This is a genomic window from Rothia mucilaginosa (assembly GCF_964210535.1).
GTDB lineage: Bacteria > Actinomycetota > Actinomycetes > Actinomycetales > Micrococcaceae > Rothia > Rothia mucilaginosa_F.
This window is the reverse complement of the sequence record NZ_CAXOMR010000008.1, coordinates 1-90,414: the sequence shown is the minus strand read 5'-3', so window position 1 is coordinate 90,414 and position 90,414 is coordinate 1. Positions and strand designations below refer to the sequence as shown.

At 57.6% G+C, this 90,414-nt stretch carries 63 protein-coding genes, 1 tRNA gene and 1 riboswitch; of the genes, 18 read left to right on the top strand and 46 right to left on the bottom strand.

All coding sequences use genetic code 11. The features are described 5' to 3' along the window. The first annotated feature begins 185 nt into the window (after window positions 1–185). Window positions 186–731, top strand: coding sequence for a GTPase (locus AB8C10_RS04385; RefSeq protein WP_368866967.1), 546 nt, complete (start codon window positions 186–188; stop codon window positions 729–731). Window positions 732–778: 47 nt separating this feature from the next. Then, the gene (locus tag AB8C10_RS04380) at window positions 779–2,212 is read left to right on the top strand and encodes a D-mannonate dehydratase (protein WP_368866966.1); all 1,434 of its coding nucleotides are present in this window, start codon (window positions 779–781) and stop codon (window positions 2,210–2,212) included. 25 nt (window positions 2,213–2,237) lie between these two features. On the opposite strand, the gene AB8C10_RS04375 is transcribed toward AB8C10_RS04380, so the two are convergent. Next, window positions 2,238–2,870, bottom strand: coding sequence for a LysE/ArgO family amino acid transporter (locus tag AB8C10_RS04375; protein ID WP_368866965.1), 633 nt, complete (start codon window positions 2,868–2,870; stop codon window positions 2,238–2,240). A gap of 205 nt (window positions 2,871–3,075) precedes the next feature. Between AB8C10_RS04375 and AB8C10_RS04370 the strand changes: the two genes are divergently transcribed. Then, window positions 3,076–3,993, top strand: coding sequence for a LysR family transcriptional regulator ArgP (locus tag AB8C10_RS04370; protein ID WP_368866964.1), 918 nt, complete (start codon window positions 3,076–3,078; stop codon window positions 3,991–3,993). Between the two features lie 651 nt (window positions 3,994–4,644). After that, window positions 4,645–5,019 carry a hypothetical protein gene (locus tag AB8C10_RS04365; RefSeq protein ID WP_368866963.1) on the top strand — a complete coding sequence of 125 codons (375 nt, stop codon included), beginning with the start codon at window positions 4,645–4,647 and terminating at the stop codon, window positions 5,017–5,019. Window positions 5,020–5,122: 103 nt separating this feature from the next. On the opposite strand, the gene AB8C10_RS04360 is transcribed toward AB8C10_RS04365, so the two are convergent. Then, a complete protein-coding gene (locus AB8C10_RS04360) occupies window positions 5,123–5,437 on the bottom strand; it encodes a cell division protein CrgA (protein ID WP_070684535.1) in 315 nt (104 codons plus the stop codon). A gap of 159 nt (window positions 5,438–5,596) precedes the next feature. On the opposite strand from AB8C10_RS04360, the gene AB8C10_RS04355 reads away from it, so the two are divergent. Genes AB8C10_RS04355 through AB8C10_RS04345 form a run of 3 tightly spaced genes read left to right on the top strand, consistent with a single transcriptional unit; the run spans window position 5,597 to window position 7,174 of the window. After that, window positions 5,597–6,346, top strand: coding sequence for a class E sortase (locus tag AB8C10_RS04355; RefSeq protein ID WP_294644383.1), 750 nt, complete (start codon window positions 5,597–5,599; stop codon window positions 6,344–6,346). Between the two features lie 18 nt (window positions 6,347–6,364). Continuing rightward, the gene (locus AB8C10_RS04350; protein WP_005507386.1) at window positions 6,365–6,526 is read left to right on the top strand and encodes a hypothetical protein; all 162 of its coding nucleotides are present in this window, start codon (window positions 6,365–6,367) and stop codon (window positions 6,524–6,526) included. Window positions 6,527–6,541: 15 nt separating this feature from the next. After that, the gene (locus AB8C10_RS04345) at window positions 6,542–7,174 is read left to right on the top strand and encodes an aminodeoxychorismate/anthranilate synthase component II (protein WP_368866962.1); all 633 of its coding nucleotides are present in this window, start codon (window positions 6,542–6,544) and stop codon (window positions 7,172–7,174) included. 249 nt (window positions 7,175–7,423) lie between these two features. On the opposite strand, the gene pknB is transcribed toward AB8C10_RS04345, so the two are convergent. The 14 genes from pknB to AB8C10_RS04275 form a co-directional block, all read right to left on the bottom strand. Continuing rightward, window positions 7,424–9,607: a Stk1 family PASTA domain-containing Ser/Thr kinase gene (gene pknB / locus AB8C10_RS04340; RefSeq protein ID WP_368866961.1), complete on the bottom strand. Its 2,184-nt coding sequence runs from the start codon at window positions 9,605–9,607 to the stop codon at window positions 7,424–7,426. A gap of 47 nt (window positions 9,608–9,654) precedes the next feature. After that, complete coding sequence (locus AB8C10_RS04335) at window positions 9,655–11,412, bottom strand: protein kinase domain-containing protein (protein WP_368866960.1); 1,758 nt, start codon at window positions 11,410–11,412, stop codon at window positions 9,655–9,657. After that, the gene (locus AB8C10_RS04330) at window positions 11,409–12,848 is read right to left on the bottom strand and encodes a peptidoglycan D,D-transpeptidase FtsI family protein (protein WP_368866959.1); all 1,440 of its coding nucleotides are present in this window, start codon (window positions 12,846–12,848) and stop codon (window positions 11,409–11,411) included. The genes AB8C10_RS04335 and AB8C10_RS04330 overlap by 4 nt, the downstream gene beginning before the upstream one ends. Continuing rightward, on the bottom strand, window positions 12,841–14,301 hold the full coding sequence (locus AB8C10_RS04325; RefSeq protein WP_005507381.1) for an FtsW/RodA/SpoVE family cell cycle protein: 1,461 nt from the start codon (window positions 14,299–14,301) through the stop codon (window positions 12,841–12,843). Before AB8C10_RS04325 ends, AB8C10_RS04330 begins: the two co-directional genes overlap by 8 nt. Beyond that, complete coding sequence (locus AB8C10_RS04320; RefSeq protein WP_368866958.1) at window positions 14,294–16,081, bottom strand: PP2C family serine/threonine-protein phosphatase; 1,788 nt, start codon at window positions 16,079–16,081, stop codon at window positions 14,294–14,296. Before AB8C10_RS04320 ends, AB8C10_RS04325 begins: the two co-directional genes overlap by 8 nt. A gap of 3 nt (window positions 16,082–16,084) precedes the next feature. Continuing rightward, window positions 16,085–16,549: an FHA domain-containing protein FhaB/FipA gene (locus AB8C10_RS04315; RefSeq protein WP_049357192.1), complete on the bottom strand. Its 465-nt coding sequence runs from the start codon at window positions 16,547–16,549 to the stop codon at window positions 16,085–16,087. Then, entirely contained in the window at window positions 16,549–17,415 is an 867-nt protein-coding gene (locus AB8C10_RS04310) for an FhaA domain-containing protein (protein WP_368866957.1), read from the bottom strand. Before AB8C10_RS04310 ends, AB8C10_RS04315 begins: the two co-directional genes overlap by 1 nt. Window positions 17,416–17,643: 228 nt before the next feature. Next, window positions 17,644–17,730 (bottom strand) — tRNA-Leu (locus tag AB8C10_RS04305). Between the two features lie 127 nt (window positions 17,731–17,857). Continuing rightward, window positions 17,858–18,160 (bottom strand): PLDc N-terminal domain-containing protein, encoded by a 303-nt coding sequence (locus AB8C10_RS04300; protein ID WP_368866956.1) that lies wholly within the window; start codon window positions 18,158–18,160, stop codon window positions 17,858–17,860. A 200-nt stretch (window positions 18,161–18,360) separates the two neighbouring features. Then, the gene (locus AB8C10_RS04295) at window positions 18,361–19,914 is read right to left on the bottom strand and encodes an alanine/glycine:cation symporter family protein (protein ID WP_368866955.1); all 1,554 of its coding nucleotides are present in this window, start codon (window positions 19,912–19,914) and stop codon (window positions 18,361–18,363) included. 348 nt (window positions 19,915–20,262) lie between these two features. Next, window positions 20,263–23,613: a bifunctional lysylphosphatidylglycerol synthetase/lysine--tRNA ligase LysX gene (gene lysX / locus AB8C10_RS04290; RefSeq protein WP_368866954.1), complete on the bottom strand. Its 3,351-nt coding sequence runs from the start codon at window positions 23,611–23,613 to the stop codon at window positions 20,263–20,265. A gap of 38 nt (window positions 23,614–23,651) precedes the next feature. After that, window positions 23,652–25,016 (bottom strand): Na+/H+ antiporter NhaA, encoded by a 1,365-nt coding sequence (gene nhaA / locus AB8C10_RS04285; protein ID WP_368866953.1) that lies wholly within the window; start codon window positions 25,014–25,016, stop codon window positions 23,652–23,654. A gap of 243 nt (window positions 25,017–25,259) precedes the next feature. After that, window positions 25,260–25,784, bottom strand: coding sequence for a ferritin (locus AB8C10_RS04280; protein WP_070833136.1), 525 nt, complete (start codon window positions 25,782–25,784; stop codon window positions 25,260–25,262). A 537-nt stretch (window positions 25,785–26,321) separates the two neighbouring features. Then, window positions 26,322–26,873 (bottom strand): MarR family winged helix-turn-helix transcriptional regulator, encoded by a 552-nt coding sequence (locus AB8C10_RS04275; RefSeq protein WP_368866952.1) that lies wholly within the window; start codon window positions 26,871–26,873, stop codon window positions 26,322–26,324. Between the two features lie 1,445 nt (window positions 26,874–28,318). On the opposite strand from AB8C10_RS04275, the gene AB8C10_RS04270 reads away from it, so the two are divergent. Next, the gene (locus tag AB8C10_RS04270; RefSeq protein WP_005507370.1) at window positions 28,319–28,942 is read left to right on the top strand and encodes a superoxide dismutase; all 624 of its coding nucleotides are present in this window, start codon (window positions 28,319–28,321) and stop codon (window positions 28,940–28,942) included. A gap of 136 nt (window positions 28,943–29,078) precedes the next feature. On the opposite strand, the gene AB8C10_RS04265 is transcribed toward AB8C10_RS04270, so the two are convergent. From AB8C10_RS04265 to AB8C10_RS04245, 5 genes are all read right to left on the bottom strand, one after another. Beyond that, entirely contained in the window at window positions 29,079–30,809 is a 1,731-nt protein-coding gene (locus AB8C10_RS04265; RefSeq protein WP_368866951.1) for an ATP-binding cassette domain-containing protein, read from the bottom strand. 389 nt (window positions 30,810–31,198) lie between these two features. Beyond that, entirely contained in the window at window positions 31,199–32,986 is a 1,788-nt protein-coding gene (locus AB8C10_RS04260; RefSeq protein WP_368866950.1) for an ABC-F family ATP-binding cassette domain-containing protein, read from the bottom strand. 476 nt (window positions 32,987–33,462) lie between these two features. After that, window positions 33,463–34,275 (bottom strand): NUDIX hydrolase, encoded by an 813-nt coding sequence (locus AB8C10_RS04255; RefSeq protein ID WP_049341969.1) that lies wholly within the window; start codon window positions 34,273–34,275, stop codon window positions 33,463–33,465. Window positions 34,276–34,521: 246 nt separating this feature from the next. Further along, window positions 34,522–34,842, bottom strand: a complete 321-nt coding sequence (locus AB8C10_RS04250; protein ID WP_049333773.1) for a putative quinol monooxygenase — start codon at window positions 34,840–34,842, stop codon at window positions 34,522–34,524. A gap of 136 nt (window positions 34,843–34,978) precedes the next feature. Then, a complete protein-coding gene (locus AB8C10_RS04245; RefSeq protein WP_298490003.1) occupies window positions 34,979–35,557 on the bottom strand; it encodes a TetR/AcrR family transcriptional regulator in 579 nt (192 codons plus the stop codon). Window positions 35,558–35,767: 210 nt separating this feature from the next. On the opposite strand from AB8C10_RS04245, the gene AB8C10_RS04240 reads away from it, so the two are divergent. After that, complete coding sequence (locus AB8C10_RS04240; RefSeq protein ID WP_368866949.1) at window positions 35,768–37,333, top strand: MFS transporter; 1,566 nt, start codon at window positions 35,768–35,770, stop codon at window positions 37,331–37,333. 192 nt (window positions 37,334–37,525) lie between these two features. Continuing rightward, window positions 37,526–38,893, top strand: coding sequence for a CoA-disulfide reductase (locus AB8C10_RS04235; RefSeq protein WP_368866948.1), 1,368 nt, complete (start codon window positions 37,526–37,528; stop codon window positions 38,891–38,893). 492 nt (window positions 38,894–39,385) lie between these two features. On the opposite strand, the gene AB8C10_RS04230 is transcribed toward AB8C10_RS04235, so the two are convergent. The 6 genes from AB8C10_RS04230 to AB8C10_RS04205 all read right to left on the bottom strand — a co-directional run bounded on the left by AB8C10_RS04230 (window position 39,386) and on the right by AB8C10_RS04205 (window position 47,754). After that, window positions 39,386–40,456, bottom strand: coding sequence for an alcohol dehydrogenase catalytic domain-containing protein (locus AB8C10_RS04230; RefSeq protein ID WP_368866947.1), 1,071 nt, complete (start codon window positions 40,454–40,456; stop codon window positions 39,386–39,388). A 297-nt stretch (window positions 40,457–40,753) separates the two neighbouring features. Beyond that, window positions 40,754–41,608, bottom strand: a complete 855-nt coding sequence (locus tag AB8C10_RS04225) for an anchored repeat-type ABC transporter permease subunit (RefSeq protein WP_368866946.1) — start codon at window positions 41,606–41,608, stop codon at window positions 40,754–40,756. Then, a complete protein-coding gene (locus AB8C10_RS04220) occupies window positions 41,605–42,489 on the bottom strand; it encodes a metal ABC transporter ATP-binding protein (protein ID WP_368866945.1) in 885 nt (294 codons plus the stop codon). The genes AB8C10_RS04225 and AB8C10_RS04220 overlap by 4 nt, the downstream gene beginning before the upstream one ends. Continuing rightward, window positions 42,486–43,580: a TIGR03773 family transporter-associated surface protein gene (locus AB8C10_RS04215; protein ID WP_368866944.1), complete on the bottom strand. Its 1,095-nt coding sequence runs from the start codon at window positions 43,578–43,580 to the stop codon at window positions 42,486–42,488. Before AB8C10_RS04215 ends, AB8C10_RS04220 begins: the two co-directional genes overlap by 4 nt. Before the next feature lie 93 nt (window positions 43,581–43,673). Then, window positions 43,674–45,419 (bottom strand): anchored repeat ABC transporter, substrate-binding protein, encoded by a 1,746-nt coding sequence (locus tag AB8C10_RS04210; protein ID WP_368866943.1) that lies wholly within the window; start codon window positions 45,417–45,419, stop codon window positions 43,674–43,676. After that, window positions 45,406–47,754 (bottom strand): TIGR03773 family transporter-associated surface protein, encoded by a 2,349-nt coding sequence (locus AB8C10_RS04205; RefSeq protein WP_368866942.1) that lies wholly within the window; start codon window positions 47,752–47,754, stop codon window positions 45,406–45,408. The genes AB8C10_RS04210 and AB8C10_RS04205 overlap by 14 nt, the downstream gene beginning before the upstream one ends. A gap of 274 nt (window positions 47,755–48,028) precedes the next feature. Here AB8C10_RS04205 and AB8C10_RS04200 point away from each other — a divergent pair, with 274 nt between their 5' ends. Further along, window positions 48,029–51,052: a choice-of-anchor M domain-containing protein gene (locus tag AB8C10_RS04200; RefSeq protein WP_368866941.1), complete on the top strand. Its 3,024-nt coding sequence runs from the start codon at window positions 48,029–48,031 to the stop codon at window positions 51,050–51,052. A gap of 119 nt (window positions 51,053–51,171) precedes the next feature. Here the strand turns inward: AB8C10_RS04200 and AB8C10_RS04195 are convergent, their stop codons facing one another. From AB8C10_RS04195 to AB8C10_RS04170, 6 genes are all read right to left on the bottom strand, one after another. Further along, complete coding sequence (locus AB8C10_RS04195) at window positions 51,172–51,864, bottom strand: hypothetical protein (RefSeq protein ID WP_368866940.1); 693 nt, start codon at window positions 51,862–51,864, stop codon at window positions 51,172–51,174. An 89-nt stretch (window positions 51,865–51,953) separates the two neighbouring features. Continuing rightward, window positions 51,954–52,613 carry a hypothetical protein gene (locus tag AB8C10_RS04190; protein ID WP_368866939.1) on the bottom strand — a complete coding sequence of 220 codons (660 nt, stop codon included), beginning with the start codon at window positions 52,611–52,613 and terminating at the stop codon, window positions 51,954–51,956. A gap of 190 nt (window positions 52,614–52,803) precedes the next feature. Next, on the bottom strand, window positions 52,804–53,463 hold the full coding sequence (locus AB8C10_RS04185) for a hypothetical protein (protein WP_368866938.1): 660 nt from the start codon (window positions 53,461–53,463) through the stop codon (window positions 52,804–52,806). A 214-nt stretch (window positions 53,464–53,677) separates the two neighbouring features. After that, window positions 53,678–54,148 (bottom strand): DUF4190 domain-containing protein, encoded by a 471-nt coding sequence (locus tag AB8C10_RS04180; RefSeq protein WP_368866937.1) that lies wholly within the window; start codon window positions 54,146–54,148, stop codon window positions 53,678–53,680. A 308-nt stretch (window positions 54,149–54,456) separates the two neighbouring features. Further along, complete coding sequence (locus tag AB8C10_RS04175) at window positions 54,457–55,116, bottom strand: hypothetical protein (protein ID WP_368866936.1); 660 nt, start codon at window positions 55,114–55,116, stop codon at window positions 54,457–54,459. A gap of 172 nt (window positions 55,117–55,288) precedes the next feature. Then, window positions 55,289–55,771 carry a DUF4190 domain-containing protein gene (locus AB8C10_RS04170; protein WP_368866935.1) on the bottom strand — a complete coding sequence of 161 codons (483 nt, stop codon included), beginning with the start codon at window positions 55,769–55,771 and terminating at the stop codon, window positions 55,289–55,291. A gap of 302 nt (window positions 55,772–56,073) precedes the next feature. Here AB8C10_RS04170 and AB8C10_RS04165 point away from each other — a divergent pair, with 302 nt between their 5' ends. The 3 genes from AB8C10_RS04165 to AB8C10_RS04155 all read left to right on the top strand — a co-directional run bounded on the left by AB8C10_RS04165 (window position 56,074) and on the right by AB8C10_RS04155 (window position 63,702). Next, window positions 56,074–56,358 carry a pyrophosphorylase gene (locus AB8C10_RS04165; protein ID WP_005507345.1) on the top strand — a complete coding sequence of 95 codons (285 nt, stop codon included), beginning with the start codon at window positions 56,074–56,076 and terminating at the stop codon, window positions 56,356–56,358. 179 nt (window positions 56,359–56,537) lie between these two features. After that, complete coding sequence (locus AB8C10_RS04160; protein WP_368866934.1) at window positions 56,538–63,032, top strand: DUF6531 domain-containing protein; 6,495 nt, start codon at window positions 56,538–56,540, stop codon at window positions 63,030–63,032. A 55-nt stretch (window positions 63,033–63,087) separates the two neighbouring features. After that, entirely contained in the window at window positions 63,088–63,702 is a 615-nt protein-coding gene (locus tag AB8C10_RS04155) for a hypothetical protein (protein WP_368866933.1), read from the top strand. A 107-nt stretch (window positions 63,703–63,809) separates the two neighbouring features. Here the strand turns inward: AB8C10_RS04155 and AB8C10_RS04150 are convergent, their stop codons facing one another. From AB8C10_RS04150 to AB8C10_RS04110, 9 genes are all read right to left on the bottom strand, one after another. Further along, window positions 63,810–65,834 carry a serine/threonine-protein kinase gene (locus AB8C10_RS04150; protein ID WP_368866932.1) on the bottom strand — a complete coding sequence of 675 codons (2,025 nt, stop codon included), beginning with the start codon at window positions 65,832–65,834 and terminating at the stop codon, window positions 63,810–63,812. A gap of 117 nt (window positions 65,835–65,951) precedes the next feature. Next, window positions 65,952–70,340, bottom strand: coding sequence for an FtsK/SpoIIIE domain-containing protein (locus AB8C10_RS04145; protein ID WP_368866931.1), 4,389 nt, complete (start codon window positions 70,338–70,340; stop codon window positions 65,952–65,954). A gap of 119 nt (window positions 70,341–70,459) precedes the next feature. Continuing rightward, entirely contained in the window at window positions 70,460–71,737 is a 1,278-nt protein-coding gene (locus tag AB8C10_RS04140) for a molecular chaperone Hsp90 (protein ID WP_368866930.1), read from the bottom strand. Window positions 71,738–71,886: 149 nt separating this feature from the next. After that, window positions 71,887–74,898, bottom strand: a complete 3,012-nt coding sequence (locus AB8C10_RS04135; RefSeq protein ID WP_368866929.1) for a chitinase — start codon at window positions 74,896–74,898, stop codon at window positions 71,887–71,889. A gap of 341 nt (window positions 74,899–75,239) precedes the next feature. Next, entirely contained in the window at window positions 75,240–76,142 is a 903-nt protein-coding gene (locus AB8C10_RS04130; RefSeq protein WP_368866928.1) for a hypothetical protein, read from the bottom strand. Window positions 76,143–76,168: 26 nt separating this feature from the next. Next, window positions 76,169–76,699 carry a hypothetical protein gene (locus tag AB8C10_RS04125; RefSeq protein WP_368866927.1) on the bottom strand — a complete coding sequence of 177 codons (531 nt, stop codon included), beginning with the start codon at window positions 76,697–76,699 and terminating at the stop codon, window positions 76,169–76,171. Window positions 76,700–77,119: 420 nt separating this feature from the next. Beyond that, a complete protein-coding gene (locus AB8C10_RS04120; protein WP_368866926.1) occupies window positions 77,120–77,506 on the bottom strand; it encodes a hypothetical protein in 387 nt (128 codons plus the stop codon). Window positions 77,507–77,570: 64 nt separating this feature from the next. Next, window positions 77,571–77,951, bottom strand: a complete 381-nt coding sequence (locus AB8C10_RS04115) for a hypothetical protein (protein WP_368866925.1) — start codon at window positions 77,949–77,951, stop codon at window positions 77,571–77,573. Between the two features lie 5 nt (window positions 77,952–77,956). After that, complete coding sequence (locus tag AB8C10_RS04110; RefSeq protein WP_368866924.1) at window positions 77,957–78,736, bottom strand: ECF transporter S component; 780 nt, start codon at window positions 78,734–78,736, stop codon at window positions 77,957–77,959. A 269-nt stretch (window positions 78,737–79,005) separates the two neighbouring features. Between AB8C10_RS04110 and AB8C10_RS04105 the strand changes: the two genes are divergently transcribed. The 3 genes from AB8C10_RS04105 (at window position 79,006) to AB8C10_RS04095 (ending at window position 81,042) form a co-directional block, all read left to right on the top strand. Then, window positions 79,006–79,665 (top strand): ATP pyrophosphatase, encoded by a 660-nt coding sequence (locus tag AB8C10_RS04105; protein WP_368866923.1) that lies wholly within the window; start codon window positions 79,006–79,008, stop codon window positions 79,663–79,665. A 248-nt stretch (window positions 79,666–79,913) separates the two neighbouring features. Continuing rightward, window positions 79,914–80,153, top strand: coding sequence for a transcriptional initiation protein Tat (locus AB8C10_RS04100; protein ID WP_368866922.1), 240 nt, complete (start codon window positions 79,914–79,916; stop codon window positions 80,151–80,153). 130 nt (window positions 80,154–80,283) lie between these two features. Next, window positions 80,284–81,042, top strand: a complete 759-nt coding sequence (locus AB8C10_RS04095; RefSeq protein ID WP_368866921.1) for a DUF6318 family protein — start codon at window positions 80,284–80,286, stop codon at window positions 81,040–81,042. 119 nt (window positions 81,043–81,161) lie between these two features. On the opposite strand, the gene AB8C10_RS04090 is transcribed toward AB8C10_RS04095, so the two are convergent. The 4 genes from AB8C10_RS04090 to AB8C10_RS04075 all read right to left on the bottom strand — a co-directional run bounded on the left by AB8C10_RS04090 (window position 81,162) and on the right by AB8C10_RS04075 (window position 88,603). After that, the gene (locus tag AB8C10_RS04090) at window positions 81,162–83,144 is read right to left on the bottom strand and encodes a M13 family metallopeptidase (RefSeq protein ID WP_368866920.1); all 1,983 of its coding nucleotides are present in this window, start codon (window positions 83,142–83,144) and stop codon (window positions 81,162–81,164) included. 107 nt (window positions 83,145–83,251) lie between these two features. Further along, window positions 83,252–84,691: an MFS transporter gene (locus AB8C10_RS04085; RefSeq protein WP_070604005.1), complete on the bottom strand. Its 1,440-nt coding sequence runs from the start codon at window positions 84,689–84,691 to the stop codon at window positions 83,252–83,254. A 516-nt stretch (window positions 84,692–85,207) separates the two neighbouring features. Further along, on the bottom strand, window positions 85,208–87,535 hold the full coding sequence (gene metE / locus AB8C10_RS04080) for a 5-methyltetrahydropteroyltriglutamate--homocysteine S-methyltransferase (RefSeq protein ID WP_368866919.1): 2,328 nt from the start codon (window positions 87,533–87,535) through the stop codon (window positions 85,208–85,210). Between the two features lie 162 nt (window positions 87,536–87,697). After that, entirely contained in the window at window positions 87,698–88,603 is a 906-nt protein-coding gene (locus AB8C10_RS04075) for a methylenetetrahydrofolate reductase (protein ID WP_368866918.1), read from the bottom strand. A gap of 117 nt (window positions 88,604–88,720) precedes the next feature. After that, window positions 88,721–88,837, bottom strand: a riboswitch (SAM riboswitch). 458 nt (window positions 88,838–89,295) lie between these two features. Here AB8C10_RS04075 and AB8C10_RS04070 point away from each other — a divergent pair. Further along, window positions 89,296–90,414: ATP-binding cassette domain-containing protein (locus tag AB8C10_RS04070; protein WP_368866917.1), on the top strand; the 1,119-nt coding region annotated here is incomplete at its 3' end.

Genomic DNA, 90,414 nt, shown 5'->3' with positions numbered 1-90,414 from the left:
AATCCAATAGGCAATAAAAAGAGCCCGCTTACGCGGGCTCTTTTGCTTTAACAGCTAAAAGCTGGAAAGGGGCAGACCCATGCGGGTCTGCCCCTTTTTTTGTACCCTGATATCCCTTAACGAGGGAGATGAAGGAGGAAGGAATATCCCCTCCAGAGAGGAGCGCACTGGGATAGAGTAGAACCATGCACTACCCCATGTTCTCCCACGCACCCGAGCCAGTCGATCAGCCGCAGCAGACTAACGAAGAACGAACCGTAGCCCTCTACGTAGAGAGCACACTGGAGCCTCGCGAATCATGGGCAGCGCTCACCGAATACATCCACCTCTGGTGGCCCAGGCAGCTCCTGCAGAGCGAGGAAAGCCATATAGACCTCTCCACTGAGCTATTGCTTGAAGAGACAGCAGACGGTGACATCATTCCTGTAGCTCGCGTTGTTCAGCACGAGAACGAAGACGTCCTCACCATCGAACCCTATCCGGGGACGCGTCTAGGACGCCTCCTGGGAGTAGCTGAAGAATCGGAAGAAAGCCTGAGCTTCATCCTGGACGCCCTGGCACCGGAGACTGCAGAAGGACCGCTATCCCTACTCGAGATCAGTAGCGGCACCTACGCAGGTCGTGAGGACGAGGAACTGGGCATTTACGAGGAACAAGAAGAAGCAGCCACGCTACTCATGGGCGCGTACGCCCGCTTTATTGGAGCTGAACTCCAGAAGGAAGAACTCTAAAAGGTACATAATCAAAGGGCATGCTCGACCCTGTAGAGTGGTATGTCATGAGCACACAGGAGCAGAACACCGCACAGCAGAAGGACGCACGCCCTATCTGGGCACGACTGCGTACCAAAGCGGCTGCGGGAGAGGTGCAACCTCAGCACTACAGCAAGACCGATGTGATGAAGCAGAGCAATACCTGGTTCCGCAAACAGGGCGTACCCCTCATCATTCCTGCACGTCAGCGTGCTCTCGATGCGTTCCCCCGCTCCGTACCCTGGATCCTGTGGGCGAGTATCATGCACGTCTGCTATATCTTCCTACGCGATATCCTCATTCTCGTAGTTGATAACGCAAATGGTTCCCTCCCGGAATACATTAAAGCCATCACGACCAACACTGCACTCAGCGATGAAGTGCTACCCATGCTCGTGCTTGGCGGCATCTTCCTCGTGATGCCGATAATCTCCGGTGTGTTCATTACTCTTGTCCACGTGCTGATGGTCCGCACTCCGAAGTGGGTTCAAATCACCACGGGTATTCTTACCGTACTTTTTGCCGGCATGCTCTTTGTCGCCAGTGTCTTTGAATCCAGTAGCCTCGATGGCCTCGACTTCGTCTACGACGGTTCCCAAGTATTCCCGCTCATCGTTGTGGGCATCTACCTTGCCATCTTCCTCGGCGTAGACACCATCCTAGGGTGGTCCTTCAAACACGCCATCCACCAGCTCGCCTCCCTGCCGCCCATGATTGCGAAAGTACTACCCGTACTGATGGTGTCCGTGCTCTTCATCTTCGTGAACGCAGACCTCTGGAAGCTCGCCAACGGACTCAGCTTCCCGCGCACCTGGGCTGTTCTGGGGCTCATGGGGCTCCTCGCCGTGTTCGTGGTCGTCACAACCTCCCTAGAGCGCACAACGCGCCTGCTGGGGCGCTCCAGAGGGGACAATATCGCAAGCTTTAGCGAGAGCGACTACGAGCGCGCCGCGGCCCTCGAAGGAGGAATCTGGAACACTGCCCAAGACTGGGCCGAAGAGAAGAAAATCCTCGAACACCGACCCCTCAAAATCGCGCCCTGGGGCAACCTCATCATCATCCCCATGATTGGGCAGATTATTCAGGCAACCTTCTTCATGCTGCTCGTCTTCGGGTTCTTCATGGGGTTCTCCTCCATCGCCATTAGCGACACCACCATCGAATCCTGGATGACCGTCAAACCCGAACACCTCAAAATCCTCGGCGTAGACACCAACATCAACGCCGTGGTCATCAAGGTGTCCATGATCGTTGCCGTGTTCTCCGGGCTCAGCTTCGTCGCAACCACCAGTAGCGACGAAAAATACGCCCGAAGCTTCCTCAAGCCCATGATTGCGCGAATCAAGCACATCCTGATTATTCGCGATATCTACCTGGGGCTGCTCACCATGCCCAAAAACGAAGTGCTCGTACTCCACGAAGAAGAGGAAAACACGGAAAAAGAGTCTGACAAGGCGTAAAAGCGGTCGGGCAGGGGAGTAGAAGCTAGTGGGTCGACAGGTTCATCGTTAACAGGTTGAATACCAGATACACCATGAGTAGGGCCACCGCCGCGTCAAGTACACGCCAGGCCTCCGGGCGGGCGAAGAGCGGACGTAAAATTCGTGAGCCGTAGCCGATCATGAGGAACCACAGCACGCTACCGCAGCAGCAGCCTAGGTAATACCACCAGCGGCCGGGATCGCCCTGCGTATTAGCCAGAGAACCGAGGAAAATCGTTGTGTCCAACCACGCCAGCGGGTTGAGGTAGGTGACCGCCGCCGTGGTTAGCAGGGCCGCCTTCAACGACTGCGCATCCTCGGTACCCTCCTCAACGACAACCGCATGCGGGGTGAAAACACGCTTCGCCGACTCGTAGCCGAACCACGCCAGAAAAGCTGCGCCGACGTAGCGGAGAACCTCCATAACCCACGGGGCGGCGTCAAGTAGCGCACCAAGACCCACGACACCCAAGCCAATCATGAGCGCATCCGAGAGCACGCAGAAGATAATAATCGGGGTAATATGCCGACCCAAAATACCCTGACGCAGCACAAAAGTTCCCTGGGCACCAATAGCCGCCACCAAAGAAATCGTGGTGGTAGCACCCAGAAACAGCAGGGACAGGGAGGTGGGCATGGTGAAACTTTCTATGCGGGTCAAATGGGGCACGGGCTTCGCGGATATGTGGGTGGTGGCTCCTCTAATACCAGCTTGCCAGGCAAAAGCATGCGACACAGGGATTATCGCCCCGATAGCTAGAGTGCGAAGCGCCAGAGACGAGAATACGGGAAAACAAACCCTAAATCTATCTAAATATTTTCACACTGCGTAAGATATTCTTATGACACGTTTCAGTACCGACCAGCTCACCACCTTCGCCACCGTTATCGAATACGGCACCTTCGACGCGGCGGCAGACATCCTGCGAGTGAGCCCCTCCGCCATCTCCCAGCGCATCAAAGCCATGGAACAGATTGCCGGAAAGGTCCTGCTACGCCGAAGCAACCCCGTCACCCCCACCGACGCCGGACAAAGCGTGCTGCGCATCGCCCGTCAGAGCGAATTCCTGCAGCAAGAAATGGAACGCGAACTCATGGGTGCCGGCGGCTTTCAGAGTGTCTCCGTGGCGGTCAACGCCGACTCACTCGCCACCTGGTTCATCGACGCCGTCGGAACCCTCAGCCGCGAAGACAGCATCTTCTGCGACCTGCGACGAGAAGGCGAATTCCACTCATCCGCCATGCTCCGCTCCGGAGAAGTCATGGCAGTCATCACCTCCAAACCCGAAAAAATTCCCGGCTGCTCCGTCGAAACCCTCGGAGTGGCACGCTACTGGTGCGTCGCAACCCCCGACTACGTACAGCGATACCTACCCGGATGGCCCAAGCGCGTAAGCCGCGAAGAGCTCAACCGTGCCCCCGTCGTCGAATACGACCGCAAAGACTTCGTGCAGGACGTAGCACGAGTCCTCATCGAACAAGAAGTAGGTCTGGAGGCTGAAGAAACCTTCACCCAAAGCCCCACCATCTACATTCCCTCCTCCCCGGACTATGCGCGCGCCGTTAGTGCTGGTATCGCCTGGGGTCTCATTCCCGAAGCACAATGCGCCGAAGAGCTTGCAAGTGGGCACCTCGTGAAGCTCGCCGCAACCCCCGTAGAATTCCCCCTCTACTGGCAGCGCTGGAACATCAACTCGCCCGTTATGGAGACCGTAACTCGCCGCGTCCACGAAGCGGCACGAGGCGACCTGATCTACTAGAAGAGGGTGGTTCCGTGAGCTTTATGGAACGTCACCAGGTGGCTCTCTACCTCGTCTCCATGGCCGTGGGAGTTGCCTGCGCGGGGCTGAGTGGGTGGAGCCTGGTTTCTGAGCAGCTCGTGCCCTACGCGCTCGGCGCGCTCCTGTGGACCAACTTCGCTCTCATGCCCCTAACTGGTATGAGTGCCGGTCAGTACAAGAGGCTCACCCACACGGTGGTACTCGTTGCCGTTTCAGGGACTCCGATTCTGGTTGCGCCGCTGGTCTCCCTCTTCATTCCCGAGGGCGGTCCCGTTGCTCTAGCCACGGTGATTGTTTTGCTGGCTCCATGCGTGGATTACGTTGTGGTTTTTGCGTGTATTGCTGGAGGGGAATATCGCGGTTTGCTGGCGGCAACGCCCTATCTGCTTGGTGCCCAAATCATTTCTATTACAGCCTGGACTAGTGCATATGCATATATGGGAATATTAGATATTGGGGTGATGGGAGAAATATTCCCCCTCCCCGCTGAAAGCTACCTCAGCCTCGCTCCGCTCATCGTGCCCCTAGTAGCCGCCTACCTCGCGCAACGTTGGTCAACCCGCTCACCGCAGCGCCAACAAACCTACGAACGCGTACGCACCATGAGCGATACCGCGATGATTCCCCCTCATGTGCCTGCTCCTTGTGCTCATGTGCTCCGCCTACACCCCGGCGGTGCTCAACCAGGCACAGCTCATTCCCCGACTCGCCGGACTCTACCTCACCTACGCCATCCTCGCAGGAGGCGCTGCATGGCTCTTTAGCAGAGTGATGAGCCGACCGGAACGCATATCCGTAACCTTCAGTGCTGTCACCCGCAACGCCCTCATCATCTACCCCGTCGTAGCGCTCTGCGCACAACGCCTGGCACACAACGGGAACCCCGAAGCGAGCCTCATGGGCGCCACCGTACTCACTCAAACCCTCACCGAGCTGCTCATCATGGTCGCCATGACCGCAATCTTCCGGGTCAGAACAAAGACAGGTAACGCGGAGGCGCTCTAACTCCAGCCCTGCCAAACAGGCGAAACGTATAGAGAGGCGGCCGCCCCATACGGGACGACCGCCTCTCTATAAGCTCTAACGCCTAAGCCCTAATGCCTAAGTCTTAACGCCAGCGAGTCATCATCAGCATGCTCACCATCATGGCGCCCACACCAACGCTCACGTTCCACATACCCAGATCAGGAATCGGGAACAGGCCCTGCGTAATGTAGAAAATAATAATCCACAGAATGCCCACCGCCAACAGCGAGAACATAATCACGCGGTACCACAGCGGAGTCTGCTCCTTCAGCTGCGTGCCGCTCTCCATCTCACGAGCAATCTCACGCAGACGCAGCTCGCTCGCATCCTCCACCTCAGACTTAGCAGACTTCTGAGACTTCTTCTTGGACGATGCCTTAGCCGAGTTGGTCGACATACTTCCTCCGCTTATTGTTGTATGGGTAACCTAAAAATATATGTTCACACCTATCTTTGCAGACTTACGGGATGATTTCACCTTCTCCCCGCGTTGAAAGATAAGGAACGCCACCCGGCACCCAAGAACATACACAACCCAGAGGACAGAGGAGAACGCATGAGTCAAGGAACGGCACCCACCGCAGAGCGCCGCCCCCGCAGCGTGCTGCACTGGGTCATCCAGATTACAGGCGAACTCCTCATCACCATCGGAGTCGTACTGCTCCTCTTCGTTGCCTGGCAGCTCTGGTGGACCAACATCGACGCCGACCGCACCCAATCCCAAGCCGTCAGCACCCTCGTTCAGGAGTTCGACTCCAATCCCGGCGAACCCGTCCCCGACTGGGACCCCAACACCCCTCCCGCCGGTCTGAGCGAACCCGGCCACGGTGAAGTCTTCGGCGTCGTCTACATCCCCAAGTTCGGATCCGACTACCAGCGCCCCGCAACTCAGGGCACCAGCTCCGACGTGCTCGACTCTCTCGGCCTCGGCCACTACGAAGGAAGCGCCATGCCCGGCCAGGTCGGCAACTTCTCCCTCGCAGGCCACCGCCAAACCCGCGGCAAAGTCCTCAATGACATCGACCTGCTCACCGAAGGCGACCACATCTACGTGCGCACCAAAGACGGCTACTACACCTACACCGTCTACAGCCACGAAATCGTGCAGCCCGACCAGGTAGAAGTCATCGAACCCGTCCCCGGACAGCCCGGCGTAGCACCCACCGAGCGCCTCCTGACGCTCACCACCTGCCACCCGCGCTACGGTGACACCGAACGATACATTGTCCACGCCCGCCTCGAATCCTGGCGGCCCGCAGCAGCCGGAGCACCCGCAGAAATTGCCGCCTCCGTCGCAGGATCCTAAATCTGAGAGGAAAAGCAGATGTACGCATGGATTTTCCGCCACCTCCCCGGCCCCCTGTGGGTTCGCATCATCATCGCCATCGTGCTGATACTCGCCGTAGTCTACCTGCTCATGGAATTCGTCTTCCCCCACTTCGCAGAGTACGGCCCCTTCAACCTGAACGTCACCATCAACCATTAGCGCTAAGGACGTGCCATGACCCGCATCCTTGTTATCGATAACTACGACAGCTTCGTGTTCACCCTCGTCGGCTACATCCAGCAGCTCGGCGCCGAAACCACCGTCATCCGTAACGACGAATACGAGCTCGCCGAAGTCATCAAGCTCGCCGAAGAACACGACGGCGTGCTCGTCTCGCCCGGCCCCGGTGCCCCCGCAGAGGCAGGCGTCATCATCGACACCATCCGCTGGGCAGCCGAAGCGAAGAAGCCGCTGCTGGGCGTATGCCTCGGCCACCAGGCCATTGCTGAAGCATTCGGCGGCACCGTCACCCACGCCCCCGAACTCATGCACGGCAAGACCTCCCGCCTCGTGCACGAAAACGTCTCCGTATTCAAGGACGTGCCCAACCCCTTCACCGCGACCCGCTACCACTCCCTGGCAGTTGTGCCCGAAACCATGCCCGAGGTCCTGGAAACCACCTCCACCACCGACAACGGCATCATCATGGGCCTGCGCCACCGCGAAGCCCCCATGCACGGCGTGCAGTTCCACCCCGAATCGGTCCTGACCGAAAGCGGATACCTCATGCTCGGCAACTGGCTCGAAGAAACCGGTCTGCAGGGAGCCGCAGAGCGCTCTAAGAGCCTCTCACCCCTCATGGCTTAGTACCTTAGCCTTAGATGCCCCCAACGGCTTATATCGCCTCCAGAAGCCCCGTAGCAGACACGCTACAGGGAAACTGGAGGCGATAGCTATATCTGGGCCTATAGAGGCGAGCAAAGCCATACGCATAAACAATCCCGGACACACGGACAATCACAGGTACAGGAGCACACACAGGCACGCGAAAGGGGCGGCGCCCCACACCCAACGGTGTGGAGCGCCGCCCCTTATATAGCTAGCCGCTAGAACCCCTTAGCGGGCATTCGCGTTAGCGTTAGCGTTGTTCGCATTGGCATTGGTATTCGCGTTAGTACCCTGAATCGTACGGGTACCCGCAGTAGCGGACGCAGCCGGTGCCGGAGTAGCCGAAGCGGTAGAACGCTGCTGGTTCTGGTTGCCAGTAGTAGCGTTCTGGTTACCGGTTGCCGCCGCAGGCTGAGTAGCCTGCTGGTTAGCCGCGGTAGAACGCTGCTGCTGGTTAGCGGTCGCAGCCGAGTTCTGGTTGCCGGTAGTAGCGTTCTGGTTACCGGTTGCCGCCGCAGGCTGAGTAGCCTGCTGAGTCGGAGCAGTCGTCTGAGTCGGAGTAGCCGCCACACGGATCGTCACAGTGCTGTTCTGAGCCACCAGAGTACCCGCCGCAGAGCTCTGCGAAAGCACAGTGCCCGCAGGACGCTCGTTAGTCTGAACAGTCTCAATGTTGGTGTTCAGCAGAACATCCTGAGCAGTCAGAGCAGCAATAGCCTGATCCTTGGTCAGACCCACCAGCGAGGGGACCTTCACCTTACCGGAGGACAGGACGATGTTCACGGTGCTACCAGCCTCAACGGTCTGAGCACCCTTATCATCGGTCGAACCCTTCTCCGGGGACAGTTCCACAACCATACCGGCAGGAACGGAGGCGCTCTCCACAGTGGAGACGCGGCCATCCACCAGACCCAGATCCTTCAGAGCGTTACGGACGTACGCCTCGCTCTGACCCTGCAGGTTATCCGGCAGCTTGACCTTCTCCGGACCATTCGAAACAGTCACAACAACAGTCGAGCCCTTATTAACCTTTGCGCCGACACCCGGCTCAACGCTAATAACGTCGCCCTTCTTCACATTGTCGGAATAGCCCTGACGGTACTCCAGCACGAAGCCCAAGTTACGCAGCTGGTTATCGGCATCATCGCGGGAAACATTCACCACAGCCGGAACCGGAACCTGCGGAACCTCGTTCAGCTTGTTCTGGTAGTACAGAACCGAACCGACACTGAAGACCAGCAGAGCCGCAATCAGAGTACCCACGAGAAAACGAACCCACGCACGCTTACGAGGCGAAGACTCATCGTACTCGGCGTACTCCTCATCGTCGTACAGCTCCTCATCGTCTTCATACTCGAAGAAGCCGTTGAGGCCGCCGTCCTCCACCGAAGCCTCAGTGATCGAGGTGGTGTACGGGGCGTAGTCATCACCTAGGGAGGCGGTAGTTGCCGAAGGAACGAAAGCAGTAGTCATCGCTGCATCCTGAACCACGGTCTCTTCACCCGGGCGAACAACCGACACCAGAGCCTGAGCGAACTCAGCCGCGCTCTGATAACGCTCATCCGGGTTCTTCGCCAGACCCTTCAGAATCACAGCATCCAGACCCGCCGGAACTTCAAGCGGGGTGAACTTGCTCGGAGGCTCAGGGGTGTCAGAGAGGTGCTTAGCCGCCAGGTCAACATTCGACTCAGCATCGAACGGAGAACGACCAGCAATCATCTCGTAAATCACGCAGGCAGCAGAGTACAGGTCGCTACGAGCGTCAACATCCTTGCCGCTCACCTGCTCAGGGGACATGTAGCGTGCGCTACCCATCACCACGTTAGCCTTGGTCAGCGCCTCGCCAGCTTCCTCAATGGCACGGGAAATACCGAAATCCATGACCTTAATCTGGCCCGGCTGGCCCTTAGCGATATCCTCGCTGGTACGCTCCAGCACCATAATATTCGCCGGCTTAATGTCGCGGTGAATAATGCCCATCGAGTGGCTGTACTGCAAAGCACCCAGCAGCTGCTCGGAATAACCCAAAGCATCACGGACCGGCAGGTGGCCGCCACGGGACAGGATGGAACGCAGGGTGTGACCCTCCACGTACTCCATCACGATATAAGGAATAGCGGTGCCCTCTTCCGAAGAGTCAGACTCCTTGCCATCCTGCGAGGGGTTATACGAACCGGTGTCATAGACAGCAACAATCGCAGGATTGTTCAGAGACGCCACAGCCTCCGCCTCACGCTTAAAGCGTGCGCGGAACGTATCGTCCTGGGCCTGCTCCGGGCGCAGAATCTTAAGCGCAACCTTGCGGCCGAGGCGAGTATCCTCAGCAGCATAAACGGTTGCCATCGCACCGGTACCGATTACCTCGAGTACCTTGTAACGGTTATCAACCGTGTCGGGAACCGACAGGTCCATAAGTTCTCCTGGATCACTAAGACTAAAACTAAATCAAAACGTAGGGGCTAACGCGCCGACGCAGAAGCGGAAGCAGAAGCCGACGCAGACGGTGCAGCAGAAGCGCTCGCACTCGAACCCCTACCCGAACTGGAAGAGGCCACATACATGTCTACATTACTACCAACCGTGACCTTGGTGCCAGATGAGGGGGTAGTACGAAGCACCGTACCGGGGGCCGCAGTGTCCGAATTCTCATAATGCAGAGAAACGTTCACACCCAGAGCGGCAACAGCCTTCGATGCCTCGTCAACGTTCTTACCCTCAAGGTTCGACGGCAAAGTCACCGACTTCGGACCGGTCGAATAGCGAACAGTCACGCTATTACCCTGCTCCAAAGTACCCGTCGGAGAAACCGAAATCACCGTGTTCTCCGGCTGAGTCGACTCAACACCCTCAGTCTTGGGGGACAAGCCAAGGTTCTTCAGCTCGTTCACCGCATCCTGCAGCTCGCGACCCTCATAGTTAATCGCGTTGACGGTCACCTTCTGCTTAGCGGCACGGGCAGAAGCAGACTCAGTCGGCTCCACCGTAGAAACGGTACCCGTATTCGTCGGAACAGCAGACGAAGAAGCGCTCGGAACCGGATCAGACGAACCGCCACCATTATTGGAGGAAAGGACCGTCCAAATACCGCCAGCAATCAGTACGATTGCCAGAAGCAGAGCAACCCACATCCACACGTTCGGGCCACGCTTCGCTGCAGGAGCAGGAGTAGACTTCACACGGCCCGAAGCCGGACGCATCGTCTGCTCACTCGTGCGAGGAATCGGCGCCGTCGTCGGCTCCGGCGAGAAACGACCACCAGAACCAAAACGCGGAGCAGCAGAAGCACTAATCGGCTCAGCCGCAACATCCATCGCGGTCATCGCAACCGTCGCGTCGTCAGCGTTCTCCTCAGCCAAGAACTGAGCCAGAGAGGGGACAGCCTTCACCGCAGCCTTTAGATCGCGGCGACGAATCGCATCCACCGCAGACGCCAGGGCGGTCGCATCCTTAGGACGCTGAGCCGGGTCCTTCGCCAGCAGGCACATAATCAGCGCACGAGCCGGAGCCGGAATGGTCTCCGGAAGCGGCGGCGGCGGATCATTCACCTGAGCCAGCGCAATCGCAATCTGCGACTCACCCGTAAACGGACGACGACCCACCAGGCACTCATAACCGATAATGCCCAACGAGTACATATCCGACGAGGCGGTAGCCGCCTGACCGGTCGCCTGCTCCGGCGCCAAATACTGGGCGGTACCCATCACCTGGCCGGTAGCCGTCAACGGCACCTGATTAGCCAGACGAGCAATACCGAAATCGGTCACCTTCACGCGGTCATCCGGGGTGATGATGAGGTTACCCGGCTTCACGTCACGATGCACTAGACCCTGCGAATGAGCCGCAGCCAACGCGCGAGCGGTCTGAGCAATGAAGTTCAGAACACGGTCCGGAGGCAGGGTAGTCTCATGCTCGATGATGCTCGAAAGCGGGTTACCCGGCACCAGCTCCATGACCAGGTACGCGGAGTTATCCTCCTCGCCGTAGTCGAAAACATTCGCCACGCCGGGGTGGTTCAACAGCGCCGTATTACGGGCCTCAGCGCGGAAGCGCTCCAAGAAGCCCGGGTCACCGGTGTACTCCTCCTTGAGGATCTTGACCGCAACGATGCGTCCAAGCACCTTGTCGCGAGCTTTCCACACCTCGCCCATACCGCCAATCGCGATACGTTCGGTTAGGGTGTAGCGCCCGCCCAAAGTGATATCAGCCGCAGGCCTCACTTGTTCAACACCGCCTCAAAGAGTTGCTTACTAGTACTGGTTGCCAACTGGGCACCGGTCGCCACATCAATATCCTCATAAACCACAGCAATCGCAATCTGAGGATCATCAGCCGGCGCGAAACCGGTAAACCAAGAATTATTCAAACCTGCCGTGGTCTCCGCGGTACCGGTCTTACCCGCCACCTTAACACCGGAGACACCAGCATTACGTGCAATACCATTATCAACCGCATTCACCATCCACTGCTTCACCTGGTTAGCAATTTCAGGACTAGTGGACGTACGCAGCTTCTCAGGAGAGAACTCCTGCAAAGTGCTCAGGTTGCTGGTCTTCACCGAACGAATCAGGTTCGGCTTCATCTGCACGCCGCCATTCGCAATCGCCGCAGAAGTCATCGCCACCTGCAGCGGAGTGGTCTTCACGTCGTACTGACCAATCGCCGACTGAGCCAACTGGCTCTGCGTCAGATTCGACGGGAAAGACGACTTAGAAACCGTCAAAGGAATCTTCAAATCCTGGCCGTAACCAAAATTCTCTGCAGTTTTCGCGATACGCTCCTGACCCAGATCCATCGCAATCTGCGCAAAAGGCGTATTGCAGGACTGAGCCAAAGCCCACTCAATCGTCGCCTGAGTGCGGGTTCCACACTGACCGCCCGTATAGTTCGGCAGGCTGATGGTCGTGCCCGGCAGAGGCAACTGTGCGGGGTTCGGAATGACCGAAGATGCGTTGTACTTGCCGGACTCCAGCGCCGCCACCGCATCAATAATCTTGAACGTCGAACCCGGCGAATAGGTGTTACCCGCAATCGCACGGTTAAACAGGGGGCTGTCCTCGTCAGAAGTCAGCGCCTGGTAATTCGCCAGAACCGAAGAGCTCGTATGAGCCGACAGAAGATTCGGATCATAGGACGGCGAGGAAGCCATCGCTAGAATCTCACCGGTCTTCGGGTTCAACGCCACCACAGCACCCTTACGGCCCTGCAGAGCGTTGTAGGCAATATCCTGAAGCTTCGAATTGATGGTCAGCTCCACGCTAGCGCCCTGCGCGGAAGAACCGCTAAACAGCTGCGCCACACGGTCGTAGAACTGGCTATCGCTCGTACCCGCAAGCTCCTTATCGAGTGCAGCCTCCAAACCGGTCGCGCCATAAATCGTGGAGAAATAACCCGTCAGAGCCGCATACTTAAGCGGGTGGTTATACACACGCTGGTAGTTGTACTCATCATCGGACTTCACCGACGAAGCAATCTCCGTACCGTCAACCACAATCGAACCACGTGCCGAACCGTAATTGTCGTAGAGCGCTCGAGAATTCCACTGATTATTCATCAGCGTCTTCGAATCGAAGAACTGAATATAGCTGAGGGTACCCATCAGCAGGACAAACACGCATGCGGCAGACATCCACATGCGGCGAATAGCCCTATCCATTCTTCTCACCTCCAGAATCCTTAGCCGTAATACGCGCCAGAACGCTAGTAGCACCCTCCGGCTCGTAGCTAGTGTCCGCATGGTCAATACCCTGCGGAGCATCATAACCAGCCACCAGGTGAGGTGCGCGGGCACTATGAGAAATCGACAGCCACAGCGCCACAATAATCCAGTTAGCCACCAACGAGGAGCCACCGGCAGACATGAAAGGAGTCGTCAGACCAGTCAGCGGAATCAAGCGAGTCACGCCACCAATCACCACGAACAGCTGCAGAACCATGACCGTAGACAGGCCAGCAGCCAGCAGCTTACCGAAACCATCACGAGTACCCAACGCCGCACGGTAACCGCGCGAAACCAGGAGCATGAACATCATCAGGATCGCACCCAGACCAACCAGGCCCAGCTCCTCACCCAACGAGGAAATAATCATGTCCGAGTTAGCGTACGGGACGAGGTTCGCGCGGCCCTGACCCCAACCGCGGCCAAACAGACCACCGTAAGCCAGACCAAACACGCCCTGCAGAATCTGACCCGAACCGCCAGGAGACGCCTGGTAAATCTCCGGATCAAAAGCGTGCACCCACGCATAAATACGGGCATGCACGTGCGAGACATAGTGGTACGCGAAATAGCCGCCCACAGCCATACCGATACCCGCAACCACCAGCCACGAAATACGACCGGTCGACAGGTACAGCATCGCCATGAACAGGCCAAAGAACATAATTGCCGAACCAAGGTCCTTCTGGAACACCAGAACACCCAGGCTCACAATCCACGCCAAGAACACCGGCGCCAAATCACGCAGACGCGGCAGATTGATAGGGCCGATGCGGCGGCCAGCCACCAGAATCAGGTCACGGTGCGTCGCCAAATAGCCGGCGAAGAAAATCGCCAAAGTAATCTTCGCGACCTCACCCGGCTGGAACGTGCGGTTACCGATATGAATCCAAATACGAGCACCATTGAGCTCCATACCCAGACCCGGAACCAGCGGCATGATGAGCAGAATCATCGACAGCACCAGCGAGGTGTACGTGACTTTACGCAGCAGGCGGTAATCCCTGAGCACAAACACGATAATCGCGCACAGCACCATAGACACGCCAGTCCACATCAGCTGACCGTCACCCACCGGAGCCGCAATCTGCGGATCCAGACGATAAATCATGGTCAAACCAATGCCGTTCAGGGCCACCACCAGCGGCAGAATAAACGGATCAGCATAACGCGCACGGAACTGCATGACCAGGTGAATCAGAAGAGCACCGGCACCCAGCACCACCGTGCACGGCAGCCACTGGCTCTTCGACGTATCAAAAGCATGCTCCGGATCAATCAGGTACATGCCGAACGAGCTGATACCTACCGCCAAAACCAGCAGGAAAAGCTCCGTGAAACGGCGTGCACGAGGCGCATCCGACTCACGACGGAACGAGAACTTAGCCATTGTTCTCACCGCCTACCGCAGCAGGAGCCTCCGAAGAAGCCGGCTCAGGAGCCGGGGATGCCGAATCAGAGCTCGGTGCCCCAGAGCTTGGAGCCTCACTGGGCGCCTCAGAGCTCGGGGAAGCAGATGCCGAGGCAGACGCAGATGCCGAGGCAGAAGCGGAAGCAGACGCAGCGGCCTGTTCCGCCTTCTCACGAGACTGATCCGCCTGAGTCTTCAAACGAGTCACAATCTGGTGCGCATCATCCAGGTCCTTCGCCGTAATCGCATTACGCAACAAAGAACGCGTATGATCGCTCAGCTCACTCGTAGGAATATCGGTATTCTCCACCACGTGAGAAAGGCGAATCGGGCCCAACGCATGCGGAATACCGTTATACACCGCAACCGTGCCGTCACTCTCACCCACATAGTAGCTACGCTCCACATAGCGCAGACCGGTCCACGCAGCCAACGTCAAAACAGCCGCAACCAGCAGAGCAATGAACAAGCGAATCGGCCAAGACCGCGGACGCGAACGCTCCTCAGTATCCTCAGCGATCAGCTCCTCCAGCTCAGCCGGCAGGGCCGCCTCATCAGACTCAACCTTCAACGGCACACGCTGAGCCACTGTTGCACGATGCTCCAGGGTACGAGAAGTCACCGCCGGAATCATGCCGGTCTCAGTAGCCACCGAAGCGGCACCAACCAGCTGATGCGGGCGGGAACCCAACTCGCTACGCAAAATCGCAGCATTCGTAAGAGCCGCATCCACGGCGTTATCGTACGTACCGATATGGTGACGAACCGCCCCAGAACCACTGTGCAGCAGGGTGCCAGAGAAGTCACGAGCACGACGGAAACGGCGCAACGACCGACGACGATGCTCCTCAGAGTCCTCATCACGGTGTTCACCCAAAAAAGCCTCAGCAGCCTCAGCCGTGGCAGCAACCTCGGGAAGCTTCTGAGTGTTCGTGCTGACCTCCTGCTCCGCCACAATCGAATCAGGCAGAGCAGACTCAGGCAGGCTCGAAGGACCCACCGGCTCATCCACCGGCAGAACCTCACGGTCAATCACCTGCAGAGACACAACCGTCACGTTATCCGGAGCGCCACGCTCCAAAGTCATCGCAATCAGAGTGTCAGCAATCTCCGACAGGTCATCGGTAGAACGCATGACCTGCTCAATCTCCGACAGGGACACCACAGCATCCAAACCGTCCGAAGAGAGCACCCAGCGCTCGCCGGGAACAGCGTCCAGAGTCTTCAACTCCAGCTCGGGGGACGCATCAACGTCACCCAGAACGCGCATAATCACGTTCTTATGCGGGTGGTTCTCCGCCTCCTGCGGGGTAATACGACCCTCATTGAGCAGGCGCTGCACAAAGGTATGGTCAGTAGAAATCTGCTCAAACTCACCATCAGCACCCGGGCGCAGACGATACGCACGCGAGTCACCAATATGAGCCAGCTCAATGCAGTCACCGTCAATCAGCAGGGCAGTACAGGTCGTACCCATACCCGCCAGCTGCGGATCATTCGCCGCCAGCTCATTAATAATCAGGTTCGCGCTCTGAATCTCATCAGCCAGGTAAACGCTGCCGGTACCATCCTCAAAATCAGGGTGATCAAGCGGAGTCAGGTTCAGAACCGTCGTAGCCGACGCGACATCGCCGCCCACGTGGCCACCCATGCCGTCAGCAACGACAGCAAGGAAACGACCACCGTAGCCGGAGTCATCGTTCTTCGAGCGTTTCAGACCCGTATCAGAGCGGGCCTCAAAACGAAAAGCAATCTTCATACACTAGCCCCTCAACTGCATGGTGGTACCGCCAACGCGGAAATCATCACCGGGCTCAATCGGGGTCGCACGAGTCAGACGCTCGCCATTGACGAACGTACCATTAGTAGAATTCAAATCCTCCAGGAACCAACGGGACCCCTGAGGGAACAGACGCGCATGGCGACCCGAGGCGTAATCATCCTGCAGGGACACCTCAATGTCATTAGCGCGGCCAATAGTAATCGGCTGGTCGCCCAGCTGCATCATAGCGCCAGCCTGCGCACCCGCAGTAATCACAAGCTGCGAAGGGCGAGTCGGCGGAGGCGCAATATGGGTAGCCTCCGGAACCGCATCAACCGGTGCCGCACGATAGTTCTTACCCAAGCCCAGGTCACGGCGAGCCGCCGAAACCACCAGGAAAACAAAGAACCAAATCAGAGCCAGAAAAGCGTAACGAAGGATAGTAACGGTCAATTCAGATGCCATTAACGGACACCTCCGGTCGAACTATGGAAGATGATGCGGGTATTACCCATACGAAGTAGCGAACCGTTCGCCAGCACCACCGGCGCACGCAGAGGCGCACCATTAATCAACGTGCCGTTAGTAGAACCCATATCGGAGGCGACCACCGCACCACCCTGCATCGTAAGCTGCAGGTGACGGCGAGAAACGCCCTTATCATCCAGACGAAGATCAGCATCAGAACCGCGGCCCAGCACAAACGGCAGGTGGTTCACCGGGTGCATGCGGCCCTCAATCTCCAAGAAGAAACGGGGTGCGGCCGTTGCCGGGGGTGCTACAGGCATGTTTGGGTGCGCCGCAGGAACCTGCTGAGGCGCAGGGTTCGGTGCGGGCTGCGCCGGCTGAGTAGCCGGCTTCGTAATGCGGGTCGGCAAAGAAGACTCACGCGGCGGACGCACCGGCGCGTAGTTAGTAGCACCGCGCAGAGACGGCGACGCCGGAGCCTCCGGCACAGAGAACGGCTCGAAAGTCGCAACAACCTCAAACTCGCCCTCAGAGAGAGAATCAAGAACGTTGAACGTCACGCGAACCGCGCCAATGAGGGTGTAACCCTGCGCGCGGGCGTGCGAAATCGCCAAATCGCACAGCTCAACAGCAAACGGGTTGCCCCACTCGCGCACGCGCGGGAAATCGACCGGCGCGAAACGGAGAGTATAGACATTAGGAGCCATGGTGCGACCGCTGCCGTCCACGTAGGACTCGTCATCCATCATGATGCGGACGCGGTTAGCGACATCCGCCTTTGCAAAGGTGCCGAAGCCCTTGGAAAGGCCGACAGTGCGACCGATGCCTTGCTCCAGCTTGCCCAGCTTGTCGAAAAACTTCATGCCGCCTCCTTCTCAACGACCATTCCGAGCAACAGACCGCGCAAACGGTCTTCATCCGAAAGGCTCAGTTTAACGAGCGTGTCTGTGCGTTAGCTGTGTGTCCTGTGAATGAACACACCCGATTCTATTTTAGGTGATGCACTCGCCATCGCTCTGGAACCCCGTCATTTAGCGGGGGATTGGTTATGGATATGAAAAAATCCCCGGTTCTTTCGAACCGGGGATCGTTGGTGCGCGAGGGGGGAGTTGAACCCCCACGCCCTCACGGGCACACGGACCTGAACCGTGCGCGTCTGCCTATTCCGCCACTCGCGCATGTGTCTTACGGTGTATCACCGCAGGCAACACATAAAACTATACGGACTGCACGCGGCGCTGTCCAATTGAGAGAGTGTGACCTTCGTTACTTGCTGGTAGTGGGGGCAGAAAGAACCCCGAGCCGTTACCAGCCGCCCTCCTCAGAAGTTGCCGTATCGGAAGCAGTCACCTCGGAAGCAGCCGCAGAAGTCGGCGCTCCGCGTTCCTGCTCAGCACGCTCCCGATCGATGCGTTCCATACGCGCACGCAACAACCACGTCACTGGACCCACATACGGCAGACACAGCACCAGCAGAAGCCACTTCAACTTCTGCACCTCCGAAAAATGCGGGTTCCGGTGAATCGTCACCAAGCACAGTAGCGCCAACGCAATACCCGCCAGAAAAATAACCGTGACCACCAGCTCCAGTACGGCATGCCAATCCATAAACCCTCCTAATATCCTCCCTAAGGATACAGACCCGGAGGAGCTCACAAGCCCTCAGGGTAGTCCAAGGAGGCGTTCAGAGCCTACCGCTGACGGGCTGCCCAATACGCGCCTCGGACACGCAAAAGGGCCCGCCCCGCACACAGCAGGACGGGCCCTCCAACAATGCCTTACATGCAATCTTACGCGCGGCTCACAAACTAGCGGCTAGCCTTCTTCGCAGCACGACGCTCAGCAACCTTCGCATCATACTCAGCCCAGAACTCACGGGTAGTCACCGCATCGGTGCCATCCCACGCCGCTAGATTCTTAATCTCCGGCATATCCGAAGCCTTGAAAATCGGCTCCAAACCAGCCTTACGCTGAGCCTCATAGTTCTTCAAGACCGCAACCACCTTCGGAGTCAGCAGCAGCACGGCCGTCAAGTTCACAATCACCATGCCGGCATTCAGCATATCCGCGGTAGTCCACACCAGATCCAGCGAAGAAATCGCGCCGAAGAACACGAACGCCAGAACCAGCACACGGAAAATAGTCATCGGCAGCTTACGCTCAGTCACGAAACGCATGTTCGACTCGCCGTAGTAGTAGTTACCAATCACAGTCGAGAACGCAAACATGAAAATAGCGATAGTCAGGAAGTGAACCGCCCAATCGCCCAGCTGCATAGCCAAAGCCGACTGAGTCAGCGAAGCACCACGCGAACGATCACCATAGGTCGGGTTCGACAGCAGAACAATAAACGCAGTCACAGTACACGCCATCATCGTGTCAAAGTAAACGCCCAGAGTCTGAACGTAACCCTGCTTAGCCGGGTGAGAAATAGTAGCGGTCGCGCCAGCGTTCGGAGCAGTACCCATACCTGCCTCATTAGTCAGCAGGCCGCGCTTCATACCCCAAATCACGGCACCCATGGTACCGCCGGTCACGAACTCCTTAATGCCGAAAGCACCCTGGAAAATCATCAGCAGCATATTCGGAACCTCAGTGATGTTCAGCAGAACAACCAGCAGGCCCAACAGTAGATACAGCACCGCCATAATCGGCACCAGCCACTCAGTCACCGAAGAAATCGCGCGAATACCACCGAAAATAATAGCCGCAGTCAGCGCCACCATAATCAGACCAATAGTGATGCGGAAGCCCATCGAGTTAGTACCCGAAACATCAATATTGAACGAGTTCGCCGCAGCATCCACCACAGCATTCGTCTGAACCGCCACAAACACAAACGCGTAAGTGATCACAATGAACGCCACAAAGATGTAACCCATCCAACGAGCATTCAGGCCGCGCTTCATGTAGTACGCCGGACCACCAATGTAGGAATCCTTACCGCGCTCCTTGTAGAGCTGACCCAGAAGGGACTCCGCAAAAGCGGACGCCGCACCAACAGCAGCAATAACCCACATCCAGAACACAGCACCCGGGCCGCCCATAGCAATCGCCAAAGCAACACCCGCAACAGTACCGGTACCCACACGAGAAGCAGCCGAAACAGTAAACGCACGGAACGAAGAAATGCTCTTCTTGCCGTCAGCCTCACGAGCAACCGGGTCACCCAGGACACGAACCATTTCCTTAACGGAACGCCACTGCACACCGCGAGTACGAATCGTAATGTACAGACCAGCCGCAATCAGAGCGTAGTAGAGGAAGTTACTCCACATCCAGTTCTGCACAGCATCCACGGAGGAGGTCAGTCCCGCAGTCTGCTCATTAATGTCCCCGATGATATTCAGAAGAAAATCCACTCGGTACTCCAATCTTGAAAGCAAAAAGCCCGCACGCTCAAACCCGGAAGACGGAGAACATGTGGGCTACATTGCTGGGTGGTGCGGACTCACGCCGCGTAGCGGAGCCAAATACACTCCGCATGATTAGTCACCCCATTGTGTCGGGTGCAACCCCCGCTCGGCAACTTAAAAAAGGGGCCCAATCCAAAATGTAACGAATACTTAATATATGGGCAGAGTAAATATAGACTCCGTGCGGGTGTTAGCCATACCGGCGAGGCAGGCGTGGAGGCGGGTGTGAAAAGCCCGGCGCAAGGCACAAAACCTCGCACCGGGCATAGTAAATAAGCGGAGGTATCGGTTGGGTTATGAGCGTTCAGGCTTCACAAACGGGAACGACAACACCCCACGAATCTGCGTCTGAGCCAACAGCATCACCAAACGGTCCACGCCCAGACCCAAACCACCCGTCGGCGGCATACCCGTCTCCAAGGCGTAAAGGAAATCCTCATCCACCTCCATCGCCTCCAGATCACCCGAAGCCGCCTTCAACGACTGCTCCGTCAAACGCTCACGCTGCACCAGCGGGTCCGCCAGCTCCGAGTAAGCGCAGCCCATCTCCATACCGTTAATCACCAAATCCCAACGCTCCGCCAAACCTGGAACACTGCGATGCGGCGCCGCAAGCGGACTCGTCTCCGCCGGGAAATCCGTATAGAACGTCGGCTCCACCGTATGCGCCTCAACCAGCTCACCATACAGCTCCTCAACGATGGCGCCCGGGCCCATACCCTCATGAACACGCACACCGTGCTGCTGTGCCAGGGACAGCAACTCCTCAAAGTCCGTCTGCACATCCACGCGGCGACCCAGCGCCTCCGACAGGGCATCACACACCGACACCACACGCCACGGACCCGACACATCACGCACAACGCGCTCGCTCGAAGCCTTATGACCCAGAGGCAAAGACACCGAACCAAACACCGACTGCGCGGCATCCTTGATGAGGCGCTCCGTCAACTCACGCATCTGCACATAATCCGCATACGGGCGGTACGCCTCAAGCACCGTAAACTCCGGGTTATGGGTCGCATCAGCACCCTCATTACGGAAATCACGACCCAACTCATACACCGGACCGCTACCGCCCACCACCAGACGCTTCAGATACAGCTCCGGTGCAATGCGCAGGGTCAGGTCCTCACCATAGGCATTGATGTACGTGCGGAACGGGCGCGCGCTCGCACCACCGTGCACCGTGTGCAGAATCGGGGTCTCCACCTCAAGGAAACCCTCCGCATCCAGGCGGGTACGTAGCGCCTTAATCACCGCCGTGCGCAGGCGCAGATTCTGCATCTGATCTGGATGCACCAAAAGGTCCGTGGAACGGCGACGCAGACGCGCCTCCGGGTCGGTAAACGAATCAAAGGGGATGGGGTGCAGACTCTTCGACGCCATGCTCCAGGAGGTGGCAATCAGCGATCGAGTGCCGTTACGGCTCGCCCCGTAAGTACCCTGCACAGTGATGATGTCACCGGTGTCCAGGTCATGGGAGGCGAGGCTCAACAGGCGCTCGCCCATCAGGGCTCGTTCCATCACGACCTGCAGGGTTTCGCCTTCTTCAATCAGGGTTGCGAAGAGGACTCCACCATGGTTGCGAAGCGCGCGAACACGCCCCGAAACTATAAATTCCAAATTAGGAATATTTTTAGAAGAGAATATACGCAGGGTATCCTTCACACCTAGTACAGTGGCGCCAGTACTACCCACAGAACCACCCAGCGGATACGGCTCCATACCCGCCGCACGCAGCGCCTCCAAATGGCGCAGACGATGCTGAGTCTGATCGCTGCGCGACACCTCAGGAAGCTCTTCCACAGCAGATACCTGCAACTGGCGAAGAGCCTCCAACTCATCTGCAGAAAGAACCTGCTCCTGATCCTGCAAACGGCGAGCCGACAGATTCGGTAAAAAGCCCTCCGCCATACCCGAAGCAACCACAACATTCACCATCGCCAACGTCGGCTCCGTCGCCAAAAAGCGAGGAACCCACAGCGGAGCAAACTTCAGGTTGAAACGATACAGGCGGCGCAACTGCAGAAAACGATCCAGCACGCCCAAAGAGCGGGAAGCGAAACGATTCCACGCCGAAGCACCCACCTGATCGGCAGCCTCAAAAATATGGCCAAACATCGCAAAATTCAGCGACACCCGACGCACACCGAGCGACGCCGCCTGCTCCATCAGCGACGCCACCATAAACTCCACCACACCATTAGGTGCCTCGGGGGAGCGGCGCATAACATCCAGCGACAGACCGGTCGGACCCCACGGAACGAACGACAGCAGAGCCACCATATGACCAGTCTCATCATGAGCCGAAACCAGCAGAGACGACGAATCCGCCGGATCATTTACACGGTTCAGAGCCATCGAAAAACCGCGCTCCACGCGGCCATGACGCCACGCCGAAATATTCTCCGCCACCTGCTGACGCTGCTGCTCGTTCAGCTCCGCAAAGCGGCGCATCTGCGCCGTGTACCCGCCACGACGCACACGCTGAACCGCCTGACGCACCGGCAGCATCGATGTGTCATTGAGCGTGAAACGGTCCGCCTCAAGGACCGCCTCCTCGCCCATCTGAATAATCGACAGGCCCGCACGGTTGTAGGCGCGCGCGCCCGCCTCACTCACGCTCAGAGCCGCAGGAACCCAGCCGTAGCTGCGTGCCTGCAACATCCACTGCTCAATCGCGGCATCCCACGAATCCGGGTCACCCACAGGGTCACTCGACGCCAAACACACCGAACCAACCGAACGGTACGTAATCGCCGCCCTCTGATCCGGCGAGAAAATAACCTGCTTATCGCGACGCGTCGCGAAGTAGGAGAGCGAATCATTGGCACCGTACTGCTGCAGCAGGGCGCGAATCTTCAATTCCTTCTCGCCGGTCCACGCGTCCGGGGCGCGGTAACCGCGCGCCAACAGGTACAGTGCCGCAACCAGCGAAGCACCGTAGCCAAAAGACGCCAAGAAACCCACCACATCGGCAGCCCACACGCCAGGATGGGTACGCTCAATACCCATGCCGTGCATAAGTAGCTCCCACGGGGTGATGGAACGCAGCGGCTCCCACACGCCGATACGGCACAGGTACCAGAGCACCAGGGTAGTCAGCAGGATGCCTCCAGCTGCCGTTGCAGCCGCACCCGCCCACGAGAGGCGACCAATGCGCGCCGGGAACGCCGAACGAATCGAGAAGAGGAACGGCACCAGCACGCACGCAAACACGATGGAGAGCGTATCGACCGTCGAGGAGAAAATACGGTCCTTATGCATGATTCCCTCAGGGAACACCAGCGTGAAGGCGCTATGGGTCGCAAGCAGCACACCCAGCACCTGAAAAACAATGGCGGCTATGAGGGCGGCACGCTTGCGCACAATCAGCCCGGAAACCATCACAATCATCGTAATGGCGCTGGGCAGAGTGTGCGTGGAGGGAATATTCAGCAGATCGGCGGTGACTTCCCACCAGGTGAAGCCGCGGCCGTGCCGCAGAGGAGTAATAATCCACGCGAACGTGGTCAGTAGCGCGGCAAAAGAATACACCCCGATTACCACGCGTGCTGATATCTCTGCATACCTTGAGGGAGGCGCGGGTGCCTGCTCTGCTCGTGCTGGACGGCGACGTGAGGTAGTGCGGTGAGACATCATTATCAGCGGGAATCGGGGTGTAGGGAAGGTACTAGACCTTAGGAGTTCTGGGTCGGCTCAGCCTTCGGGTCACGGTAGGTGCCCTCGAAGACATCGGGGATGCCGTTGTCGTCAGCGTCCACGCTTTCCTTCTCAGCCAGGGCACGGTAGTGCTTGTTACGGCGAGACAGGATAGCCGCACCCACAACGGCAGCCAGAACAGAGCCAACGAGAATCGCAATCTTGGCGTCCTCGGTGTGCGGGGAGCCGTGCGGGAAGGACAGCTCAGCGACCAGCAGGGACACGGTGAAACCGATACCGCCGGTTGCAGCCAGACCGACCACGTCAATCCAGGCGATGTCCGGGTCGAGGTTAGCGTTCTTGAATCGAGTCACGAGCCAGGTGGTGCCGAAAATACCGATGGTCTTACCTGCAACCAGCGCAACCATGATGCCGACTGCCACGGAGTCGGTGAGGGCGCGCCCGAGGCCTTCAAAGCCGCCTACAGCCACACCCGCGCTGAAGAACGCGAAGATGGGCACGCAGATGCCGGTGGAGAGGGGACGGAAGCGGTGCTCCAGCACCTCCGCCAGGCCGTGTTCTGCGTGTGCCGCCTCGGAACGTGCGGTCATCTTCACGGGCACCAGGAAGCCCAGAACCACACCGGAAATGGTGGCGTGAATACCGGACTCGAGGAAGAGCGCCCAGGTGATAATGCCCAGGGGCAGCAGCAGAACCCATGCGGCGAGCGGCTTCAGGTGCAGCATGGTCTCGCCACGGTATGCGATGAACGCGAACAGGGCGAGGGGAATCAGCGCGAAGAGCAGGTACTCGCCGTGGAAGTTATTGGTGTAGAAAATCGCGATAATGCAGATTGCGATGAGGTCATCAACCACAGCCAGGGTCAGCAGGAAGACGCGCATCGCCGAGGGGAGGAAAGTACCCACGGCGGCGAGAACAGACACCGCGAACGCAATATCGGTTGCGGTGGGGATAGCCCAGCCGTGCAGTGCGGTGGGGCTGGTGAAGTTCAGCGCCGTGTAGATAATCGCGGGCACCGCCACGCCACCGAAGGCAGCCGCAATCGGCACAATAGCGGTGGAAGGCGACTTGAGGTCACCAATCACGAATTCCTTCTTCAGCTCCAGGCCGGTGAGGAAGAAGAAAACGACGAGCAGACCGTCTGCCGCCCAGGTTCCGATGCTCATCTGCAGGTGGTTGAAGCCGGGGATAACCGGGCCGACCACGGTGTCTCGCAGACCAAAGTAGAAGGTGGAGGCGGGGGTGTTGGCGAGTACTACTGCCAGCACCGTCGCAATCAGAAGTACGGTACCGCCGACGGATTCTGCACGCAGAATGTCGGCTACGCGGCGTGAGTTGCTATATGAGCCGCGGCTGAGGGTATCTGGGTTGGTGTGAGTCATTCTCTCCTCTTTCTGCCGCGATATTATGCGGCATCTAAGGCTTTTAAGTTTACTCTGCGCTGTATGAGTATTCGAGTACCCGCTGGCGGCTTTTAGCTCCTGGACGGTGCACTGCGGTGTGTTTTTAGGGTTTATATGCATAAACGTTCCGCCCCCACCGCGGTGTGCGGGGAGGGCGGAACGTTAAATATTCTGCAGGTATTCTGCGGGTTTGACTAGGGGCCTAGTCGCACGAATATGAGATTATGCGCCTGCGATAGCGGGTGCGCCGGACTCCTGGCCGTGGTCGTGTGCCAGCTCGCGTGCAACGTAGTTCTCCAGGTCGAAGAGGTTGCCGTTTGCGCGCTTTACAACGGTCACGAGGGTCTCCATGGTTGCAACTTCCTCAACCTGCTCCTTCAGGAACCAGAGGATGAACTGCTCGCCCAGTGCGTAGTTCTCAGCGCGTGCTGCGGAGAACAGAGCCTCGATCTGACCGGTGACAGCCTTCTCCTGTGCCAGGGACAGGTCAACGATTTCCTGGACGTTCTCGAAGTCGTTCTTCACGGCGGGAACAGCGGGGATCTCGACCTTGTGGCCGCGGTCCAGCTTGTACTGAACCATCATGAGTGCGTGCTCGCGCTCTTCGAGGGACTGGCGGTAGAAGAACTTAGCCAGCTGGGGCAGGTCTTCGCCGTCGAGCCAGATAGCCATGGACAGGTACTGGTGAGATGCTGCGAACTCGTGGCCGATCTGCTCGTTCAGAAGGTCGTAGAAAGACTTAGACATATGGTTTCTCCTTATATGGTGATTGCTTCGTAGGCGCCGGATGGCGCGGTGCAACCTGTTGATGTTTATCGTACGGCGTGCAGTGGGTTGTGTACAGAGAGAAAAGGCTAATCGGTGGGGTAGATAAGGTATTCCTGACATATTGTCACCACTACCCTTAGTGTGGGTGACCTGAATATACCCTTTGGTTTGGGTGGTATTAGGTGTGTTCCCTTGATATTTCGCGGTTTAAGGCGGCATGAATCGCCTAGATTTCCCACGCACATACACGATGCATTTGTGCCCGGTAGCTGATAATCCGGCGTTTCTGGGCGGTGCGTTACGGCGTAAAAAATTTTTAAAAATTCTTCGCAGATGACGGTGCTTGGGGCTACTTTGAGGCTACTTTAGGGGGTTTTAAGGTTCGCGCGTGCTGTAGCGCTCGCGGCTACACGGGCCTGATCAAGAGATTTGTTAAAGAGATAAGGCACGTTCCCGGTGGGAATGTGCCTTATCTCTGGTTCTCTCAACTCTCACCCGCAGGGCAGGTGGAGGAGGTTATTGTGTGGGGTAGTCCCCACGCTTCAGTGCATCAATGGAGATGACGTTTGAGGGGGTGTTGCCGAGGACTGCCTCGCCGATTTCTGCGAGGTGCTCAACCTGCTCAGTGGTGAGGTGGTCGAAAATCTGGCGGCGTACTTCGCTAACATGGCCGGGTGCGACCTCCTGCGCCTTCTGCTCGCCTGCGGGGAGCAGGTGACAGATGCTGACGCGGCGATCTTCTGCACTGAGGGAGCGGCGGACGTATCCGTCCTTCTCCAAGCGTGCCACGACGCGGGAGAGACGTGCCGGGAGGGTGTTGGTAGTAATTGCCAGCTCGGTCATGGTCAAGGAATTGTCCTTGGACTCGGAGAGCATCGCGAGCACCATGTATTCAACGAAGCTAATGCCGGCTTCGGTCTGCAGCTGGTTTTCCAGCTTGCGGGTGAGGTTGAAAATGATGGAGCTGATAAAGAGCCAGCCTTCTCGCTCCTGGGGGGAGAGCCACTGGATGGATTCGCTGTGTGCGGTATTTTCGGACCGCTGCGCAGACGTGGTTGGTGTGGACACGGGATTGGTTCCTCTTTTATCGGATATGGAGCTCCCTTATTAATGGGAGATGCGGTGTGTTGGCACCCATTGTAGCGAAAGGTCTTACTCGCAACCTGAAATTGGTACGGTCAAGTAATGGTTGACACTTTGGTGCTAATTTTTTAGAGGGTGCTAGGGTCATCTTTTTGCACGCAGTGACTGCAAAAACCTTGGGTAGGTAGGTGATACACGACATATTTAAAAAGATTTCCGGTACAAGTATAGATGAGAACGTACCAAGAAGCACACTCGTGCATCGAGCCGAATTCCGCGGAATATCAAGGGTTTTAGGGGTGTGAATGAAAATTCTGAGGGGTGCAAAGAGGTTGCCAGGAGTGAAAAATAACGAAACGATAACAAAAATTTTAAGAAAATCATGGTTTTGGCTTTGCAACCGTAATGAAACCGTGTACACTAATTACATAACGGGGTCGAAGGAAGCCTCCGAGGCGAGACCGGAAGCTCGCTTCGATAGGTTCGACTCTCTATTTATCGGTGATTGTCGTCGGTGTACGAGTAACTCGTATTTCTACCGACGGATGTGCGGTGCGGGTGCAGTTCGTGGTTGGGCTGCATTCCGTACCGTATCTTTTTAACTCGAATCTCTATCAACTCACTCCAAGAGCATCCCGCGGCGGATGCTCTTTTTCTTTGCCCTCATGTAGGGGCGCCGACAAGGGTGCTGTGCGAGCCGGGGGAAGGACGTATGGGGCGGTGTGCACATCTGTACCGTGCGGCTGCAGTTCTGCTGTGCCGTATCGTGCCGAAATGGTTATCCACAGAGGTTTTCCACAGTGTGGAGAACTTACACGCGTGTGATTTTATGGAGGCGGTATCGAGCTCGCTGAGTGTTAAAAATGAGGGTGCAGCAGGGAAATTCTTGTAATTACAGGCTTCTACGGGCGTTAAAACCGAGGGTAAATTCTTAAACAGAAGACCTTTTCACCTTTAAATCCGTGGAACCCGAGAATTTCCACACCTGTGGATAACCCTGTGCACTTAATCCACCGCCTCGGGCTAGAAGAAGCGTATAAGGCTGTTCAGAGCCTCTTTTGGGGCTCAATATTTTGGCTAGTAGAGGGAAAAACGCCTCGATTGAGGGCAAAAATTCTGCAGTTTATCCCCCGCGCATCCCCAAAATGGGGTGTTATCCACAGTAGTTATCCACAGTGTGGAGAACTTACAGCACTGTTATTCACATGAGTGCATACCCCGGTATTTCAAGGCAGAATGGGGTGCCAAGCCTGAAAAGCCTGTTGATACACAGGGTTATCCACAGGTGTGGGGAAAAGCTGCCACCTAAAATCCACAGGCTCGTGCAGGTTGGTGCGCAAATGTGACGCTCCCCAATTCGTGAAAAGTAAAGTAAACGCTACGCTGGTAATCTTTAATACAAGCCAAGTTTTCTAATGAAAGGCATCATCATGGCTGAAAAGTACACCCTCCCCGAGCTCCCCTACGACTACGCGGCGCTCGAGCCCCACATCTCCGCAAAGATCATGGAGCTGCACCACGACAAGCACCACGCAGCATACGTTGCAGGCGCTAACGCAGCTCTCGAGCAGCTTGAAGAGGCACGCGAGAACGGTGCATACGGCAACGTCTCCAAGCTCTCCAAGGACCTGGCGTTCAACCTGGGTGGCCACACCAACCACTCCATCTTCTGGAACAACCTGTCCCCCGAGGGCGGCGACAAGCCCACCGGCGAGCTGGCAGCAGCAATCGACGAGTTCTTCGGCTCCTTCGACAAGTTCCGTGAGCACTTCACCAACGTTGCACTGACCATTCAGGGCTCCGGCTGGGCAATCCTCGCATGGGACACCGTTGGCAAGCGCCTCATCATCGAGCAGCTTTACGACCAGCAGGGCAACATCTCCGTTGCACTGATCCCCGTTCTGCAGCTGGACATGTGGGAGCACGCATTCTACCTGGACTACCAGAACGTCAAGGGCGAGTACGTCAAGGCATTCTGGAACATTGTGAACTGGGCTGACGTTCAGGCTCGCTTCGAGCGCGCAGTGTCCCAGACCAAGGGCCTGGTCCTCTAATCTAAGTTTTCGTCAGCGCGGTGAAGTAGCCGCGGTGAGATAACTGAAACGGGTGCCCGGCGCCTCCAATATTCGGAGGTGCCGGGCACCCGTTTGTTGTATTCAGATGTTGCTCCGCGGGGTTCAGGGCTGAGCCCTAGAGTGCCAGCGTGCGGTCAATGCGGATGCGGCGGCAAAAATCCTCATCATGGCTCACCACGATGAGCGCGCCGGTGTATGCTTCGAGCGCCTGCACCAGCCAATCCACCGAGGAAATATCGAGGTTATTCGTCGGCTCATCCAGCATGAGTAGCTGCGGTACCGGATCCGCCAGAAGCACCTGTGCCACCGCGGCACGGAAGCGCTCACCGCCGGAGAGCTCACCGGTCTTATGGTGCACGCTCTCGCGGCGGAAAAGTAGCCGCGCCAACTGGTCACGCAGATGCTGTTCGCTCACGCCGGGGTTTGCCCGCTGCACGCTCTGCAGGAGAGTGAGCTGCGGGTCGAGGGTGATGCGCTGCGGAATGTACGCCCCGTCGAGGCAATAGTCGACCCGGTAGGCGGGCTGCACGGGGGAGCGGTACTCCGGGTCTTTTCCGTGGGCAATTGCCTCAAGGAGGGTGGTCTTGCCGCTACCGTTTGCGCCGGTGATGCGCAGGTGCTCGGGGCCGCTGAGAATCAGGTGCTCGGGGCGCTCCGCCGGGGTTCCCTGTTGACTCTCGCTATCAGCCTCGGCGGGTGAAATATGCAGAGAATCAACCTTGGTGGGTTGCTGAATGGCAAATGTTTCACGTGAAACCCGGTGGCCATCAACCCTGTGCAGCTCCAGTACCTTACGTCCCGCGGGGAGGGGTTGCTGGCTCAGTTCGGCATAGATTTTCTCCTGCACGCGGACCTCATTCTGAGCGTTCTGGTATTCCTCTTGAGCCTGCTCCTGCTTGCCGACGCGCAGAACTCGAAGCTTCGCCGCCGCCTGCCGTGAGGCGTCCTTGGCGAGGGCAAGAATCGTATCCGGCTGGTCGTCCTTCCACACCTGCGCCATGTTCTTCGAAATAATCTCCTGCGCATGCACCCACTCACGGTGCGCAGAACGTACCCGGTTCTTCGCCTCGGTGACGCGACGCTGAGCCGCCTGCTGCTCGGTGTCCAACGCCTGGCGGTAGGTGCTGTAGTTGCCCTCGAAGAGGCGCAGATGCGCCACTCCCTGCCTGTCGGCGTGAAGCTCCGCAATCACGTGCACGCGCTCCAGCAGATCGCGGTCGTGGCTGATAATGAGCGCGGAGCAGGGCAGTGCCTCCAACGCCGTGAAGAGCTGAGCCTTCGCCGCGGAATCCAGGTTGTTCGTCGGCTCGTCAAGCAGAATGAACTCGGGGTCAGAACTCATCAGTGAGGCAAGTGCGGCAATGACCGCCTCACCGCCGGAGAAGCTGTGCATACTGCGAGCGAAGAGTGCGCGAACCGCCTCCGGACTATCGCGATCAACCAGTGCCGCAGGGGTGAAACCGTAGGTCGCCAGGGCTGCCAGAGTGCGCTCCTCAACATCCCAGTTATCCCCGATGGTCTCGTAGAGTTCGGGGGAGTATTCACCGGATTCCACCGCCTGCAGCGCCTGCAGAATCTCGGAGATTCCGCAGAGCTCAGCGAGGGTCTGTTCCCGATCCAGACCCAAATCCTGAGGCAGATGCGCCATGCGTTCCGGCGCAACCACAGAACCGGATTCCGGGGTCAAATCGCCCAAAATCAACCTCATGAGGGTTGTTTTTCCGCAACCATTGTCGCCGATGAGTCCGGTCAGAGGTGCCGAAAACACCGCCAAAAGGTCCACAAAAAGCGGGGGCTCACTCGGGTGCGCGTACGAAATATGGTCGAGTGTAATGTGAAATGACATGGGCCGAGTTCCTTCGAGTAGGTGCTCGGATTCCTACCAGCGCACATGAAGGTGTGAAGGCATGAAAAAACCCGAGCGTAACGGTGGATGTACCTGTGCCCGGGTGAATGCGCGCTGATTGGAACACGCAGGAAACGTGTCTGTAGAGCTACTGCGTGAGCGCGCGAAAAAACTGTTAGATCCGGGCTTATGCTCGGTGGGTCATTTCTTTGATGCCTCCTAGATTCCGAATACCGCCCCGGGTGTACCTTGGGTGGCTTCGGTCAAACATTGCATTCAGCTCATTAGGTTATACCCCCTCGATGGGGTAGCGCAGATAGAGAGCTGAGGACTCCAGCATAGGAACTATATGGGCGGCGGGTCAAGCACCCTCCCATGTAGGAGAAGATTCAGCATGTTGATTCCCTGAATGGTTCCTTCCCGAGGGTTTTTGCCGAAAGGTTGAGTGTGCGGTCAATGCGGATGCGGCGGCAGAAGTCCTCATCGTGGCTCACCAGGATGATTGCCCCCGTGTACAGGTTCAGCACCTGCACCAGCCAATCCACCGAAGAAATATCGAGGTTATTCGTCGGCTCATCCAACAGAAGAAGCTGCGGCACCGGGACGGTGAGCAGAACCGTCGCCAGTGCGGCACGAAAGCGCTCACCTCCGGATAAATCCCCAATGCGCTGATGCACGCTTTCGCGACGGAAGAGCAGGCGCGCCAGCTGGTCACGCAGATGCTGTTCGCTCGCACCGGGATTCGCCCTCTGTACGGTTTCAAGGATGGTGAGCTGCGGGTCGAGGATGATACGCTGCGGCAGGTATGCGGTGTTGTCCAGACGGTAGAGCACTTGGTACGCAGGTGGCACTGGGGAACGGTAGTCAGGGTCATTTGCGTGCGCTATCGCATTGAGAAGCACAGTCTTGCCACTGCCGTTTGCTCCCGTGATGTGCAGGTGTTCGGGTCCGGTCAGGATAAGAACCTCGGGAAAATCTTGGACTTGAAGCAGATAATCAACTTTATAAGGTTGTGTTTCACGTGAAACGGTGTTTTGGGTGTATGCCTTCTTAAGGTCGGCGCTCTGCGGTGTAGATGCGCAAGAGTCGTTCTCCACCCGATGTAATTCCAGTACTTTCCGTCCCAGCGGGAGCGCATCCTGAGCAAGTTCCAGATAGATACGCTCCTGCACGCGCAGGTTCTCTTGGGCTTCTCCAACTGCCGCACGCGCATCCGCCACCATGCTTTCGTGGGCTGTATGAAGTTTCCCGGCAGAGCGCTCTGAACTGTTCTTATCCAGGCCCATAGCCATGCCAGGTTTCCGCTTTGACCGTTCAAATTCGCGACCTCGGCGGGTGTTGCGATCGAGCTTAATCTGGTTCTCGGCGCGTTCACGCTCAGCCTTACGTGCCTCACTCTTCGCCTCGGTGACGCGACGCTGAGCTGCCTGCTGTTCGGTCTCCAGTGCCTGCCGGTAGGTGCTGTAGTTACCTTCGAAGATGCGTAGATGAGCCAGTCCCTGACGGTCAGCGTGAAGCTCGGCAATCACGTTTACGCGCTCCAGTAGATCGCGGTCGTGGCTAATAATGAGCGCCGGGCAGGTGAGGGTTTCAAGAGCTGTATAAAGCCGATTCTTCGCCAAAGAATCCAAATTATTCGTGGGTTCATCCAGCAGAATGAACTCTGGGTCTGAATACAGAAGCGCGGCGAGTGCGGCTGTGACCGTCTGACCACCTGAAAAGGTGCTAAGGGGACGCATCAGAAGGTTGCGACGGGCCTGTGTATCGGTCGTAGTGAGGGCAGGACCAAAACCATGTTCGGCAAGGGCTGCGAGGGTGCGTTCTTCAATATCCCAGGCGTCGCCTATGGTGTCGTAAAGGCTGGGGGAATAGTCGCCCGATTCCAGCGCATCAAGCGCCTGCAGTATTTTTGTAATTCCAAAAATATCGGCAAGATGCTGATGCCCACTCAACCCTAAATCTTGCGGTAGGTACGCTATGCGCTGTGGGGTGCTGATTATGCCTTGACTAGGGTTTATGTCGCCAAGAATAAGTCTGAAGAGGGTAGTTTTTCCGGCGCCGTTATCGCCGATAAGTCCGGTGAGTGGCGCAGAAAATACCGCGGAAAGGTCGGTGAAAAGTGGGGGCTCACCCGGATGCGCATACGAAATATGGTCGAGTGTAATGTGGTGTGGCATGGGCCGAGTTCCTTCGAATGGGTGCTCGGATTCCCGCCAGCGCACGTGAAGGCGTGAAGGCATGAAAAACCCGAGCGCGGTCTGTAGGTACACGTAAGCCCGAGTAGTGGGGTGGACGCATAAAAGCGCATTGACCTGGTGTTGTTGGATCCGGGCTTATGCTCGGTGGGTCATTTCTTTGATGCCTCCTAGATTCCGAATACCGCCCCGGTCGTGCCTTAGGTGGCTTCGGTCAAACATTGCGTTCAGCCCCGCCGGCTACCTCTGCAACGAGGTAGCAGTAAAAGGGAGCTGAGGACTCCAGCATAGGAAGCGCGCGGGTGTTGCGTCAAACACCCTCCCGCAAAACCTTCTGACAAGTGCCGATACCCCCTAGAGAACGCAAAAGGAGGGACGACACCAAGCGGTGCCGCCCCTCCTTTTAGGCATTAAATCTTAGGCGTTAAATCTGCGCGCGTACAACGCGCGAAACGCTATTACGCCTCGTGGCGCTCACGGTACATGCCCAGCGGGCCCGCATCCGCGTACGCCTGAGCGTCGTTGTAACGGTACAGGCGCGGCGGGCGGTGACGGGTGCCCTCCACGCGGCGGCCGGTGTCAATAATCGACTTCGATGCCGCAATCTGGCGGCGGAAGTTCGCCGGATCCAGGGTGCGACCCAGAATCGCCTCGTACACCTCACGCAGCTGCGCCAGGGTGAACTCCTCGCCCAAGAAAGAGTGCGCAATACGCGAGTACTCGACCTTGTTCTGTAGGCGGTAGAGCGCGTACTCAATGATTTCGTTGTGGTCGAAGGCGAGCTCGGGCAGCTCATCCACCGGGAACCAGCGGATGTTCTCGTGCACGCGAGTGTTCGCGACCTCGGTGGCGGGAATCGACGCCCAGTACACCACGGAAACCACGCGCTCGTGATCAGTGCCGGGTGCCGGGTCGGGCTCGCCCACAACGCGGGCGGCGCGCGCCTCGGGGGTGCGCAGAACGTCACCGAATGCGTAGAGCTGCTCCAGGTAGCCGGGCTGCAGGTTAGTTGCGCGCTTCAGGGTCGAAGCGGCTGCCTCTTCGAGGGAAAGATTCGGGTTGAGCGGACCGCCAGGAAGCGCCCACTGGCCCTTATAAGGCTCGCGGAGGCGGCGAACCAGCGGCAGCCACAGGGTAGGGTGGGTTTCGTTTTCCTTGGGGCGCAGTGCCAGAATAACGGTCGAGACGGCGAGGGATACAGAGGTGTGGTCCACGTCGTTGTGCTCTTCGACGGCGACTGCGCCGGGAAGAGGCTGGGATGCGATGCTCATTCAGACCTCCTGTGCGAATGGGTATCGATAGGTGTGCATACTCTACCCATTTTAAGGGGTTAATAGGGTAAAAATGCACGCAAGGCACCCACTGAGTCGAAAACCGGTACCATCCGCGTCGTGTCAAGGGGAAAAGTTCAGGTACCGGACACACCAAAGCGCCCCTCCTATCTGTCCAATAGAACAGGCAGAAGAGGCGCCCAGAGTCTAACTATGCAATTCTAGGGTGCATGTCGGGGGTGCAGACTAGTCGATCTGCAGCTCGCCCATTGCTTCCCAGTCGTCGCCGTCGATCAGGCGAGAAATAATCTTCGGGGTTGCAGTCAGCAGCGGACGCATGTCCTTCATCGCCTGCTGGAAGTGGTCAGAGTTCACGTGCGGGCCAGCTGCGTCGTCGTTGAAAGCCTCGAGTAGAACGAACTCGTTCGGATCCTCAACGCTGCGGGACCACTCGAAGAACTTATTGCCTTCCTCGGCGCGGGTTGCCTCGGTGAAAGCGCGGGTCTTCTCAATCCACTGGTCAGCGTATTCGGGCTTGACGGGGAACTTTACAGCAATGAAAATCATCGGAACTCCTTGGTTGAAGAGTAGATACGTACGCTTCCAGTTTAAGCCCCGGGTGCTCGCCGGCGCTGAAGAATAGGGTTTGAGGCAGCGGTTTTAGCTTGTGGCTTTAAGCGCTGTATCGGGTGGCTTTTGTGGTTTAACGAGCCGCCGCCTTGAGAACCTGCAGGGCGCGTTCGAGTGCCGCACGGTCTGCCGCGATGGCTGCAGCCCTCTGCGGGCTGGCGGAGTCGCCTCCGAATGCCGCGTTGTAGTACATGCCGTCACCCAGAAGCAGCACGGTGCGGGCAATCTGTTCATCACCCAGCTCGGCGAGGACGAGCGCATGCCAGCCATCCTGTACGCGACTCATGGTCTGCTGGGCGAGCTCATTATTGTTCTGCGCCAGGCGGCTGAGGGCAATGAGGGCACGGTCGAACGGGGTGTTATCCGGCGTGGAGGAATTGATGTAGTAGGCGCTTGCCCCCTCGGGTGCCTGCTCCATTGCCGCGAAGTCCTCTTCAGCCAGGGTGAGGGTACGTTCTGCGAGCGCTTCAAGGAGCGCCTTCTTGGATGAGAAGTGGTAGAGTAGCCCGCCCTTGGAAACCTTGGCGGCGGTGGCGACGGCGTCGAGGGTTGCGGCGCGTTCTCCCGAGCGAATCAGCAGGTCGACGTAGGTGTCGAGGATGTGTTCGCGGGAGTTGTTGGCGCGTTGTTTTCGGTGGTTGGGGGTGGTCATGTGTACCAGTTTAACCGCTTGAAACTATACCGTCCAGTTGGTATAGTTAATCTTCGTTTGTGGACCCACCCGGACCCCTAAAAACTCCGGGTAAGCCCCGAAAACCTCACTAAAAGACCTACTAAAAGACCTAGCCCAAAAGACAGGCCGAGCTGATGCCGCCGCGTCCGCCGCATCGGCCGAAACCCCATAGACGCACGAAAACAACCCATGACGAATCACAACCCGCACACCACGGCTCTGCCCATTCACGCCCCCGACCAGAAGACCAAGCGCTGGGCGGCACTCGGCGTGCTCATGCTCCCGGTGCTCCTGGTCTCCATCGACAACACCGTGCTCGCCTTCGCTGTGCCCGCAATCGCTAAGGCGCTGAGCCCCTCCTCCGCGGAACAGTTGTGGATCGTTGATGCCTACCCCCTGGTGCTCTCCGCCCTGCTCGTGCCCATGGGTGCTATCGGTGACCGCATCGGCCGCCGCAAGCTACTGCTCATCGGTTCGACCGGCTTCGCGGCGATTTCTGCGCTCGCGGCGTTCGCGCCCTCCGCGCTGATGCTCGTGGTTGCCCGTGCCCTGCTCGGTATTTTTGGTGCGATGCTCATGCCGGCAACCCTGTCGATTATTCGCAATATCTTTGTGGACGCGACCGAGCGCCGCATCGCTATTGCCGTATGGGCTTCGGGCTTCTCCGCCGGTGCGGCGCTGGGCCCGATTGTGGGTGGCTTCCTGCTGGAGCACTTCGACTGGGGTTCGGTGTTCCTGCTGGCTGTGCCGATTCTGATTCCTCTGCTGATTCTTGCCCCGATCATGGTGCCCGAGTCGAAGGACCCGAACCCCAGCCCGGTGGACCCGCTGAGCATCCTGCTGATCATGGTCGGCATGACCGGTATTACCTTCGGTCTGACCCACACCTCCGAAGCCGGTTTCGACGCGGTGGCTATTAGCACCATCCTTGCCGGTCTGTGCTTTATCGTCCTGTTCGTACTGCGTCAGCTCAACCGCGAGAAGAACGATATTCAGCCCATGCTGGATGTGCGCCTCTTCCGCAACACCGTGTTCACCGGTGCGATTACCGCAAACCTCATCTCCATGATGGTGGACGTTGGCTTCATCTACTTCGCCTCCCAGCACCTGCAGCTGGTCTCCGGCCTGCCGCCCATGTACGCCGGTATGCTGCTGATTCCCGGCACCCTGGCGACCATTATCGCCGGTCTGGTGATTGCGCGCGTGGCGGTGCACTTCCACCCGGCGCAGGTGGTGTCCTTCGGCCTGGCGCTCAATGCTGTCGCGTTTGCGGTGCTCGCCTTCCTGGGTGCGCACAGCGACGTGGTCATTATCCTAATCTTCATTGTGCTCGGTACCGGCATCGGTATTGCGCAGACCATCTCGAACGACCTGATGCTCTCCAGCGTGCCGCCGCGTAAGGCGGGTGCGGCATCCGCGATTTCTGAGACCTCCTACGAGACGGGTGCGGTGCTCGGTACCGTCATCATCGGTGGTATGCTCACCGCCGTCTACCGCGCGAACGTGGTCGTACCCTCCGGACTGGATGAGTCTCTCGCTGACCACGCCCACGAAACTCTCGGCGGTGCCGTGACGGTCGCAAGCCATGTGGGCGGTGAGCAGGCAAACCAGCTGCTCTCCTCCGCATTCGCCGCCTTCGACTCCGGCGTGGTGCTGAGCTCCGCGTTCAGCGCCGTGCTCATGGGTGTTATGGCTGTTATCAGCTACCTCATGATCCGCAAGGCGCCGCGCGAAATGAAGCCCGCTGAACACTAAACCAGCGCACTAATACGCATACGTAAGCCTCGCCTCCTGACGCTCTACGCGTGAGGAGGTGGGGCTATTTTTACGCACCCACCTGCGCATTTAAAGGTTCAGCACAGGTGCCGGTGGTACGGTAAAACAGCGGGCATCAGCCCCGACCGCAGAGGAACCAGCGGCTCCACACAATCAAGGAAGAACGCCACCATGGGACTCAAAGACTGGATAGCACCCTTTATTACGCTACTCATTGGTGCTAGCACCATCTTCATCTCCTACAAGAACTACCAGGCGCAGGCGGCGGCAAAACCCTCCGAACTGGCGCGACTGGAACTGTGGAGCAAGCTCCTCACCGAAGCCGGCTTGGACCTCAACGCCCTACCCGACCCCGAAAAGCTCACCTCCGACCAGCGCGTCGTCCTCGAAAACTACCGGGTCTTCCTCAAACGTGCGTCCCTCGAATCGAAGCTGCGTAAAGTTGGCATCGACAGCAACCGTATCTTCAGCCTGCTCATGAAGCGTGCGCACTCTTCCGTGAAGCCTACGCCCATCCCCATTGGCGACTCGATTAGCTACTACCGCCTGATTCTGCGTGCCCTGCTGTACATTTGGGTTCCGCTGGCCGTGATTTTCATCGGCGTGCCCATCATCGTGGTCACCATCGCCTACCTGATTGGCCTCTTCACGAACCACCGCGGCAATCTGTCTGACTTTGCGCTCTCCCCGCTCGCTGTGGTGCTCCTGATTGTTGGCGCGATTGCGGTGGGTTCCCTCGTGTACCTGCAGAACCGCATTATCTCTGCCATTATCGCGAACAACGTGTACTTTTACTTCTGGGATATTTACGGCTCCAAGAAGGGCGCCCGCGATTCCAAGGAAGCCTACAGCGAGCGCCTGGCGGCTAAAACCTACGCCGACCAGCTGTTCCTCGGCCAGCAGGAGTTCGCGCAACAGTTCCGCGAGAACATGTACATGGCGGGTATTCAGGAGATTGATGAGTACCCGCGCGTGCTCAGCGACAGCGTGATGCTGCCGCGCAACTACCGGGTTGTGGAAACCACCGAGGGCGAGGACCGCATCGACCGCTTCGTGAACTGGGTGCGTTCCAAGATCGGTTTTGAGCGCCTCGAGCCGCGCATCATCTACACGCTCGAACATAAGGACGCGCACAAGGATGCGAAGAAGGAATCCGCGCACGGTGAGCCGGTAGCTACTGAGCAGGGTGTTTCTGGGCAGCCTGTAGAGGCGCCGGCTCAGGATAAGCCGGAGGATGCACAGAAGGCTCCGGAGGCGCCTGCCTCTGCGGAGTCCGCCTCGGAGGAGCCCATCGTCGCGGAGGTGTCCGTCGAGGCTCCTGCCGAGGTACCTGCCGAGAATCTGGCTGAAGTACCCGTTGAGGATGCGCCCACTGAGCCCGTCACCGGAAGCGCCACCGAACCTTCCACCGCAGTCGAGGTATCCGTCGCAGCTGGGGCAGACGACCCCACGGAGGCGTTCACCCGCATCCCGCACGATGCCGACGGTCATGAGAAAAGCAGCGCTGAGAAACCCGGTACTGAGAAGCCTAAAAACTAAATAGCCCGCCCGAGGGCGCCGAAAATCCGGGCATGAGAAAAGGGTCGCAGCCTACGAGTTCGCCATTGAACCGTAAGCGTACGACCCTTTTCCTATTCCCTTCAAGGGCGAGCAGAATCGGAGGTACCGCCCGACCAAGAAGAGTCATATGATGCGCCCCTCCACCGGTAGAGGTTGCCTGGCAGAAGAACCCGCCGAAGCGGGTCGGCAGAGCGCCCGGCAGAGGGTGCATCACGCTTGAGGAACCGCCCCCAAGCCCACCGGAAAGGGGGCTGAGGGAACAGAAAACCCTGAGCTGGCGCATCGTCTACATCATCAGAAAATAACTGCATCTCGGGGTAGGGGGGGGCGATTCGCGCTCCGGGTGGGACCTACCCTCTCCCACCCGGAGGCGAATCCTAGGGATGTTCGCAGTGTATTGAATACATCCCACCGAAATCCCTCACAAACGTTCGGGGTTTCAGTATCAGCGGTATATGAGCCTACCGCAGTCTATGCCGCAACCTCGGGGTCGCGGGAGATAACAACCTTCACCACGTTGTGCTCAGCAGCGTGGCTGAACAGGTCGTAGGCTTCCTCGAACTGGTCGAACGTGAAGCGGTGGGTTGCCATCGCCTTAGCGTTCAGACGACCCGAGCGGACCATGTTCAGCAGGTTACCGACGGTGTTGCAGTTGACCAGGCCCATGTTGATGATCACGTTAGAAATCCACATGGTGTTCAGGGGCAGCTCAACGGGCTTGCCGTGCACGCCGGCGTTAGCGATGTTGCCGTAGGGGCGAACAATCTTGGTGCAGGTCTCGAAGGTCTGCGGAACACCCACAGCCTCAATTGCCACGTCCACGCCCAGGCCGTCGGGGGAGAGAGCCTTAATCTTCTCGATGAAGTCCGGGTCGCCCGCGTTGACCTTATCGGTTGCACCCAGCTCCAGTGCCTTGTTCATGCGGTTGTCGTCGAAGTCGATGGTGATGACGCGGCCGGCACCGCAGAGGTTAGCGGTCATGATTGCGCCCAGACCCACGGGGCCTGCACCCACGACAGCGACGGTGTCGCCGGGCTTGGTGTTGCCGTTCAGAATACCGATCTCGAAGCCGGTGGGCAGTGCGTCGGTGAGGAAGAGGACGTCCTCATCGGTCAGACCCTCCGGAACCAGGTGGACCGAGGTCTCTGCGTAGGGAACACGCACGTACTCTGCCTGGGTGCCGTCAATCATGTAACCGAAAATCCAGCCGACACCACCAACGGTCTGGCAGTGCGAAGGCTGGTTCGCCTTACAGTAGGAGCACTTACCGCAGCTGGTCACGGCGGGGATGATGATGCGGTCGCCGACCTTCAGGTCAGTCACCGCGGAGCCAACCTCGGTAATGGTACCGACAGCCTCGTGGCCCAGGATGCGTCCGTGGTCCACCTCGGGGCAGTCACCCTTCAGGATGTGCAGGTCAGTACCGCAAATGGTGGTGGTGTCGACACGGGCGATAACGTCCGTGGGCTCAAGAATGGTGGGGTTCGGGACTTCCTCCCAGGCGCCCTTCTGGTCGGGGCCGTGGTATACATATGCCTTCATGATGACTCCTTCTTTGAAGCTCTAATGAGGGTGCAGTGACTGCTTTATCACTACATGTATCAACCCATAAGAAATATTTGATAGGTTGTATTTTCATTAAACCCGACGTGTTGAATTATGCGCTTTTATTACGCGGAGTGTATCTTTTGGTTCTTTAAACATGAACATGATTCACTTTGGGTATTTAAGACCTGTAAAAAACGCACGAGGCGCACCCCCCCAAACAGGGATGCGCCTCGTGCGTTTAATCGTGCGTTTAATCGAGGAAAGTTGGATTGAGTCGAGGTTGAGCTGAGTTTAATTCTTCAGCTGGGCACGCGCTCGCGAACGAACCGCCGTCACCGCCCACACCAGCACAAAAGCCGCCACCATCGACAGCACAATCGTGCCACCAGTCGGCAGGTTAAACGCCCACGACAGGTACAGGCCAACAATCGAGCAGATACCGCCAAACACCGGCGAGAACACCATCATCGACCCCAGTCGGCGGCACGCCAGACGCGCTGCCGACGCCGGAATCACCAGAAGCGCCAACACCAGCACATTACCGAGCGTCTGCAGACCCAGCACCACAGAAATGGTCACCAGAACGTACAGCACAATATCCAGGGCGAGCACCGGCAGGCCCATCGCGCGGGCACTCTCGCGGTCCAGGCTGACCGTCACAATCTGGCGGTGGAACAGCCACAGCACCAGCAGGATAACGGCACCCATAATCGCGGCGTTGGTAATGTCCTCATTCGAAACACCCACAATCGAGCCGAACAAGAAATCCTGCACCGAACCCGAATAGCCCGGCGCCAACGAAATAATCACAATACCCAACGCAAAGGACGCCGCGAAGAAAATACCAATGACCGAATCCTCGCGCAGCCGCTGATTCTGACTAAAAATAGCCACCAGAATAGCCGTCACCACGCCCGCGGTCAGGCCGCCCACCATCAGGTTGCCGCCCAACACGAACGCCACCGCAAGACCCGGGAATACCGAGTGCGCCACTGCATCGCCAATGAAGACCATGCCGCGCATCAGCACGTGACAACCCACCACGCCGGTGACCACCGACGCGAGCAGTACCGCCGCCAGGGCGCGCGGAAGGAACGCCAGCGACGGGTTGAACAGGTCGGCAATAAAATCGAGAGGAGTAATCAACGGGCACCCCCGGTAGAAGCAGAATCAGCGTGGGCGGGGGAGGCGGAATCAACCGAAGCGCAGGAATCCGGCAGCTCGTGGCCGTACTCATCCAACGCACCACCGGCACAGGTGAAGCCCGTGCGGGCGTGGCCCTGCGCCTCCTCAATGTCGTGACCGTGCAACCACGTGTGCAGCTGCTCCAGGCTAAAGGATGCCGCCGGTCCGTCCAGGTGAATATTGCCGCGCACACCGCACAGACGCGAGCAGGACTCGCGCGCCGCCAGCATGTCGTGCGTAGACATCAGAATGGTGATGCCCTCGTCCGCCAACTCACGGTACAGGCGAGTCAGCGTAGTCTGGGTGGGTGCATCCACGCCCGTGAACGGCTCATCCAGCAGCAACAGGGAGGGGTTCGCCGCCAGGGCGCGTGCCAGTAGCACTCGCTGACGCTGACCACCGGAAAGCTCCGCGATGGAGGCGTCCTGCAGGTGCAGAACATCGGTGCGTTCCATCGCCGAAAAGACCTGCACCCAGTCCTTCTTCGCCGGGCGGCGGAAGAACCCAATCTCACGCACGCGACCGGTCATCACCGTGTCCTTGACGGTCAGCGGAAAATCCCACTGAAACTGGTGCTTCTGCGGCACATAACCAATATGCGCACGAGCCACACGCGGCGACTCGCCCAACACCCGAACCTGCCCGGAGGCGGGGCGAATCAGACCCAAAATGGTGCGCAGCAGCGTGGTCTTACCGGCACCATTAGCACCAATCAGACCCGCAAACTCGCCGCGCTCCAGGGTCAGGGACAGATCCTTGAGGATGGAGCGGCGCGCGTAGCCCGCGTACAGGTTTGAAATCTCTAGAACGGGTTCAGTACCCGCTGTTACCGACGCGCTCACGAACGGTCACCGCGCACTTCATCCAGTGCCTCACGCTGCGCGGAGGAACGGCGGCGGCGGGAGATGATGAACGCGCCCACGCCCACCAAGACTACGATGCCAGCAACGATGGGACTCCAGGAAATCGTGAACTCAGCACGGAAACCCTTCTGGTCGCTCGCCGCGGCGGCAGACGAAGAACCCGAAGCCTGAGTGCCGGCAGCCTGGGAAGCAGAGCTAGAGGAAGTATCGGAGGAGGCAGAAGAAGCCGAGCCCGAGGAACCGCGCGCCTGCGCCTCCATCGCGTACAGGGCATCAGCGCTCGCGGAGTCACCCACCGCAAACTTCAGGTAGCGGGTATCGGTCACGGTCGAACCGTCAGACAGCTCAGCGCTCGCGGTGACCTTCAGCAGGTACTCGCCCGGGGCGGTGAACACCCAGTTCGCGTGGGTGTGAGTGTTCTTCTCAACCCACAGCTTCTGCGGCTCACTCTTGGTCGAGGACCACAGCACCTGCGGCGCCGAGAAGTTGCCGTTCTCCAGATACAGGCTGAACGTGCCGGGGCCGCTCACCTGCTCCAGGGTCAGGTTCACGCCGCGGTTCAGCTTGGACACCAGCTGCGGATCCTGAGTGTTCCAACCCGGCCAGATCACGCCCTTAGTTTCGGTCTGCGGAATGACGTACACCTTAGAGCCGGCGGGCGCACCCACGAAGGAGTAGCGCGGGTCGTTCGGCACCTCAAGGATCGCCTTATCGCTACCGCGGTAGATGACCTCGTCCAGGCTGCGCCAGACGGGGGTTTCGCCGTGGTCGTCGTGGAGCATGAGCTCAAACTTGCCGTTATTGAAACGCGGACCCATATCCACGTGGCCGGCGGAAATTTCGGTGCGGCCGGATGCGACCGGCTGCTCCGCCGACAGGGTCTGGGTGAGGGCGCGCTCGCCGCGGCTGAGGTTGCTGTCGCTCGGCTGGGCGGAAGCGCTCTCGGCGGTTGCCGGGGTGGTCTCCGCGTGTGCTACACCCAGGAGTGCGAGCATGAGGCTGGCGCCCAGAGCCAGGGCGGGCAGGGCGCGGCTACGTGAGGAACGGGAGGGGGTGGTTGAGTTCATCATGAGGACTTCCTAGAATCATGACCGAAACGGTGTGTGAAAGATTATCTATATGCTAATACGGCTATATGAGCTTGTGGGTAGCTCAGAACCGGGTTATGAGGTGCTTGCCTCCGAGCAGCTAGCACCCGAAGAATCGCCGCCAGAACTAGCCCCGGAGCACAGCGCAATCGTGTGAGCATTCGCCAGCATCATCTGCGCGTAGTGAGGAGCCTGCGCATCCAGAGTGTCCGAATAGAGCACCCCGGTACGCACTTGAGCCTCCCGAGCCAGCTCCGTGAGAACCGGTGAACGCATCGCCGTGGACTTGTCCAGATAAATCGCTGGAACCTTCAAATCCTCGACCGTGCGACGCAGGCGCTGACGCTGCTGAATGCTCGGCTCACCGCTGGCGCTGGCACTCACAAAACCGGCAATGTGCAACCCGTAGGTGCTCGCCAGGTAGCGGTAGCCGTCGTGCGTGGTGACCAGGTTGCGTGCCGACTCCGGCAGGCCTCCGTACACCTGACGCAGCTGAGCGTCCAGGGCGTCAAGCTCCTTCATGACCTGCTCGGTGCGGGTCGCATACTCGCTCGCACCTTCCGGGTCGGCGGAGGTGAGCGCGTCACGGATGACCTGCACGCTCGCCTTTGCGTTCGGCACCGAATGCCAAATATGCGGGTCAATTTCGCCGTGCACGTGCTTGCCCAGAACGGCCTGCGCCAGCAGGTACACCTGACCGCGATGCTCCGAAGCACCCGACCGCAGGAAACGGTAGCTACCGCCGGCGGGCACCTCCTGCAGGGTGCGGGAGGGAACCGCGACCACGGTGCGGTTCAGTTCGTACTCTACGGCGCCCTGGGAGGAATCCGCGCGAAGCACGAGCCTGCCGTCGCCGGTGCGTGCCGTAATATCGGCGTGACCTGCGGAAAGAACCTTGATGTCCGAGGCAGAAACGTTCTGTTCTTTCGCCAGACGGTCCACCAGCTGTTGCGGGTCACGACCAACCGCGCAGTACAGGGTGCCGCGCGAAGAACGCACCGACTCCGGCGCATTGACCGCGGTGGCGCTCAGCTCAATGGCGTACTCGCCGGCATCACTAAACGCCCACGACAGGTGCGTATGCGCCTGCAACGGAAGCTCCAGCGAACCCATATCGCCGGTACGGATCGCGGTGTCCCCCTCACGGGTGAGGTTCACGCCGCGCGCATGCGAATCGCACAGCATCTCCACCGCACCGAAGGTCTGCGTAATGAACGCCGCCAACTGCGCATTCGACGAATCGGTAGAGGTGCGCGCCCGCACGCTGTGCACCTCAAAGCGCATGCCTGCATCCGAAGAGTTGGCGGGGGCAGATTCGTTCTGCCCGCCCTCTTCAACACGCAAACCCAGCCAGATGGAGTCTAGGGAGGCATCCTCAACAATGGCTTCCAGCTTGCCGCCGTACTGCTCAATCTTCTCCGCAACCGCCACGGACACAACGCCTGCGGGCAGGTTCGCCTCAACCATTTTGCTGAGCTTACGCTGCTCCAGCAGCAGACCGTTCGTCAGGGCGCAGCGTGCGTAGGCGACATCGCGGATATCGCGCAGGCTCGGCTCATACGAGTGCGGGTCAGCACCGGCGGGCACCAGGGAGTGCACGCTGGCGCGCTCTCCTGCAATCTGCTGCGCCAAGTCCGCCAGAATCGGGGTCGTGGCGACCACGCGCATCCGGTCGGAGGAAGCGTTCACGGTGCTGGCGCATCCGCTCAGTGCGAAGGCACCAGCCCCCACCCCCGCACCCACCGCAATGCGGGAGGCGAGGGTGAGGGCGGTACGCCGACTATATGCTTGCGCGCCGGTATGTCCGCTATGCGGTGTCACCGCTGCGGCCCTTTCGGCGTGCCGAACGCAGAATCATGGCACCGAGTGCCAGCGCCAGAATGGAGGTGCTGACCATGAACGGGTCGATGACCACACCGGTGTTCGGCAGCTTACCCGCCGCGGCTGCCTTCTGGGCGTTGGCGAGTTCCTGGCTGGTCAGGGCGCAATCCTCACCGGAGGCGGTCTTACCGACGATGCGCACCTTGGATCCGTCGGGCTTGGTGACGATGCCGGTGGCTTCGTCTACGGTGCCGTTGACGGGGTTCTTTGCGGTGCTCTTCTCGCCGCCGTTGTTGGCGCCGTTAGCGCTGTTAGCGTTGCCGCCGTCCTGCTTGGCACCCGCCGCACCCTGCGCGTTGTTGCTTGCCGGGGCGTTATCGGGGTTGCCGACGGTGAAGTGCAGAACCGATTCGCTGCTGACCTGCTGGCCGTTCTTCAGACGCGCAGTCCAGCCGATGGTCACGGTGTAGCGGCCCTCGGCGGTGAACACCCAGTTGCTGTGCTGGTGGGTGTTTGCGGGCACCTGGAAGGAGCCGCCGCTACGCGAATCGAAGACCTGCTGACCGGCGGAACCGAAGTTACCGGAGAGGAAGGTGGACATAGTGCCGGGGCCCTCAAAACCGTTGAGGCTCATGGTGACGGGGCCGTCGAGCTGCTTGAGCAGTTCGGGGTCCTGGGTGCTCCAGCCGAGCCAGGGCACGCCCTGCTGCTGGGTTGCACCGATCATGTGCACGGGGGTGCCCGCCGGGGCGATGTTCTCCATGCCTGCGGGCAGGTTGATCTTCGCGGCGTCATTGAGCACGAACTCGAGGGCGCCGGGGGAGACGTGGCGGGCGGGGCTGGTGCGGTCGTCCTTCACGCTGCTGGTGAGGTTGCCGCCGTTGAGGATCGGGCCCACGTCGAAGTGGCCGTGGGTGACTTCTTCACGGCCGCTGTGCTCGGCGGTGTTGACCACGGCGAGGGTGGGGATGCTGGTCGGTGCCTGGGCTGCCTGGTTGCTCTGCTTGTTGTCCTTCTGAGCGTCCTTGGAGTCCTTGCTGTCCTTGGAGCCCTTGGCATCTTCGGCGGGAACCTCGGTGGCGATGCACTGCTGGTTCAGGCTGCCGGGCAGACCGGAGGACAGCACGCCGTTGCCGGTAATGCCGCCGCCGTTGCTGGGTGCGCTGATGTTCTGGGCGTTGGAGCCCTTTACGCTGCTGCGGGAGTTGCCGCCCTTGTTTTCACCCTTGTCGGAGCCGTTATTAGTGTTGTCGGTGCCGCTGATAGCGGTTACACCGGATCCACCCTGGGATGCCTGCTCACCATTTGCCGCTACCTTCGCGCCGTTCGGGTCGGTCACCTGCGCGGCATTCTGACCGTTCACGGATCCATCCACGCGGCGAATACCGGTGGATGCACTCGCTTCAGCAGATGCACTCGCCTCAGCACTTGCGGAGGTAGATGCGCTGGGGCTGCTGGTGGCGCTCTCGGTGGCGGTGGCGCTCGCCTCGGGGGTAGTGGTTGCCTCGCTCGTGGCTTCCTTGGTTGCTTCCTTTGCGGCGTTCTGCGCGTTCAGGAGCTTGAAGCCGTCCTCAGCGTTAGTGCCCACGGCGATGGTGTAGGTTGCCTCGGAGCTGACCGGGGTGCCGTCGGCAAGGGTTGCGGTGGCGCGGAAGGTCAGCTGGTAGATGCCCGCGCGGGTGAATGCCCAGCTGAGGTGCTCGTGGCCGCCAGCGGTGATGGTGTGCGGTGCGAGCTGGTCCTTGGTGCTGAAGACGCGGGGGTTGTCGCGGCCGGATTCGGTGAAGACCTCGGCGCGGCCGCCTTCGGGTACGCTGCTGCGCACGAGTTCAAGGTTGATGGTGTTGTCCTTGAGCGCGCCGGGGCGGATTCCTTCTGCACCGAGACCGGGGTAGAGCAGGCCGCGGGTGCGGGTGGAGGGAATGTAGAAGATGTCGGTGCCTTCGGGGGCAATGTAGTCGTAGCCTGCTACGACCTTGGTGTGTGCATCCTCGACGTCGGGCAGGTGGAAGACGGTGCGGGCGGGGTTGAATCGTCCCTGCTGGCCGGGGCCGGTGTCTGCGAGGGTGGCGAGGGTGAACTGGTTGCCGTCGAGGAATGCGTTGAGCATTTCGGTGTGTACGCCCGCGATGACGTAGTCGCCTTCGTAGTTGACGTAACCGCGCGACTCGGTGCCTGCCTGGGTGCCGGTCTGGTTTTCCTGCGCCTGGTTTTCCTGTGCCTGCGCGGCGGTGAAGGTGCCGACCTGGGGGAGGGCGAGGGGTGCCCCGAGTGCGAGGGTGCATCCGAGGGTGGTTGCGCTGAGTAGGCTCAGAGGTTTGGTGCGTCCTTGCATGGTGGCTCCTTGGATGACTGCTCGTTGGCTGGCGCGTTGCCCGATGTTTTCGGGGTTTGCCCGGTGCTGGGCCCGGCGGCCTGTTGCCGGTTTCTCCCCTGCGTCCGGGGTGCGCTCTGCCGTGTTTTTCTCTTTGTGGATGTACGTGGTGTGCGTTTTTGGGCGCGCCTCGGCGCACACGTGTTTCTGAGAATCACTATACTCACTTAGGTTCTAAATGACAATTATTTGCAAAAGAGCTACCCTAGGAAATAGAAAAATGAGAAAGGTTGTCATGAGCTCTCAGAAGCAGACCCAACGACGGGTCACCACACACACCCCCGCACTCTTCATCCCCGGCGGCAAGCCCGCCCTCCGCCGCGCAGCCGCATTCCTTTCCGCCGCAGCGCTGCTCGCGCTCGCCGGCGCTGCCCCCTCCCTGCCCGCCGCAGCAGGCCCCGACGACGGCAAAATCGTCACCACTAAGGGCCACGTTGACGCCCCCAAGGCATACTGGGACGAGCAGAACGGCACCTTCGTCCTCATGAACGAGGCGAACCCCTACAAGACCGGTGCAGACACCTACGAACTGGACAAGACCGTTAACTGGGTCGGCAAGGGCTACAGCACCAGGGATGGCAAGTCGCAGTACACCATGACCCTGGGCGACTCGCCCTCCCTGGCGTTCCTCGGCGAACCCGGCCAGACCCTCTACATGGCACCGCACCTGACCTACGGCAATCAGGACCCCATCTGGGCTGGCCTGGGCGCATCCACGAAGGTGCCCACCGAGCGTTTCCGTGACGGCGTGTTCGCTACCGACATTCTCTCCGTTGAGGGCCCCGGCCGCATGGAGCTCTTCCGCTACAACCCGGACGACGCCCCCGCCGACGTGTACCGCATGCTCTCCAGCAGCTCGAACGGTTGGCACTCCTGGCTGCTCGACAAGGGTAGCCACACGCACAACACCACGACCTTCACCCGCCCCGGCCGCTACGTGGTCACCTACCGCACCGTGGCGCGCTCCACCGACGGCCGCATCATCAGCTCCAAGCCGTCGAAGCTGGTCTGGCAGGTTGGCGGCATGCAGCCTACGCTCGGTGACGGCACTCCCACCGCCGTGCCCACGGTCGACCGCTACAACGCGGCACCCGTCGGTGACCTGGACGCCGCAAAGTACGTGCTGTCCGTGGCACCGCACCGCCTGGACGCCGACCCGGCTAAGAACAAGGACGCCGACGACAAGCTCAGCGACATCACCTTCACCGCCGCGAACAAGAACCTCAAGGGCACCCTGACCCTGTACAACAACGGCTACTTCCTGACTGACCTGCCGGTCGTGAACGGTACCGCCACCTGGTCTGAAATGCTCGGTAGCGAAGGCTCTCAGCTGCAGGCGGTCTTCACCCCCGACACCTCCGACGAGAATAGCGCGGAGGCGTCCCGCTGGATCTCGCACAAGCTCACCTACGAGCCCGGCAAGGCTGAGAGCGTGTACAGCGACGACGGTAACGGCTCCTGGCCCGAAGAAATCCCGGATCAGGCGAACACCGTACTCAGCACCCAGCAGTACACGCCGACCAGCATGGACTACGACGTGACCGTCACCCCGAACGGCAATGGCTTCAGCACCGTTGAGGTCCGCTTCAAGGACCCGAAGGTGCGCGGCTTCATGCGCGGCGGCTTCTATGCCCAGGATGACCCGGTCTACCCGTACCTCGACCTGGAAGGCTCCGTTGAGGATGGCGTGGCGCGCTTTACCTTCCGTGACGAGTCGTTCTACAAGGGCACGGCTCTGCGCGTGAAGATGCTGACCCACCCGGACATGAACGCTTCCGCCTCCACCACTGAGGTTGCGGCGAACTACGAGCCGGGCACCAAGTACACTGCGCACGGTGCGTTGGCTCCCGATAGCGCACCCATTAGCGATGCGCCGAAGCCTGCTCCGGTGGATCCGTCGCCGAGTGCTGAGCCTACCGTCGCGCCCTCTGCCGAGCCTTCTGCTGAGCCGAGCGAGGCTCCTTCCGAGGCTCCGACTGCTGAGCCCAGCACCGTTCCGTCGGTGTCCCCCACCGAGGTTCCGACCGTGCCTGCGGTGCCGACCGCCTCCGCAGAGCCGAGCGTGCCTGCTCCGGCACCCTCCACTCCGGCTCCGACGACTCCGGCGCCGTCTAGCCCCGCGCCCGCGAACCCGACCCCGAGCGCACCTGCTCCGACTAGCCCGGCACCGTCTGCGCAGCCGTCCACCCCCGGAACCCCCGGCCACCAGTGCGTGCCCGGCAAGATTGACGGCCGCACCAAGATTTCGCACGGCCACCTGGACATCCAGGCGACCTTGAAGGACCGCCAGCTGTCCGTGGGTCTGCGCGATGACAGCGGCATCATTGACGCTGATTCGACCGTGCGCCCGCTCGATTCGGTCGTGTGGACCGTCAGTGAGAACGCCCGCCGTGTACGCACCGAACGTATGGCTGATGAGAAGCTGAACTTCATGGGTCCGGTCGGTACCGCCTTCTACGGCCTGCCGCAGACCCAGCAGAGCGGCCTGCCCTGGCCCGGCTACAACACGCAGGACATTGACTACTCGCAGCTGCGCGGCCCCGTGCGCCTGCACGTGGTGCCGAAGGTCATGCCTGAGGGTGCGCGCTTCGGCATGTTCACTGAGTCGCTGAACGGTGCGGATGTGCTGCTGGATTCGACGACCGGCAAGACCACGATCGACATTGATTACGCGACGCACGCACACGCGAACTGGGTGTTCTCTGAGCCCGGCCAGTACATGTTTGATGTGCACTATTCTGCGACTCTGGCTGATGGTACTGAGGTGAACAGCCCGGTGCAGCAGCTTGCGGTTGCTGTGGGTAAGAAGGCGTCGGATGCGTGCTCGTTTGAGACTGCCGTGCCGAAGGACCCGAATGCGGCTAAGGACGACTTTAGTGGTGTGCGCCGTGTGGATTCGGCAACCCCGGGCGGTACCGCTGGTGCTAACCAGCCCGGCTCCGCACAGTCTGGTACCGCGCAGGCTGGTCAGTCCGGTCAGGCTGGTGCTTCTGGTGCTGCCGGTGACGTGAACGCGCAGGGCTCGGCTGATGGCTCGGCTGATGGTTCTGCTGGCGGCGTGTACCCGGGTGGTGTTTCCGGCGGCGGTTCCGGTGGCGGCTCCATGGGTCAGCCCGGTGTGTCTGCTTCGTCTGGTGGTGCCCAGCAGGGCGGCCTGGCGCGTACTGGTTTTGGTGCGGTGTCTGTGGCTGTGGGCGGTGCGCTGGTGTTGGGTGCGGGTACTGTGATGGTGCTGCGTTCCCGCCGCCGCGCCTCCTAACGTTCGCTGCGTGAGGATGCGCTGATACGGTGAAGCCCCCGCGGCTGAGAGGATGACTCTCGGCCGCGGGGGCTTTCCTGTGCTTGGTTCTCGGGGCTCGGGGCTAACGCCGTGCGGCGCTACATCTTGATGTCCGCTAGGCCGGTGATTTTGTTGCGCCTTCTGTACAGCTTCCTGAACAGGGGCTGCGTCCACTCGCGGCTATCCCACGTATCAACATACGCCAGATCCTGCGGGTCCCGCAGGTCAGGCCAGCGCTCAAACTCGAGCCGGAACCGTACGATTGCCAGCAGCCGGTGGTTCTTGCCAACGGGGTCTAGCTTGGCAATTTCCTTGCCTTTCTTGGTGTAGAAGGTGGCGCTGTCGGTCCCTACCCCAGCCCATTCCAATTCTTCCTCTGCCTCACCTTGGAAGTAGAAAACCTGGTCGATAGCCCTAATCGGGTAGGAGGTCACGGTGGCGAACGGTGAGAGCTTCTGCTCCACCGTGTCGGGCGTGATTTTCGTGTACACCAGGTGAACGTGCAGAAAGTGGTAGGGGAAAAAGAGCATCGGGATGAATGCCAGCAGGTTGAAGAGGATACCGAGCTCTACCTGCGTGTAGAGGTAGAGCGCGAAGAAACCTGCCGGGAATATGGGCGTGAGAAGGCATATGAGTGCTTCACGGCGGGGCGCGCGCGTAATGTAGATGCCTTCGTCGCGTAGCTGCATGTCCTGGCACAGGTGCCTATTATGCAGGACAACGACAAGGATGGCGCCGATAATTGATGCGAGGGTGCAGGTGCCCCAGAGCAGGAGGAAAAAGGTGTGCATGATGCGTGCTCCTCTTTCACGGTGTTGGTGGTGTTCGTGCCGGTTGCGGCTCTTTGGATGCAGGGGGTAGCCGGCGCTTATTGGGAGGGCTACATGTCGACGTCGGCAAGGCCAGTAACCTTCCCCAAATTTTCAAAGTAGCGCATCGTCTTCGCGGCACAATCCAAACGGTCCACCTGAGCCACATCATCCGGACTATCCATATCAGGCCAACGTTCTTGCTCAATCCTGAAACGCACAATCGCCAGGAGCCGGTAATTTTTATGAGGCAACGGGCTAAACAGGGCAATCTGGGTGCCTGACTTAGCGTAGAACCCCACCATGTCCTCGTCTTCATATTTTGCTGCTTTGTAGAACACGACGCGGTTGATCGCGTTGAAGGGGTAGCGGGTCGGCTTGGAGAACCAGATGCGCTGCTCGATGCCCTCGGCGGAGGTCTTCACGTAGGCAACATGCACGTACCGCAACAGCGGAAGGACTGCAAGTGACAAGCATAGGTAGAGTATTTCATTGCCTGTGCCGAATTCTTCTTCAACATAAACATGTAAGAAAGCCATTAGCACGGACGGGACGGGAACAAATATCAGGCATAAAGCTTCGAGCCGAGTAACCCGTCGGATATAAATACCCTCACGTAGCCGTTGTTTATCTTTCCAGCGTTGCACCTCGTAATTGATGATGACATAAAATGTCGCAACTGTTGTGAGCGCAGCGAAGATACCCCAAAAGATAATCAGGAAAGTGCGCATGGTGGGTTCTCGTTTCGTGTGGTTGGTGAATAGGAAGAGCACGCACCCCACCCAAACTAGGCGGCGGTGCCTACGTGCTGAGGGTACCGAGTTCTTAGGGCACTGAGGGGCGCATGAGCCCCGAAAGCCCCGGGGCAGCGCGGGGGGTGAGCCGCGCATCCCCGGGAGCTTTCAGCCCACAAACCGGGGGCTACATGTCGACGTCGGCAAGACCCGAAATCTCTTGATTATTCATGAAATACGGAATGACTTCAGCACGGTTATCCAGCTGGTTCACCTTATCCACGTCAGCCGGATTATCCAGCTCAGGCCAGCGACCATACTTAATCCTGAACCGAGTAATGACCAAGAGATAGTACTCATCATAATTCGGGTTCAACGGGTTAATACGCGCACGCGACTTAGTGAGGAACCACATCCGGCTTGGGGTATCTTCATCCTTGGACTCACTATAAACAACGCTATCAATCGCGCCGATGGGGCAGATCCTCGACCCGCGAATAGGGGTGTGCATATTAATACCCTCAGAAGAAATCTTCATGTACGTGGCGTTGACATGCCACAGGTAGAACAAGAGGAAAGCAGTCATGAAGATGTAAATACCCTCCGCATAGGGGTTAGTCTCGGGGCCATTGAGCGACAAAAAATAGCGGATAATCGGGAAGCCCGGGATAAAGACAATAACGTACACCAGTAGCGCTCGCAGACGACTAATGTAGATGCCTTCACGCTTCTTCTTCTCGTCGCGGCGTCGATTGATGATGTAAGCGGCAAGGGTAAAAATCGTGAAAATAGTCGTGATGATGGAGCATACGCCCCAAAAGGTAATAGCAGATTCTTGAGACATCATTTAGCTATTCGCTCCTTCGGTCGGGTTGGAGTCGGTGATGGTAGTGGAGTGCGCATCGAGGATGCGTTGCAGATGCTCCAGGGTGTACTCGCCGTCAGATACTGAAGCACCCACGGAGGATACGGTTGAGGGGCGCTCGCAGGCACGGCGACTGCCGCGTGAACGAACGCCCCCTCCATCAGCGACGGCTAATCATGGAACCAAATAAACCGGTTTACTTATCCATCTCGTAGACCCAGCCACCAGCGTTACAGTAACGCTTGCCGTCCTTCTCGATGATGTAGTAGCCGGGCTCGTGGTTCTCACACTTCTGGATAACCTCACGGGCCTCTCGGTTAGACTTTTCGAGGTTCGCCGCACGAATCTGGAAGAAAGCAAACGTAGCAATGTACGCCACCAGAACCAGCGCAAGAGCGGCAATCGCCATGCCCTTACCCTTACCGGTGCCATTCTTGACCATGACCAGAGCAATCACCGCGAAAACAATGGTCGGGATGGTCAGGAACGAACCAATAACAAAGATGCCGGTCAGGGCGGAAATAATGCCCAGAACCAACGCGGTTACAGCCGCCCACTTCTTCTTCGGAGCCTCGACGGGCGCTCCGTATGCGGGCTGTGCGGCGGGTGCCTGCTGGGTAAACTGCGGCTGCTGCGGTGCAGCCGGCTGCGGGGTGTTTTCAGACATGAAAGTCCTCATTTCGTATGTGGTTGGTGAATATCCGGAAGCGCACCACCCGAAGGTGGCGTACCTTCCCCAAGGATACTCTATGTGCTTGAAAGCTCTGACAAGTGGAAATGTCGAGCACTTTGATGGTCTATGGGTTAGGTGGCTAAAAAGTTAACTGGGTGCAAGGCTCGGGTGAAGACTGGGCGACCATTCACCGGCTGGCTGGTGGCGGCGCTGGCGGCGCTCAGGTGAGCAGCTCCTAGCGTGCAGAAAGCCCTTGGGCTGAGAGGTAATCTCTCAAGCCCAAGGGCTTTCTCTATGCGGTGCTACATGTCAACGTCGGCAAGGCCAGTAACCTTCTCCAGATCCCTGAAATAAGAAATTGTCATACCCCTCTTATCGAGTATGTCTACCTTCGCTACATCTTCAGGGTTAGTCATATCCGGCCAACGTTCGTTCTCAATCCTGAAACGCACAATCGCCAAGAGCCGGTAATTGTTATGGGTTATCGGATCAAACAAGGCAATCTGGAAGCCAGATTTGGCGTAGAACCCCACCATATCCGGTTCATCAATATCTGGCTTTTCGTAGTACACGACGCGGTTAATCGCATTGAAAGGGTAACGGGTTGGGTTGGAGAACCAGATGCGCTGCTCGACGCCTTCGAAAGAAATCTTCACATAGGCAACGTGCACATACCGCAAGTATGCAACAAATATCGCTGATGCCAATAAACCCACTATCCCAAGCGTCACACCTTCTGTACCAGGTTCAAGAATGTAGACTGCAGCCATAAGAATTGGAAGAGCGGGGGTAAATATCACAATGAGAGCTTCGAGCCGAGTAACCCGTCGAATATAAATACCCTCGCGTTGCCGCTTTTTATCTTTCCAACGCTGCACCTCGTAATTGATGATGACGTAAAACGTCGCAATTGTTATGAGTGTAGCGAGGGTGCTCCAGAAAATCAGAGGGAAACTAGGCACAGTGGGTTCTCGTTTCGTGTGGTTGGTGAATAGGAAGAGCACGCACCCCACCCAAACTAGGCGGCGGTGCCTCCAGAAGATATGGTTGAGGGGCGCTCGCAGGCACGGCGACTGCCGCACACGCGAACGCCCCCACCCGTCACATCATCGGTCAATAACCGAGACGGTCGGTCTACTTGTCGTTGTCTACAGGGTAGAGCCAGCCGCCGTATGCGCAGTAACGCTTACCGTCCTTCTCGGTGTAGTAGGCGCCAACAAATTCCTTGCTCTCACACTTCTGAATTGCTTCCTGAGCTCGTTGCTTAAGCCTTGCATCCCTCTCAGCGCGCACATTGTTACCCAGAACGAAGGTAACCATCGCAACCGCAACCAGCACGAGCGAAACGATAGCCATGACCTTGCCCTTACCGGTGCCGCGCTTAACCATCACCAGGGCAATAATCGCGAAAATAACAGTCGGGATTGCGGTAAATGCGCCCAGAATAATGAAGCCGGTCAGAGCGGAAATAATGCCCAGAACCAGTGCGGTTACAGCCGCCCATTTCTTCTTTTTCGGTGCCTCGACGGGCGCTCCGTATGCGGGCTGTGCGGCGGGTGCCTGCTGGGTGAACAGCGGCTGCTGCGGTGCAGCCGGCTGCGGGGTGTTTTCAGACATGAAAGTCCTCATTTCGTATGTGGTTGGTGAATATCCGGAAGCGCACCACCGGCAGGTGGCGTACCTTTCCCAAGGATACCGTAGCGGGAGAAATCCCTTGATGAGAGTAGATGGAAGTATATGCACGCACTGTTGTGCAATGTCTACTATGAGAAATTTTTCTCACAACAGGGTGCGGAAGATGCGCTTTGCCGCGAAATAGTGTAATGTTCGAAGTGGTGCAAAGCACTAACGGTGCGTATTTGATATTTCGCGTATCCAATGCACATCTTCCGGCAACTCAACGACGAAAGAGGAACATCGTGTCCGATCGCGTACTCTCATCGCAGGCAGCCAAGGATGCCATTACTGCTCTCCAGAACATCATCAATGGCGGTCTGCAGAACGAAATCAACAACCTCAACCAGCAGGGTAACCAGCTGAAGGACCCCAACAACTGGGACGGCCCCCTGGCTGAGCGTTTCCGCAATGACACCTGGCCCGGTGTAGAAAACACCCTGCGTAACCTGACTCAGGAACTGACTGACCTGCGCGAGCAGCTCAACCAGATTTCTACCGATATCTTCCAGGCAGGTGGCGGCTCCTAAGCCTTCCCTGGTAAACGCCGTTTACCGCCCCGCTCCCCGGCTACGGGGCGGTGAGCGGTAGGCGGCGTTTTCTGTTATTCGGCTTCAACTCACGTCGTATCTAGGCGCAGTAAATGTGCTTGCTGAGACGTGTTTAATCACCACACTTCCGTACTAACCACACCGAAAGACAACAGAGCATGGATCTGAATACTGAAAAAGTCAAGTACGATGATGCTACGTCGGATGCCCTTGCCAATGCCTGCCGCACCGTTGCGCAGAATATTGATAATGCATTACCCTCCCTCAAGAGCTCGCTGACAACAGCTTTGGAGGACTTTAAAGGTCACTACGCCGATGTTGCGGCGGCAAATATTGATACCACCATTAGCGATGGTCGTGATATCGCCAGCATCTTCCGTCAACTGGCTGATGTGGTGGACCGCCTCAAAGAGTCAGCTCATAAGGAAAATGAGAACCGCGACCTTATGTACCACTATGAGCATGACTTGGGTGGTTTCCGTAAATGGTGGGTTGAAACGTTCGGAGGTGAACCGCCTAAGCCGACATCGTATAAGCCGGATACCTCGATTGACACCACATCGCTAGGTCATCGTGAGAGCACTGAGACCCGCTCAGGGAGTATGACTGTTTCTTCGGCGCGCCCTTCGACCGTGCGTGCTCTCTCTAATACTCTGGCGAACTTTGGTACTAGCTTTGACGCTGAGCCCGGCAAACTGCGTAACCTTTCCACAGAGTTTATGGTTAAGTGCCAGTGGGGCTCCGTCGATGCTGAAAATCTCATCAGCACGTTTGAAACGTGGAATAAGTCGAACGCTAATGATAAGACTTGGCTGGGTATCGTAGCCGATACTTTTGAAAAGTACGGTAGCTCGGGCGAGGTTATCATCGTTGCCAATTCCACTCTGGAAGGTGCAATCAGTGCAGCTGGCGTTAGTACTGAGCGCCATGATTTGGAAGTTCCAGCGCCGGCTGTAGTAGGAATGTCCACCACAAGCGGTTATGTGAACGACCCTGTGAACGTTGCGACCGGTAACTTCATTGAAGAAGAGACCGACATGGCGTTCTCCGGCGTGGTTTCTGCTTGCTCTGTAACCCGCATGTACAACAGCGTGGCTGTTTTCGGTCAGCACGCTGTATCCGGTGTATTTGGCGCGGGCTGGTCCTCAAATATTGAGAGCCGCGTGCAGCTGAACACTGAGAATGCTGTCTGGACTATGGTTGACGGTCGTGAGGTTACCTTCGACCGAATGATTTGTGAGGACGGCACCCACGGTTACGCTCGTGCTCCGCGTGAAGCGTGGTGGCTTGAAGAGCTACCCCTTACCCAGCTGATGGGCGAAGAGGGTTCTATTGCTGACCCCTCCCTGCGCTATATTTTGCACGCTACGGGCTATGAAGCTTCGTCTCTGCTGCGTATCTCCGACAACTCTGGAACCCAGCACATTTTTAGTCTCACCGGTGTTTACCTGGGTATGAGCGCTGGAGCAGGTACTGCTGTCGCGTATCTGCGCGATGAAGAGGGTCGTGTTGGCGTTATTGTGCATCAGCGTGGTGCACGTATCAACGTGGAGTACACCGAAGGCGGTCTTGTCGGTGCTATTCATTCTTCACGTGGTCAGTCTGTACGTTACGAGTACGTCACCCTTGATGGTCGTACCCACCTGTGCGCTGTGCACGGCGATGCCGGTACCCGCCGTTATGAACATGACGCTGCTGGCCTGATCCACCGAGTGGTGGCTAGCACCGGTGCTGTTGAGGTGACGAACTACTACGACCCTGCCGGTCGTATTACTGAGCAGGACACTGAATACGGTCGTCGTGTTCGCTACCGCTACCTGCCGAACGGCATTACTGACGTTTCTAACGAAGACGCCTCCTACACGAACCTGTGGGTTAGTGACCAGTACGCACGCCTGACCGCCATTGTTGACGCGGAAGGCGGGCGTACTAGCTATGCCTACGATGACTTTGGCAACCGAGTGAGCGTGGTGGACCGCGATGGTTCCCGTACTACTCGCTACAGCGATGAGCGCGGCCGTATTATTCGTGAGGTCACCGATGAGGGCGCTGAAACCCTCTTCGCGTATGACGAGCATAACCGTGTGGTCTCCGTGGCAATGAGTGCTATTGAGACGGACCCGCGCGCTCGCCGTGCCGCCCGTCTGGCTCGTCGTGCCCGCATGGAGGCTGAGGTTCAGGGCAACACCCTCGATGAGACTACTTCGGGGCAGGAGTCTGCCCAGAGCCCTGCTGTAAGCCCGATGACTACGGTGACTTACGAGTACGCGAATGATTTTGAGCGTAACCCTTCTTCCATGACCGACGGTAACGGTCATGTGACCCGTTTTGAGTGGGCTGACGGCCTGCTGCAGCGTGTGGTGAGCCCTGAAGGTGTTACCGTCTCCCTGGAATATGACGATTTTGGTCTGCTGACCGGTATTCGTAATGCTGAGCAGCAGCTGACCCGTTGTGAGTACTCTGCTGCAGGTCACCTGGTGAAGATTATTTCGGCCCTTGGGTTGGAAACTAAGTTCACCTATGATTCTGCCGGTCACATGGTGTGCCGTCAGGACCCGGATGGCTCCCGCTGGCGTTTTGAGTACGCTACTGGTGGTCGCCTGGTGGCTTCGGTGGATCCTGCCGGTGCTCGCACCGAGTATGAGTACGGTCTGAGCGGTGACATTGTTGCAATGGTTGACCCGCTGGGTCGCCGTATGGAGCGTTCCTTTGATACGAACGGCAATATTGACCGCATTACCCTGCCGGGTGGTGCGCAGTTCAGCTACGCCTACGATGGTTTGATGCGACTGGTCCGCACCATTGACCCCGCCGGTGGTGTGTGGACTCGCGAATATGATGCCGCAAGCACTCTGACCGCGTTGATTGACCCGACCGGTGTGAGTGTACGTACTTCTGTTGATTCCTCGCGCAAGACCATTACCACCAATGATGGTGTTGATCGCGTGCGTATCTCGTGCGACCACCTGGGCCGCCCGGTGCGTACCGAGGTTCTCTCCGAGGATTCTGGCCCGCAGGTTAGTGCAGATGCTGACGACCCGACTGTCTCCACAATGGTTTATGACGGCGCGGGTAACCCCGTGCAGGTTCTGGACGCTGAGGGCGGTCTGAGCCGTTACGGGTACAACGGTTCGAACCAGATGGTGCGCATGATTTCCCCTGCGGGTCGTGTGACCGAGTACAGCTACGATGCGTGCGGTCGATTGGCTGCAACCTATGAGGCTGCCGGTACTGCTGAGCAGTCCGTGACTCGTTACGAGTACGATGCTGATTCCCGTCTGATTCGCCAGGTGTACGGTGACGGTTCCGAGGCACGCGTTCGCTATGACGCATGCGGTCGTGTGCTGTCCATTACCGGTTCCGGCGTGGCTTCTCCGGTGTTCTACACCTGGGATTCCTGTGGCCGTGTGAAGAGCATCCGCGATAACAAGTGGGGTACTCGTTCGTTCACCTATGATGCCGCTTCCCAGGTGGTTGCGGTGACTAATGGTGCCGGTGGCGTGACCCATTACCGTTATGACGAGGCGGGTAACGTTACCTCCGTGATGGACCCTGCCGGTCGTATTACCAGCTACGAGTATGACCTGATGGGCAATGTTCTGGCGGCAACCAATCCGCTGGGTGTGCGCACTACCTCTACCTATGATGCTGCCGGTCGTCTGCTGACCAGCACTGACGGTAATGGTGCTGTACATTCCTTCGGCTATGACCGTGACGGTGTTCCCTGTTCCCATTCGGTGAATGGTTCTCTGCTGTACCGTACGGAGCGTGATTCTGCGCGCCGTACGATGACGACTTATGATCACGCGGGCGTTGATGCGTTTGGTGCTCCCGTGGTGACCGTCGAGTCGTATGACCGTCTGGGTCGTCTGGTCCGTCAGCGCCGTGAGTTTGGTGCCCAGATTCCGGAGTCTTTCCGCACTGCGTACATGGATGAGACTGGCGGCTATGAGCTGTCCTACGCTTACGACGCTGACGGTCTGCGCACTGAGTTTGTGCACCCTCTGGGTTCGAGCGCTTATGCGTATGATGCTGCTGGCCGCATGGTCAAGCAGACCGACATCACCGCGTACCGTCTGGATGGAACCGCCGTTACCTCTGAGTCTCGTGTGGAGTCTTCTTTCGAGTACAACGCTGTAGATGCGCTGGTGCGTGCGCAGGTATCTGATTTGGCGGGTACCTGGGTTCGCGAGTTTGGTTACCGTGGCGCGCACATGACCTCTGTGACCGAGCAGCCCGCTGAGGCAGACTCGGCTGTGGCAGACTCTTCTGAGGCTCTGCACACTGAGATTATTCGTGATGATTTGGGCCGTATTAGCGGCGTGGATTCGCCTGCTGGCCTGGTCATGTACACCTACACTGACGCGCAGATGCTCTCGTCTGCCGTTCGCGGCACCGAGACTCTGCGTTGGACCTATGATGCCGCTGGCGCGCTGGTGCGTGTTGAGTACTTTGATAGCGCTCAGCCTGAGAATGCTTGGGTGAAGGTGCTGGTCACTGATGAGGGTGCCCGCGTTCGCGCAGTATGTGTCTACGGTGTGCAGGATGAGGCGAAGGCTGGCTCCCAGTCGGCTGAGTTTGCCTCTGCTGTTGAGGATGCTCAGGCGTGGCTGGGCCAGTGTCCGGAGTCTGTGGAGCTTGAGGGCGTCACTTTGGTGCCGGTTTCGACGAGTGTGTTCTCGTATGACGGTAATGATTCGCGTCTTTTGCAGGTTTCTTCGGATGGTTCTGGCTCGTCGCTGAACTATGGTGCGGCTGGGTTTGTGAGCTCGGTGGCGTCGTGGGGTTCTGCTGAGGATTCGGCTGTGTCCTTCTCGCTGCTGTGTGCTTCTACTGATGGTCGTGTGCTTGCTGCTGGTGGTGCGCCTGCTGGGGTACCTGAGTTTGGCGTACCCTCAACCGGCGCTAATGCTGGTTCTGCGTCTGGTTTTGATGCTTCGGTGATGCACCCGTTGGTGTGGGATGAGAATTCGTTTGTTCCGCGTGTGCTGGGCGTGGGCGGTTCGTCGGTGTCTTCTGTGGGTTCACTGGTTCCTGGTGCCGGTTCTGGTGCCGGTCTGTTGGATCCGTATGGTTGGGCGTCTTTGGGTGTTGCTGCCCCTGCTGTGCCGTCTGCCCAGGGCGCTTCTGCTACTGGTGGTGCGCCTGTGTTGCCGGATTCGCTGGTTGGTGTTTCTGCAGCTTCGGGCGTGGTGCTGGGTTCTTCTGGTTTTGAGGTGTTGGGTGCCCGTGTGGTGGATTCGCGTGTGGCTCGCTTTACGGCGCCTGATCCTTTGGCCGCGCCAGTGGGTGCTGGTTGGGGTGCTGACCCGTTCTCGCTGGTTGGTGGTAACCCGGTTTCTTTGGTGGATCCGTGGGGCCTGTCGCCGGTGTCGGTGGAGGACTTTGAGAAGTATCGCGAGTCCTGTGCTGATAGGGGCGTGAATGGATGGCTAAATCGACATTCTGAAGGTATCCAAACGATGCTTACTGTAGTGGGGGTAGTTGCATCTGTTCTTGGCTTGATTGTCACTGGACCGGTGGCGCTTGTCGTTGTAGGAGTTGTTGCTGGCGCATCTCTTGCCGCGGCTTCCTCTATCTCAAGTAACCGGGATGAGAATGGTCGTGTGAACTGGGGACGAGTCGGAATCGATGCGGCAATTGGTGGAGCTTTTGGTGCTATCGGCGGTGGTATTGCAGGACAGGGTCGTAATATGATGGTTGCCTTGGGCCGTACTAAAGCCGTTGGTGCTCTAGAACAAGCTATCACCGGTGGATGGTCGAAGGGTGCGAAGGTATTCGCGACCAGGGCGAGCGTACATGCAATTCCCGAGGTTGCAGCCAACTTTGTGGGCGGTTTTGAGAACCTTGCCCATGATGCCGTGAATGGCAAGATTGGTGATAAGGGGCAATATTCTCTCCGTGAGCATGTTGTTTCTACCGTCAGCGGTGGTATCTTCGGAGGTTTGTCCAATGCTGCTCCCCGTGCACTCGCTGGTTCGTTAGCTAAAAAGGCATCTCCAACCCTCACCTCGATGATGGAAAAAACATATCAAAAAACATATGATAGTGCACTAAAAGCAAAGAATAAGATAACCCCTTATGTTCAAAAGATAAATAATGAAAAGATTACTAATATATTCAATGCTATCTCTGGAAAAGTGAGTAACTTGATCAAAAAGAGTAAAGTTGATGAGCCGCGTCCTCTAATTCAGCGTGCTTTTGATACCTTAACTCCCGCTGTTTTGAAAACTAGCCAGGATCTCATTGATACTTGGGGAAAAAAGGGAGAAATAGGCCTAACCGATATAATTTGGAGCGGCGCTAATGGTTTCAAAGCAGGTATTTCAGGGAGGAATAAGTATCATGAGGGATCTTCAGTAAAAGACCCGCGCACCATTGCACAGCTTGGTATGAGTCATGATACGAGTTTGTCTAGAATTACATATGTTCGTAACCCGGAAAAGAATCAAGCACTGCTGGGGAAGAAAAAGGAGGAGTTGGATCAAATTATGTTTGAAGTAGGCCGAGATAATGTAGTTTCAAAGGGAAAGGATGAATTGAAAGACATGGCCTCTTATATTAAAGAACATCGAGAAGAAGTAGTTAATAACTCGGATAAATCTTTTTCTGAATTAATAGTTGATTACCAAAACTCTAAGAGTGAGAAGTAACTATATAATGAATAGATTTATATCTGAAACTGTAACTAATGGTTCAATTGGTTTGGTGCGACCCAAAGGCTACATTCCTCTGGGACAACGGCAGAAAAAGCCGCTGCTGGCTGTTTTGATTGCGGACGCGGCTCTGCTGTTGGTGTGCTTCTTGTTGCCATTAGCGATCTCACGTGATACAGAAGAACTGATTTTCAGTTTTGTATTTTCAAATATTGTCGGTTTGATCTTTTGGTTCGTAGCTATCCACACCAATTCCTTCTACATCCAGCAGAATGAGACTTCCGTGAAGTGGCGGAACTGGCGATTCAAAACCCGCGAGTTCGACTACAGCAGCATCACCAAAATACATATGCAGGTTAACAATAAAGGTGGCTACTTCGTAATTAGCAGTAGTCAGATGGGTAAGCGTCGTCTAGGTGTGAGCCCGGTTTTCTTTGATGTCACCTACATTTACCACATGATTCTTTTCCGTGAGCGCTACGGTGTTTGGCCTCCCAAGTACATCCCGGAGCTCTTCGTAGAATTTGGTGACTATGAGGAGATGGATACCCTGATTAAAATCCTCTGCTACGCCCGCAAGTATGAGATTGGCTCGCTTGTCGGTAGGGAGGGGTACCTGCCGATCCCGGAGCACCTGCAGCGCATCCTTGATGCTTCATCTAAATAGTGTCATTCAGATGTAGCACCGCATAGAGAAGGCCCCTGGGTTGAGAGATTACCTCTCAGTCCAGGGGCCTTCTGCATGCCAGCGGTTGCTAGCCTAGAGCGCCACCGTTAGCGGGTGATAATCGCGAAGTCGCTGCTGGACAGGTTCGTGAAATTACCAATCTGCGCGTTCACACGGCACTTAGAAGTCACCGACAGCGCCGTCACCACCCGCTGATCCTCAGACACCAACACATGCCCCGAACAACCATCCGAAAAACTAATCAACTGAGCATCCGGAGAAATCGCCTGAACCAGCGTCGAAAACTCACCCGTACGCGGCAAAACCATCAACGGATTCAACTCATCCGCGCCACTGGGCCACACCGGAACCACCGTCACAGGCAAAACACTCTGATTCACCACACGAGAAGGAACCCGCAACTCAATCGAACGCAAACGCTGAATCGGGTACGCCGTCGAACGAACCTCCCTGTCAGAAATAGCCTTCAACGTCTCAGAATCAATACGGTTCACCCACTCCTCAAAAGCACGCGAATCCTTAAACTCAGCAGACACATTCGCCCGAACCTGCACCACACCATTAGCCGGGATACTCACCCCAGACAGATTCCACGAACACGGAACATCCACCGCAGTCACACTCGACTGATTCTTCGACACACCAGAAGACGCCTGGCCGGCGTCCCACGTCACCGAAGCACACGAACCACCCTCAACGCCGGGAAGCACCTGCAAAATATCGCCCCGAAGAGCCGACTTCTGCGAGGAAAACTCAAAAGTCAGGCGGGCACTCTTATCCCGCGGGTTATACGTACCCTCAATACGGGTACCCAAACCACTCGGCAAAGACGCCGAACTACGGCTCGAAGCAGACCACGACTCAGCCGTCTTAGACGAACCCTTACCGCCGCTCAAACCCACAAAAGCGAGCACACCCACAAGAATCAAAGAACCCAGGATGGCGCCCCACACCAGCGGGCGGCGCAACGGCGAACGGGCAGGCTCCTCATCCTCAACAACCTCATCAGGCACATATACCGGCTGCTCCACCACAAAAGGAGCGCGGATAACCGTCTCATTCTGCGCCTGACCCAGCGACGGCATACCCGCACCATACAGCTCCGTAACATTCTGCCCAGGCACCGCAGAAACCGCAGGCTCAGCACCATGAACCACCGTAGGCGTGTACCCCACAGCACCCGAAGACACCTCAACCCACCGAGGAAGCACCGTATCAGCAGCGAAACCCTCAGCCAAAAGACGTAGCTTAGCGGCAGCCTCAGCCGCACCAGGACGCTGAACCGGGTTCTCCGCCAACATCCCGTGGAGCACCTCAGCCACCTCAGCCGGAATCTGCGGCGACACCTGCACCGCACCACCACGCGCCGGAAGAGGATGCGCCGCCACCAACAACTCATGAAGAGTCACAGCGCACGCATAAACATCAACCGCCGGAGTAGCCACACCATGCGCAGAACGCTCCGGAGCCATATACCCCGGAGTACCAGAAAACGAACGAGAAGCCCCCGAACCCGCAGAGCCAGTAAAAGAAGCAATACCGAAATCAGCCACACGAACCTGCTGATCCAGAGACTCCCCCAAAACACCGCTCAGCAGAACATTCTCCGGCTTAATATCCAGATGCATCACGCCCTGACGGTGGGCAAACTCCACCGCATTCAGAACTTGAACCATCAGACTCAACGCCAAACGGACAGGCAACGGACCCTCAGAATCCAGCTTCTGACGCAACGAACCGCCATGCTGAAACTCCATCACCAGAGCCAGCACGCCACCCTCAACCACCATGTCCGTCAACGGCACAATATGAGGATGCGACAGCGCCAACAACACCGAACGCTCACGCACAAAAGACTCAAGAACCACAGGGTTCTCCGCAAGCTCCGGGCGTAGAATCTTCGCCGCATACAGAGCCCACGAGCCGCTCATCGTAGCAGCCCACACCTCACCGACCGCACCAGAACCCACCCGGCGCACCAAACGATACGAAGAGCCAAGGGGAGCGCCCGCAACCAGACCCCCCGCAGGCTGACCAGCAACTTGCGGGGCAGGATGAGCATCACGACGCTCCGAGCCGGAGTACTGCGGCGAACCAGCAGGTACAGTCACGGGCTAACTCCTTAACATCAACTTCACAACAAGCAGGAAGACTCCCCAGACGGGGCGACCCCTACAGCAAAATAGCCGGTAAAGTTACACGATACCTCACCACACGCCAGACAAGCCCTACAGCCCGCCACGGTGCTGAGAATCCTCAGGGCTCATCAGCTGCACCAGAATCGGCGACCCAGCAAGGAACGCATAGCCACGACCAACGCTCAGCTGAACCGGGGCGCGCCTCGGAATAGAGCCGAACATGTCCATATCCGTGTCAACATTCGGCTGAACCACAGCACCAGTGCGGAACTTACGAATAGCCTTCGTCCAATGGCTATACAAAGGACGCAAATCAGTCGGCTTACCCGTAGCAATAATGTGGACGTCCGGGAAGTCTCCCTTCACAATCGCATCAAAAACGTTCATCGGGTCATCCACGCGGTCACCATCATCAATCAGCAACAGCACCGGGCCCGCGGCATCCTGCAAAGCCGCCTGCACCTGAGCAGAAGCGTTCTTACTCTCAAACACCCGGTCAAAAACGCCCTCCGGCGCATTCACCAGACCCGAACGCTGATCGAAGACAGCCCAAACTTCTGGAACCTCAGCGGCATCCATGCGTGCGTTCTCCGCCGCGGTAGCGTCACCAGACGCCAACGCAGCAGATACCGCCTGCTCCGCCGCAGCCCTCGCCCGAGAAACCAGGCGAGCAAACGCCACCAGCAGAGAAGACTTACCCGAACGCGGATTACCCGCAACCATGGCGTGCTCACCCTCGTACAGCTCGAAAGCACACGCCTCCAACGTAGCCTCCGCAATACCCACAGGGATACGCCACAGGCTCGGAGAAAACTCGGCGGCAGGCATGCTCTCCCACGAAACCCACGTCGGTAGCTGACCAATTACATCACGCTTAGCGGGAGCCTGCGGGAAACGCTCACGAACCATAGAGACGGCCTCCTCCACGCCAACAGCGGGAGTAGCCACCTGCATCTGACGTAGACGCTTCGGATCAACACAACGCCCGGGAACCGCAGCCGGAACATTCGTACCGCGAATACCGTGCGAGGAATAATCGTGAATATCGCTCAGCTGGAAGAACCACGTCTGCAACGAAGCATCAAGAATCTGCGAGGGAATATTCTTTGCGCGACTCGTCGACACCACGCAGTGAATACCAACAGCAGGACCATCTGCATATACGCGGTAGAAATTCGCCAACAAATCCATGCTCACAGCGTCAGAGAACTCATCACGTAGCGTCGCAAAACCATCCAAAACAATGAAAAGAGGCTTACGGCGTGACGCGTCAGCACGGCGAGCATCAAGCTCCGACTTCACAAAACGCAAGAAGCGAGCCTGACGCTCCCTAGCGCCCTGACCGGTACCCACAGCAGAAACAACATGCGGCAAAGAACCCAATGGCAACAAGCCATCAGCGCCCATATCCACCAGAACAATATCGATGTCCTCCGGCGAATAATGCTGCGCCAAACCCAACACCACAGACTGAATCGTCGTGGTCGTACCACTACCGGCAACACCCACCAACAGCAGGTTGCTCATCTCAATATTCCAGCCCATAGGCACCTGACGCTGCAGCTCAGGCTCATCACCCAAAGTACACATCAGAACACCGTCCCGGACACCACCCACAGTAGGAAGGTCCGGGTCAGGGAAACCGCGCACACCAAAATCAGCCAAATCAACATACGAACCCAACGGCTCAGGCCACACCTTACGAGGAGCAACCGCACCACGAGCCGCATGAGCCGCCACAACAGCATCAATCAGCAGATCCAGGTCATTCGCATCACTCGACGACACCTTCGGACGAGCGCGCTCCGAACGCGGAATACCGATACTATCGGTCGCACGAACCTCCAGAGAAGTCACCACCTCAGTGCCACTCTGACCCGTCACCAGGGCAGTCTGCACCGGCGAAATATCATTCTGGCCCAGCTTCACATAGGCGCGACCCATCTGCGAACGCGAAATCTCCGAAGCATCCGGAACACCAATCACGTTCGAAGAATCCTCACGGCTCTGCACACGCAACGCCACACGCAAGTTCGTATTCGCCAGAATGTCATCATTCACCACACCGGCAGGACGCTGAGTCGCCAGAATCATGTGCACACCCAGGGTACGACCCACCGCACCAATACTCACCAGCGACGACAGGACATCCGGGAAGTCCTTTGCCAGCATCGCAAATTCGTCAATCACCAGCAACAGACGAGGCATCGGCTCCGGCGGGTTCGTCGCCAAATAATCCTTAATGTTGTCCACACCCTCGCCAGCAGCCGCAAACAGGCGCTGACGGCGGTCCATCTCCGCCTCCAACGACTCAATAGCGCGGTGCGCCAACTGCGCATCCAAGTTGCTCAAAGTACCAATCGTATGCGGCAGACGCTCACACGTCTTAAACGCCGCACCACCCTTAAAGTCGACCAGAATGAAGTTCAAACGGCTCGGATCGTGGTGCGCAGCCAAACCCGCCACCAACGAACGCAAAAACTCACTCTTACCCGAACCAGTGGTACCACCCACCAGACCGTGAGGACCGTCCTTCACCAAGTCCAGCGTGAACGCACCAGAGTCGCCCACACCAATCTCGGTGCTGAAACCATTAGCCTGCGACCAGAATGCCTCAATATCCTCAGCACCCGGAGGGGTGGGCAAACCAACCAGCTCAGGCAGCTTCACCAGCTGAGGCAAACCGCCACCCAGCAGCAGACGCTCAGGGTCCTCATGATGTGCCAAAGTACGCGCCACATGAAGAGCATCCTCAGCACTCACACCGGCGAGCACGCCATCGGTAACCGTGTAACGGCGGCGAGGCTCCGAATAGGTCATAGAAGCCTCCTCACCAATCTCCACGACCGAAGTACACGACGCCGGAAGACGGTCAACAGAAGAAGCCAACACAATACCGGCAACACGGCGAGCGCCCGCAGCAGCAGTCTTATTCGCCATCAGACGCACCTCATCGCCATACGCCAAAAGGTCGCGTGCCGGCGACTCACGGCCCTCAGTGAGGGTATCCGAATCAACGACCACGCACAGGCCGCGGGTCGGAAGAGACTCAATGTCGTGGTAAAGAGAGCGTAGCATCTGGTCCGACTGCTCCTTGCCAGAAGCAAACCAACGCATCTGCTGGTTCTGCGCCATATGCATATGCGGAAGCCACGACGTCCACACCCAGTCCTGCGAGCGCGCCGAATCAGCACAGACCGCAATCGTCATATCGGCAGGACCCGTGTGGGTTGCCGCCTGCAGCACCAGGCTACGCGCCAGGGCAAGAGACTGCTCACGCGGACCCACAATACCGATAGCGCCGCCCTCACGCAGGTCAGCAACCAGCGGGGCATCCCACAGGGTATTGTGCTCAAGAATATGCTGAACCTCAGGCTCAGGATTGCTCGGCTTCGTCAGCTCAGGAGCCCAATGAATATGCCCAGTACCCACATGGAAAGTCAACAGATCAGGGCTGGTACTCCGGCGACGCCACAGCGTCATCGCAGGAAGAAGCGCCCGCAACTGAACAGCATCCGGTGCCGGGGCAAGGTCATGAAGACGCTCAATTTCCTCACGGTTACTCAGAGCGATACGTTCCTTAAACTTCTCCATTTCCTGCTCAAAACGCACACGCTCCTTCACCTTATCCTTAGCGTGACGACGCTTCTGCTCCACCCACATACCAATACTCAGAATGGGGCTAAGCATCGCGAAAAGGGCGTAACGAATCTCCTGCATAATGGCGACCATCGCCGCCGCCATAATAATCGGGCCCACCGCCATCGCAATATTGAACTTCGGCGGGTCAGAAACGTTCTTGCGGGTAGGCGCCTCCACCTTCTCCGGGGCGCTCAACGCACCCTGACGCGGCGGACGGTTAAACGGCGCAGTACCCGACGCGCTCACATTCGGGGCGCTACCGGGGCGAGGCGCAGCCTTCTCCTGAGGAGCAGGCTGCAGAGTCAGCACACAATCACCAACATGGATGGTGGTGCTCTCAGAAACAGTCAGACCCTCCTCGGGGATTTTCTGACCGTCCACAAAACTACCGTTCGTAGAACCCGGGTCAGTGATGCGCACCTTCTGAGTATTTGTCGACTCATCATGAACCACCTGCAGGTGCAGATGCTCCCACGATGCGCTCGCCGTGGGCAGCACAATATCGGCGTACGGGGAACGACCCGCCACCAGAGGACGTGAAGAGGGGATAGGGCGCGGCAAGGTAACCGTCGAACCGCCGCTCAAGCACACGCTCCAGCCCTGCACCAGGGAAGGGTAGGAGAGCGGTGCCCTAGAGATGCGCATACCTTCCATTGGCTTGACCTCCGCCAGGGTGGAGGATGCCGTCACTGGGCGGTTATCGCAATACAGCGGCTCGTCGGCAGGCAGGGAGGGACCACCGGTCGCCTGGACGAGATCAGCGATGGTCGTCTCAGGCTGCCAGGAGTCTAGTTCATAGCTCCCGTTATGCTCTTCAAGATCAAGGAAAAAGCGCATAAGGTGTTCTCCAAAATAGATATATCGTGAGCCCCGCTGGTGGACGGACTAGGAGGGAAACCCCGAAAAATCGGGGGTGTGATGGGCTGGCTCTGTACAGTAGGCTCCGTGCGGAAAGGCTAGTCGCGAGATTCTGAGGTGAACGTGCGAAGCATCCACACGGGCGGATTCACCGTATCCGTTGAGGAAGACCCACCCTGAATCATCGAAGCTTCCGCGGTCGGGTAAAGAAGACCCACCTGCCCGCCCGCGGCGTAAGAAGACGAAAAATCCAACGGATACGCGACCGTAGAATCTTTAGCGTCCAAACGAAGGGTTCCTAGAACCCGTCGAACCGCCTCGGGAGTGTATTCACGAACCTGGCTCGTGGCATACGCAAAAGCCAAGAGCGCGTTATGAGAGGGAGCATCCGCCCACACTGCCGATTTGGAAAACGACTGTTCGCCTGACAAATCCTTGAGCGAAGAATCGTTCTTCATACGCTCAACCGTCGAGACAAACGCCGAAGAAGCACGACCGGCGTCATCAGCACTCAACGCCGCCGCACGTGCCTGCACACGCCCCACGACGCGAATATTGTCAGTCAAGGAACCACCGTTCTCCAGAAGAAGACGCATAAAAGGCTCCGTCAAAGCTTCCTCACCCGCAATCACCGGAGAAGTAATACCCGCCCTCTGAAGAGAACGAAGCACCTTCGCCTGAGTCGACGCTGAACCCGTCAAAACCAGAACAGGAGAAGAGCCCGAAGACTTATCGCCCAGAAGGCGCGTCAGCTCCTTGAGAGTGTCTTTTATGCTGTCTTCATCAGCAGAAACCTGAACGCGATTCGTATAGGGAAGGTCCGGCGCAGAGCCCTCACCCGCATCCAACAGGATGGTGCGCACACCATCAAGCTGCTGCGAAGAACCCGTGTTAGACACGCCGGCAAGCGAACGAATAGCAGTCGTATAGACCTGCTTCTCCTGCTCAGGGTCCAGAGCAAAACTCCACACCCCATCGCCAGCATCTACCCGGTCATACGCCTCAATCACCGCAACATTGCGTTCCTTAGCAGCAGCCGTAGCACCCCGAAGATGCTCACCCCGAGACGCAAGTACAATACCCAAAGCTCCCTCAGACGAGAGCTTCTCTACCGCCTCACGGGCACCCTGCTCCGTTCCCTTATCGTTCGCATAAAGAACCTTCACAGAAGAATTACCCAAAGCCAGACGGTACTGCGCAACACGAGCGCCCTGAGCATTCAGACGCCACGCAGACCCCTCAGCATCATCACCAAAAGTAGCGACAACACCAATAACAGGCTCACGACCAGAGGCAGGAAGAGAAATAGCCTGCTGAACCGTCACCGCAGACGCCGGGTTCGTACCCGTACCAAGCGGCAAAGGCTGAGGAGTCACAGCGCGCACACCATACCAGATCCCCACCACCGCAAGGCTAAACAGCACACACAGACTGACACACCACACCACGGTGCGCTGAGTGAGCCGCCTGCCCTCGCGGCGGTGAGGACCTGAATCAGAGCCCAAATGAGGGGAAAACCCCACGGCTAATCACCAATCTGGAAGGTGTACACCGTCTTCACCTCTGCACTGCCAGCATTCGACAGATGGAAGGTCGGCAGCGAACGCAGACGCTGCAACGACGCCTTGAACTGCGCCTGACGCTTCTGCAGAGCAGCAATATCCTCAGAGCGGAGATTCGTGTAACCCTGAGCATTCTGCATCGCCAAAGCAAGCTGGTAATCAGCCGCACCAGCCTTCGCGCTATTGCTCTTGAGCGCGCCCAAGAGGCCAGCACCCTCAGCGTTGCTATCACCCAAATCAAGCATGAGCTTCGACAGGTCGTTATTCAGCTGAACGGATGCACCAGCCAAATCTCGGGTAGCGTTCTCAGCGCGGGTGCTCAGAGCAACCAGAGAACGCTCAGTCACCGAATCCAGAGACTGACGCAGACCCTCAATACGATCATTCATATCCTTGTGCTGAACCTCGATGGACTCACCAGCCACCTGAACCACAGTATTCGCGGTATCAGTAATGCCAGCAATCGAAGCAGAGAACGCCTCCTTAGCGGCCGAAGCGCTAGAAGAACCATCGCTCGAAACCTTACGAATCTCCTCGCTAATCATGCCCGTCAGGCTCTCGCGAGTTTCATCGGCAGACTCCTTGAACGCTTCCTTAATAGCGGTGGAGAGGTCAGCCTGCATGTTCGTCATATCCTCAAGGTTCTTACCCAAAGCATTGACGGCATCCGAAGTCGAACGGATACGATCACGCAGAGAAACCTTAGCCTCCTCAGTAGGCTCTTCCTTCTTCTCCGCATCCTGGTTCTGCGCGTTTACGGCATCGTTCAGGGTCTTCTCAACCTCACCCAGAGCGCCATCAACCGCGTTCACAGCGTCGTTAAGGTCCTTGGCATCGCGAGCCAGACCCTCCTTGGGATCATCCATCGAAGTGGCGGCAAGAACCTCATCCCACGCGGCTACCGCGGCAGCAATACGCTGCTCCATCGGAGTACGTGCGGCAGGGGTGTTCGAAGTGTAGGTACGCTCATTCGCGTTCTCCACCGTAATGACGCGAGTATTACCTTCAGTAGCAGTAGGCTCAGCAGAAGGTGCCTCAGAAGAAGGAGCAGCGGAAGGTGCCTCAATCTTCTTCGAGGGCTCCTCAGAAGGCGCCACAGAAGCAGACTCAGACGGCGCAGGGCTAGGCGCCTCAGAAGACGGGGCAGCAGACGGCGAAGCCGCGCCACCACAAGAAGAAGCCGTCAGGTACCCACGCAGATGCTCCACCTGCTCAGCAGACAGAGAACCGCCACGCTCAGTAGACAGAGCGCAAAGCTGCTCCGCCAGTTCCTTATTCTGAGCGCTCATAGAACCAGAACCGTCCACCAGCTCCGCGCGAGCAGACGCCGCACGAGAATGAACGTTCTTGATACTCTCAATCAGACGACTCGACGTTTCCTTCATCTGATTCACGTTCTGACGAGCCGCACTAACCTTCTCCCTCAAAGAACGCACAGCATCAGCATCAAGAGAAGACGGGTCCTTCTCCACCTGCTCAACAAGCTCATCCATCTGACGCTTCAACGCCGAATAGTTGTTGTTCGCACCCTTCAAATACTCCGGCTGCAGGTGATCCACAATCTTCTCACCGGTAGCAACCAGCGCAATCAAAGAGCTCTGCACCGTCACCGACGCACCAAACAGGGCACAGGTCACCGAACCGTTAGAAGAACAAGCCTCAGCGGTCGGGTGCTCCGGGCCAACAATCTCACGAATCGAAGCCGTAAGATCCTGCTGACAATCCGAACTTGCCTCCGCATACGCATTCAGAACAGCAGACAGCTGAGCCAAATTACCGTACACGCTACGGCTATTCGCACCCTCCTCACGATGCACAACACAACGACCGCCGCTATGCGAAACAGACACATTGGGGCGCGCCGTCGTATCACCCAGCATCGAGTGAAGAGCAGCAACAGTACGCTCCAGCTGAGAAATCAGCTGAGAATTATTAGTCCGCGAAGCCTCAGAAAGATCCTTCTGCAGGCTCTCAATATTCGCCTGGAGACCCTGCATAGTCTTCGTCAACGATTCATTCTGAGTCTTCAGATGCTCGGCAGTGTCCTTACCCAAAGTCGCAGACGTATCATCCAGGCTCTGACGCACCTGAGCAACCTGCGAACTAGCGCTAGTCAGCGTCGTATTAACCTCGTTGACCGTATCAATAGTGCGCTGCAGAAGCGCCACCTGAGACGCATCCTGAGAAGTGAAACCATTAGTAATGATTCCCGCACCAGACAAATCAGAAGCAAAACCAGGCTGCACCGAAATATTGAAGGTAGGCGCACTAAAATCCTTCGCCTTAACCTTCAACACAAAAGAAGAAGAACTACCAGTCACCGGAGGCGCGGAAATAGCACCCCACTGAACAACAGCCTTACCTTCATCATTGGTGCTCACCACACCATTCGTCGACGAATCAGCCGCATCAGGGGTCGTAATAACCTGAGTAGGAGAACCCGAGAGAACAGTAGAAGCAGCAATAGAGAACGGAGTACCAACCGGTGCAGGGCTAGTGCGGCTAGTACCGGACGCATCGTAGGTGACGTCCTCGGTCTTCACCGTCAGGTTCTCAACCGTAACCTTAATCGTGATTTCGCCGCTGTAACCATTCAAATCATTCAGGTTAGTGCCGCTACCGCGCTCAGTAGAATACTGCAGGCTCACACGCACAGGAAGGTCATTGACGACATCCTTCGGCTTGAACTGAACATTGCTCGTGGAGCTCGTGCGGTCCTTGTCATTAACGTAAATGTTGGTCGACTCAATCGACGAGACATCGCCGTCACGGCCCATCTGAACATTCACGTTCTGCAGGACATTAGTAGCGTTCTCCACCTGACGGGGGCTCTGAGAAGTAACAGTGCCCTTATCAGAAGGGGTGCTGTTATTGTTCGTGCCCGTGGAGCAAGACGAGAAAATAAGTGCCGTCGTGACACCCAAAATCAAAGGGAAGCGGAGTAGACGCTGACGCGCTGTGGTGTGGTTGGTCATGATGATCTTTTCGTTGAGTTATATACCGTGCAGACACACAACAGCGACAAGTCTGAAACGCCACTGTATAGTGCCCACCTGAGTGGAAAGGGTCAGGGGCAAAGCCGGAAAGAGAAAAAGCCCCGTACCACTTTATCAGTCCAATATGGGAAGGTTGATATTTTTTCCTCCTAGTCGGTGCCTCATCAGGATATTCAATTCAACCTTGAGGTGATAGTTAAAGGTATTTTTCATTTCGTTTCAACCTCGTGCACTTACCGAACTCTGTTCGACATAGAAAAACCCCGCGGCTGAGGTCATCCCTTAACCCACGGGGCTTTATCTATACGGGGTTCCACGGTTTAGCGGGCTGCAGGTTCAGCCTCCGGCTCCTCCTCGTCTTCCTTCTCGGGGATAGCGACACCCACGGTCAGGTACCTCTTCACCAGCAGGTACGAGGCGATCACCGGCACCACGTACACCAGCGACAAGCCGCTACCGGACTGCACAACATCCACGGCAAGACGGGCCGCCGCCAAACATCCGCCCAAACCCACCAGGGCGACGCAGAAGCCACGCAACACACCATACCCGGCAGTGCCCTCCTCAAAAGTCGCCGCCCACAGCTTGAACAGGGCGCGGCGCACAAAAATCAGGAAAACCGGCACCAGGCACAGCACCACCGAAACACCCACAGGCTCATAACCGGCAGTGGCGAACGAAACCACCGGAATCAGCAGGCAGAAGAACGCCATCAGGGCACTCACACCCAGCACCACCGCGCGTACGTACCGGTTGATGCGCTCCATGCGTCGCAGGTTAGGGATCTCCTCGCTCGGCTGCGCGGCATTGTAGAAGAACAGCAGCAGAACCAGCGCGGACGCCGCCACATACCAGGGCGCGAAATTGATGCCGTCCGCCTGCGGGGTGGAGGCAACCGGCGGGACACCCACCAGGGAGAGAGCAGCGAGCAGAACAATCTCGGCGACGCAGAGCGTGCCCACCGTCAGCAGAAAGTAGTGGTACGCGCCGCCGTTCTTTGCATCCTGCACACCGTGCTCACGCGTGCCGTCAATCATCACGACGGAAAACAGCATCGCGGAGATGGATAGGATGCTCCACGCGTATTCACCCGTCACGACGGGGACAAACGATAGAAGAATGGATATAGAGAACAGAATCCACAGAAATACTCGCTGCAGGGTTGTTGAGGAGGCGAGGGCCACCTCAAAAAAGCCGATGATAAAGTCGCCGATATCGTCCATGGTGGATTCCTTTCTGCGGGGTGGGGTTACTCTTTGATCTCTTCAAAGCGGAGGACGCTGAAGTCGAATTCATCGTTGCGGGTATCGAAGGACTTGTACGCCCTGTATTTCTTGCCCGTCTCAAAGTTTTGGAGGTATTTGCGGATGGGTATACCATCAGGGGATTTGCTCGATGTGATGATTCCGCACTCTTCCGTTTCGAATTCACCGGAGGTCCAATAGGGGTCCTCGTGCTCAATGATTTCGACGGAGGTAACAGTGCAGATAGCGGATTCATTGCCCGGGTTGTAGTTGGTCATAAAATGTAAGGACGCGCAGAACCCTAGCATGACTGCCATGATTATGATGACGTCGCGCGCATCCCACACAGCTTTTACTTTTTTGCGAAGATACTCTTTGAAATCGACTTTATTCTTCTTTTTCTTGGTGTATCTCTTTTTGTTGATCTTCTTTATAGCCCCAGTTTCGGGAATGTAATTTACCTCTGGGTAACTCTTTTTCTTTGAGGTGTTTCTTTTCTTTGAAACGTTCTTTTTCCTCGGGGAGTTCTTTTTCATTGCTCTTCACCTTCTTTCTGAGCTGCGGGCTGTTACTCTGTGCTGGGTTTCTAGGCTTTCGTTGCCTTGTGCGCTTCGCTGCTTACTTCGGTTGTGCCCATGGTATGTACGTCCTTGTGTGGTGGTTGGTGAATCGTTCCCGCTCCGGTGGTGGCGGGCACATTCTTAGCCTATCGCACGGTATCTGACCAGAAGGTTAACTGCGTGCAAGGGTCAGATGAAGACTCGGCAACCAGTCATCAGAGGGCCGAGATCCGTGCCTAACCGCCCGATTTCCCGAGCTGCTCGGGGGAGTATGCCCCTGCATTGTCGAAGACGCGGACAAAGCGAAATAGGCCGCTAGTGCCGTATAGAAAGCCCCGGACGGTGCGAGTTGTAGGCTCGCACCGCCCAGGGCTCTATTTTTAGCTCATGAGCTGGTTATTCCTTGATTTCTTCAAGGCGGACAATACCGAAATCTTTATCTTTATTTTTATCGGTCGCAGATTTGTATACCTTGTACTTCTTTCCATCATGAATTGCAGATACATACTCCGGTATCTTTTTTCCATCCGACGTTCCATACATTTCAAGTGTTCCGCACTCTTCGGTCTCAAAGATACCCTTGGGGCTTTCAACCGTGTAGTTGGATGCTTGCCCACCAATAGCTTCAATTTTGTGGCTCTTTACAGTGCATACGGTATATGCATTTTTATCCTCGGCATGTGTTATGTAGTAAGCCAGACCAAAGACAACCATTATTGAGATGGTGCAGGCAATAAAAGTTCTGGCTTCCGGGGATGTGAGTTTCTTAATCCATGGGAACATTGTTTTCCTACTTTCTCAGTGTCTTGTCTGGTTGGTTTTTAGCAGGTTCTGGAGCTGCGAACTGTCATTCTTTGATTTCTTCAAAGCGGGTCGTATCAAAATCTCGTTCCTTTTTAAGAGATGAGTTTGCGACATGGAATAGGTATTTTTTACCAGGCTCGACGGTCTCAACGTACTCGGGAATCTTGCGACCTTCCGGAGGAACAATCATCGTGAGAGTGCCGCATTCTTCCGTCTCAAAAATACCTTTGGGTCTAGTGTCATTCATGCCGCTTACTGTTCCGCCAATCTCTTTTGTATATGCCTTAGTTACGGTGCAGGTGGCGGTGATACCATCACTGTCATCACGTGAGTATTTAGGGAAAACAAAGAACATGTACCAAAGAATGATGAATGAAATAATGAGTGCTACTCTTTGGCGGCGTTTGTAATTAATTTCCATCACTCACCTCATTCCTCATTAGCCTTCCGGGATTTCTTGGTCTGCTGCGCTTCGCGGCGTGCCGCCTCACGCGCCTGCTGACGCTCCAACCTACGCGCCTCATTACGAGCAGCCCTACGGCGGCGACGCTGACGCTCACTCTTCGTCACACCCACCACATACTTCGTCTTACACAAGTCATAAAACTGGGCATAAATATCACGCGAAGAACCATACATCCCAACCACACTCATCACGTCCAGGCCGTCTTCTTCCGCCCAACGCCCGTGATCATCACGGTAAAGCACCTGCGCCATAAGAATCGTCGCATCGAGCTGATACGGGTCGAAGCTACAAGTGCGCTTACCAATTTCGGTGCTGCCGATGCGCAGGAATCCGTTCTTGCCGTTGTTCTCCACGTGGGCAAACGTAATTGAGGGGTAGGTGAAGGTGCGTTCCTTCCACCGCCAGTTACGCCACCGCACGCAATCCTCGCGCAGCTCAAGGTAGAAGGCGTAGCAGTGGTTCAACGGGATAGCACCCAGCAGACCAAGCCCAAAGGCACCTATAAACAGCAGAACCCATTGATTAACAATCTCTCGGTCGCCGGAAGGACGTGGATATCCCAGGCTCAGCCAAATAATAGGCCAGATGACGAACCCAAGGATTGTGACGCTCCAAGAGAAGATAAATCCGAAAAGGGGCCTTCTCTGTCTCTTATTCAGCGTGGGTTTGCCGAGCTTAATACGGATACCCGGTACCAGGGCGACGAGAAGCCCTCCGAGGGCTCCGTCTTCAACAGCGCTCATAGTATGTACGTCCTTGTGCGGTAGTGGTTGGTGAATCAGGCCCGCCCCGGTGAGGTGGCGGGCACATCCTTAGCCTATCGCACCGTATCTGACCAGAAGGTTAACTCGATGCGATGCTCGGGTGAAGACTCGGCAACCACTCCGCAGAAAACGCGAATCTGGGCTTAACCACCCGATTTTGTTAGCTACTCTGAGAACGAACCCGCACCCTCCGCACCGTTGCCGGAAGGCTGCCGGTCACCGATAGATAGAAAGGCTGGTGAGCGACCATGGTCAACACCATCATGATTTTCATATGGGGCGCACTCGACTCCATACTGATCTACAAGGTTCTCCGCATCGTCGTCACGTACGAACTCAACCGACGCCGCGACAAGAAACTACGCGCCGAAGCTGTATACGTCATGCGAACGAACCGCTTCGAAATTGCTACCTATGCCCTAGTAATTCTCTCGTTTGCGATAGGAGTCTTCGTCATTCACCTAGGGGAAGACGTAGGATTCCACTTCGCATTCGACTTTATTGGCCTCGGCATGACCGGCTTTTTCATGTTCTTCTTCTGCGACGCCGCCGGTACCTACACTAAAATCTCGCCCGAAGGAATCGAAAGGGGAGAGCCTTTCAACGATACGGTCTTCTTCCCGCTCAACGCGATTGACACGGTCTCATACGACAACAACACCGACCGTGAACACGCAGACTCCCTCCACTTCTACACAAAATCCGGCAAACTGGTCGCAGAATTCTGCCCCGTCTTCGGCAGCTACCCCCTCCTCGCAATGACCCGATTCAGGATCGAAAACGACCGCTGGCCAGACATCAGCAACCCTGAGGACACCGCCCAGATCAATGCCTGGGCAAACCGCCGCTCCACCCTCCGGTACTTCCGCTACGGCAAGATTTCCGGCCTCGCCGAAGTAGACATGTAGCCCGCAAACCAGGTCGTTTTCAGCCCGTATTTAGTGCGTGCCCGGCGTGTTTCTCAACCAATATTTCCGCAGTTTTTCTGCCGGAAAAACGTTGACTAGCCCGCATGGTCTAACCCTCAACTAGAAGGTGCACTCTGCACGCAAAAACATTAACGTTGAGGCTTACAATAAGAAAGGTTCAATGCACAGCCACACGCCGTGCACGCACCACGTCACTTCACAGAAACACCGACCCCGAAAGGCACATCATGGCCACCAAGAAGCCCTCACGCTTCACCCGCCGCGCAGCACTCGCCGCCGCAGGCGCAGGTGTAGCAACCGCCCTCGGCGCACTGCTCACCCCCGCGCAGGCAACCACCTACCGCCCCACCGTGCGCCGCACCCCCTATAACGGCTACTACTCGCACCGTTACGGCCGCCGCGGCCGCATCGTCATCAGCGACTACTACGGTAGCTCCTACAGCCACTACTACTATTACGGCGGCTAAGCCCTACGGCCCCAGCCCAAGACATATACTGGAAGACGGCACCACACTCATGTGGTGCCGTCTTCCCGTTAGATGCCCCAGGCATCACCCGCACCACGGTGCGGAAAACACACCACAGATAGAGAGAAAAATGAAGAACGTAACCCGCCGATCCGCACTCGGCATGGTTGTAGCCGCCGGTGGCGCAACCTTCCTCGCGGCATGTGGCGCGCAACCCCAGGCAACCAGCGGCTCTGCATCCGAGAGCGCATCCAACAATGCGTCCGGTAGCGCATCCGCTTCCGCATCTAAGAGCGCACGTAGCGACTACTCCGGCGTTGCAGTCCTGGAGGGCTACACCTCCAAGCCTGCCGACTACCAGCCCGGAACCCGCACCGAGCCCTCTAAGAACGCTCCCGTGCCCGTGAAGCCTGCCGTCGCTAACGAGAACAGCGTGGAGGGCCTGTACCAGTCCATCGCCTTCTTCGGCGCAGCCATGGAATACTACATGCGCACCGGTAAGACCGAGCCGCTGCGTGAATGCGCGCTCGACAAGTCCGAGCTGAAGAACATGATTGAGCCGGCAGGTGGCACCCTTGGCGAGAAGCTGGTCAAGGGTGAAGCCTGGATGCACGACGCGACCGTCACCATCACCATGCTTTCCGCGCAGCCCGAACGTGAGGGTGACACCTACAGCTGGGATATCCGCCTGACCATGGATCCCGGCGAGTTCATTGCAAGCAAGGACCGTGTGCAGGAAGCTCCCTCTGAATCGGATCGTAAGGACGAGGTCGAGCGCACCCTGCACGGCGTGTACGAGAACGGCGCATGGAAGCTGACCGGTATGAATGCTCGTCCCTCTTCCGCCTCAGCTTCTGCAGTAGCTTCAGCATCGGCTTCTGCTTCCTAAAAGCTTCAGCCTAGAGGCGTATAACTTCTACAAGTAAAAGGCGCCCGCCCCGTGGAATAAACCCACGAGGCGGGCGCCTTTCTTATATACGCAATAAAGCATATACCCTTATCGGGATGCTACCAGATGCGCACGCGCTCCTCCGGAGCCAGGTACAGTGCATCGCCCTCAGAGACGTCAAACGCCTCATAGAACTCGTCAATATTGCGCACCACACCGTTCACACGGAACTCATCCGGCGAATGCGGATCCACCGAAATCATCACCTCAGCATGCTGCGGGCGGGACTTCGTGCACCAGCCGCGAGCATTCGAGAAGAAGAAACGCTGAATACCGGTCATGCCGTCAATCACCGGTGCGCCAGCCAGCGACTCAATGCCCTGCTTCTTCAAAGCCAGACGGTACGCCTTCAACGCAATCGACATGCCAGCCAGGTCGCCAATGTTCTCGCCCAAAGTCAGCTCACCGTTCACATGGAACTTCGGGTCCAGACCCACCGGAACGTACGCGTTGTACTGCTCCACCAGCGCGGAGGTGCGTTCCTTGAACTTCGCGTAATCCTCCTCAGTCCACCAGCTCTCCAGCTTGCCGTCACCGTCATAGCGGGAACCCTGATCGTCAAAACCGTGACCAATCTCGTGGCCAATAATCATGCCGATATTGCCGTAGTTTGCCGCATCGTCAGCATCCGGGTTGAAGTACGGCGGCTGCAGAATCGCTGCGGGGAACACAATCTCATTCGCCGGCGGCATGTAGTACGCGTTCACGGTCTGCGGAGTCATCAGCCACTCCGACTTATCCACCGGCTGACCCTTACGGGCAATCAGCCAGTCAGCATCAAACGCACCGGTACGGCGCAGGTTCTCAAACAGGTCACCGGGAACGAGCTCCAGTGCGGAGAAGTCACGCCACTTATCGGGGTAACCGATCTTGGTGACGAACTTCGACAGCTTCTCCAGCGCCTTCTGGCGGGTTGCCTCGGTCATCCAGTCCAGCGACTCGATAGACTCGCGGTACGCCTCAAGGAGGTTGCCGACCAGAACCAGCATCTTCTCCTTGTGCGAGGGCGGGAAGTGCACAGCCACGTACTCCTGGCCAATCTCCTCACCCAGAGCCTTCTCGACAGCACCCACGCCGCGCTTCCAGCGCTCACGAATCTGCTGAGTACCGGAAAGGGTCTTGCCGTAGAAGTTGAAGCTCTCCTGAACCAGCTCGTCGTACATGAACGGCGCACGCGAACGCAGAACGGTCCACACAGCCCACAGCTTCCAGCTCATCAGCGGGATGGAGGTGAACAGCTTTGCCGCACCCTCGAAGAAGGACGGCTGAGCCACAATAACCTGACCCAGGGCCTCCGGGTCGGCGCCGAGCGCCAGCAGCCACTGTGAGAACGGGAAGCCGGGGAACTTCTCGCCCAGCTCGGTCGCCTGGTACGGGTTGTAGGTTGCCTCAGCGTCGCGGTTCTCCACGACGTTCCAGTGCAGGCGAGCCAGCTCCGACTCGTGGGTGAACACCAGCTGAGCCGCCTGCTCCGGAGTCAGGCCGAAGCCCTCAGCCAGACCGGTCAGCTCAAACATGCGGGCAATATGCTCAACATACGCCGCGCATGCAGCCTCGTGCTTCTCTTCACGGTAGTAGGATTCATCCGGCAGGCCCAGACCCGACTGATACAGGAAGAACGTGTAATTCTTCGGGTCCTTCGGGTCGTTGCTGGTGTACCAAGCGAACAGCTGCGGCAGACCCGCACGAGACAGCAGCGCCAGGGTCACAGCCAGGTGGGAGGGGGTTGCCGAGTTCAGAATCGGGGCGATTTCCTTCAGCAGCGGCTCCAGGCCGTCCGCCTCAATCTTCTCAACATCCATGAAGGAGTTGTAGAGTGCGCCAATACGGGACTCCGGCTGCTCCTTCGCGATCTTCTCCACCAGCTCACGCACGTGCTTCTCTGCGTTATCGCGGAGGGTGTACAGGCCGCCGTCCTTGGGGCGGTCCGCCGGGATTTCGTGGGTAGCAAGCCACTTGCCGTTGACGTGGCGGAAGAAATCGTCGCCCGGCTTGACGGTTTCATCCACCCATTCTTTAGTGATTCCAGAGTTAGTAGTCATGGTTCCATTCTAGGTTCTTAACGTAAGAAGCCACACGATTACCGACAAGCCATCATATGGTGACTCACCAGCAAACGTGTGGCTTCCCTACACGAAAGATGGGGCAATTATGCCTGAGCCGCCAGCTTCTCTGCACGCTCAGCCATCAGACGCTTCTCAGCACCGTTAACCAGCCAGAGGAACAGAACCGCCAGACCCGAGCACACAATCATGAAGACGAACGCGGTGCTCCAACCCCAGTGATCAACAATGATGCCGATACCAGCAGAAGCCAGGGTCGCACCCAGCGCGTAACCGAACAGGCCGGTGAAGCCCGCAGCGGTACCCGCAACGTGCGAGGGAGACAGGTCAATAGCCTGCAGACCAATCAGCATAACCGGGCCGTAAATCAGGCCACCAATCAGAGCCAACGCAACGTACGCAATCCACAGCGGCGCATCCGAAGAAGGCAGCCAGTACAGCAGAATCGCGCCAACGGTCGCAATCAGGAACAGGATACCCGCGGGGGAGCGGCGACCCTTGAACATGCGGTCAGAAACGTAACCGCACAGGACGGTGCCGCCAATACCGGCAAGCTCCAGAATCGAGAAGCCCGCAATACCACCCTCAAGGGAAGCGTGGCGCACATCGTGTAGGTACTTCGGCGCCCACACCAGCACGCCGTAACGCAGGGTGTACACGAACACGTTTGCCAGAGCCAGGTACACCATAGTCGAGTTGGTCAGCACGTGCTTACGGATGGTGGTCCAGGTGGACTCTGCACGATCCTCAGCGGTGGACTCAACCTTGTGCGGGTCGTTGCGGTACACGTCAACGGTGGGCAGACCCTCAGCCTCGGGGTTGTCACGAATCAGCAGCCACGCCACGAACGCCAGAACGAAGCTGATAACAGCCGGGAACCAGAAGGCAACTTCCCAGGTCTTGCCGAACATGGAGAAGCCCCATGCAACCAGCAGACCGGACAGCGCACCACCAACGTTGTGGGCGGTGTTCCACCAGGAAACCTTCGTGCCGCGCTCGCTGGTGGAGAACCAGTTCACGAGCACACGACCCGAGGGAGGCCAACCCATACCCTGGAAGATGCCGTTGAAGACCATAATGGTCGCCATGATGGAGGCGATAGCAGCAGCGTAGCCCGTCGCACCCGCGCCTTCACCCATGTAACCGGTCAGCGCCAGCAGGATGTTTGCAACACCCGAGAGCACCAGACCGATGGGCAGGAACAAACGCGCGTTCGAGCGGTCAGAAATCATTGCGGTGAAGAACTTGCTGAAGCCGTAAGCCAGCAGCAGTGCCGTGGACAGTGCACCAATTGCTGCGTTGCTGAAGCCAAGTTCCTTGGTCAGAATCGGGGTGACCAGCGGGACGTTGTTACGAATCAGGTAGAAGGTTGCGTAACCGATGAAGATACCCATGAAGACCTGTAGGCGCATGCGCGGGTACTTCGCATTAACTTCTGCTTCGCTGAGCTGGGGCTTGGGTGCCGGAATAGCGAGCCAGCGGGGTGTAGAACCCTTCTTCTTCTTTGATGAAGTGGTAGTAGTCATGCTGGAATTCTAAAAACGGCGGCTTATAAAAATGCTAATCTGCTGGAAAAGTTTTCAGTAGAATGTTCACTATGGTGAACAGATATTCAGAGTGATTATTCTATTAATACTGTTTTTACCCTGGAATTACAGGGAAGTGCTAAATCTGTGTGATGTATATCTGTCTACTGGGCAACAGTGCCACAAGTGCTACAGTGAATATAAATACTTTCATTGTTGAGTAAGTATGTGTTTTGGTCAGACCACACTTAAATTTAGAGTAATTTATACCCTAAGTTCAAAAAGAAAACCACTTGAACACCACAAAATCGGTGCCCAAAAACAGCACAGAAAGCCCGCCCGCACGGTGCAGAAGAAAAACCGTACGGGCGGGCCTGTTATCTATCCCCAAAAGCTCGGCATACAGTCGGTACGCATACCGGCACGAAGCCGAACAGCCGCCACCTGCCGCAGGTTACCGCGAGCAAACCATCATCCGGTCAACCCGCAGCAGGCAGCGGAACCAATAGGCGCCTCCTAGAGGGATGCGCGAATCGCCTTGGTGGCGTCCACCAGGTGACGCAGAGACTGCTTGGTCTCCTCGTAATCACGAGTCTTCAGGCCGCAGTCAGGGTTCACCCACAGGTCAGCAATGGTGCCGTAACCAATCGCAGCCTTCAGCAGGGACTCAATCTCATCCTGCGAAGGAACACGCGGGGAGTGGATGTCCCACACGCCCGGGCCCAGACCGGAAACGAAGCTCTCCGGAATATCAGCCAGCAGCTCCATGTGCGAACGAGCCGCCTCAATGCTGGTCACGTCAGCGTTCAGAGCGTTAATCGAGTCGATAATCTCGTTGAACTCCGAGTAGCACAGGTGGGTGTGAATCTGAGTGGAATCCTTCACCGCGCTGGTTGCCAGGCGGAAGGAGTTCACCGACCAATCCAGGTACTGCGGCTGCTCATCGCGGCGCAGGGGCAGCAGCTCACGCAGAGCCGGCTCGTCCACCTGAATGATGCGGATGCCCGCCTGCTCCAGGTCGGCAATCTCGTCGGCAAGAGCCAGAGCCACCTGGTTAGCGGTCTCGCGGCGCGGCTGGTCGTCACGCACGAAGGACCACGCCAGAATCGTCACCGGGCCGGTGAGCATGCCCTTGACCGGCTTGTCGCTCAGCGACTGTGCGTGGGAGCTCCACGGCACGGTGAACGCCTCACCGCGCAGGCCCTCACCGTGACGCTTCACGTCACCGAACAGAATCGAGGGGCGGGTGCAACGCGAACCGTAGGACTGAACCCAGCCGTGGCGGGTGGTTGCGAAGCCGTCGAAGTTCTCAGCGAAGTACTGAACCATGTCGTTACGCTCAGCCTCACCGTGAACCAGCACGTCCAGGCCCAGCTCCTCCTGCAGCTTGATGACCGAGGCAATCTCGTCACGCAGGAAGCCGTTCAGCTCCTCGGCGGAAATCTTGCCCGCACGAGCCTCCGCACGGCGGCGGCGAATCTCAGCGGTCTGCGGGAAGGAACCGATGGTGGTGGTCGGCAGCTTCGGCAGGTTCAGGTCAGCCTGAGCCGCGCGGCGAACGTCAATGGTCGGGCGGTCGAAGTCCTCGGGAGTCACAGCTGCGGCGCGGGCACGAATCTCGTCGTTGTGTTTACGCGGGTCAGCGGCGAAGCGAGCCAGCGCCTCGTCAGCAGCCTTCAGCTCCGGCTCAACAGCAGCCTCACCCTCGGCCAGGCCACGAGCCAGCAGGGCGATCTCGGCAACCTTCTGGTCGGCGAATGCCAGGCCGTCCACGGGAACCTCGGCGGGGTCTTCCAGAGCCAGGTCGTGCGGCACGTGCTGCAGGGAGGTCGAGGAGGACACCGACACGGCACCCTCGGATGCGCCGGGCAGCGCCTCCAGAGTCTTCAGAGCCGCGCGAACATCGGCACGCCACACGTTACGGCCGTTCACAACACCGGCAACCAGGTGCACGCCGGCGGCAGAAACGGACTCCAGCTCAGCCTTCGAGTACACGCCGTGCACCAGGTCAAGGTGCAGAGCCTCAATACCGGTACCCAGCAGAGCCGGCAGGTTCTCACGCAGGGAACCGTAGGGGCTGGTCACCAGAATCTGCGGGCGCTTCTCGCCGGCAGCCAGGGTGCGGTAGGTGCGCTCGGCAAGCTCAGCAACCTTCGCGTTGTCGGCACGGTCCACGGTCAGGCCCGGCTCGTCCAGCTGAACCCACTCAACGCCGCGCTCAGCCAGCTGCTCCAGCACCTGAGCGTATGCGGCAACGAATTCATCCAGACGGTCAACGGGGGAGAAGTCCTCAGCGGAACCCTGCTCAGCCTTAGCACCCAGCAGCAGGGTCAGCGGGCCAACAATCTGCGGGCGAACCTTCACGCCAGCCTGCTTAGCGACCTCGAGCTGCTCGTCAATAGCCTCAAGGTTCAGCTTAATCTCGGTACCGGCACCAATCTCGGGCACCAGGTAGTGGTAGTTGGTGTCGAACCACTTAGTCATCTCCAGAGGAGGCAGGGTCTCGGTACCGCGCGCCAGTGCGAAGTAGCCGGGCAGATCCAGCAGACCGCGTGCGTCCTTAGCCTCAGCCAGACGCTCGGGAACCAGGGTGAACAGGCGAACCACATCAAGCACCTGATCGTAGTAGGAGAAGGTCGCCGGAATCGAGTAGTTGTCAGCCTTCAGACCGGCGGCGGTCACGCGCTCGAAGTAGGTGCGCTGCACGTCAGCGGCGGTGTCCTGCAGCTCCTGCAGGGTGGCCTTGCCCTTCCAGAAAGCCTCCTGAGCCTTCTTCAGCTCGCGGAAGCGGCCCACGCGGGGGTAGCCAACAATGGTTGCGGCGGGGAATGCGGTGTTCGACATAATATTTTTTTCCTTTACTGGGGATAGATAGGGGAGTCAGTTCCGGTGTTTTACCACCCGACTGTGGGTGGTGAAACGGAGAACTCAACAACTCCCGGAATATTTGTGGGGGAGAAAGTGGAAACGCATCCGACAAGGAGCGTTATCGGTTGAAGCGGGGTTTTAGACGTATTCCAGTTCGCTCAGCGGCTGAGAGAAACGGTTACTGTACCGCGGCAAATCCAGCTGATCCAGAACGTCCAGAACCGCGGCATGCTCGTTGAAGGTGAAGAAGTGCAGGCCCGGTGCGCCCGCATCCATCACGGCGCGGCACTGGTTCAACGCATACTTAACACCGATGCGGTGCAGCTCAGCGTCACTGGTTGCCGTCTCTAGGGCGTAGGCGAGGTCCGTCGGGACTTCCATGCCCGCCATCTGGCAGAGATTCTGCAGGCGCTTCAGGGAGGTTACCGGCATGATGCCCGGAATAATCGGAATATCTACGCCCGCCAGGTGCGCCGAATCGACCAGGGCGCTGTAGCGTTCATCCTCAAAGAACACCTGAGTAATCGCGAAATCTGCGCCGGCACGCTGCTTGGACAGCAGAATCTCAATATCCTGCAGCAGGGATGCGGACTCGGGGTGCTTCTGCGGGTATGCCGCCACACCAATCGACACCTTGCCAGCTGCCAGGTGGGCAAAATCTTCACGCTCCACGCGGCGAATGAGTTCCACCAGGTAGCGGGCGAAAGGAAGCTCAGAAACCTGACCTTCCTGAATGTCACCGCGAAGAGCCAGGAAACCGCGCACGCCCAGACCCAGAATCAGGCGGACCGCACGCTCCAGCTCATGCACCGAGTGGCCTGCACAAATCAGGTGAGCCAGCGGGGTGAGGGAGGTTTCATGCACCAGGTGGTCGAGCAGCGCCAAGGTCTTCTGGCGGCGCTTAGCATCTCCGGCGTAGGTGACCGAAACGTAGTCGGGGTTGGTACCCTCAAGCTCCGCAATGGTGCGAATCAGCGACTCACAGCTTGCGTGTGAGCGCGGAGGGAACAGCTCAAAAGAAAGAGCCGGGTGAACTGTAGCCATAACCATCCTTCGTGTTCACCCGATAGATACGCACCGTGAGGGTGCGCGAATTCTTCTGCAGGATGCGCTGTACCGGTTTGCGGGTACGACTCATCAAGGGGTGCCGAAGGGTATTCTTCTCTATCGGTTCTGGCGGGAGCACCTTGTCCGTACCCTGCACCGTGACGGTGGGGGATACTGGCGAGGTTGCTGCGACGTCTACGAGCCAGATCTCTCGGTCGCTCTTGATAGATAACGCTTTCACTCTACCCACCACCTCCGAGGGCGTGCAAGGGATACGGCGGTTGATGTCCTAATATTTCTGGACATGACATTGGGGCGAAATATGAACTTAATATGACTGACTATGACGAAGGGGGGCTGGGGGGCGTTGCGGGTAGGGCTGTCGGCTGACCCTGGATGCCCGGAACTATCGCAGATATATCTGCTTAATATTCTTGGACACGCACGAATATATGTGTTTTGAATTTCATTGAGGGGTAGGGTAGCTAGTGAGGCACGGGTAGTGTTTCGATGTCCGCTCATCGAGGAGTTGTAGGGCTCAAAGATGAGTTCAATATGACTTTGTGAGCGTGGTGAGAATGAAAAAGCTATTTTCTTCTATACTCTGGTCCTTCCGCCTAGCATGGAAAACCTGTCCCACAACCCTGGTGAGCGTCGCCCTATCGCTAGCCGTCATTGCCTGCATTCCCTTGAGTCAGTCCCTGCTGATTGGTAATACAGTATCAGCCTTGAGCGGTTCAAATGGTGGTGCGGCCTGGATTTATATCGTTGCTCTTGCCCTTGTTGTCGGAATTAATATCATTGCTAAACGCTGGGTCATAAGTAACATGCTCATCCTCAAATCAAAGGTGAACTATCGGGTTCACTGCATGTTAAATAACAGGTTATCTACATTTCCGTTATCTGATATAGGTAGCACAAAATCACAGGAAGATATACGTGCTGCTAGAGAGGCAATATCGAAACAGGAATTGCAGGTTCACACCATGTCAGTTATGACACTGGTGAGTGCCTTCGCAATGGTGTTACTTCTCTGTCTTAATATCGCGAACGTCAGCATTGTGGCAGCAATTTTTGCGGCACTGTGTTCACTACCCCTATCTATTGCAATGGTAATCCTCGCTAAACGTGATTACGCTATATACACCCTAATGTACGAGGACTATCGGGTAGAGAACTACTATCTAGACAATCTGATGGCTCAAAGTCGCGCCCAAGAACTTCACCTCATGAGAGCCTCCCGATTTTTCTCGCAACGCGTAGCGTCCTGGCGACGCCGGGCGGCCGGTAGGGAATTGAGCCTTGAAAGTGTTAGAGGAATCATCTCCGTAGTTGCAGGGCTACTCTGCTCTGTCTTACTTTTTGCGTCCCTGTACTTCCTTGTGGATTCAGGAGCCGATATATCGTATGTGGCCGGATCGCTGATTGGAATCATTGCCTGTGTTGACGCGACCCAAGAGGTGGGATATTCATTCGGTCAGATTATTAATGGAGCATTATCTGTTCAGCAATTCCGAAGGGTATGCGACTCTAATACTTACGACCATGCTTCTGAGATAAAAACTTCTAACCCTAACCATGAAAATATTTCAAAAATTATATGCAAAGATGTATCCGTTCAGTATGAGGGCGCGTCGTCTTTTGCGCTTAAAGATATTAATCTTGAGCTGATGAATAATCAAATGATTGCAGTAGTTGGTGCCTCGGGCGCGGGAAAAACAACGCTAATAAATGCAATTCTTGGAATTACACCAATTGCCCAGGGGAGCATAACGTATAAGGGTGCTTCTTCTGAGAGTAAATACAAC

Bases quoted from the DNA above. Each gene is read 5' to 3' on its own strand.
- AB8C10_RS04355 (WP_294644383.1), top strand. From the start codon at position 5,597: ATGAGTCAAGGAACGGCACCCACCGCAGAGCGCCGCCCCCGCAGCGTG.
- pknB (WP_368866961.1), bottom strand. From the start codon at position 9,607: ATGGACCTGTCGGTTCCCGACACGGTTGATAACCGTTACAAGGTACTC.
- AB8C10_RS04135 (WP_368866929.1), bottom strand. From the start codon at position 74,898: ATGACCAACCACACCACAGCGCGTCAGCGTCTACTCCGCTTCCCTTTG.
- AB8C10_RS04255 (WP_049341969.1), bottom strand. From the start codon at position 34,275: ATGAGCATCGCATCCCAGCCTCTTCCCGGCGCAGTCGCCGTCGAAGAG.
- AB8C10_RS04270 (WP_005507370.1), top strand. From the start codon at position 28,319: ATGGCTGAAAAGTACACCCTCCCCGAGCTCCCCTACGACTACGCGGCG.
- AB8C10_RS04325 (WP_005507381.1), bottom strand. From the start codon at position 14,301: ATGGCTAAGTTCTCGTTCCGTCGTGAGTCGGATGCGCCTCGTGCACGC.
- AB8C10_RS04085 (WP_070604005.1), bottom strand. From the start codon at position 84,691: ATGACTACTACCACTTCATCAAAGAAGAAGAAGGGTTCTACACCCCGC.
- AB8C10_RS04100 (WP_368866922.1), top strand. From the start codon at position 79,914: ATGGCCACCAAGAAGCCCTCACGCTTCACCCGCCGCGCAGCACTCGCC.
- AB8C10_RS04200 (WP_368866941.1), top strand. From the start codon at position 48,029: ATGAGCTCTCAGAAGCAGACCCAACGACGGGTCACCACACACACCCCC.
- AB8C10_RS04370 (WP_368866964.1), top strand. From the start codon at position 3,076: ATGACACGTTTCAGTACCGACCAGCTCACCACCTTCGCCACCGTTATC.
- AB8C10_RS04090 (WP_368866920.1), bottom strand. From the start codon at position 83,144: ATGACTACTAACTCTGGAATCACTAAAGAATGGGTGGATGAAACCGTC.
- AB8C10_RS04310 (WP_368866957.1), bottom strand. From the start codon at position 17,415: ATGAAGTTTTTCGACAAGCTGGGCAAGCTGGAGCAAGGCATCGGTCGC.
- AB8C10_RS04350 (WP_005507386.1), top strand. From the start codon at position 6,365: ATGTACGCATGGATTTTCCGCCACCTCCCCGGCCCCCTGTGGGTTCGC.
- AB8C10_RS04345 (WP_368866962.1), top strand. From the start codon at position 6,542: ATGACCCGCATCCTTGTTATCGATAACTACGACAGCTTCGTGTTCACC.
- AB8C10_RS04360 (WP_070684535.1), bottom strand. From the start codon at position 5,437: ATGTCGACCAACTCGGCTAAGGCATCGTCCAAGAAGAAGTCTCAGAAG.
- AB8C10_RS04110 (WP_368866924.1), bottom strand. From the start codon at position 78,736: ATGAGCGCTGTTGAAGACGGAGCCCTCGGAGGGCTTCTCGTCGCCCTG.
- AB8C10_RS04205 (WP_368866942.1), bottom strand. From the start codon at position 47,754: ATGCAAGGACGCACCAAACCTCTGAGCCTACTCAGCGCAACCACCCTC.
- lysX (WP_368866954.1), bottom strand. From the start codon at position 23,613: ATGATGTCTCACCGCACTACCTCACGTCGCCGTCCAGCACGAGCAGAG.
- AB8C10_RS04365 (WP_368866963.1), top strand. From the start codon at position 4,645: ATGTGCCTGCTCCTTGTGCTCATGTGCTCCGCCTACACCCCGGCGGTG.
- AB8C10_RS04265 (WP_368866951.1), bottom strand. From the start codon at position 30,809: ATGTCATTTCACATTACACTCGACCATATTTCGTACGCGCACCCGAGT.
- AB8C10_RS04385 (WP_368866967.1), top strand. From the start codon at position 186: ATGCACTACCCCATGTTCTCCCACGCACCCGAGCCAGTCGATCAGCCG.
- AB8C10_RS04125 (WP_368866927.1), bottom strand. From the start codon at position 76,699: ATGAAAAAGAACTCCCCGAGGAAAAAGAACGTTTCAAAGAAAAGAAAC.
- AB8C10_RS04240 (WP_368866949.1), top strand. From the start codon at position 35,768: ATGACGAATCACAACCCGCACACCACGGCTCTGCCCATTCACGCCCCC.
- AB8C10_RS04130 (WP_368866928.1), bottom strand. From the start codon at position 76,142: ATGGACGATATCGGCGACTTTATCATCGGCTTTTTTGAGGTGGCCCTC.
- AB8C10_RS04235 (WP_368866948.1), top strand. From the start codon at position 37,526: ATGGGACTCAAAGACTGGATAGCACCCTTTATTACGCTACTCATTGGT.
- nhaA (WP_368866953.1), bottom strand. From the start codon at position 25,016: ATGACTCACACCAACCCAGATACCCTCAGCCGCGGCTCATATAGCAAC.
- AB8C10_RS04375 (WP_368866965.1), bottom strand. From the start codon at position 2,870: ATGCCCACCTCCCTGTCCCTGCTGTTTCTGGGTGCTACCACCACGATT.
- AB8C10_RS04180 (WP_368866937.1), bottom strand. From the start codon at position 54,148: ATGTCTGAAAACACCCCGCAGCCGGCTGCACCGCAGCAGCCGCAGTTT.
- AB8C10_RS04145 (WP_368866931.1), bottom strand. From the start codon at position 70,340: ATGCGCTTTTTCCTTGATCTTGAAGAGCATAACGGGAGCTATGAACTA.
- AB8C10_RS04230 (WP_368866947.1), bottom strand. From the start codon at position 40,456: ATGAAGGCATATGTATACCACGGCCCCGACCAGAAGGGCGCCTGGGAG.
- AB8C10_RS04190 (WP_368866939.1), bottom strand. From the start codon at position 52,613: ATGCGCACTTTCCTGATTATCTTTTGGGGTATCTTCGCTGCGCTCACA.
- AB8C10_RS04075 (WP_368866918.1), bottom strand. From the start codon at position 88,603: ATGGCTACAGTTCACCCGGCTCTTTCTTTTGAGCTGTTCCCTCCGCGC.
- AB8C10_RS04320 (WP_368866958.1), bottom strand. From the start codon at position 16,081: ATGAAGATTGCTTTTCGTTTTGAGGCCCGCTCTGATACGGGTCTGAAA.
- AB8C10_RS04095 (WP_368866921.1), top strand. From the start codon at position 80,284: ATGAAGAACGTAACCCGCCGATCCGCACTCGGCATGGTTGTAGCCGCC.
- AB8C10_RS04185 (WP_368866938.1), bottom strand. From the start codon at position 53,463: ATGATGTCTCAAGAATCTGCTATTACCTTTTGGGGCGTATGCTCCATC.
- metE (WP_368866919.1), bottom strand. From the start codon at position 87,535: ATGTCGAACACCGCATTCCCCGCCGCAACCATTGTTGGCTACCCCCGC.
- AB8C10_RS04105 (WP_368866923.1), top strand. From the start codon at position 79,006: ATGGTCAACACCATCATGATTTTCATATGGGGCGCACTCGACTCCATA.
- AB8C10_RS04245 (WP_298490003.1), bottom strand. From the start codon at position 35,557: ATGACCACCCCCAACCACCGAAAACAACGCGCCAACAACTCCCGCGAA.
- AB8C10_RS04170 (WP_368866935.1), bottom strand. From the start codon at position 55,771: ATGTCTGAAAACACCCCGCAGCCGGCTGCACCGCAGCAGCCGCTGTTC.
- AB8C10_RS04160 (WP_368866934.1), top strand. From the start codon at position 56,538: ATGGATCTGAATACTGAAAAAGTCAAGTACGATGATGCTACGTCGGAT.
- AB8C10_RS04250 (WP_049333773.1), bottom strand. From the start codon at position 34,842: ATGATTTTCATTGCTGTAAAGTTCCCCGTCAAGCCCGAATACGCTGAC.
- AB8C10_RS04260 (WP_368866950.1), bottom strand. From the start codon at position 32,986: ATGCCACACCACATTACACTCGACCATATTTCGTATGCGCATCCGGGT.
- AB8C10_RS04380 (WP_368866966.1), top strand. From the start codon at position 779: ATGAGCACACAGGAGCAGAACACCGCACAGCAGAAGGACGCACGCCCT.
- AB8C10_RS04330 (WP_368866959.1), bottom strand. From the start codon at position 12,848: ATGGATAGGGCTATTCGCCGCATGTGGATGTCTGCCGCATGCGTGTTT.
- AB8C10_RS04120 (WP_368866926.1), bottom strand. From the start codon at position 77,506: ATGTTCCCATGGATTAAGAAACTCACATCCCCGGAAGCCAGAACTTTT.
- AB8C10_RS04215 (WP_368866944.1), bottom strand. From the start codon at position 43,580: ATGATGAACTCAACCACCCCCTCCCGTTCCTCACGTAGCCGCGCCCTG.
- AB8C10_RS04300 (WP_368866956.1), bottom strand. From the start codon at position 18,160: ATGGATTGGCATGCCGTACTGGAGCTGGTGGTCACGGTTATTTTTCTG.
- AB8C10_RS04315 (WP_049357192.1), bottom strand. From the start codon at position 16,549: ATGGCATCTGAATTGACCGTTACTATCCTTCGTTACGCTTTTCTGGCT.
- AB8C10_RS04280 (WP_070833136.1), bottom strand. From the start codon at position 25,784: ATGTCTAAGTCTTTCTACGACCTTCTGAACGAGCAGATCGGCCACGAG.
- AB8C10_RS04195 (WP_368866940.1), bottom strand. From the start codon at position 51,864: ATGCACACCTTTTTCCTCCTGCTCTGGGGCACCTGCACCCTCGCATCA.